Genomic DNA, 115343 nt, shown 5'->3' on the forward strand with positions numbered 1-115343 from the left:
CAACCTTTTTTCCTTTTAAGGTTATTAATATGATTATAACAGCTTATATAGTGGGTTTATCACAGAGTTATCCACAAAAAATAAATTTGTTTGCTTAAATTTTATCTTTTATTGTCTATAATTTAATCTTAATTATTTAGATCATTTTGGTTAAAAAAGTTATACATCTTAAATATTATGATCAATAAAAATGTAATTATGAGTTTTAATGATCATTATAAAGTTCGAAATATGATCTTTGATCATACTTAGCGACATTTATTTTATTAATTTAAATTTTAAAAATAACTAAGAATAGGGTAATTAATTATCATTTTATTAATTTTTTAAAATACCTGAAAAAGAGATTTTTCTAAAAGATATTGGTGTTTTTAGTAGAAAGCTAATGTAACTAATGTTTAAAAGTAGGATTATAAATATTTGTTTCTTTTAATTCGGAAGTGCTGTGAGGTGGCAGTACCATCATCACTTAAAATAATAGTACTTATTAAAAGCTATTTAGGAAAAGGTTAAAATGTTTTTTTAAGTGTTAGATAATAATAAAATGGGTTAATTTCTATATCTAAATGAATTTTTAATTAGGTTATTATTTAGTTTTTTAGAATTGATATATTAATTTTTGATAGTTACTTTCGTTAACTTATTTGTTTGCTGTAAAAGTGATTGATTTTTGTAAAAGCAAATTTATACTTAGTAAGATTATATTTTTATTGTGAGGTTATTTTATTACTCTTTCACAGTTGCCTTTACCTTTTATATTACCTAATAACGAAACATTTGATAGTTTTTATGTAGGTAATAATCAATTATTGTTTGAATCTTTGCAAACCTTACTTGATAAGGAAGGCTTCAACGTCTTTTATATATGGTCAGCAAGTGCCGCTGGTCGTACTCATCTATTACATGCTTCATGTCAAAATAAGTTAGCAAGCTATATTCCTTTAAAACAGCATGTTCTACTTGTACCTGAGATTTTACAAGGTTTAGATAATTATGATTTGGTTTGTTTAGATGATATTGATGCGATAGCAGGTCATCGTGATTGGGAAGAAGCAATATTTGATCTTTTTAATCGTTTAACCGAAAAAAACGTTAGTAAATTATTGATAACTGCCAGTGCCCCTCCAAAACAAGTTCCTTTTATACTACCTGATTTGGTATCAAGGTTAACGTGGGGGCAAGTTTATCAGTTAAAAGAGTTAAGTGATGAGGATAAATTAAAAGCTTTACAACTTAGGGCTAAGCTAAGTGGATTTGAGCTATCAACGGAAGTTGGATTATTTTTGTTAAAACGTGTTAATCGCGATATGCGAACTTTATTTTCTCTAATGGAAGAGTTTGAAGTAGCTACGTTAGCTCAACAACGCAAATTAACCATTCCTTTTATTAAACATATTTTGGATTTATGAAATGAAAAAGAAACCTGAAGCTATTGTTTTTTTCGATTTAGATGGAACCTTATTTAATAAAGATATAGATGTGTTACCTAGTTCTTATGATGCAATTAGAAAACTAAAACAAAATAATATTGTACCAATAATTGCAACTGGTAGAACACCACCTGAAGCGGTTGATTTGATGAGGGATACTGGTATAGATTCAATTATTGGTATGAATGGCCAAGTAGTTATTTATGAAAAAGAGGTCGTTTTCACAAACAATATTGATAAAAATCTCATTACTCGATTATATGAATATTCAAGAGAAAAGATGAATATTCCATTATCTTTCTATAGCTATAAGACTATGCGAGTGAGTGAAAACAGTCTTCCAGCTCAAAAATTCTATACTTCTTTAAAACAACAAGTACCTCCTGTTGATGATCAAATTTACTTAAAAGAACCGATTCAAATGTTATTACTGCTTTGTGAACAAAGCGAATCACCTTATAGAGAAGTTTTTCCTGAATTGACGTTTATCCGTAATACACATTATTGTGTTGATGTTTTTAATCATGGCGGTTCTAAAGGTAATGGCATTAAAGAATTATTAAAAACTAAAGGTTTTAATGACGTGCCTACTTATGCCTTTGGTGATGGTATGAATGATTTTGAAATGTTCCTAACCGTTGACCATCCTGTAGCAATGAGCAATGCGGTTGATCAGCTAAAAGAAAAAGCTGAATATGTCACTGATACCAATAATAATGATGGCATAGCGAAGGCATTGAAAAAGTTTGGATTAATTTAAGATAAAAAAAATCATCTAATTGTTTAGATTAGATGATTTTAAGTTTAATTATATTACTTTTGTTTAGTGGTGTTGTTTAAAGCCTACATTATTATTACCAAAACAGTTGTCATACTCAAAGCCTGTTAACTCTTTAACTAAACTTCTTATTTCTGGTGTTGCATCTTGTTTTTTGCCACCATTTTTTAATCTATCAAGTTCTTGAATAATAAGTGCATGAGTCGATTTATCTAATTTCATACGATATGTGAAGAAGATACCTAATAGTGCCATTCCACACACACCGAAGATTAATACTAAGTTAATTGCAGTAACGGCACTCTCTGGTTGAACAGCATCTACGCCAGACACAAAACCAGAATATTTCAATACAATACCTAAGACAAAGACGATAGTTGCACGCATTAATTTACCGGCCATGGTCATAGCACCAGCATAAATACCTTCGCGACGTCTTCCTGTTAGTACTTCATCGATATCTGCTAAAAATGTGTATACACTCCAAGGAATATAATAAACACCACCCGTTCCTAATCCAAACCAAATAGTAATACCAATTACAATCCATGTAACATGAGGCATATTAAAGTAGTAGACACCGATATAGCCGATTACCGAAGATATTACTATCAATATTGCAATAACAAATGGTCTTTTGAATCCACGTTTTACACACCAAGCCATGAAAAAGGCAGTTGAGATTAATTGGCAAATACTACTTAAACTGTTCATCTGTGAAACGAAGGTTTTTGGTTGGCCTAAGTTAAATACTACGAAATAAGTAAATGTTGCCGCAAATAACCATTCAGCACCAAAGCCAAATAGATACATACCTAAATGGTTTCTAAAAGTTTTTAAACGGAAAGTTGAAAAAACATCTGAAAATAATTTAACAATACTTTCCCAAAGGCCAGAAGTTGTTTCATCTTCAATTTCATCAACTGATTTTTCCCAGCTATTAAAATAAAGTAAAATTAGTGCTATCGCCATAATAGATGCATAAGTAATACCTGTTAATAAGAATGGTAGTGGAGAGTCTTTACCATCAAATAGATAGAAAAATACACCAGGAATAGCTGCAGCTAAGAAGTTTGCTACTTTACCAAACATCGCTTTGGAACCTGCTAGGTAAGTTCTTTGATCGAAGTTTTTAGTCATCTCTACCGGTAAAGTATTATATGGAATCATAATCATGGTATAGATGAATTCAAATAAAATATAAGTAGTTAAGTAGTACCAGAAATTCATCCCATCTACCCAAAGTAATGGGTAAATAATCATACATGGAATAGCAAATAGGATGAAGAATCGACGGCGACCAAATCGACGTCCAAGTTTTGTATGGTTAAAGTTATCAGTAATAAAACCCATTAGTGGATTTAAAATTACATCTAAATAGGTAGCTATAGAAAAAATTAACGTTGCTTGAAATGCCGAAAGTCCACAAAATGTTGTATAAAAGTATAGTAACCAAGCGGCACTAATTGCTAGAGCACCACTTCCTATCAAATTACCACTACCATACGAAAATCGAGTGAGTGTGGTTATTTTTTTCTGATTATCAGCCATAAATCTATTTCCTTTAATAATTATGAAATACTGTTTTAAAATTATTATTGAAATAATACTAAATTTATACAAATTAATTTTAATTTTTTTTTAGAAATGTGACGTTGGTAACAAATTATTTTGATTTTTAAGGTATATATATTAATATTATTTTAAATAAAAATTAAATATATCATATAGTTATTGTTTTTTTTGAATTGTTTTCTGAAACTGTGATCTTATTAACAGAAAAAATTAATAAAATAATAAAAAATATAAAACAGTATTTCAAAAAATAAATTTAAAAATTTAGGAAAACAATAATGAGTCAATTTAAATTAAAAAAAATACCGCTTTTAATGTTTCTGTCTACCTTTCCTATTTATTCTTTTGCTGGTCAAACAACTTTTCAATATGAACATAACTGGAAATCTATGGATAGGATTCATGGGGATACAATTAAGTTAATCCATAAAACCGACGATAATTGGCAATATGAATTTAAATTTGGTGTTACTGAAGGTGGCGGGAACAAACGTGATGTTTTATATGATGATATGCAAGGTGGATCAGGTGGTGTCGTTATTCAAAAAACATTTACGCTTGATGATGGATGGGGATCGATTATTCCATCATTAGAATTAGGTTTTAGCAAGGATTCAACTCTTTATCAACCAGGATTGAAATATAGTTATAAAATTAATAGTGATTGGTCAACAAGTTTGCGCTATCGTTATGAATGGAAAAAAATATCTCATGCTGAACGTTATAAAAGAGCCAAAATAGCTGGCAAACAAGTTAAATATGTTGCTAGTAGTAATACAGGAAGGAATCGTTTAGATTGGGCATTAATGTATTCTGGTATAAAAGCATTTAATTTTGCCTATACCTTTAACTATTATATTGGTGATTATACTAACAATTCTTATAAAGCCTTGAAAAAAGGTTTTTCTAAAAATGAATATAAAGCTTATAACAATAAAAAAACTGATTATGAGCAAGAATTTAAAATTACCTATAATTATTCAAAATTGTTCCGTCCTTATTTTTCCATTTCTGATGTATCGAAAAATAAAACCACAAATACTCGACAAGCTAAGTTTAAAGTTGGTTTCAATTACGCATTCGGTCAATCAAATAGCAAAGATTCTAATTTCGCTTATAAAACCTATTTCAAATATGCGCATCATTATGGTTTAACTTCACATTACCATGGTGATAGTTTTGGTCTTTATACAGATTTTGATAAGAAAGGCTATGTTGGTCTAAGTGTAAATACCTATAACCAATTAAAAAATAGATTATTCTTTGATGATATTGTTTCTAGTCATTATCAAATTTATGGAGGTTACAATTTTTATTTAGCTGATAATTGGGTACTAACACCAAATATGGAAGTTAGATTCTATTCAGGTGGTGGTTATAAAGCTAAAAGTAAAGAAAACTTACCCCATTATCAGTTAGGTGATGTAAGTGATTCACAACGTCCAGGTGTTCGTTATTCTCCCGCTTTAAAATTGACTTGGTTACAAAGTGATGATCTATCTTTTTATGGCCAATATCGATTTGAATATCGCAAAGTTTCAAGAAGTAAACGCGAAGATAGTGTTCAAGGTTATGTCGATAATCGAGCGCGCAATCGTTTTGATATAGGTACTGATATTAATCTAACTCCTGATTGGAACATTGGCTATCGCTTCTCATACTTAAAAGGGAACTATGTATTACACAATGATAAAAAGCATGATTATCAACAAGAACTGGATATAAATTGGCAAGCAACCAAAGTTTGGCAAGTTAACTTTGCTGCAGAAGATGTGGCAAAAAGTGTTCATTCTGACGCAAGGGAAGCTAAGTTAGCACTAGGATTATCTTATTTGTTTTAATCGATAAAAGTGTTAAAAACAGTTAGTGGTGAAAAAATGATAAAGAAAATTTTTTTCGGATTTTTATTGGTTGTCACTTCAATCAATCAAGTATTGGCAAGTACTGTAATACAAGGTTATGTTTATGTTAATAAACCAGTTGTTTCATCGGTGATAGTCCGTGATGTGAATAATAAAATTTTAAAAACAGCGACTAATAGCGATGGGTTTTATCAACAAGATGTTTCTGAACTGACTCCACCACTAATTGTTTTTAGTAATGAAAACTCACTTGCCCGAAAAGCGGATGAAGGGCAAATGTGTAACGGTAATTGTTTGGTTTCATACGTTCATACCTTACAAAAAGATGAAAAAAATACTGTTAATATTAATCCATTAACTGATTTTTTAACTAGTGAACTAGCTAAACAAATCAATCTTCTAGGCCCAGAACAATTTACTGATAATCAATTATCTTTTTCAATAGATGATGCTGCATTAAGCCATGCTTATAAAAATTATCATTTGCTGTTTGATAAAGCATTACGCCAAGTAGGTATTATTGCTAATTCTTTTGATCCACTTACCACCGAAAATCCAGATATTAACAAGCTACTTAATGTAATGTACTTTAATCGTGGATACGATTCTTCTACTGGTAAAGTAAGTGGTACTGTATTGTTTGATATGCGTTTAAGACCCATTAGCCAAGATTCACCTTTTGATTATGATCAGGCAGTTAAGCAAAAAGAAAGAAATATAAATGCTAAGCAACGTATTTTTATTTTAGGTGATTCGACTGCGTCCAACTATGATAAAAAAGTTTATCCAAGAATGGGATGGGGCCAAGTTTTTGATCAGTTTATTGATGATAAGGCTGATACGGTTGTCATCAATGGCGCACAGTCAGGCCGTTCAAGCCGTAGTTTCAAAACTGAAGGATGGTTCGATTTACTGATCCCTTTAATGAAAAAAGGTGATTATATGATCATCGCTTTTGGACATAATGATGAAAAATGTAACGGTAACAATCCGAAACGAGGTAAAGTGGATGTTGCTAATTTATGCACTTATCCTAATGATGATAATAACCAAAAACAGTATCCATCAACGCAAGAAAATATGTCATTCCAATCCTCTTTAGAAGGTTATCTCGCTGTGGCAAAAGCGTTGGATATGACGCCAATTTTAATGACACCAGTCACCCGTTATAAAGATAAGAATAATAACATTGCTTATCAAAATACTAATCCTGTTAGTCATACGCATTATACCGCCAATAAACCAGGTTTTGCTTATTGGGGAGATTATTCGAATACGATTAAACATACGGCAAAAGTTAATCAAGTTGCTTTAATTGATTTGGAGTCATTTAGTATTGATTTTGCGAACCAACACAAAGATGACTGGCAGTCTTACTGGTTAGCTGTAGATCCTAATGATCCTAAATATCCTTATTATAAAAATCAAACTTCTGGCGTGATTAACAATCCTGATGCTACGCATTTTCAAGAAAAAGGCGCATTAGCTATCGCCAAAATTATTGCTAATGCCATAAACAACGATCCTTGGTTACAGCAAGGAATCACTTTCGATCAAACTCAGATTAACTAATAAAAAGGTATTTGTTAAATGAAAAAATTAATCATTGCGCTATTAGTTCCTTTGGCAATTAATTCATCTATTGCTGCATGTCATGCATTATCTCCGTCTCCTATCAAAATTAGAGAAGCTCGTGATGTTGCACCTAGAGACGGTTTTGGTGGTTATGATTTAGCGACAAATACGGGCACGATCGGTGGCGCTAAAGCAAATGAAAAAATGATCTTTATGGTGAATAACAAAAAAGATCTTTTAGATGCGATTGCGATCAATAAAAATCAGCCTCGTATTATTCAAGTCTCTGGGATTATAGATATTAGTGAAGGCAAACCTTATAAAGACTTTGATGATCAAAAATCTCGTTCGTTGATCAAAATTCCTAGTGATACCACATTAATTGGTGTTGGTAATAATGCTGGTTTTATCAATGGTTCACTTATGTTGTCTAAAGTAAATAATGTCATTATTCGAAATTTAAAAATTGAAGCACCAATTGATGTTGCGCCAAAATTTGAAGAGGGAGATGGATGGAATGCTGAATGGGATGGGATAAATATTATTACCTCAACTTATGTTTGGATTGATCATGTCACTCTAACTGATGGTAAATTTACCGATGATATGTACCAGGAAAAAGATGGCTGGAAATATGTACAACATGATGGTTTATTGGATATTAAGCGTGGTAGTGATTTCATTACTATCTCTTATTGTCTATTTGAAAACCATGATAAGACTATGTTAATTGGCCATAGTGATAAAAATGCTGATCAGGATGAGAATAAGTTAAATATCACGCTTCATCATAATGTTTTTTTAGACATCACTCAACGCGCACCAAGAGTAAGGTTTGGCAAAATCCACATGTATAACAACCTGTTTAAAGGATCGGTTAATAAATCTAAAACTGTATACCCATATCAATACTCTATTGGCTTAGGCTACAAAGGCAGCGTGCTTTCGGAAAATAATCAATTTATGATTGATGGTTTAAAAGATAACTGCAAAGTAGCTAAACAGTTTAAAGGCGATAACCTTCGGGATAATAATTCTCTATTTAATCAATCTAAGTTGAAATTATCATCATGTGGTTTTGTTGATAATTTGAATTGGTCTGTGCCTTATCAATATAGCGTGGATGATATTAAGCAATTTAGTAAAAACTATGGACGATTAGTCGGTAGTGGAAAGCTTTAGAATTATTGAAATAAACAAAAATGTTAGGACCCATAATGAAAAAAATATTAACTTCAATACTTTGTCTGTCTTCGCTTTATGTTAGCGCAGCTTCTGCACAAGAGTGGAAAGCGATAGCTTTTGGCCAATCGACTGACTTAAATTTTGCCTCACTTATCAAGCCTGAAAAAGTGGGAACTAATAATGCATGGATTGCTGGTCAAAAAGATTATTTAGTTCCAAATCAACCTTATCAATTACCGTCAGATTTCTATTTAGAGAGTCGTGGCGGTAAAATTGCTAACTCGCATGATGGAATGGTGGTTTTTTATACTCAATTACCCGTTAATCAAACTTTTACTTTAGAAAGTGATGTTACCTTAGAGCAAATAGGACCTGAAGTGGATGGAAAAACGCCTGCCGCTCAAGAAGCGGTGGGTTTATTTGCTCGTGATACTATTGGCGTAGCTAGAAGTGATCCTCAGCCGGCTGGTTATGAGGAGTTTCCAAATGCTTCAAATGTAATAATGAATGCATTGATTACTCAAAATCAAAAAAATGATAATTTAGTAAAAGTAACCGGCTTAGTACGTGATGGTGTAAAAAAAGCATGGGGTAATGAAGGCATATCAATTGAGAAAGTTGGTTATGTTGAAAATGTTAATTATGTTGATGTTAAAAGTATGCATTTAACAATGACCAGAACGGCAGATCAATTTATCTTATCGATGAAAAATAATGCGACTGGTGAAGAGAAACAGTGGGCAACCAATGATTATTCAGGATTCTTAAATCAACAAGATAACAAAAATATTTATGTCGGCTTTTTTGCTTCTAGAAACGCAAAAGTTGAGTTCAAAAATTCTAAATTAACCCTCAGTGATATAACGGTTGATTATGATAAATTACCCGCTAAACCTGAGGTAATTGTTGATGTTAAACCAACGTTAATTTTATCATCACCGAATGATGTATATAGTAAAAATTATACATTACAATTTTTCCCAAATACTTCAGGTACCGTATTTGTTAAAGAAATTAATAAAACGTTGAATGCGGAAGTTGGTAAGTTATTACAATTTCCAGCTCAGCTAAAAGATGGAACTAATACCTTTACTGTTGAGTTTACTGATAATGCTAAAAATAATACTCAAATTTTTACAATTAATCTAAATAAATCATCGATTGAAAATTTATCTAATATTATTGTTTCGCCAGAAGGTAAAAAGGATAATAAAGGTACCAAACAATCACCGGCTGATTTCGAAACGGCTGTTAATAGCGTTGAACCGGGCGGTGTTATTCATTTGATGGATGGTTATTATGACGGCATAACTCTTCCGGCTCAATTAAGTGGATTACCCGGTAAATTAAAAACCATACAAGCCATTAATAAGCATAAAGCGATTTTTACTAACACTACGTTTAATTTAGATAGCAACTATTGGGCTATTAAGCAGGTTATCTTTGATGGAAATATTGATGATAAAGATAATAAACCAGCTTATTTAAGAGTTTCGGGCAGTCATAATGTAATTGATCAAGTTATTACACGTAATAATAGTGATACAGGTTTGGCTATCTCAGCTAAAAAGAAAAATCAAAATCGAATTTATTGGCCATCTTATAACCTAATTCTTAACTCTGATTCTTATAATAATATGGATAAATCAGGTAAAAATGCTGATGGTTTTGCCGCTAAATTGGGTGTTGGTAAAGGGAATGTATTTAGAGGGTGTATTGCCCATAATAATACTGATGATGGTTTCGATCTTTATAACAAGATTGAAGATGGCCCAAATGATCCGGTATTAATTGATAGTTCTGTTACATATTCAAACGGTTTTCCTTTTTCAAAACCCAATATTGCTAAAGGAAGTATAGGTAATGGCTTTAAATTAGGAGCAGAAGGTCAACCGGTAAATCATAAAATTATCAATTCAATTTCCTTAAATAATAATATGGATGGCTTTACTGATAATTTTAATACTGGTTCTTATATCATGAAGAATAATCTTTCGATCAATAGTGCGAGGTATAATTATATTTTACGCGCTAATCCTTATGAATTTATAAAACCAGTGGTCATTTTTGAACACAACTATTCTATTCGTGATAGCTGGCAATCAGCGATAAAAGATTCATTTGGACCACAGATTAAAAGTAAAGATTTTAAATCTGTAACCAGCAATCAATTATGGAAAGGAAATAGTGACTTTAAAATCACTCGAGATAAAAACGGTAATATAGTGTTACCAAAAGAGCTAAAAACGCTAATCGAAAAAAATAAAGTTAAATAATTAAAATAATAAAGTGCTAGTCTAGTAAGATTTAGCACTTTTAATCTTTTCAATCAGCAATCTCATTCCTCCATTTTTAAATTAAATCGGTTTAATCATTTGTTAATGAAAAATACATTAGAATTTATTCTATTAAGTTAGAAACGATTAAAAATAGTGAATTGAGCCATTTCACCAGTTAAGTTGAAATGGCACAAAATTGAAGGATGTAGTAAACTCTAAATTAAGCTAGTAAGCTTTTGATGTAATTGGTTATTTCAGGATCTTGACTATTTTCAAATAAACATTTTTGGAAACGCTCACCTCTGATCGCATCTTTAAGTAATGATTGATCAATTGACTTCAATGCTTCAATTAAACTTTTTCCTGCTGCATTTTTCATATCATTTAAAATTACAGCATTAGCATTTTGAGATTCACGACGCTCAGGTGGATAACCTAATCCTTTTTCGCCATCAAATGCTTTTTCAAAAATATAACGAGCATTGAGTTCTGCACCCCAACCAAAGCCTTTAGCAAAAGCAAGTGATAACGCATTACCGTTATTTACTTGTGCAAATAAATAAGCATCAGTAGGTTCAATACAATAACCACAGTTAACACCTGGGAATGCATTTAACGCCATTAATGCGCCTTGCCCTGTACCACATCCCGTGATAACAAAATCAACGGCTTTACTGTTTAATAAAATAGCGCTAATAATACCTAAATGAACATAAGTTAATTTTTTATCATTGTCGCCATCCATGCCAACGTTAAAAACAGTATGTCCGTATTTCTCAGTTGCGTTTTTTAATTCATTTAAAATAATTGGATTTTTAGCAGCTTGGCTAAATTCGTTCATTAGTGCTATTTTCATGATTTTCCTCTATTTTGATAGAAATAATAACTAATTGCATATTAGTACATTTCGTTTTCATTATAATCCTACCCAAAAATATATCAATTTTTTTAACTAAAATAAAACGATGTTTTAATAAATTTATTGCAATGTGATGAAAGTCACAAAAACGTCTTAATTTTTATATTACTATATTTAATAAATGAAAGTCTTTTAAACATTTAATTATATTTATATTCAGGGAGTTCATATGGCTAAGGGGAATATCGTAAGGCTATCATATTCATCATTTACAGATGAAGATTCAAAAAATGAAATTATTCGGTTAACGCCAGAAGGTATTTTATGCCACCGTAATTATTTTTATCAAAAATGTTTTACCAATGATGGTCAAAAATTACTTTTTGCTGGTGAATTTGATACTCATCGTAACTATTATTTACTCGATATTGAAAAACAAACAGCAAAACAACTTACTGAAGGACCTGGCGATAATACTTTCGGCGGTTTTTTATCACCAGATGACAAATTTTTATACTATGTTAAAAATGAACGTAACTTACAACAAGTTAATCTTGAAACATTAGAAGAAAAAAATGTTTATACTGTTCCCGATGAATGGGTTGGTTACGGCACATGGGTTGCTAATAGTGATTGTAATGAAATTGTTGGAATTGAAATTGATAAAAAAGATTGGACGCCACTTACCGATTGGACAATATTTAAAGCATTTTATGATAAAAATCCACACTGCCGTTTAATCAAGATTGATATTGAAACCGGTGTAGCTAAAACAGTTATTGATCAGAATGTATGGTTAGGTCACCCAATTTTTAGACCTTTTGATGATAAAACTATCGCATTTTGCCATGAAGGTCCTCATGATTTAGTTGATGCAAGAATTTGGTTGGTTGATCGTGATGGTAAAAATGAAAGAAAAGCGCATGATAATTTACCTGGTGAAAGTTGCACTCATGAATTTTGGGTTCCAGATGGTTCTGGATTAGCTTATGTATCTTATATGAAAGGGCAACAAGAACGATATATTCGTCTTTATAATCCGGTAACTGATGAAGATAAAGAAATCATGGAGATGCCAGCTTGTTCGCACTTAATGAGTAATTTTGATGGCACACTTTATATTGGTGATGGAACAGGCAGTCCTGTAGATGTAATTGATACAAGTGGCTATAAAATTGAAAATGATCCATGGCTTTATATTTTAGCACCTAAAACAAAAACAGCTCATAAGTTGGTTAAGCATAATAGTACATGGCGAGTTTTAGATGGTGATCGTCAAGTTACTCACCCTCATCCATCATTTTCACCTGATAATAAATACGTTTTATATTCATGTGATGCACAAGATGAACCTGCACTTTATTTAACCAAAGTGCCAGCTAACATATTAGAAGAAATGTGATAGACCTTTTGTCTATCATAACTATAACGGAGAATATAATTATGTCGATTTTAAATAAATTTTCACTCAACAATAAAATAGCGCTGGTAACGGGCGCTTCTTATGGCATCGGTTTTGAGATAGCAAAATCATTAGCCGGTGCCGGAGCGAAAATCGTATTTAATGATGTCGTGCCTGAAAATTTACAAAAAGGACTTGATGCTTATAAAGCAGCTGGTATTGATGCCCATGGCTATCTATTTGATATTACGGATGAAGCTGCTGTTGAAAAATCGATTGCTCAAATTGAAAAAGAACATGGTGTGATTGATATTTTAGTCAACAATGCTGGTATTATTCAACGCAAATCAATGCTTGAAACAAGTGCGGCTGATTATCGTAAAATTATTGATATCGACTTAACAGGTCAATTTATTATGGCAAAAGCAGTCCTTCCTTCAATGATCAAAAAAGGAAGTGGCAAAATTATCAACATCTGTTCAATGATGAGTGAACTTGGTCGTGAAACGGTTGTTGGTTATGCATCGGCTAAAGGTGGTTTAAAAATGTTAACCAAAAATATCTGTTCTGAATTTGGTCATGCCAATATTCAATGTAACGGTATTGGTCCAGGTTATATTGCCACTCCTCAAACTGCGCCATTACGTGAAAAACAAGCAGATGGTTCTCGTCACCCATTTGATCAGTTCATTATTGCTAAAACACCGGCAGGGCGATGGGGGACTCCTGATGATTTAGCTGGTGCAGCCGTATTTTTAGCATCGGAAGCATCAAATTTTGTGAACGGCCATATTCTTTATGTTGATGGTGGTATTTTAGCTTATATCGGTAAACAACCTTAATAAAATAAGGTTAAAAATTAGATAATTTAAGAGATAATAAAATAAAAGGATGTTATTTATTATCTCTGTTTTTTTTATAAATTTAGGAGTAATGTCATGTTTTGTTTTAATTCAGATATTGAATTAATTGATTTAGGAAATGGGGTTAAACGTAAAATTTTAGCTCATGATGGTAATATGATGGCGGTTGAAGTTCATTTTGAAACTGGCGCAATTGGTGCGATGCATCATCATCCACATGAACAACTAACCTATGTTTTGTCTGGTGAATTTGAATTTACTATCGGTGATGAGACTAAGATTGTTCGTGCTGGTGATACATTATATAAAAAACCCAATATTGAACATGGTTGTGTTTGCAAACAAGCTGGCGTTTTGCTTGATATGTTTACTCCTCAAAGATTAGATTTTTTATAAAATAGCTAGTTCATTATTAATTATGATATACTTTCGATAATTTTGATTTGTTCTAGTTGATCACTTAATAATAGAATAATGACTAATTTTTAGTAAGGAGATGTGCTAATAATGAATGATAGCTCACCAGAATCGGTTGCTTCGGTTTTAAAAGTTTTCGGAATTTTAGAAGCTTTATCCGAATCTAAAGACATTGCTATATCAGAATTATCGCAAAAAGTAATGATGCCCAAAAGCACTGCCTACCGTTTTTTACAAACCATGAAATCATTAGGTTATGTTAATCAAGAAGAAGATTCAGATAAATATTCTCTTAATTTAAAATTACTTGATTTAGGCAACCGTGTACTTTATCACCAAAACTTTTTAGCTATTGCTGATTTAGAAATGAGAAAGCTAAGGGATAAAACTAAAGAAACGATCCACTTAGCTGTTCGTGAAGGTGACCAAATTATTTATATTAATAAAGTGGCATCAGAACAATATAGTCTTTGTTTAACTTCTAAAATTGGTAATCAAGCAACTGTACATGCCAGTGGTTTAGGTAAGGTTTTATTGGCTTGGTTAGATGATGAAAGCAAAAAAAGCTTAGTAAACGGCATTAATTTTGTTCGATACACACCTAAAACAATTACCAGTAAAGAGGCATTTTTTGCTGAACTTGATGAAGTTAAACGTTTAGGGTATGGCAAAGATGATGAAGAATCAGAGCTTGGTTTACGTTGTTTTGCTGTGCCAATTTATAATCGTTTAGGTAATATTATTGCAGCTTTAAGTTTATCAACCTCTATCTTTAGATGTAATACAGCAGAAGATGAAGCTAAACTTGTCGGTGAAATTAGCCAAGCTGCCGCTAAAATATCTGAATTAATTGGTTATAATAAGCAATCAAAATTATCAAATTAAAGGTTATTATTGATAAATAACTCCTAAGCTTACCGCTTGGTTTGCTCCAGTTACTTCTGGAATATTAGATGGAATATTATTCATCCTACAATATGCAAGCCAAGCGAAAGCAATCGCTTCCATATCGTCACTGTTTACCCCTTTCACATCTGTGGTCAAAACTTCCCATTTTGGTAATAATGCTGAAAATCGTTTCATTATCAGAGGATTTTTTGCCCCTCCGCCACAAACTAGCAATTGACAAGGTAAATGAGCATTTATTAATAATTTATTAATCTCATGAGCAACAGTGGTAGCAGTAAATTCAACGAGTGTTGCTTGAATATCTTGAGCGTTTAGATTGAAGTTACTGAGTTTTTGGTTAAGCCAAGTTAAGTTAAATAATTCTCTACCAGTACTTTTTGGGGCTGGTAGTTGAAAATAATTTTCATCACATAACGTATTTAATAAACTTTGATCAACTTTTCCTAATTTAGCCCATAAGCCGTCTTTATCATAGTTTTTCCCTAGATTTTTATTTATCCAACTATCAAGTAAAACATTGCCTGGCCCAGTGTCATAACCAATTACAGGTTGGCCTGGTATTAGAACGGAAATATTGCTAATACCACCAATATTTAAAACAACACAATTAATTGACGGATTTAAGAATATCGCTTTGTGAAAAGCCGGAACTAATGGTGCTCCTTGGCCACCATAAGCCATATCTTTACGACGAAAATCAGCAATTGTTGTAATGCCTGTTTTAGCAGCAATGATATTGGCATCACCAATTTGCATAGTAAAGGGATGTTGGCTATTAGGAGAATGATAAATAGTTTGCCCATGGCAACCAATGGCTTTAACTTGTTTTTTATCAATATGATTTTGCTTTATAAACTGATCAATGCTTATTGCGTAAAGCATACCAAGCTGGTGATCAAGCTCACCGAGCGCTTGTAATGTAGTTTGCTTACTATTACAAAGCGTTAATAATTGACTTTTAATTTCAGTTGGCATTGGGTAGCAATCACTAGCAATCGAAGTAATATTCCCATCAGTAATATCAACTAATGCAATATCAACACCATCCATACTGGTACCTGACATTACGCCAATGTATAAATTTTGCATAATATTATCCTTGTCGAATGATAGTACCAGTTTGGACATCCCGGATGATTGATGGTTGTGAACGCTCACCGGTTTTACCATCTAAAATTGGAAAAAATTGACCAAATTGGTTTGCAACTTCTATTGCTGTTTTACAAGATTGATGACCAGAAAGGTTGGCACTTGTCGAAACTAATGGCTTACCAAATAAATCACAAAGTTTACATACTAATGGATGATCAGTAACGCGAACGGCGATAGAATGATATTTTCCGCTCAAAAAATTTGGTGTATTAATATTTTTCGGAAAAACCCAAGTATTAGGACCGGGCCAACTATCAATAGCCATCTGTTTTTGAACTTGAGTCAAAGCCGATTGATCAATATAAGGGATCAGTTGTTCATAGTGACTCGCAATTAAAATTAAACCTTTTTCAACTGAACGTTGTTTTAATTTTAACAATTTAAAAACTGCTGATTCACAATCGGGATCACAACCTAAACCAAAAACAGCTTCAGTTGGATAAGCAACCACTTCACCTTTTTTTAATAATGAATTGATTTCTAAAAGACTTAATAAGTTTGCCATTAAATTTTGTATGTTTACCAACTATTGTTAAAAATTATATTAAACTGAGGTAAGCCTATTTGCAAATTGAAGATGGTAGCAGTGATATTAAGATAAATACCGGTTTAAGATAATTAGTCAAATTACTCCCAATTCATTTGTGGGAAATAGTTAACAGTTAAATCAACAACCTGCTGCATACTGATTATTTCTACTCTTGGATCTATTAGTGAAGCTAAATTACGAGCATTAATATCATTATCAAGCACAAAACAATTTTGGGTATTTTGTAAAATAGCCTTCAATATGGGATTATTTTGACAAGCTATAATTACGCCATTTTGCCAGAAAAGTACTGCATCTTGCGCTGAAATTAGCGTTGGATCAATTGTTGATTGGTTATTTGTTGTGATGGTATGTAGCATTTGTTACCCTTAAATTACCCTTCAAAAACCCCGTTCCTCAACTTTTTTTGATATAAATTAGAGTTAATTTTACTTGGTACATCTTTATTAGTATATAATAAGGACTATTTATTGAGCAAAGAATTCGTCATGAAACCTATTATTTTAGCCAATGAACAAGAAACAATTTTGTTTGGTCAACAATTGGCTGAGCAGTGTTTAAAATATTTGTCTAATCATGATAGTGCAATTGTTATCTATCTGATAGGCGATCTCGGTGCTGGTAAAACAACGTTTAGCCGTGGCTTTTTGCAGCAGCTCGGACATGTCGGAAATGTTAAAAGTCCGACTTATACTCTTGTTGAACCTTATCAATTTGATATGTTTTCAGTATATCACTTTGACTTATATCGATTAGCTGATCCAGAAGAGTTAGAGTTTATGGGGATTCGTGAATATTTTTCATCGAAATCAATTTGCTTAATTGAGTGGCCTATGCAGGCTGAAGGTATTTTACCTCCAGCCGATATTGAAATTCATTTGGCTTATTTGGCGTTTGAACGCACAGTTTGTTTGCAAGCAAACAGTGAAAAAGGGCAAGCTATTATTAACCAATAAAATTAGCGAAAAAAATGAAAAAAATACTCACTTTTTTTATATTATTACTGCTTTGTGGCTCAGTTTATGCTTCACAAGTCGTTATTGCTGTTGATGCTGGTCATGGTGGTAAGGATTCTGGTGCCGTTGGTAAAAATAAGTTATACGAAAAAAATGTCACCATTTCGATAGCAAAAAAATTAACTAATTTATTGAATAAAGATCCTAACTTCAAAGGCGTATTAACACGTAGCACGGACAATTTTATTTCTGTACCTCAACGTTCTGATATTGCCCGTAAAAGTAAAGCAAACTTATTAATTTCTATTCATGCAGATGCTGCACCTAATCGTAGCGCGTCTGGTGCATCAGTTTGGGTATTATCTACTAAACGCGCCGATACAGAATTGGGGCGCTGGCTTGAACAAGATGAAAAACAATCGCAATTATTAGGTGGTGCAGGTGACGCATTAAGTGATGATCATGACCAAAATTTAAGCCAAGCAGTATTAGATTTACAATTCTCTTATTCTCAGCGGGTTGGCTATGAATTAGCCACTCAGGTTTTAAAAGAGATGAAAGGTGTTATTAAATTGCATAAGAATAGGCCTGAACATGCAAGTTTAGGTGTATTGCGTTCACCTGATATCCCTTCAATATTAATTGAAGTTGGATTTATTACTAACGAAACTGAAGAAAGTTTGTTAGCAAGTAATGCCCACCAAGATAAAATTGCTAAATTGATTTATCAAGGTATAAAAAATTATGTCAAACAGAACCCTAAATTTGGAAAACAGCATTAATGGCTATTCATATATTATCACCTCAATTAGCTAACCAAATCGCTGCCGGAGAAGTGGTAGAACGACCAGTATCGGTGATCAAAGAGTTAGTTGAAAACAGTATTGATGCTGGTAGTACTCAAATTGATATTGATATTGAACAAGGTGGCAGTAAATTAATTCGTATTCGTGATAATGGTAATGGTATTGCTAAAGATGAATTGGCATTAGCTTTAGCTCGCCATGCAACCAGCAAAATTAATACGTTGGATGATTTAGATACCATAATGAGTTTGGGGTTTCGTGGTGAAGCGTTGGCAAGTATCAGTTCTGTTGCTCGGTTAACCTTAACTTCACGCACAGCTGATCAGTCTGAAGCATGGCAAGTTTATGCTGAAGGTCGTGAAATGAAACCAACAATTAAACCGGCTGCACATCCTGTTGGAACGACGGTTGAAGTTCTTGATCTGTTTTACAATACGCCTGCTAGACGTCGCTTTCTTAAAACTGATAAAACAGAATTTATGCATATTGAGGAGTTTGTTCGTCGAATTGCACTTGCTAGACCTGATATTACTTTTAATTTGCAGCACAATGGGAAACTCGTCAAACAGTATCGAGAATCACTTCTTGAAAAACGTGTTGAATTAGTTTGTGGACGTACATTTGTTCAAAAAGCGATAAAATTAGATTGGCAACATAATGATTTATTCATCCAAGGATGGGTAAGTAGCAGTGAAGTGAGTGAGTTGCAATATTTTTATGTTAATGGGCGAGTAATAAAAGATAAATTAATTAATCATGCTTTGCGTCAAGCTTATAGTAGCCGGACTAATGAACAACAGAGTTATGTCATTTTTTTACAGATCGACCCTAAACAAATTGATGTGAATGTTCATCCTGCTAAGCATGAAGTGCGTTTTCATGAAGCAAGATTGGTGCATGATTTTGTTTATCAAGCTATTGTCATGGCGCTTGAGTCAAACCAACAACTTGCCAATGACGGAAATGTGCTAATGATGCCGAATCGGCAAGCAGCTGGTGAGAATATTTTTAATAATAAAACTGAGAATAAAACTTATTCACCAACTAGCGCATTACCTAAAAAAGCTATTAATCATGTTAAAGAAAATAGACTATATGGGCAATTGGTTGATACTAAGTTAAAAGGAGCAATAGAAAAAACGCTCTTAAAATCTTTTGAATTATCGGATGATGATAGTTCTATAACTGCACCACAACAAGCGGTTATTGAGGGATTGTTTCCTAAACGAAATGTACCTTTGCAATCACTACATCAGCAAATTGATAGATCTTCACTAGTACAATTTGGTAAAGTATTAACGGTTATTCAACCAGATATAGCCTTAATTGAAAAATCAGAAAATAATCAACAAAAGTTCATGTTAATGAAGTTGTCGGTTGCTCAACAGAAAGTAAATTCAGTTAAATTATTATCTAACGAGTCAGAAAGATTACTCATTCCATTGACAATTTTGATTAATAAGAAAGAACAAAAAGTATTAAATGATTATCAAGAACAATTGAAGTTTTTAGGCTTTGATTTTTATATTGATAAAGCAAAATTGCATTTGCATAATGTGCCAAAAATGTTAAGAACTACAAATTGGCAAAAATTATTACCAACTTTAATTTCGTTTCTTTTATCATCCGGTAAGGATGTGCTTGATCCAACGCAAATTATAGCTTGGTTAGTTGAAAATTGTGGAGATGATTCTGTTGAAAATTGGAATGTAACTAAAGCTATCGAGTTGTTAGTACAATTAGAACAGATAGATATTAATTTATTACAACAAGATAGCTTTTTATATCCGATTGATCTTCAATCTTTTTCACAATCAATTTTATCATGAATAAACCAAAAATTATTTCGTTAATGGGGCCAACCGCATCGGGTAAAACTGCTTATGCCATGGCGCTTTACGACAAGTATCCTATAGATATTATTAGTGTTGATTCCGCACTTATTTATCGAGGTATGGATATTGGCAGTGCAAAACCAACTAAAGAAGAACAACTTAAATATCCACATAAACTTATTGATATTTGTGACCCTGCAGAAAGTTATTCTGCTGCTAACTTTAGGCATGATGCGATTGTAGAAATTGAAAAATCATTAAGTAATGGCCGAACGCCATTATTAGTTGGTGGAACAATGTTGTATTTTAAGGCGTTAATTGAAGGACTTTCTCCTCTTCCTGCGGCAAATAGTGATATTCGCGATCAAATTGAGGAAAAAGCAAATCGATTAGGTTGGCAAGCGATTCATGAGGAGTTAAAAAAAGTTGATCCTGTATCAGCTCAGCGAATCCATCCCAATGATCCACAACGCCTTAATCGAGCATTAGAGGTTTATCTTATTACTGGTAAAAGTTTAACTGAATTAACTAAAGAAAGTGGTGATGCATTACCTTATGATATTATGCAATTAGCTATCATGCCGGAAGATAGAGCAGAATTACATCAACGAATTGAACAACGCTTTTTACAAATGCTAGATCAAGGCTTTGAAGATGAAGTAAAAAAACTTATGCAGCGCCCCGATCTTCATTTAAATCTACCTTCTATACGTTGCGTAGGGTATCGTCAAATGTGGGAATATTTAAATGGCGATACTAGTTATGATGAAATGGTTTTTAAAGGAATTTGTGCTACTCGCCAATTAGCAAAAAGGCAAATTACATGGCTTAGAGGTTGGAAACAATCGATAACATGGTTAAATAATGATAATATAGATTCAGTTCTTAATCAGATTTTTTAAGTTACAAATAGTAGTAATAGTTTTTGGTATTTTTTCTATTGGTTATTATAATACGCTAAATTTTTTCATTTCTTAAAAAAATTTCTACTTTTCTTAACGATTATGGTTACTTGTTTGTATAAATTTCGTTAATATATTAAATTTTTAGTTATTTGTGCATAAATTACTGTTGATTAGTTTAAGAGCTGAGTTTTTTATGTTATTTTGATAAGCACTACATAAGTACTTTATATTGCAATCACCTAAATTATTATTTTTGATTGTAAACTTATTTTATCTTTATATTTTTATTTCATTTTAAAGGATAAACTCATGTCAAAAGGGCAGTCATTACAAGATCCTTATTTAAATTTGCTTCGTCGCGAGCATATTCCTGTATCTATTTATTTAGTTAACGGTATTAAATTACAAGGACAAATTGAATCATTTGATCAGTTTGTTATTTTATTAAAAAATACTGTTAGCCAAATGGTATATAAGCACGCTATCTCAACTGTGGTACCATCAAGACCAATTTCTGGATTGATATCACAACCTGAAGAGGACAGCGAAAGCTAATTAGTTGGGTGGAGAATGTGATTGTTTGAGCGATATAAAGGTGGTGAATCTGCCTTATTAGTCCATGTATTCTTCCCTCAAGAAAGCGATATCGAGGATTTAAAAGAGTTTGAAGTGCTTGTTTCTTCTGCTCAAATTGAAATTCTCGATATTGTGACAACCTCAAAAAAGTCCCCACAAGCTAAATATTTTATTGGTGAAGGAAAAGCATTAGAAATCGCCGATAAAGTAAAAGTACTTAATGCTTCAGTCATTTTAGTTAATCATACTTTAACACCGACCCAAGAACGCAATCTTGAGCAATTATGTGAATGTCGCGTAGTAGATAGAACTGGATTAATTCTCGATATTTTTGCTCAGCGCGCTAGAACACATGAAGGTAAATTACAAGTTGAATTAGCACAATTGCAATATTTATCTACTCGATTAGTTCGTGGTTGGACTCATTTAGAACGCCAAAAAGGTGGAATTGGCCTTCGTGGACCTGGTGAAACTCAGTTAGAAACTGATAGAAGATTAATTCGCCATCGTATTCAATTAATTTTATCAAGACTTGCTAAAGTTGAAAAACAGCGCAATCAAAATCGTCAATCTAGAAGTAAAGCAGATTTATCAACGGTATCATTAGTTGGTTATACAAATGCTGGTAAATCGACTCTCTTTAATGCATTAACTAATGCTGAAGTTTATGCTGCCGATCAATTGTTTGCAACGCTAGATCCGACTTTAAGACGCATTAATGTTGAAGATGTTGGAGAGGTTGTTTTAGCTGATACAGTCGGATTTATACGTCATTTACCGCATGATCTTATTGCTGCTTTTAAAGCAACTTTATTAGAAACACAGGAAGCATCACTACTATTACATGTTGTTGATGCAGCTGATCCTAATATATTAGATAATATTCATGCCGTTGATGAGGTATTACTGGAAATTGATGCACATGATATTCCTACTTTGTTAGTGATGAATAAAATTGATTTAATAGAAGGTAAGGAACCGAGTATTGATCGGGACGAAAATGGTGTACCAATTCGCGTTTGGATTTCAGCTCAAAATAGTTTAGGATTAGATCTTTTATTTACCGCATTAAAAGAGAGGCTCTCTGGGCAAATTCAAGTTTGCCAATTAAACTTACCTCCTTATTTAGCTAAACTTAGAAGTCGGCTATATAAATTAAATGCAGTGGAGAATGAAGTCATTGAAGATGATGGGAGTTTTCACCTAAATATAAGAATACCTTTAATTGAATGGAATCGCCTCTGTAAACAAGAGCCAGATCTGTTATACTTAATCAATACGCAAAATAACAACTAATTGTTAAATGGAGCATATAAAATATGGCGTGGAATCAGCCCGGCAATAACGGACAAGATAACGACCCATGGGGAAATAACAAAAAACCTTCCAATTCTTCGTCGGGAGGAATATTTGATCAAATTAAAGATCTCTTAAAAAGAGGTGGATCAAGTAATAATCGAAGTTCCTCAGATATTAACTTGAGTTCTTCTAAAATTATTATGTCGATGATTTTAGTGCTTGCTTTGATTTGGGGGGTAAGTGGTTTTTATACCATCAACCAAAACCAACGAGGTGTAATAACTCGTTTTGGACAAGTTCAACCTGAAATTATCCAACCTGGTTTAAATTGGAATCCAGCATTTATTGATACAGTTTATAAAGTAGATACCCAAGGAACTTATAACTTTAATGTTCAGGGTGATATTATAACGACTAGTTATAACGGTGAAAATCTAGTCTTTGTTGAAATGAATGTTCAATATCGAATTAGTGATCCTATCAAATATTTATTTAATGTAACTAATGTTGAAGATAGCTTACGTCAAGCAGCAGATAGTGCGCTTAGAACATCTATCGGGAGCTCTAATATTGATGCAATTATTTCAGATGGACGCTCAGTTCTAGAGAACAGTACAAAAGAAGAACTCATCAATGTTATTTCTCATTATGATATGGGTATTACTATTGTCGATCTTAACTTCCAAGTAGCGCGTCCTCCTGTCGAGGTGCAAGATGCTTATGCTGATGCTATTCGAGCTCAAAATGATAGTGAGCGGGAAATAAAAAAAGCTGAAGCATATAAAGTGCAGTTAATTCAGCAAGCGGAAGGTCGTTCTGCCACTATTTTAGAAGATGCAAATGCTTATAAAGTACAAGTTGAATTAGAAGCAGCTGGTGATGTTGCACGGTTTGAAAAATTATTACCACAATATAAAGCAGCGCCTGAAATTACTAAAGATCGTTTATATATTGAAACAATGGAAAAAGTATTAACTAAAACCCAAAAAGTGATTGTTAATGATAAGAGTGGTAACTTATTGGTATTGCCGTTAGAAAAATTAATGAAAAATAAAATTGAACCTGAATCAGCAAACTTATCAAATTTAAGTAGTGATGGCAATAACAACCCGCCAGCAGCTTCAGAAACAGTTGATAGTACTTCTCAAAATAACAATGAAGCACAAAACGCTACAACTGATAACACTCATAACACTGCAACTCAAAATAATAGTTCTATTAATCGAAGTAACCGAGCTATGGGTCGATAAGGAGAGAAAAATGCGAAAATTATTGATTCCTATAGTTTTAATTTTAATTGTTGGGCTTTATTCAAGTGTTTATGTGATTGAAGAAGGCACGCGTGGTGTGGTTTTACGTTTTAATAAGATTATTGGGTTATCTCAACCGGGTCTCCATTTTAAAATGCCTCTTGTTGATAGCATTAAAATAATCGACGCTAAAATACAAACCACTAATAGCTCAAATAATAATAACGAAAAGCGCTTTTTTAACGTTCATAAGAAAGAGTTAATAGTCGATTATTTTGTGCAATGGAAAATTGTAGATTTTAATCGTTATTATGAAACTATTGCTGGTGGTAATGATGTTAATGACTTAATCTTGGCTCGTTTAAACGGTCGTTTGCGTTCTGAAATAGGTAAATTAAGTAACCGAGATATCATTAATGATACTAATGCTGATACCAAATCAAGAAATTCATTAATGGCAAGTGTTAAAGATGCATTAAATGGTTCACCGCAAGATGTTGAAGAAAATTTACCAATCGATAAATTGGTCAATGATGCGAAAAAAGATCCTGAAAATAGTAAAGCCAGTTTGAGGTCCTTTGGGGTAGTTGTGATTGATGTTCGAATCAAACAAATCAATTTCCCTGCTGAAGTGTCAGGATCAATTTATGCTAACATGCGAGCTGAACGTGATATTATTGCGCGTGAAAAACGATATGAAGGTGTTAAAAAAGCTGAAGAAATAAGAGCGAAAGCTACATTTGAAAAAACTAAAATAATATCGGAAGCTGAGCGCCAAGCTCGATCTATTCGTGGTGAAGGTGATGCAAATGCAGCTAAACTTTATGCAGAAGCTTTTGGTAAAGATATTGAATTTTTTAGTTTTATTCGTAGTTTGAAAGCTTATGAACAAAGTTTTACAGGTAATGATGTTATGGTCATTAGTCCTGATAGTGAATTTTTCCAATATATGAAACTAAAGTCTAACAAATAATACAATGAGTAAATAAACTATGAGTAATAATGTTGTTGTGCTAGGTACACAATGGGGTGATGAAGGCAAAGGAAAAGTTGTTGATTTACTCACAGAAAAAGCAAAATATGTGGTACGTTATCAAGGCGGACATAATGCTGGCCATACCTTAGTTATTAATGGTGAAAAAACAGTATTACATTTAATTCCATCAGGTATTTTACGTAATGATGTCATTAGCATCATCGCAAATGGCGTTGTGCTTTGTCCTGATGCTCTTATGAAAGAGATGAAAGAGCTTGAGGAAAATGGTATCCCTGTTAAAGAGAGACTTCTAATTTCAGAATCATGTCCTTTAATATTGCCTTATCATATAGCATTAGACCAAGCTCGAGAAAAAGCACGTGGTAATAAAGCGATAGGCACCACAGGTCGAGGTATCGGTCCTGCATATGAAGATAAAGTCGCTCGTCGTGGATTGCGTGTAGGTGATTTACGTGATCGCCAAGCATTTGCTGAAAAATTGAAAGAAGTTATGGAATACCACAACTTTCAATTAGTAAATTACTATAAAGTTGAAGCGGTTGATTATCAAAAAGTCCTTGATGACACATTAGCGATTGCAGATATTTTAGTGGCTATGATTGCAGATATTCCGACACTATTAGAAGATGCTCGGAAAAAAGGCGAAAGAATCATGTTTGAAGGGGCGCAAGGTACTTTACTTGATATTGATCATGGTACTTATCCCTTTGTTACCTCTTCAAATACTACTGCTGGCGGTGTAGCAACAGGATCAGGCTTTGGTCCTCGTTATGTTGGTTATGTTTTAGGTATTGTTAAAGCTTACTCTACTCGTGTCGGTGCAGGCCCTTTCCCAACTGAATTATTTGATGATGTGGGTGAATATCTTTGCAAACAAGGTAATGAATTTGGTGCAACAACTGGTCGTCGTCGTCGTACTGGTTGGCTTGATGCGGTTGCTGTACGAAAAGCCGTACAACTAAATTCAGTTTCTGGTTTCTGTTTAACTAAACTTGATGTTTTAGATGGTCTTAAAGAAGTCAAAATCTGTGTTGGTTATCAATTACCAAATGGTGATGTCATCAAAAATGCACCAGCTGCTGCTGAAGATTGGAGTTTAGTAAAACCTGTATATGAGTCTATGCCTGGTTGGAGCGAGTCAACGTTTGGTATTAAAAGTTATGATGCTTTACCACAAGCAGCCAAATCCTATATCAAACGAATTGAAGAATTAACCGAAACACCAATTGATATTATATCAACAGGTCCGGATCGTAGCGAAACCATGATTCTACGTGATCCTTATCAAGCGTAATTGTAAATAAAAAATCGGGTGCGTTTTCCCGATTTTTTATTTTTAGGATATTAAAAATAGTTAACTGAGTATGAGGACATTATGGCTAAATTAGGGACGCCGTTATCACCCACTTCAACCAAAGTTATGCTGTGTGGCGCAGGTGAATTGGCTAAAGAAGTTGTGATAGAGCTACAAAGGTTTGGTTGTGAAGTTATTGCTGTTGATCGCTATGCTAATGCACCAGCAATGCAAGTTGCTCATCGTTATCATATTATTAATATGCTAGATGGTAATGAACTGAGAAAAATTATTGAACAGGAAAAACCGGATTTTATTGTTCCTGAAATTGAAGCCATTGCAACGCAAACTTTAGTTGAGTTAGAGCAAGAGGGATTTACGGTTATTCCTACTGCAAAAGCAGTCGCGTTAACCATGAATAGAGAAGGAATTCGTCGCCTTGCTGCTGAGCAACTAAATCTACCAACTTCACCTTATCGGTTTGCTTCAACCGAAATAGAATTTAAAGATGCTGTAAAAGAGATTGGTTATCCCTGCTTAGTTAAACCAGTGATGAGCTCTTCCGGTAAAGGGCAAACATTATTACGCAGTGAAGCTGATCTTCAATTAGCCTGGAAATATGCACAAGAAGGTGGTCGAGCTGGTGGCGGTAAAGTTATTATAGAAGGTTTTATCGACTTTGATTACGAAATTACCTTATTAACAGTTAGGCATATCAATGGTGTTTCTTATTGTGAACCGATTGGGCATCGTCAGGAAAAAGGCGATTATCGGGAATCTTGGCAGCCTCAACAAATGTCTTGTAACGCTTTAGAGCAAGCAAAAGATATTGCAACCAAAATAACTCAAGCATTAGGAGGACACGGTTTATTTGGTGTTGAACTGTTTGTTAAAGGCGATAAAGTTTGGTTTAGTGAAGTATCGCCTCGTCCTCATGATACTGGAATGGTAACTTTAATTTCCCAGAATCTATCTGAGTTTGCCTTACATGCCAGAGCCATATTAGGCTTGCCTATTCCACTTATTGAACAATATCATGCTAGTGCATCTGTGGTCATAATGGTTGAAGGTGAATCAAAACAGGTATCGTTCACAAATTTAGATAACGCATTAAGTCAACCAAATACTGATTTACGTTTATTTGGCAAACCACAAGTTGAAGGTTGCCGTAGAATGGGGGTTGCACTTGCTAGTGCTGTAACAGTGGAAGAAGCAATAAATAAAGCCGATGCTATCGTAAAACAGTTAAAAATAACCCTATAAGACGTTGCTTTGTGTAAAAAGCAATCACTTAATCCAAAAAAAGCAAATTTTGCAAAATAGGGGTTGACGTAAACATGTGAAGTGAGTAACATACGCAACCCTTGAGACAGCAAACTAAAACAACAAAATGTTTAGTTGAATTTAAAGCTGTCAGCTCTTTAAAAAGAAGAAACAGACAATCTGTGTGGGCACTTGCGAGACAAAAAATTAAAAGTCTACGGACTGAAAAAATTAAGTCTTGATAAGTGACACTGAAGATTCATTTGAATATGTCAGAGACAGTTATTGAGCATCAAACTTTAAATTGAAGAGTTTGATCATGGCTCAGATTGAACGCTGGCGGCAGGCTTAACACATGCAAGTCGAACGGTAACATGAGTGCTTGCACTTGATGACGAGTGGCGGACGGGTGAGTAAAGTATGGGGATCTGCCGAATGGAGGGGGACAACAGTTGGAAACGACTGCTAATACCGCATAACGTTGAGAGACCAAAGCATGGGACCTTCGGGCCATGCGCCATTTGATGAACCCATATGGGATTAGCTAGTTGGTAAGGTAAAGGCTTACCAAGGCGACGATCTCTAGCTGGTCTGAGAGGATGACCAGCCACACTGGAACTGAGACACGGTCCAGACTCCTACGGGAGGCAGCAGTGGGGAATATTGCACAATGGGGGAAACCCTGATGCAGCCATGCCGCGTGTATGAAGAAGGCCTTCGGGTTGTAAAGTACTTTCGGTAATGAGGAAGGTGATGTATCTAATAGGTGCATCAATTGACGTTAATTACAGAAGAAGCACCGGCTAACTCCGTGCCAGCAGCCGCGGTAATACGGAGGGTGCGAGCGTTAATCGGAATGACTGGGCGTAAAGGGCATGTAGGCGGATAATTAAGTTAGGTGTGAAAGCCCTGGGCTCAACCTAGGAATTGCACTTAAAACTGGTTAACTAGAGTATTGTAGAGGAAGGTAGAATTCCACGTGTAGCGGTGAAATGCGTAGAGATGTGGAGGAATACCGGTGGCGAAGGCGGCCTTCTGGACAGATACTGACGCTGAGATGCGAAAGCGTGGGGAGCAAACAGGATTAGATACCCTGGTAGTCCACGCTGTAAACGATGTCGATTTGGAGTTTGTTGCCTAGAGTGATGGGCTCCGAAGCTAACGCGATAAATCGACCGCCTGGGGAGTACGGCCGCAAGGTTAAAACTCAAATGAATTGACGGGGGCCCGCACAAGCGGTGGAGCATGTGGTTTAATTCGATGCAACGCGAAGAACCTTACCTGGTCTTGACATCCACAGAATCTTGCAGAGATGCGAGAGTGCCTTCGGGAACTGTGAGACAGGTGCTGCATGGCTGTCGTCAGCTCGTGTTGTGAAATGTTGGGTTAAGTCCCGCAACGAGCGCAACCCTTATCCTTTGTTGCCAGCGATTCGGTCGGGAACTCAAAGGAGACTGCCGTTGATAAAGCGGAGGAAGGTGGGGACGACGTCAAGTCATCATGGCCCTTACGACCAGGGCTACACACGTGCTACAATGGCGTATACAAAGGGAGGCGACCTCGCGAGAGCAAGCGGACCTCAGAAAGTACGTCTAAGTCCGGATTGGAGTCTGCAACTCGACTCCATGAAGTCGGAATCGCTAGTAATCGTGAATCAGAATGTCACGGTGAATACGTTCCCGGGCCTTGTACACACCGCCCGTCACACCATGGGAGTGGGTTGCACCAGAAGTAGATAGCTTAACCTTCGGGAGGGCGTTTACCACGGTGTGATTCATGACTGGGGTGAAGTCGTAACAAGGTAACCGTAGGGGAACCTGCGGTTGGATCACCTCCTTACGAAGTGCTCGTAAGTGTTCACACAGATTGTTTGTTTAATAAGAAATAATTAAGTCCCCTTCGTCTAGAGGCCTAGGACATCGCCCTTTCACGGCGGTAACAGGGGTTCGAATCCCCTAGGGGACGCCATCAGATGAGATTATTTCTAAAATAAAATTATTTTTGTATTTATTTGATATTCGAATGAATAGAAAGATAAAGCTCTTTAACAATTAGGAACAAGCTGAAAGAAACGAGTTCTCGTTTTTACGGAAGGCATTTGTATGAAAATATGAATGTAATGAAGTAGAAAAGAGAAAAAAGCGTAATTAAAACCAAGACAACTGTGAGTTGTAAGGTTAAGAAATTAAGCGTACACGGTGGATGCCTAGGCAATCAGAGGCGATGAAGGACGTGTTAATCTGCGAAAAGCGACGGTGAGCCGATAAAAGGCGCTATAACCGTTGATGTCCGAATGGGGAAACCCAGTGCAGGCGACTGCACTATCATCTGATGAATACATAGTCAGATGAGGCGAACCGGGAGAACTGAAACATCTAAGTACCCCGAGGAAAAGAAATCAACCGAGATTCCCAAAGTAGCGGCGAGCGAAATGGGAGTAGCCCAAGCGGGTAGCATAATGTATTAGTGGAAGCGTCTGGAAAGTCGCACGATAGAGGGTGAAAGTCCCGTACATGAAAATGCATTATGTGGAAGCTTATAGAGTAGGGCGGGACACGTGATATCCTGTCTGAAGATGGGGGGACCATCCTCCAAGGCTAAATACTCCTGATTGACCGATAGTGAACCAGTACCGTGAGGGAAAGGCGAAAAGAACCCCGGGAGGGGAGTGAAATAGACCCTGAAACCGTGTACGTACAATCAGTGGGAGCTGTTACCGTTGGGTAATAGTGACTGCGTACCTTTTGTATAATGGGTCAGCGACTTATATTCTGTAGCAAGGTTAACCGAATAGGGGAGCCGAAGGGAAACCGAGTATTAACTGTGCGTTAAGTTGCAGGGTATAGACCCGAAACCCGGTGATCTAGCCATGGGCAGGTTGAAGGTTGGTTAACACTAACTGGAGGACCGAACCGACTAATGTTGAAAAATTAGCGGATGACCTGTGGCTGGGGGTGAAAGGCCAATCAAACCGGGAGATAGCTGGTTCTCCCCGAAAGCTATTTAGGTAGCGCCTCATGTATAACTGTTGGGGGTAGAGCACTGTTTCGGCTAGGGGGCCATCCCGGCTTACCAACCCGATGCAAACTCCGAATACTGACAAGTTCAATCATGGGAGACACACGGCGGGTGCTAACGTTCGTCGTGAAGAGGGAAACAACCCAGACCGCCAGCTAAGGTCCCAAAGTCATAGTTAAGTGGGAAACGAAGTGGGAAGGCTTAGACAGCTAGGATGTTGGCTTAGAAGCAGCCATCATTTAAAGAAAGCGTAATAGCTCACTAGTCGAGTCGGCCTGCGCGGAAGATGTAACGGGGCTAAAACTATGCACCGAAGCTGCGGCAGTGCACGTAAGTGTATTGGGTAGGGGAGCGTTCTGTAAGCCGTAGAAGGTGTGTTGTGAGGCATGCTGGAGGTATCAGAAGTGCGAATGCTGACATAAGTAACGATAAAGCGGGTGAAAAGCCCGCTCGCCGGAAGACCAAGGGTTCCTGTCCAACGTTAATCGGGGCAGGGTGAGTCGACCCCTAAGGAGAGGCCGAAGGGCGTATCTGATGGGAAACGGGTTAATATTCCCGTACTGGCTATAACTGCGATGGGGGGACGAAGAAGGCTAGGTTTACCACCTATTGGATGGTGGGTTAAGCGTGTAGGGGTGTGATTAGGCAAATCCGGTCACTGAGACCCTGAGGCGTGATGACGAGCTACTAAGGTAGTGAAGTAATTGATGCCCTGCTTCCAGGAAAATCCTCTAAGCTTCAGGTTATAGTTAATCGTACCCGAAACCGACACAGGTGGTCAGGTAGAGAATACTCAGGCGCTTGAGAGAACTCGGGTGAAGGAACTAGGCAAAATGGTGCCGTAACTTCGGGAGAAGGCACGCTGATGTTAATTGAAGTCCCACGCGGATGGAGGTGAAATCAGTCGAAGATACCAGCTGGCTGCAACTGTTTAATAAAAACACAGCACTGTGCAAACACGAAAGTGGACGTATACGGTGTGACGCCTGCCCGGTGCTGGAAGGTTAATTGATGGGGTTATGCGTAAGCAGAAGCTCTTGATCGAAGCCCCAGTAAACGGCGGCCGTAACTATAACGGTCCTAAGGTAGCGAAATTCCTTGTCGGGTAAGTTCCGACCTGCACGAATGGCGTAATGATGGCCAGGCTGTCTCCACCCGAGACTCAGTGAAATTGAAATTGCCGTGAAGATGCGGTGTACCCGTGGCAAGACGGAAAGACCCCGTGAACCTTTACTATAGCTTGACAGTGAACATTGAGCCTTAATGTGTAGGATAGGTGGGAGACTATGAAGTGTGTACGCCAGTATGCATGGAGTCATCCTTGAAATACCACCCTTTAATGTTTGATGTTCTAACCTATACTTCTGAATCGAGGTAAGGGACACTGTCTGGTGGGTAGTTTGACTGGGGCGGTCTCCTCCCAAAGAGTAACGGAGGAGCACGAAGGTTAGCTAATCCTGGTCGGACATCAGGAGGTTAGTGCAATGGCAAAAGCTAGCTTGACTGCGAGAGTGACGGCTCGAGCAGGTACGAAAGTAGGTCATAGTGATCCGGTGGTTCTGAATGGAAGGGCCATCGCTCAACGGATAAAAGGTACTCCGGGGATAACAGGCTGATACCGCCCAAGAGTTCATATCGACGGCGGTGTTTGGCACCTCGATGTCGGCTCATCACATCCTGGGGCTGAAGTAGGTCCCAAGGGTACGGCTGTTCGCCGTTTAAAGTGGTACGCGAGCTGGGTTTAGAACGTCGTGAGACAGTTCGGTCCCTATCTGCCATGGGCGTAGGAAAATTGAGAGGGTTTGCTTCTAGTACGAGAGGACCGAAGTGAACGCACCGCTGGTGTTCGGGTTGTGATGCCAATTGCATTGCCCGGTAGCTACGTGCGGAATAGATAAGTGCTGAAAGCATCTAAGCACGAAACTAGCCTCGAGATGAGTTTTCCCTGAAGAGATTCAGTAAGGTCCGTTTGAGACTAAGACGTAGATAGGTCAGGTGTGTAAGTGTAGTGATACATTGAGCTAACTGATACTAATGAACCGAGAGTCTTAACCTTACAACTCGGAGTTGTTTTGGGTTACGCGAAGTTGAGAGTAAGAAATCATCGAAAGATGGTTAAAGATTAATAAAACAGTTTGTTCCGGATTGAGCGATTGGTGAAGATATGTGATAATCATCATCAGTTGAAAGAAAGAGAAGACAGAATATGTCTGGCGGTAATAGCGCGGTGGTCCCACCTGACCCCATGCCGAACTCAGAAGTGAAACGCCGTAGTGCCGATGGTAGTGTGGGTATTACCCATGTGAGAGTAGGGTGCCGCCAGACTTTTAAATTAGAGCGAAAGCCCAGCAGCAATGCTGGGCTTTTTTGCATTTAGGGATCAGTATTTTTAATACTATTGAGCAAATAAATTCCTATATCTCTCTGATATTTTTAGCAGCTTAATAATCGACGAAAATCAAAGAATAGAACAAAACACTTCCTTTAAATAATTAATGCGTTAAATGCTACTTACCTATAACTTAAAAACATCATAATTTCTTTCATATTATCTTTAGTAACAAGATAATTTGGGGGAAAAGTAATCTTTTCTAAAATACTAAATACATCTAAATTAACAAAATTATTAAATTAAAAATTAAAGGGTTTAATGACTTCATGATTGGATGATTGGATGAATAACGCTTAAATGAAACCAAAGTTAATTTGGTAGATAAAATATGGATTTTGAGAATACTCACAAAATCAATAACCATTAATAGTGAGGGATAAAAGCGTGTTAGATTCAGTGTTAATGGAGATTGAATAAATGAACAATAGATTGAAAAAAGCAATATTCATTAAATAAATATTGCTTTAAATTTTTATTATTAGCCTAAAAGTAGGGCATCATCTGTTACTTTTTCACCGCGAGTTTTTTCGAACATCTCTAATAAATCATTGACGGTTAATTTATCTCGCTTTTCCCCTGAAACATCAAGCACCACTTGCCCTTGATGAAGCATGACTGTTCTAGTGCCGTATTCTAAAGCTTGTTTCATTGAATGGGTAACCATCATTGTGGTTAACTTATTTTTTAAAACAATTTCATTAGTGAGATCCAAAACGAATTGTGCTGTTTTGGGATCAAGTGCAGCAGTGTGTTCATCAAGTAATAAAATCTTAGATGGTTGTAATGTCGACATTAATAGACTTACTGCTTGTCTTTGTCCTCCTGATAATAATCCCATCATATCTGATAAGCGATTCTCAAGGCCTAAATTGAGTGTTGCTAGTTTTTCTTTAAATAAGGCCCTCAGCTTGCGATTTAATGCTGGTAGTAAAGTGAAACTATTACCTCGGTTATAAGCAATCGCTAAGTTTTCTTCAATAGTAAGATTTTCACATGTCCCTACCATAGGATCTTGGAATACTCGTGCAACCATACCGGCTCTTTTCCAAGCAGGCCAACGAGTCACATCTTTATTATTAATAATCACATGTCCCGAATCAGCAATCAAATCACCACTAATCACATTAAGTAAAGAACTCTTTCCTGCGCCATTACTACCGATTATAGTAACAAACTCACCTTCACTGATATTGAGATTTAAACCTCGTAATACATGATTTTCAATTGGTGTTCCTTGATTAAACGTCAATTGCAATTGCCCAACATTGATCATGCTTACTTCCCTCTTCTTTTTGAGTATTTTTTCAGTTGTTTTGGTAAGACTAAAGCTAAAACAACCAATATTGCCGTGATAAGATTTAAATCTTCTGTACCGACACCGATCTCTTGTAAAAATTCATTGCTAAGTGCAAAGGCAATAAATAAACGGTATAAGATAGCGCCGAAAATAACAGCAATCATAACCGCCCAAATGCGTTTTGTTGGGAAAATACTTTCACCTATAATGATTGATGCAAGGCCGATAACAATAGTCCCCACCCCAATAGTAATGTCAGCACCGCCTTGAGTTTGAACAAATAATGAACCACCAAGTGCGATTAATCCGTTTGAAATTGCCATACCTAAAATAGTGATACCACCTGTTGGAATTCCTTGGGATTTAGCCATTCGTTGGTTAGTACCAGTCGCTCTTAAAGCCAATCCGATTTGGGTATTTAAAAATAGGTTAAGTAGCAACCAAAATACAACAACAAAAGCTAAAACCATAAGTGGTTGCACTAAATATTGATTACTATAATCTTCATTAATAAATGGAGAGAAAATAGTTTTTGCATCGAGTAAAGATAGATTAGGCGAACCAGCCATTCTTGGTGTTTCATCCATGAGATAAGGTCCTAATCCTAAAATTCTTAGATTAATTGAATAAAGGCCTATCATCACGATAATACTTGATAGTAATTGTAATATGTTAAGTTTAACATATAACAGTCCAGTCATTGCACCGGCAATACAACCTGCAAACATACCTAGAAAAGTTGCAATCCATGGATCAATACCGACATACATACACAAACCACATACTGCCCCACCAAGTGGGAAACTCGCATCAGCGGTTAGATCGGGGAAGTCAAGTAGTCGAAACGATATAAACACGCCTAAGCTAACTAATGCGTAAATAAGTCCTATTCCAACTGAGCCTAATAAAAATTCAAATGACATGAAAATATCCACTAAAAAAAGTAACCGCCAAAGTAGGCGGTTTAGTTATTAAAACGGTTTAATAAATTATTTTTCAACAATTTTTGCTGCTGATTTTAAAACCTCTTCAGATAGAGTGACACCTTGGCGTTCAGCAGCCTTTTTATTAATAGTTAATTGTGTGATGTTACCAACTTGTGGTGGAATATCACCTGGTTTTTCACCATTAAGAATTCGAATAACAATTTTACCTGCTTGGCGACCAAGGTCATAATAACTCATTCCCAAAGCAGCAATTGCACCTCGTTCAGCTGAATCAGGATCTGATGCAAGAAGAGGAATTTTGTTTTCATTGGCAACCTTTGCTAATGCTTCATAAGCTGAAACGACGTTATTATCGGTTGTTGTGTAGATCAGATCAACTTTTCCTTTTAAACTTATTGCGGCGGTTGAAATATCAGATGTTCGTTGTGCTGGTGCAGCAATAATTTTCATGCCGCGTTTTCCAAGTGCAACTTGTAATTCTTTAAGCACAATTGTGGAATTTACTTCACTTGGGCTATAAACATAACCAATATTTTTTGCATCAGGTTTAATTTTTAACATCATAACGATTTGTGATTCTAAAGATAATGCATCTGATACACCAGTTACATTGGTTTTAGAAGCTTCCCAACTAGGTGTTAATTTAGCAGCAACGGGATCAGTGACAGCAGTGAATACAATAGGAATCGTTTTGGTTGTTGCCACTAAAGCTTGGGTGCTAGGTGTTGCAATACCAACGATAACATTGGGCTTATTAGCAACAAATTGTTTTGCTATTTGGGCAGCATTAGCGCTACTACCTTGAGCACTAGCAAACTGTAATTTTAAATTTTGACCAACAATATAGCCATTATCTTTTAATTCATCTTCAACACCTTTGCGAACATTATCTAATGCAGGATGTTCTACAATTGCTGTTATCGCGACATATTTTTGCTCAGATTTATTATCTGCTAATGAAAAAAATGTTACTACAGACAAACTAAGTAACATAAAAAGCTTGATGATTAAATTCCGCATGTGGTGCTCCTGTAATATTTATTTTACAACCAACCTAATTATACGTTTACTATAAAGCAAAAACAGATAATTTTCTAGATTTAATAAAAAGTATATGTGTAAATATTTTAATACACCTTATTGCAAGGAATTATGAATAGAATAGACTTATCAATAATATTTTAAAAAATTTTGAGGTGAGGAACGGGGTTTTTGAACATTCTTTGCCCATTAAAATGGACAAAGAATTGATTTTATTTAGATATATGATTTTATTTTTGACCAATAACTTTATAGGCAGACTCGATAATGTCAGGAGGTAAAGAGATTCCTTGTTTTTTGGCTGCATCAGTATTGACGACAAGGCGTAATGTTTGTCCGATTTCGGGTTTAATATTGCCAGGATCTTCTCCATTTAAAACTCTTACCACCAGCTTACCTGATTGACGACCTACATCGTAATAGCTCATTCCATAAGCAGCAACAGCCCCTCGCTCAATGGCATCAGGAAACGATGCTAACAGTGGGATTTTATTTTCATTGGCAAATTTAACTAATGATTCATAAGCTGAAACAACGTTGTTATCTGTTGTGGTGTAGATCAGATCAACTTTTCCTTTCAATGTATTGGCTGCTGTTGAAATATCCGCTGTACGTTGGGCAGGCACCGCCACCAATGAAATATTTTGTTGGCTAAGTTCATTTTGAAGATTTTTTAACACTACAGTTGAATTAATTTCGCTAGGACTATAAATATAACCAACAGATTTTACATTAGGCACAACTTTTTTCATAAATTCAATTTGAGGGCCTATTTCTTGGTAGTCTGAAACGCCAGTAACATTGTTATGAGAGGGATTCCAATTTTTAATTAATTTTGCTGCAATTGGATCAGTAATTCCTGCAAAAACAACGGGTATTTGTTTAGTTGCGGCAACTGTTGCTTGAGCACTTGGTGTTGCAATTGCAACGATGACGTCTGGTTTAGCTGCAACGAACTGTCTGGCAATTTGTGCGGCTGTTGCACTACTACCTTGGGCACTTCGATATTGGACATTTAAATTATCGTTTAACTTAAATCCATTTGCTGTTAACTCATCTTTTACTCCATCACGGATTTGGTCTAATGAAGGGTGTTCAACAATTGCTGTTATCGCAACATTTTTTACCGCATTAGCCAAACAGAAAAATGGCGTAATTACTAACATCAATATTAAAATTATAGCGCGTTTCATCATAAAGAACTCGTAAACTAGTACAGTGATATGATTCTAATCTTAATATTACAAAATGTTAAGTAATATTTTTAACTTTTGTAATTTCTTATTGGGCAAAGACAAAAGGATTTAACCCACTTTTTGCAAATCCTTCTTCTTCAGTCTTGATATCCAATATTAATGAGGCAATATCATCAGCAATGATTTCGATATGAGGATCTTTATCTTGGTCTAAGATTTTCAAATAGCTATGGCAAGCATCACAGCACTCGGTTTTTATTGCAGCTAATTCTTTATCTAAAGAGAAGTATTGAATATCTTGCATATTATCACAACAAGTACATTTCACTCGTGGTACATACCATTCGCTTTCACATAAGCTACAATGAAGGTATCTTAATCCATTATTTGCACCAAGCTGAATAATACTCGCAGCTGGCATACTATTACACACTGGGCATAGCCAGCTTTCATTGGTATTTTCAGCGACGGCTTTGCCTTTAATTTGACTAGCTAGTTGGCAATAATAGACTGATAAAGCTGACCAAATAAATATGGATTCATTACCGTCAACCAAATTAAATTTACCATTGAGTAAGTTGCGTGCTTTCTCTTGAAGTTGATTAGAATCGTTTTGTTTTAATTGTTCAATAACAGATTGAATTTGATAGGTTGTATTTGAAAATGAATTTAATAATATTAATAAATAATCTTGCCAAATATCATTTAATGGTAAGTTTTCCAAACTTAATGGCGGAAAATCATTATTAAGTGATGGAGAGATATCAATAGGTTTTTTGATTAAAATAGCCTGTTGCTCGACAATCTTAGCGCAGAAATTTAAATAATCGCTTAAAGAATTGTTTCGTGCTAGCGTTTTTAAACGCTCAGCGCGATGAATATAAAGTGTTTTCGGTGATGGATAAAAGAGTAAGGGAATCTGTCTAATTACGGTGTTTTGTTGTTCAAGCTGCTCTCGTGGGATGATTTTTATACTCATTCTTGATTACCAATTTTGTTATTTTTTCCATCATTAATCTAATAGGCTAAGAATTCCGCTGATTTATATCAGCGGAGATTAATTATTCTTATAAAGCAGGTTTTTGTTCTGTTTGAGATGATGGCTCAATATCGTTCTTTTGATTATCTTTAAGTTCTTGCTGATAGACTTTTTTCATTTCTTCTTCGTACCATGAGGAGTGGTTTTTAAATGCCCACGCTCGTGATACATATCCAGTTATCATTCCTTTTATAGACCCTTTAACCCAAATTGCCATATAAGCATGACCAATAGCCAGTAAAATAAGACAAATAGCAGCAAAAGAGTGGAAAAATATTGCGATTCGGACTATTTGAATAGGAAAATAATCAGATACATATCGGCGCCACATTATCAAGCCCGTAACGAATAGCACAAAGATTAAGCTCATAATGCACCAGAATAAAAACTTTTGGCCAACATTATATTTACCAATTGGGATACCTTCTTCTTTTCCCATAATCACGTTTTTAAAGTTTTTAATCCATAAAAGGTCATTTTTATTTGGAATATTGTGATGAGCTAATTTGATAAACATGAACATTAATAAAATGAATACCACACAACCAATTATAGGGTGTAAAGCTCTCACCAATTGTGGTGTGCCAAGAAATAATCCAAATAACTTGATTGATGGAAAAAATAAAGATAAACCTGATAACGCGGTTAATATAAACAAACAGACCATACACCAATGACAGAAGCGTACAATAAGTGGTGTTCTTAATATCATTCCTTTCTTATTCATGACGAGCCTCCGATTGTGTTGAATTAGGACTATTTTTTCGACCTAAAATAGGTAGTCCTAAACGTTTTCTTGCTTGTTTGTCCGCTTCTTTTTCGTGTTCAATATCTTCTTCATCGACTTCAACTGCACCTACCCCCATGTAGTGGAAGAGTAATCCGCCAAAAGTTGCAACAAAAGCAGCAGCTGATAGTGGTTTCCATGCGCCTTTCCAGAATTTAACGATTTCGCTAATTTGAGGATCTTTAGGTAATCCATGGTAAAGTTCAGGTTGATCAGCATGATGTAGTACATACATAACATGAGTACCGCCGACACCTTCTGGATTGTAGAGTCCTGCGTTTTCAAATCCACGTTTTTTTAAATCAACAATTCGGTGTTCGGCATGGCGAATCATATCTTGTTTGGTGCCAAAATGAATTGCTCCAGTAGGGCAGGTTTTTACGCAAGCAGGTTCTTGACCAACAGCAACTCGATCAACACATAATGTGCATTTATAAGAGTGGTTATCTTCTTTGCTAACACGTGGAATATTAAATGGACATCCTGCGACGCAATAACCACATCCAATACAGTGTTCTGATTGGAAATCGACAATCCCATTAGCATATTGAATGATTGCTCCTTCAGATGGGCACGCTTTTAAGCAACCAGGATCTGCACAATGCATACAACCATCTTTACGTATAAGCCATTCGAATTTGCCATTGATTTCAACTTCTGAATAACGCATTACGGTCCATGCTTTTGGTTCTAAGTCAGCTGGATTATCATAAACGCCGACGGTATTTCCTACTTCTGCTCGCAGATCATTCCATTCGCTACAAGCTACCTGACAAGCTTTACAACCGATACAGGTGGTCACGTCAATTAATTTAGCTACTTCCTGCTGATAATCTCTTGCCCTAGGTGCAGGTGTTAGGGCATTAGTTGCTGAGCGGCGAATAATATCTTGAGTTTGTAATGACATAATCTATCCTCCTTCTTATGCCGCTGTGGTAACTTTTTCGATGTTGACTAAGAAGGACTTGTATTCTGGGGTTTGTGAATTAGCATCACCTAAATGCGGTGTTAATTCATTAACCAAAAAGCCTTTTTTAGTTTGACCTGTGAATCCCCAAACAATTGGAATTCCTATGGTTTCGATCTCTTTACCATCAACTGTCAAAGTAGGTAAACGTTTTGTCACAACTGCTTTGGCTTTGATATAACCTCGATATGAAGTTACTTTCACTGTATCGCCCAATTTTATGCCTTTTTTATTCGCAAGATTTTCACTGAGCTCAATAAATTGTTCTGGTTGTGTTATTGAAGCTAATCTTGCATGTTGCGTCCAAAAGTGGAAGTGCTCAGTAATACTGTATGTTGTACCAACATAAGGAAATTCATCTGCTTTACCTAAGCGAGCTAAATCTTCTTTAAATGCTCGAGCTACTGGACTATTTACTTGTTTAGGGTGCATTGGGTTATTTGAAATTGGTGTTTCAAATGGTTCATAATGTTCAGGAAATGGTCCATCAACTAAACGATTCAAACAGAACAGCCCACCTAATCCATCATTGTTCATGATGAAGGCTCCCGCTCCAGAATCTGGTGATAATGTGGCAGTAAAATCTGGTACGTCATTGCCGACCCAACTTGTTCCGTTCCATTTGATTAACATCCGATTTGGATCCCATGGTTTTCCATTTTCATCAGTAGAAGCACGATTATAGAGTACACGTCGATTCATCGGCCAAGCCCAAGCCCAGCCAGCATGAATACCCTTACCTGATGGATCACTAGGATCTCGGCGAGCCATTTGGTTACCTTGTTCAGTCCAAGAACCACAAAATATCCAAATTCCAGATGAGGTCGTTCCGTCGGCTTTTAATTGAGAAAAACCACTTAATAGTTGGCCTTTTTTAAGGATGATGTTGCCATTAGTGTCCGTTATGTCAGCCAATGCTCGACCATTACACTCTTTTGCTAACTCTTCGGCTGCCGGACCTTCAGGATCTTGATAATCCCAAGTTAAATTATTAATTGGTTCGTGATAAGCGCCGCCTTCTTCTTCATAAAGCTCTTTAATTCTTAAATAGATTCGCGCAATAATCTCTGGGTCGTAAAGTGATTCATAAGGTGGTCTAGCTGCTGCCCAATGCCATTGTAATAAACGTGATGAGTTAACAATTGTCCCATTTTCCTCAGCAAAACAGTTGGCCGGAAGTCTAAAGACTTCTGTTTGTATTTTACTTGGATCAACATCATTTGATTCACCATGATTTTTCCAAAACTCGGCTGTTTCAGTTGGCAATGGATCGATATTTACCAAGAATTTGAGTTTGGATAATCCCTCACGAATACTATTTTTATCAGGTAAGGCTGCCAGTGGGTTAAACCCTTGGCAAATAAAACCATTAGCTTGCCCGTCACGCATCATTTTACTAAAACGTAAAATATCATAGGTTTTATCCCATTTTGGTAACCAATCAAATCCCCAATTATTATCCCCAGTTGCCTTATCACCATACATTGCTTTCATAAAACTAATAAAGAATTTAGGGTAATTACCCCAAAAATTAACCTCATTTGGACCAAGAGGTTTTGGTGTTTTTTCTGCTAAGTATTGTTCAAGCGATGTTTGAGAATCTTTTGGTAGATCAAGATAAGCAGGTAATCGATTAGACAGTAAACCTACATCAGTTAATCCTTGAATATTTGAGTGACCACGCAAAGCATTTATACCACCACCCATGACACCAATATTACCAAGAATCAGTTGAATCATTGCTGCAGTGCGGATGATTTGTGTACCATAAGTATGTTGAGTCCAACCTAATGCATATAGGAAAGTTGCCGCACGATCATTGGTTTTAGTACTGGCGAGTGAACGACAAACATGTAAAAAGCCATCTACAGGACTACCCGTTATTTTATTTACAATTTCTGGCGTATAGCGACTAACATGTTGTTTTAGTAAATTCCAAACACAGCGAGGGTGACTTAATGTTTTATCTCTTAATGCAAAACCATTTTCATCTTTTTGATATGCCCAACTGGTTTGATCGTATTGACGATTTTCTGCATCGTAACCACTGAACAATCCACTATTATTATCAAAGTTGAAATCGTCACGCACAATTAAGCTAGCATTAGAGTGTGTTATAAGATATTCAAAGTTGACTTCGTTATTAGTGATAAGGTAATTAATGATACCAAGTAGAAAAGCGATATCTGAACCTGCACGAATAGGTACATAATGATCAGCTACCGAAGCGGTTCGATGAAAGCGTGGATCAATCGCTATGAGTTCTGCACCGTTAGTAATTTTGGCTTCAATTGCCCATTTAAAACCAACTGGATGGGCTTCAGCTGCGTTACCGCCCATAACAATAACCACATTAGCATTTTTAATATCGTTCCAGTTATTGGTCATGGCGCCTCGACCAAAGGTAGCACCTAAACTAGATACTGAAGGCCCATGGCAAACTCTAGCTTGAGTTTCAAGGCTTAGCATTCCTAAAGAACGGGCAACTTTAAATGCTAACCAACCCGTTTCATTACTCGCAGCAGAAGTCACTAGCCAGCCAGTAGTTGTCCAGCGGTTAACCGTCGTTCCTTGTTCATTTTTTTCTTGAAAATTTTTATCACGGTCAGCTTTCATTAAGCGAGCTATGCGGTCAATTGCTTCATCCCAGCTGATTCGTTGCCATTTGTCAGAACCTGGCGCACGATACTCAGGGTATTTAACTCGTTGTTCGCTTTTAATATAGTCGAGTACGCCAGCACCTTTCGGACAAAGTGAACCGCGACTAACAGGATGGTCAGGATCGCCTTCGATATGAAAAATAGACGATTCGGCATTCTTAGCGCCATCTCCTCGGCTATAAAGGAGCATTCCACATCCAACAGAACAGTAAGTACAATTATTTCGCGTTTCTTTTGATTTTAACAATTTATATTGGCGAGTTTGTGCAAGCGCTACATTCGGCATTAATCCTAAAGTAGCGACAGTTGTTCCTGCCATGCCACCAGCACAGATCTTAAAGAACTGTCTACGGTTAAATAGCATATGAACTCCTTAAAAAGCTGACATTACATTTTATTATCTAATTTTTTCGATGTTATAAACATCCTTACTAATTGTAATGATAATATTTAATTGAATGGAAATAAAGGTATACTTTCACAAAAGTTTGACATATATCAAAAAAACAATGGTGCTATTTATTAAATTAGTTAATGAAGATTATAAAGAATAAAATTATTTAGAAAACAGTGATAAAGCATAAAAAAAGATACTTTATTTAATGATTGAAGTTTATTCGGCTTACCCAAAATAATCAAGTAAGCCCAAGATAATTTAATTTTTAAGGATTGATTTCATCAATTGTTTGCATTACACGGTTAGTAATTAATGGTTTAAGTATATTATTCATGGTTTCGATTTTCGGTAAATTTGCATCACCTTTATCATCTAAATAACCTTGTTCCCGAAGCGAAGCAACTAGTGTTGAAAAAACACCTTTATCAAAAAATTCAGGAGCATTTATACCATGTAATATTGAAAGCCGTTCTGCAATTAAACGTCCTTCTTTTTCTAAGGTTGCACGACTAATTGTTGGATCTTTTTGTAACAATGAAAATGCAATGACATAGCGTTGTAATGTATCTCTTGATGATGACGCTAACAACTGTAATCCTGACATTTTTAAGTAGTTCAATGTTAATTTATCAGGTGAATAACTTATTAGATTCAAATCAGCATAAGTTGCAATAATTTTATTAACGTATTCAGTTAATTGATCTTCATTATGATATAAAAATAGCTCTGATTTTATTAAAGGGAAGAGCAATTTAACCTGCATAAGTACTTCATCAATTGAAATGCGATTATGTTTAAGTAAAATTCTAGCCACAATTGCCGGTATAATCAGTAAATGCTGAATATTATTGCGATAATAGGTCATCAATACTGCTTGTTCGGTCGTTAACCCCACCATTTCACCAACTTCATCAGTAGTAATGACAAATTTACCCATTTCTTTGGCATGTTCAAACATCTCTTCGGCAGTTTGATCGGGAATGGTAATCAAATCAGAGTAAGGAATGTTTTTTAATAATTTTAAAAGATAATCTAAATGCTCTAATAATTTTACTTTTGTTAATGTGCATTGATCAGCGGCTAATAATATTGAACAACATAAATTCATAGCATTAATCGCAGCCGAAGAATTGATGTGCTCCATAATTTGTTTCGCAAGCAAATTAGTTGTTGGTGTTAACCAATTAGGGCGCGGTGTTCCTGTAGGATCAATAGCATCTCGCCATTCAGGTATATGCTGATTTAAAAATTGATTTAAAGGTATTGGGCTCCCAAAGTTAACGTAGCCAAAGCCTAGTTTTTTTAATTTTAAGAAGGCTTTAATTGTGCTCCACAAGCTTTCTTTTTCTTTTTTAGCGCCACGCAGCTCGTTAGCATAAGTGGCAACTTCTAAAACATGTTCATAACCAATATAGAGCGGGACAATTGTGATTGGGCGTGTATCACCCCGTAATAAAGTTTGGATTGTCATCAACAACATTCCGGTTTTAGGGTCGAGTAGTCTTCCTGTGCGTGAGCGCCCACCTTCAATGAAATATTCGACGGCATAACCCCGGATAAATAACTCTGCTAAATACTCTCTAAATACGGCGGTATAGAGTTTGTTACCTTTAAATGAACGGCGGATAAAAAATGCCCCTAAGCGCCTAAAAATAGGGCCTGCTGGCCAGAAATTTAAATTGATACCAGCTGCAATATGTGGTGGAACTAATCCTTGCCGATAAAGTACATAAGACAATAACAAATAGTCCATATGACTTCGATGACATGGTGCGTAAACGATTTCGTGTCCATTTTCAGCAAGCTCTCGAACTGGGTCAGCATTCGTTACTTTTAAACCTTGATAAAGTCTATTCCATGCCCAAGTAAGAACAGAGTCAGTCACTCTTAGCATGCGGTAAGAAAAATTAGCCGCGATTTCATTTAGAAGTGATAAAGCATTTTTCTTGGCTTTATCTAGCCCAATATGTTTACTTTTAGCTTCTTCTTGTATTGCTTCAGCAAGAGCTGGGTTAGTTAATAATTTATTAAGCATTTCCTGTCTAACAGGCAATTTAGGACCAACAGAAGCCGCTCTTTGTTTAGCAAAGTGAATACGTGCTACACGCGCAAGTTTATGTGCTAAAACAGAAATATCTTGTTTATCGTCGACTTTAATATCTTTAAAAGATACGGTTCGAGAAAATCGAGTATAGCAGTCACGACCAGAAATTAAGATTTTATAAAGTTTATAGGTAGCACCTAACACTTGCAGTGAAGGCATTTTTTTGCCTTCTTTATCTGGTTTACGACCAAACATTACAGATACAGGCAACATTTGAACATCAAGTTCATCATTTTGTTGATGGGCTGAAATGTATTCCCTTAAAATTTCGATAGATTTATTTTTTTGTTTACTTGAAGCAAAAATTCCTGGGCCTTTATCGATATAAATATAAGCAGGTACAGTTTTATCATTAATATCAATTCCTAATAAAGGATCTGGTAAATGATATTTTAGACAAAGCGACCTAACTACCATTAAATCAATTTGAGAGTTATAAGGAAGCACATACAAAATTGGACGATGGATATCGAGGTCCAGTTCAGTAATGGGATCGGTAGGAATTGGTTTACTTTTAACAAAAAGCTTAACAGGAATTTGAATTAGTGAAAAATAAATTTTTGTCCACCAAGAAAACATAAAAATAAACCTCATACTTTGTTGCTAACTATATACTTAAATCATTTTAAGTTATTTATTTACCAACCTAATAATGAATGTTTAAGCTGTAAATTGATATGATTACTCTAATATAAAAAACATTAATCCAAGTATATATGCGTTACAGTATAGCAAATTTGCATAATCTTGTAGTGATTACATTATAATAATGACAACGTATTATAAAGGTTTATTTCTATCAGCACCATATCAGCATGAATTGAATATTACCGTTAATTAAAGCAAATTATTAACACAATTTTCATTAAGGATACAAATCGGTTATTCTTTATTTGCAATGTTAGCATTAAATTTATTATAAGTTTTCTTTAGTCTTACCTAAAAAATAATTTACGCTAGTAAGCGTATACTAACAATTGCACTTTATATATCTATCGCCTAGAATAACTATCTTTATTTTGCTACGAAGAATCTATTTATGAATACTATTCTTGAGCTGTTTTCCTCGGTAAATGCAGTGGTTGTTGCAGTTATTTTAATGTTAGTCCTTTCGCTTTGCCGTGTTCATGTGGTTATTAGCTTAATCATTGGTGCTTTTGTCGGTGGTTTATGTAGCCATTTAACATTAAAAGAAACAATTGACGCTTTTAATACTGGGATTAGCAACGGGGCTAATATTGCGCTTTCTTATGCTATGCTTGGTGCGTTTGCAGTAGCAATTTCAAAATCAGGATTACCAGAATTGTTAGCTGACAAAGCCATTAAGCAGTTAACGACTAATGATGCTAAAACTCGAATTAAATGGTTGTTAATTATCATAATCGGGTTAGTTAGTATTTCCTCACAAAATATCATCCCAATTCATATCGCCTTTATACCGTTGTTAATTCCGCCACTTTTATATGTGATGTCGAGATTGCAACTAGATAGACGAATGATTGCTTGTATCATGACATTTGGTTTGATTACACCATATATGTTTTTACCTGTCGGATTCGGTAATATTTTCTTAAATCAAATCTTATTAAAAAATATTATTTCATCGGGGATGGATGTTAGCCATGTTAATGTTATGCATGCTATGGCTATTCCGGCTTTTGGTATGTTTGTTGGTCTACTTTGGGCTATTTTCGTTAGTTATCGTAAACCGAGACAATATAAACTGATTCATGAAGAAAGCCATGCCGAAGAGTTTAGTAATGTAAGTACTCGTTCACTTGTCGTCTCATTATTAGCAATTATTCTCTCTTTTACTGTCCAACTTTATACTGGATCGATGATTTTAGGTGCTTTAATTGGCTTTATCTGCTTTATTGCTTCAGGCTCAATTAAATGGGGTGAGGCAGACGGAATCTTTACCGATGGTATCAAAATGATGGCGATGATCGGCTTTGTGATGATATCAGCTCAAGGCTTTGCTGAAGTATTAAAACAGACTCATGAAATAGAACCATTAGTTGTTAATAGTGCCTCATTATTTGCGGGGAATAAAGTAGTTGCATCTTTTATGATGATGTTAGTTGGCTTGATCATTACACTTGGTATTGGTTCATCTTTCTCTACTGTACCAATTATTGCAGCTATCTATGTTCCTTTATGTGTTCAGTTGGGCTTTTCACCAATAGCAACCGTTTGTTTAATTGGTGCGTCAGGAGCGATTGGCGATGCAGGTTCACCTCCTTCAGATACTATTTTAGCAACATCTGCTGGTTTAAACAGTGATGGTCAGCATGATCATATAAGAGATAGTGTTATTCCAACCTTTACCCATTTTAATATTCCATTGTTTATAGCTGGTTGGGTGGGATCATTAATTTTATAAATGTTTAGATTGATGAGTTAAGGTCATTATTGGTTATGAATAAAAAGTCACACTCAAATATTCGAGCTATTTGTGCTAAAGCGATTTTTAATGTACTTGAAGAGGGGCAATCGCTTAGTACGGCCTTAACGTTATTTAGCCATAAAGTAGCAGAAAAAGATCGCGCGCTAATGCAAGAAATCTGTTTTGGTGTGATGCGTGTTTTACCTGAACTTAATTTTTATATTCATACTTTGATGAATAAAGTTCTTACCGGGAAAAATCGAGTTCTACACTATTTATTGTTAGTGGGTATTTACCAAATTTTATATACCAGAATACCTGAACATGCAGCTGTAGGTGAAACAGTTAATGCAGTAAATGATTTAAAAAAATCAGCGCTCAAAGGATTAGTAAATGGCGTATTGCGTGAATTTTTACGCCAACAAGAATCATTACAACGAAAATTTGTACAGGATGATAAAACACCTCAAACTTTGCATCCAAGTTGGTTAGTTAATCGTCTTAAGCAAGCTTATCCCGAGAAATGGCAAGCAATCATTTCTGCCAATAACCAAAAACCACCAATGTGGTTACGCGTTAATCTTAATCACTATTCAGTTAGTGAGTATCAACAATTGTTAACTGAACGGCAAATTGAATCAGAAGCTTTTGCTGATTTGCCTTGTGCTATTAGGGTATTATCGCCTGTAAATGTAACGAAATTACCTTATTTTGCTGAAGGAGCCGTTACCGTACAGGATTTGTCTGCTCAATATGCTGCATATTTGTTAGAACCCCAAAATGGTGAGAAAATTTTGGATATGTGTGCCGCTCCAGGTGGAAAAACAACCCATATCTTAGAAATTGCACCTAAAGCAAATTTATTAGCGGTAGATGTTGATGCAGGTCGTGCTAAACGTATTGAAGAAAATCTGGCTCGCCTAAAACAAGTAGCAGAAGTTAAAGTGGGTGATGGTCTTACACCGGAAAAATGGTGCTTGGGTAAACAATTTGACCGAATTTTGCTTGACGCACCATGCTCGGCAACAGGCGTAATTCGTCGCCATCCTGATATCAAGTGGTTACGGCGAGATAGTGATATTGCGCAACTCACTGAATTGCAACATGGGATCTTAACCAATATTTGGTCTTATTTAAAAACAGGTGGCACTTTAGTCTATGCTACCTGTTCAATCCTACCTGATGAAAACAGATTGCAAATTGAGCGTTTTTTAAAAGAAAACAGCAATGCCCAACTTGTGGGTGATACGAAACAATTTTTACCAACTATACACGGCGGCGATGGCTTTTTCTATGCTGTTTTAAAAAAAAGTAGTTAATACATTTTTACAATGCCAGCTCTGTTTAAAAATGATTAATGTATTAACGCTGAGCATCCAGCTTAAAAAGTTGGAGGAAGATGAACTTATCACTCGTAGTGTATATGGTGAAAAAACACCACTTAAAGTGTTATACAAATTACCCCCTTTGGGTGAAAAAATTGGCCCAGCACTTGAACAGCTTTGTATGTGGGGACTATCTGTTTAGTATTCTTTCTTCATTTCTAAACTGAAGCTAATTAATATTGATTAACAATGAAATTTCTTGCAAAAAAAGTTGAGGAACAGGGTTTTTGAGCCGTAAAATTTAAGAAATAACTTCTTATAATCCTTACTTGGACAATCTTTAGTAGATATGGTAAATTCCGAATCTGTTTTACATTTTTAAGACTTTCGATATATGGCTTATACATTAACCTATAATGATCTCCCAGAAAATATTCAATACTGGCAAGGTTTACCTTTGTCTTTAAATGGTTGTGAAGTTGTTCCATTGGATTACAATGCGGGTAAAACGGGTTGGATTATTTATGGGAAAAAGTTAAATAAAACACTGCTTTCAAAATTTCAAAGACAACTTGCAATGCCAATGGTTGTAGTTTCATCTTGGAAAATTAAAACCTATCAAATAGTACGTATTGCTGGCGTAATGCCGAAAAAAGCCAAATCGATTTCGCTAACATTAGGTATTGATGTTTCACCAATTGATAATTTACCCACATTGCATTCTCCAGGTTTATTAGTTATGGATATGGACTCGACTGCAATTGGTATTGAGTGTATTGATGAACTAGCAAAATTACATGGTGTCGGTGAACAAGTTGCTGCAGTGACTGAGCTTGCTATGCGTGGTGAACTTGATTTTGCTACCAGCTTACGTAAACGAGTTGCTACCTTAAAAGGCGCACAGCAAGATATTTTAGAACAAGTAAAAGAGAGTCTACCATTAACACCAGGATTAACTTATTTAGTTAAAGAGTTGCATAAAAAAAATTGGCATGTTGCCATTGTTTCGGGTGGATTTACCTATTTTGCAAATCATTTAAAAAAGAAGTTAAAATTAATTGATGCTCACGCTAATGAATTAGAAATTAAAAACGGTAAGCTGACAGGTAAAGTTAATGGGCAAATTGTTGATGCTAAATATAAAGCGCGGATGTTACAACAATTAGCCACCTCTTTAGATATTCCTATTGAGCAAACTGTTGCGATTGGTGATGGGGCAAATGATTTAATGATGATTAGAATTGCAGGGCTTGGTGTTGCTTATCATGGAAAGCCTAAAGTCGTTGAAAAAGCAAGAATCAGCATCAATTATGCTGATTTAACCGGTTTATGGTGCATCTTATCTACCAGTTTATTAAGTGAAGGCTAGGAGAAGAATTTGGCAAAAACAGTAAAGCGCGCTTATGTCTGTAATGATTGTGGTGCTGACTATCCTCGTTGGCAAGGTCAATGTAGCGCTTGTCATGCATGGAATACCATTACTGAAGTTAGGTTAGCTAGTAGTTCATCACGCAATGACCGATTAACCGGCTATGCCGGTGGTGCAGGGCAAACTAAAATCCAAAAATTATCTGAAATTAGTCTGGAAGCCTTACCCAGATTTTCAACTGGATTTTCTGAATTTGACCGTGTACTTGGTGGTGGTGTAGTACCAGGTAGTGCTATCTTAATTGGTGGTAACCCCGGTGCCGGTAAAAGTACTTTGCTACTGCAAACCATGAGTAAACTGTCAGCACAAATGAATACGCTTTATGTTACTGGTGAGGAATCATTACAACAAGTAGCGATGCGTGCACATCGTTTAGGTTTACCGACAGATAATATTAATATGTTGTCTGAAACCAGTATTGAGCAGATCTGTTTACTTGCTGAGCAGTCACAGCCAAAGTTAATGGTTATTGACTCAATTCAAGTTATGCATCTTGCTGATATTCAATCTTCGCCAGGTAGTGTGGCTCAAGTTCGTGAAACTGCAGCTTATTTAACGCGTTTTGCGAAAACCAAAGGCATAGCCATTATTATGGTTGGCCATGTGACTAAAGATGGCTCACTAGCTGGCCCTAAAGTACTTGAACACTGTATTGATTGCTCAATTTTACTTGATGGTGATGCTGACTCTCGATTTCGAACTTTACGTAGCCATAAAAATCGTTTTGGCGCAGTCAATGAGTTAGGTGTGTTTGCTATGACTGAACAAGGATTGAAAGAAGTCAGTAATCCATCTGCAATCTTTTTAAGTCGTGGTGAAGAGATGTTATCGGGCAGTTCGGTAATGGTGTTATGGGAAGGTACTCGCCCATTGCTGGTTGAAATTCAAGCGTTAGTTGATCATTCTGTATATGGCAATCCAAGGCGAGTAACTGTCGGACTTGATCAAAATCGGCTGGCACTTTTACTCGCGGTTTTGCATCGCCATGGTGGTTTACAAATGGCTGATCAGGATATTTTTGTTAACGTTGTTGGCGGAGTAAAAGTGACCGAAACTAGTGCCGATTTAGCATTGATTGCTGCATTGGTATCCAGTTTTCGAAATCGACCTTTACCACAAGATGTGGTTATTTTTGGAGAAATAGGTCTAGGAGGAGAAATACGACCAGTACCAAGTGGTCAAGAGCGTATTTCTGAAGCCGCTAAACATGGTTTCAAAAAGGCAATAGTGCCTATAGCCAATATGCCAAAGAAAAAGCCAGAAAATATGCAGATCTTTGCTGTTAAGAAAGTGTCGGAAGCGTTAGATATTTTAAGTGATCTTTAGAGTGTTCAAATATTGCTAAATACTCCGCCGATTTTTGTATCGGCGAAGTATAACTGGCTAATATTAAAGTTAATTAATAACAAATTTCATAACAAGGTTGATAGGCACTACCGCCAGGAAGCTTCATGCGATCTTGTTTTACATAGCTAAGCAGTAAATTATCTAATTGCTTCATGATTTCAGGATCACCTTGCAATTTATAGCGACCATGTTCAGCAATTTGCTTCATACCAAACTCTTTAACATTACCAGCAACAATTCCAGAAAAAGCACGGCGTAAATCAGCAGCTAATAATTCAACTGGCTGATCTTTATGTAGATTAAGTGATGCCATGTTTTCATGGGTTGGTTCAAATGGGTGCTGTAATGCTTCATCAATTTTGAGTAACCAGTTAAACCCATAAGCATCACCAGTTGCTAACCGTGATGATTTAACCTGTTTTACCCCATGTTTCATTATGCGAGCAACTTGTTCAGGTGAATCAATGATAATTTCATACAATTTAGTCGCTTCTTCGCCTAAAGTATTACGAATAAATTGATCAATCGCGTCAAAATAATCTTCACACTCTTTTGGGCCTGTTAAAATAATTGGTAAAGTCTGATTTTTATTAGCAGGATTGAGCATTATCCCCAAAATATAAAGTAATTCTTCAGCAGTACCAGGTCCGCCAGGAAAGATAACTATACCATGCGCCATTCGAACAAACGCTTCAAGTCGTTTTTCGATATCTGGCATAATGATAAGTTCATTAACTAACGCATTTGGTGGTTCGGCTGCAATTATCGATGGCTCAGTCATACCAATAAAGCGACTATCTTTTATACGTTGTTGTGCATGACCAACAGCAGCGCCTTTCATTGGTGCTTCCATTATTCCCGGACCGCAGCCTGTACAGATATTAAGTTCTCGTAATCCAAGTTGCATACCAACTTGACGAGCATAATAATATTCACTTTCGTTAATTGAATGTCCACCCCAACAAACAATTAGATTAGGCTCTTCGCCAACGTGTAGGGCATTGGCATTACGCAGAATAGAAAAAACAAGATTGGTGATGTAATAGGAGTGTTCTTTTTCAAGCTTCTCGTTAGGTACCAAGTGTTTAATTGCCGTAATTTGGCCATTTAAAAAAAGAATATCACGTAAAACCGCAAACAGATTGGCTTGTATGGAGCGAATAATGCGTTTGTCGACAAAAGCACTTTCAGGTGCATCAATAAGCTCTAATTTAACTCCACGCTCTTTACTGATAACGTTAATTTCGAATGATTTAAATCTATCTAGTAATTCTTTAGTGTTATCCGTTTTACTACCCGCATTAAGGGTAGCTAATGAGCAATTTCTAAATAATTGATAAAGTTCGCTATTTGCTGATTTTTTTAAAATATCAACTTCAGCCTGCGCAAGTAAATCCATTGATCCTAACGGGCTTATATGGGTAATCATCACAACCTCCATTTGACGGTTTTATCGACAAGGAAATCATTATATACTGAAATATGATGAATACTAAGCAAAGCTGAAAATAAGCTTAAATATAAACCAATTAGGTGAATAAAAAATTATCTCTAGAGACAGAATAATAATTACTCTATAATAAAAAATGTTAAATAGACTGGATTTTATTGTTAGTGAGTTATCAATGAGAAAGGATTTTTATTTACTTATTAAAAATTATATCTTGCAGGTACGAGTGACATATTTAATGATCCGCAGACGCCGAATTTAAACTGTTAGCACAATATAAAGGCGAATTATTGTAAAACACCAGCATTGCCTAACTGACTACCAACTATTGATTAGATAGCATCAATGAGCAATAGAGAAGGAATTTTATGAAATCTTGCACGACAACCTCGATTGAACATTATCAAATTATCACTGGTTATATCACCGATTTAGCAGTCTATCCGTCACGAGAGACTTTTATTCAAGCCCGTAAATTAGCTGGGTGTGCTGATATTGATTTAAACTCAATCGGTTATCTCGCTGTGGTGTATAAAATCAATCAAATGATTGCTGCACAGGATTCATCCGGCAAGAACGATACGCCAAATATTGAACAATATTACCGATTTAAATTAGGCGATAATCTAATTGAAGGGGTTTGTAGTCGTGTCGCTTTTGCTGACGGTGATTATGTTGAGGTAGTGGTTGACCCAATTGACGGTGGCAGCTATTTTGCCTATGCGCTACGTCGACCTGCTGATCATATAATATGGATGCATCCTTATGTTATAGAGGGTACAGAAGCGAGCGTTGAAAATCCTAAAACTCGCAAATCACTGATTGTAAAGGCCTTGGAGATGATCGGCATTTCAAGTTGTATTTGGGGCTTGATACAGCTCTATTTGCAAATCTCATTGGTGCCGACATTGTATCTCTTTATTTTTGGGATAATATTGTTGCCCCCTTTAAATATATTTTGTCGCAAAAAAAAACAAGTCAACACAGGTTCACCGATCGCAGACAGGATTTATACCACTTTAGGCTATCATAATCCTAAGCAGTTTAATATAGAAAAAGAGCAAGCATTATTCTTAAAGAAATTAGAGCAGTTAAGTGCAAATTATATAGCAAATTATAAAGGTCCATTAACCGATGGTGAGGAAATAATAAAAGAATTTCTTGATCAATATAAAGATCAACAATCGCCTAGCGATACTGAAAGCGACAAATTAATTAAGCATTACATAAAAATTGAACAAAATGGTATGCAGTGGGTCTATCTTTATCGCTGTGCGCCGACTATACCCAATTACATCACCGTTATTCATACTGAAAGGAATAATGATGAAATTGAATCATCTAATCAATCATCGAATAGTGATAATTGTCCGTAGTCAATAAATAGTGTCTATGCTAGACTTAAACAAACTCTGAAGCTTTTTCACCTAAGTGAGTTTCATATGGTGGACTAGCCGCGGTATAGCGCAGAAATGGCTATGCTTCCCGATTTGGATAAGGTGTTTGTGATATGCAATTAATGGATAATTTTCAGCGTCGATTTCAATATCTACGCTTGTCGATTACCGAGCAGTGTAATTTTCAGTGCCAATACTGTTTACCTAATGGTTATCGACCTAATAAAGATCATCGCTTTTTATCGTTAAATGAAATTGACAATGTTGTGTCAACGTTTACTGAACTTGGTGTACATAAAATTCGGCTAACGGGCGGTGAACCGACTTTGCGTCGAGACTTTATTGATATTTTGTCAATAATTTCTGCTTATCCCAGCATCAAACAACTTGCTATCACAACCAATGGTTCACGGTTATTAAAAAATGTGCATTATTGGCAACAAGCAGGACTTAATGCTATTAATATTAGTATTGACAGTTTTTCTCCTTACATTTTTAAACAAATAACAGGCCAAGATAAATTACGTGAGCTGATTCAAGGCGTTGAAAAATCATTAGAAGTAGGTATTAGGAAAGTTAAAATTAATACCGTTTTGATGAAAAATATGAACGACCATCTGGCTGATTATTTAACTTGGATTAAAGATCGTTCAGTTGAGTTACGTTTTATAGAATTGATGGAAACAACAGAAAGCCGTGAATTATTTAATCGTTATCATTTAGCTGGTCATGTGATGGAATCACAACTTATTGAACAAGGTTGGCAATTACAGTCAAAAGAGGCGTTCTCTGGACCTGCTAAAGTTTACGCGCATAGTGATTATCGAGGTAAGATTGGTCTGATTATGCCGTATTCAAAGGATTTTTGTAAAAGTTGCAATCGATTACGTGTCTCGTCGATCGGTAAATTACATTATTGCTTGTTTGGTGATGCAGCGGTTGATTTACGGGATTTACTACAAAGCTCTGAGCAAAAAGCGCAACTTAAAGCTAGAATTTTATCTTCACTATTAATAAAACCTGAAAAACATTTATTACATACCCACCATTTAGGTATCACACCTAATTTATCTTATATTGGTGGTTAACATACAGTCTTGTTTGGGAATATGATTAATGTCCCAGTGTGATATCGCCCAATCTAATAACGCTTTCTGTGTGGCATCTTGCCAATTTTCGGGTATTTGTTGACCTAAAAATTGTAATGCTTGCACCGTTAATAATTTGGTTTTTTTTATATCAATTGGAGAGGCATGATTTTGCTTCGAGAGTTTATGACCATGACTATCTAAAGCTAATGGTAAGTGGCAGTAATTTGGGATTGTAAAATTAAATAATTGATAAAGTGAAATCTGTTTAGCGGTCACAGGTAATAGATCTGCACCACGAACAATTTCGGTTATTCCTTGATAATTATCATCTAATACAACAACTAGATTATAAGCAAATAATCCATCTTTTCGATGAATAATAAAATCTTCTAGTGCATTGATATGATCAATGCTTTGTTGACCTCGAATTTTATCATTAAAAGAGAAAATCGGATGATTCTGCTTTAAACGAATAGCAACGTTATTTAATGTTAAATGTCGCTCACGACAAAATCCATCATAAATATTGTTTTTAAGGCTATGGATCCGTTGTCTGGTACAATCACAATAGTAAGCTTTTTGCTCAGAAATTAATGATGCTAACACTGATCGATAACGTTCACTACAGTTAGACTGATATAAAACTTGATCATCCCAATAGAGATTAAAAGCTTCTAATGTTTTTAATATTAAAGATGATGCGCCTTTGACTTCCCTTGGAGGATCAATATCTTCAATACGAACAAGCCATTTACCATTGCTGGCCTTGGCTTGTAAGTAGCTACCGAGAGCTGTCACCAACGAACCAAAATGTAATGGTCCAGAAGGTGACGGAGCAAAACGACCAATATATTGCATGGGCGTATAGGATAGAAAGAATAGTTAAATGAGAATCACATACCCATTTGTTTTTCACGAAGTTCAGCTAATGTTTTACAATCGATACATAAATCAGCGGTAGGTCTTGCTTCTAAACGACGGATACCAATTTCAACACCACATGATTCACAATAGCCAAAATCATCGGTTTCAATTTTCTTTAATGTTTTTTCAATTTTTTTGATAAGTTTGCGTTCTCTATCACGCGCTCTTAGTTCTAAACTGAACTCTTCTTCTTGAGTTGCACGGTCAGCTGGATCTGGGAAATTAGCAGCCTCATCTTGCATATGAGAGACAGTTTTACCCATTTCACCTTGTAATTGTGAAAGCCATGCTTCTAAGATTAGTTTAAAATGTTTCAATTGCTTAGGATTCATGTACTCCTCACCTTTCGCCTCTTTATAAGGCTCAAGTCCAGCAATTGATAGCAGACTAAGAGAAGATGTATTTACTTTTTGTTCCTTTTTCACAGCAATCCCCTTAAATACACATTATTTTCAAGCGCTAAACTATAGCAATAAATTAGCCTTTGGCAAATTTTTTTTACTATTTTTTTTGTGCTAAAAGTGCAGAATATTACAACTATATGTTATTAATAAGATTAATTATTCATCCCATTTTTTTAAATTATTCAAAGGACATTTTTTAATTAAATCAAACAGCTTATCGTTATCAGGTAAGATGAGTTCTGGTGAAATATCAAATAAAGGATAGAGTACAAATTCTCTATTTTTCATATGATAATGAGGAATTGTTAGTCTATCGTTGTCTATTATTAAGTCATCGTATAATAATATATCTAAGTCTAATGTCCTTGCTCCCCATCGATTATTTTTGCGTACCCGACCTTGTGATTTTTCTATTGCTTGTAGTTCATCTAATAAAGCTATAGGTTTAAGTGAGGTGGTTAACTTTATAACTGCATTGAGGTAATCATTTTGATCTTGTGGACCGAGCGGTTTACTGCGATAAAATGGTGAAATGTCAGTAACTACGGTATTGGGTAATTGTTTTAGGGCTGCAATAGCTTGATTAGCTTGAGCTAATGGATCGTTAAGATTACTGCCTAAGGCAATATAACATATTGACATAATTGGATGTATTTTTTCGTGATGTTTAAGCGTGGAGATATTTTAGCACATATAAAGTGTTATCAAGCTAGATTGCTAAATAATGATTATTTCTAGTTATTAAGATATAACGATATAATCTTTTAAACGCATATTTAGCATCCACTATTTGCTCAATATTTATTGAGATTTGTATGAGAGTTTATAATGCATCTAGGTCAACAATTGAGTTTGTTAATAAAAAATACGCCAATTATTGAGCAACAATCAGTCCTTGAATGTGCAATTAATGGTGTTATTGATTATTTTGCGAGTAGCTTACAGGCATCTAATGAAACTAATGTTCAGCAATTACTGGCCTGGATAAATGATGAAGGTGGCAACAATCGAGCTTGGCTAATTGGTCAAAAAAAGTTAGCAACCAGCCGGCAAGCAGCATTATTTAATGGTTTTCAAGCACATTGTTTAGATTATGATGATGTACATATTGATGTACGTGGTCATCCATCAGCGGTTATCTTATCAGCCTTATTTTCTAGTATCCGCTTAGATGATTCATTAACGCGTTTAGATGGTCGTCGTTTTTTAACTGCCTATGTAATAGGTATTGAAGTTATGGCCTTATTGGGACGATGTGTCAATCCTGAACATTATGAAAAAGGTTGGCATACAACAATCACTTTAGGTGGTATTGCCGCAACAGCTGCTATTTGTTATTTATATGATGAACCATTTCTTGCTCAAGCATTAACTTTAGCTGCGACGCAAGCGTCAGGTCTGCGATTAGTGATGGGGACACCAATAAAATTTTTGCATGCGGGATTGGCTGCACAACATGCTATACAATCGGTTGAATGGTTAAGAGCTGGGATTTCAGCAGATAAGGATTTTCTTGATGATAACCTCGGTTTTTTATCAATATATGGACAAGGCAATGATAATTTAGATTTAACTATCTGGGCTAAGCCATGGAAGATTGTTGAACCAGGGTTATGGTTTAAGACTTATTCATATTGTTCTGCCGCTTCATATATTGCTGATGCGGGTAAGTTAATTTATAAGCATCCTAAGTTTAATGTAGATAATATTGATTATATCACTCTTTTCTTTGCACCAATTAATAGTGATGCAGCACTGATCTATAAAAAGCCATTATTAGCTGAGCAAGGACGTTTTTCAGCAGAATATATTTTGGCATTGATTTTACTTGGTATACCTATCGATTTTGAACAATTTGCTTCAAAGCCAATAGCTGACAATATCCTACAATTAATCCAAAAAATGCAGCGTAGTTATGATATACAATTAACCCCTCATCCTGATGCATATAATAAGCGCTATGTCGTTATTGAAATAGTATTAAATGATGGACAAAAAATTAGCCAACGAGTGGATATTCCTAAAGGATCACCTAAAAATCCTTATAGCCAACAAGAATTGGCCGCTAAGTTATTTGGAGCATTGCAAAATGAAATTAAAGCACAACAATTATTGTCTGATATCTATGCTCTAGCCAATGGTATGGATATTAAACAATTACTCATATCGCATTGGAAAATGCTTTGATATCTACTATAAACAGTTAATTATTTTATAAATATAAGCTTAAATTTCAAAATCAATATCATCATTGAGTTGCCGTAAAAAGCGTTGAGTTAACTCGTGTTGTGGGTTATCAATTAATGATTTTGCTGGCCCTTCCTCAACAATAATACCATTAGCCATAAAGATGATGCGGTCGGCCACATACTTTGCAAACTCCATTTCATGGGTTACGATTAGCATAGTTATCTTTTCTTTGGCTAGTTTCAGCATCACTTGTAAAACTTCATGAACTCTCTCGGGATCTAACGCAGAAGTTGGTTCATCAAATAATAATACTTTTGGTCTTACAGCTAATGCCCTAGCAATTGCAACACGTTGTTGTTGCCCTCCCGATAATGTTACAGGATATTGATCAGCATAAGCTAACATTCCAACTCGCTCTAACAATGATATTCCGTACTGTTGTGCCTCACTTTTCTTCATTTTCTGTGCAACAATTAATGGATAAGTAATGTTTTCTAAAGCTGTTTTATTTCTAAATAAATTGTAGTGTTGAAAAACCATTGCTGATTGTTTGCGTAAATTGGTCTCTTGCTTATGGTTGTAATGTTCACTATTGAGTATTACTTTATCAATACGAATCGTTCCTGTATTGGGTTTTTCAAGTAAATTAAGACAACGCAATAAGGTTGATTTTCCCGATCCGGATGGTCCAATAATGGCAACGACTTCACCTTCTTTGATATTAAGATTTATTTCTTTTAAAACTTCATTATTTCCAAATCGTTTTGATAAATGAGATACACTAATCATCATGCTCTCCTTAACGATGATATGGTTTAGTTAGTTTACGTTCTAACTGCTTTTGTAACCATGAATAGGCGACAACAGTTAGCCAGTAAACAATACCGACGGCTAAGTAAGTTTCAAAATAGAGAAAAGAATTAGCAGTTAACATTTTTCCTGCTGCTAATAATTCTTGTACCCCGACAAAAAATGCTACAGAAGAGTCTTTGAGTAGTGAAATAAACATATTCCCCGCATTCGGTAAAGCATTAATCATCGCTTGAGGTAATATAATTCCTCGATAAACCTGAATTGTACTTAATCCTGAGGTTAATCCTGCTTCTTTTTGTCCAAGATCAACCGAAGTTAAGCCAGCACGAAATATCTCGGCTAAATAAGCTGAATATTTTAAACTAAAACAGATAATAGCCGCCGTGGTTGCGCCTACCTGTTTCATAATTGGAAATATTTGTGGTAGGCCATAGTAAATAATAAACAGTAAAACGACAGATGGAATTCCACGAAATAAAGAAATAAACAGCGCCAAAAAAGAATCAATTACAATAATTTTATTGTTTCTAATCAAAGCAATAGCAAGCCCTAATATAGTGGCAAACACAAATGATATAATGGCAATAAAAAGTGTAACTGGCAGATAAGGTAATATCTGCGGGAATACACTAAAGAAATAGTTTATATTAAAATTCATGAGGTAATATCTTCACCAAAATATTTAATTGAAAGTTTTTTTAATGTTCCATTAACACGTAATTTTTCGATGGCTTGGTTAAATTTTTCTCGTAAAGCTTTACCTTTTTCATCCTTACTAAATGGGAAGGCAACTTGTTCAATAGTAATTGGTTCGCCCACTAATTTGAATGGTAGATTTTTTCGTTTAATTTCTGCCAATAAAATTGGTTTTGAATTGACATAACCATCGACTCTTTGAAATTCTGTATCATGCATTGCACCATCTCGAGTTTCATAGGTTTTGATCGTAATTTCGTTATTAGGAAATGCTTTTTTAAGATTATTAATATGGTTTGAACCAAGTACCCCTGCAATAGTTTTACCATTAAAATCAGTTAACTGATTAATATTGTTATTATCTTTGTGTGTAACAATTTGACTACCATAAAAACTATACGGCTGAGAAAAATCATATTTAGCTTGACGAGTTGGTGTAACTGCCACCGCATTTGCTACCGTATCTAAACGACCTGAGTCAAATTGGCCCATTAATCCACCAAATTCAGCAATTACCCATTCAACTTTAAAACCTAACTCATTGGCAATTGCTTCTGTGACTTCGACATCAAATCCAACTAACTTTCCATCTTGTTTATAACCATTCGGGTAACTTTGACCGGTTGAGCCTACTTTTATAATGTTTTGTTCCGCCGCCTGATTGTTTGATTGATTATCACAACCACTCATGGTAATTAATAAAATAGCAGAAAACCATGTTATTATTTTTTTCATTATTGATGACTCCTCTTTTTCCATTCGGAATAGTTTTTGTGATTTAATATTTTTTCAAAATAAAGGGTAGTGTGATCACTGGTTAAATTTACTTGCCCTATTTGTTGATATCCTTTTTTGCGATATATATTGGCTAGCCATGGATGATTGGCTGCTGTACCTAAAGTTACGGCGGGAAGCTTAAGTTGGTTAATTAAAACTTCTTTTTCAACCCAATCCCATAAAGCATTACCATAGCCTTGTCCTTTATAAATTGGATCTGTTGCAAACCAGCCTAAATGTGGTAATCCATAAGGTCCTGGGTTATTTCCCCATGGAAAACGTATGCTTAAGGTTGATATTAATTTATTGTCCTTTTCTATTATATAAACTGCATTCGAATCAATATGATGAATTATTTCTTCAGGTTCGACAGTAGCTGCTGCAAAATGAATGCCTAACTGTGACGTAGCTTGATATGCTCGGTGCAATAATTGTTGATATGCTGGAATATCGGAACAGCTGATTAAGCGAAAATTCATAATAATACTCCGCTTTGTTCCGCATATTTGATTACTTGGTCGACTTTTTGTGGTGCAGACCCCAGATAATTAATTGGATTTAACCAATTATCAAGTTCAGACTCGGTAAATTGTTCACTTAAACGTGGATCATCCAATAGGAGGGATTTAAATGGTCGGTTTTGTTCAAATGCTTGCATAGCATTTTCATAAATTAAATGGTGAGCAGTTTGTTTTCCTAATCGCTTGCCAATTTCGAACATTATTTTTTCTGATAACAGTAAGCCATTTTGTTTTTTTAAATTAGCTAACATTTGATCAGCATTGACTTTTAATCCTTTTAAAACAGCTAAAGCGGTTTGAAGTTGTGCTGAAATATAAAGATTAATTTCTGGCAGGGCAATCCATTCTGCCCGCCAGCTCATGGCATCACGTTCATGTTCAACTTTCATTGATTCATGAATAAGTGCCACACTTTTTAATAAAGGCGCGGTAAGACTCGCTAAACCTTCTAAGGCGGCTGGATTACGCTTATGAGGCATGGTAGTCGAACCAATTTTACCATCAGAAAATGGCTCTTCCACTTCATTAATTTCCGTTCGCATAAGGTTGTAAAATTCGTTACCAATTTTGCCAAGCGAACCGCTAATAAGAGCAATAACTGATGCGTATTCAGAAAAACGATCTCGTGCAGATTGCCAACCAATATTGGGTGTATTTAGTCCAAGTGAAGTTAATGCACGATTTTCCACTTGTGGACCTAATTCACCTATTGATGCATAAGTGCAAATAGCTCCGCTAATATTACCGACTAAAACTCTTTGTTTTATTTCAGATAAACGCTGTAAATGACGAACAAACTCGTCTAACCAAACCGCTAATTTAAAACCAAATGTTGTCGGTAATGCTTGCATACCATGGGTGCGACCTACCATGGGTAAATATTGATATTGTTTAGCCAACCGTTTTAATTGATGCGCAATTAATTTGGTATCCCGTTCAATTATATCAAATGACTGTTGTATCTGGAGAACAGTTGCGGTATCGACAATATCTTGGGTGGTTGCTCCATAATGAATGTATTGACCAGCATCACCTACTTGTTTTTGTAATGCGTTGATTGTTGACATCAGTGAATGTTTCGCTTTGGCTGCTTCTTGAGCAAGTTGTTCAAGTGATAATTTTGATGCATCAGCTTTGGCAATAATTGCATCAGCAACGTCAGCAGGAATTACACCTAATTCACCTTGAGCTTTTGCTAAAGCTACTTCTACTTTTACTTGCTTTTCTAAGCGATTTTGTTCAGACCATATTTGGCGCATTTCGCTAGTGCCAAAATTATTGCCTAAAATTAAAAAATCTAAAATATGTGATGCCACAAACCGTCCTCAATGAAAATTCAATAAATTGATAGCAATTATTATTAATTATTGATTTAACGTCTAATAGCTAGTTTTCCTAAATATATAACTAAAAGGAATAATGGAATGAATGACACGACTCTTTATCGAGTTTAAAAAGAGTGTTATTTAGCAAAAAATTTTGAGGAGGGACTTTTTTAGATTGATAATATAAATTATTTAATAATATTCAAATAGTTGATTGGGATATCAATTCTGGGCAAAACATAATTTAGATTGAGCGTATAAAAAAATTCTTATTGTTAATATATCGAATACATTGGTGATTAAAATTTAAATTAATTGCTAATGTATTCGACTATTAGTAGAAATATTTTATTAAACTTGAGGTTTATAATACTTCGACAATTGATTCACAAAGTCTAGACATATTATCGATAGTCATTCCCGCAACATTGATACGACCTGAATTGACCATATAGATGCCATACTCATCACGCAATTTTATTACCTGTTCTTCACTTAATCCACTAAATGAAAACATCCCATTTTGTTTAGCAATAAAGCTGAAGTCTTTGTTAGCACTTTTATCTTGTAGTGTTTTTACAAATAACTGGCGCATACGATGAATGCGTTGGCGCATGCTGGTTAATTCATCAAGCCATTCTTCTTTTAGTTCATCATTATTTAAAATATAAGAGACAATTTTAGCTCCATGTGCGGGTGGATTAGAGTAATTGGCTCTAATAATAGTTTTTACTTGACTAAATGCTCGATCGGCAATTTCGCTATCAGCAGCAATTAAAGTAAATGCCCCAACACGTTCATTATAAAGTCCAAAGTTTTTTGAGTAAGAACTAGCAATTAGGAGTTCTGGTTGGTTATTGGCAAATAGTCTAAGTCCATATACATCTTCTTCTATTCCTTGTCCAAATCCTTGATAAGCTAAGTCGAATAGTGGTAACCAACCGTTTTTTAACGCTAATTCCGAAATAGCTTGCCATTGTTCAGGCGTTGGATCGATACCAGTTGGATTGTGGCAGCAGCCATGAAATAGCACCGCATCACCAGCGACAACTTGACTTAAATCAGTCATTAAACCATCAAAATCTAGGTCTCGCGTTAATGGATTATAGTAACGGTATTCACGAACTTCTAAGCCTGCTGTTTGAAATACGCTACGATGATTAGGCCAAGATGGATTACTTATCCATACTCGTTTTACTTTGGTACGTCGAGATAAAAAATCAGCCATAATTCGTAATGCACCAGTGCCTCCAGGTGCTTGCGCTGTTCTAGCTCGTTGATTTTCAGTACCAAATAGTAGAATTTGGGTAGCATTATTAAATGAGTTAAGACCATCAATTGGTAAATAACTTTTTGTGATTTCATCATTTAAAATCAGATGCTCAGCTTTTTTTACACTTTCTAAAATAGGTGTTTTGGTCGTCTCGTCTTTATAAACACCAACACTTAAATTGATTTTGTTAGTGCGTTCATCCTTGTTATAAAGATCCGCTAAACCTAAAATGGGATCTGCAGGCGCTGCTAATAAATATTCAAACATAATATACCTATTTCTTTTTTTGAGCTTCAATGCATTATATACACATTGTTTGGCAAGTTACAATTTCGTTAACAATCAGGCTTCGAAGCAATAATTTTACCACTATGAGTGTTTTCAAATACAAATTGTTAACTTTCAATTTCAAGTTTTTCAAGAAATGATTTTAAATCAGGTGCTAATGTGATTAATTGTCCTGTTATTAAATCTTCTTTAACAATTTCAGCAGTTAAATTATTTATTGCAATAATTTCAGTGTCCTTATTAGTTGAGCCAATAAAAAGAGTCGGATGGCGTTTTAATTTTTTTTGCTGTGATAAATGCGCAATTAAATTCTGCTCTAAATTAGAGAAGTCGTCATCACTCCATGGTTGAAGTAAAATTACATCAATATCGGCAAACTTTGCAGCCATATTAGCCGCATATTGTGTCCCATAATAAATATGAGCGCTTTGATGTATTTTTATATTAATTACTTGTTCAACGATGGTTAAATTTCTTGGTGGAATAAGTAAATAAGGCTGCCAATAAACAGTAAGATTTTCGGTTTTTATAATACAAGGAGAAGGTAATGAATGTAACTCTTCACTTTGGGGTACACCATCAAATTGAGCAATCCAACGATGGGTAAAATCAGTTAAGGCAATTTTTTCAGGTAATTCCATAGATAAATATTCGTTCATTTTGTAAGCAAATCTAAATTATATTATACGGATAAAATTGGGATATGCACCTGTGTTAATGTTAGGTTTGTAAATTACTAAAATAGGTCATAAATCCATCAGTAATGATGTAGAAAATTTAGACAAAATCAAATTTAGAAAACTAGCGACTAATGCTGCATTTTATTATACTTTTAACCTATTTTATTGAGCGCTCAAAATTAATACTTAATTGTTTATAAAATAATCACTTTAATTTACTTGCTATCCTCTGCTGAAACGTGAATAATAGACAAGGATAATTTATCCTTGTAATGCAGCAATGGCGTTAGACATTACAGTTTGTCAAAATAAAATAGCGTAAGTAGAATTATTATAATTAATTAATATGTTTATTTTAAACAATCATATAAAGATTTAGTGGTTTGTTAAATTGTAGAAATTTGCAAACTCATCATTGAAATAATATCAATAATTGTATGTTTAGTGGTGTTCAAAAAGTATATAAGTGTTTTGAATGTAATATTACCTCTAAAAATGTATTGATGTTGTATATACGGATTTCACATAAAATAATAACAAAAATAACATAAATAAAATAATGAAATACTGTATACAAAATATTAAGTTAAGTACTATTGTTTATCATTGTTAAAATAAGCATTTATTAATAATAAGATTCTACCTACAGTTAATTTAGATTAATGAAGAGTGTAGAATAATGAAAAGAATGCTAATCAATGCAACCCAGCAAGAAGAGCTGCGAGTTGCCCTTGTTGATGGCCAACGCTTGTATGATTTAGATATCGAAAGCCTTGGTCACGAACAAAAAAAAGCCAATATTTATAAAGGCAAAATCACTAAAATCAATCCTAGTTTAGAAGCCGCTTTTGTTTCATATGGTGGTGAGCGAGATGGTTTTTTACCATTAAAAGAGATCGCAGAAAGCTATTTCCCTTCAAATATTTCTGGCCGGCGTAGTATTAAACATCTGCAAGAAGGCCAAGAAGTCCTTATCCAAATTGAAAAAGAGATTCGTGGTAAAAAAGGTGCTGCTTTAACGACTTATATTAGTTTAGCCGGTAGCTATTTAGTATTAATGCCAAATGACCCAAGAGCAGGTGGGGTTTCGCGCCGTATTGAGGGAGAAGAGCGTGCAGATCTAAAAAGAGTTATCGATGCGCTAGAAAAACCAAAGGGCATGGGTGTAATAGCTAGAACAGCGGGTGTGGGTAAAAGCCAAGAAGAGTTACAACAGGATTTAAATGCGTTAGTTAATTATTGGACAGCGATTCAAAATGAGTCAAAAAATCATCCAGCACCAAGCTTAATTCATAAAGAAAGTGACATTATTACTCGAGCATTTCGTGATTATTTACGTGATGATGTGGGTGATATTCTTATTGATAATCCTAAAGTACTTGAAATTGCAAAAAAACGATTAGCTGATTTAGGTCGTGTTGAGTATGTTAGTCGTCTTAAACTTTATGAAGGTGATGTACCATTATTTAATCATTTTCAAATCGAAGGTCAGATTGAATCGGCATTCCAACGGGAAGTTCGCTTACCATCTGGTGGTTCGATTGTTATTGATGCAACTGAAGCATTAACTGCGATCGATATTAACTCAGCTAAATCTATTCGTGGTAGCGATATTGAAGAGACTGCATTTAATACTAATCTTGAAGCGGCAGAAGAGATTGCTCGCCAATTGCGGTTACGTGATTTAGGTGGCTTGATTGTCATCGACTTTATTGATATGACGCCAATTCGTAATCAACGTGAAGTGGAAAATCGCTTAAAAGAAGCGATGAAAACCGATCGAGCAAGAATCCAAACCACTCGTATTTCCCGTTTTGGTTTGCTTGAAATGTCTCGTCAACGTTTAAGCCCATCTCTACGTGAAGCAACTCATCATATATGTCCTCGTTGTCAAGGAACAGGTACAGTTCGTGATAATAATTCATTATCACTTTCAATTCTTCGCTTAATTCAAGAAGAGGCGATGAAAGATAATACGGTTCAAATTGATGTGATTGTGCCAGTGCCAATTGCTAGTTATTTGCTTAACGAAAAGCGTCGTGCGATTAATAATATCGAAAGAATGCATCCGGATGTTAAAATCGTCATTGCTGGCGATGAAGAAATGGAAACACCACTTTATAAAGTGATTCGTAAACGTAGTGGTGAAGAGACAGATGTATTAAGCTACAATTTACCTAAACTAATCCGTGAGCTTGAAGAGGAAGAAGAAGATCAAGTCGCTGAATTAGTGGTAGAGCAAGCTGTATTATCAGGTCCTAAAGTAGAAGCGAGTAAAGCATCTAAAGCGAAAAGTGAACCGAAAAAAGTTGAAAAATCTAGTGGCTTATTTGGTGGTTTATTTAAGAAAATTCGTCAGTTATTTGTTTCAGAAAAGGTAGAACCTAAACCAGAAGTTAAGCCTCAATCAAATAAAAAACGAGATAATCAACGCTCAAATAATCGACGTCAGCGTAATAATCGTAACAATTCAGCTGCAAATAATAATGTTGCAACTGATGAAGTTAAAGAGACTACACGCTCTAATCGTCGTACAAAACAAAATAATAATTCATCTAATGCTGCGAATAATATAAAAGCTGATAAAGTCGTTAATGAGGCGGCACAACCACCTAAGCAAAAAGAAGCGAAACCAAGACGTCAACAGCGTGCATTAACGAAGAGTGTTCGTGTTAAAAATAGTGATGTACCTGCTCAAGCTGAAAAAGTGTGTATCCCTACTTTATTATTGCCGATTATTGTTCCTGAAACAGGCGATAATGCTGTAACTAACGATTCACAACCGAAGCGTCAACGAAGAACATCTCGTCATTTGCGTATGAATACACCACGGACTAAACGACGCGGTAAAAATAGCGAATTAAAACAGTCTGCAATGCCATTGCAATTTGCTGCTGCGTCATTAGAGCTTGCATTAGGCCGTGTATCGGTTGATTATAGTCAAGTTAGCCATGATGAATCGCTTAATGCTGTTCCAGTGATCCCTTCACTTTTATTACCAATCGTAATTAAAGATGATGTAGACATCGCTAAAAACGTAGTTGCTAGTGAATCTCAATCAAATATCACAACTCAAGCAAATATTGAGAAATCACCTACAACTCAGGTAACAACAGAATCTACAGCAGATCCTGCAGCGGGTTATTCATCATCAATAATGACTAAGGCTCCAGCTCCGGACTATGTGGAATCTGATAGTGGAATAAAAACACGAGAAGAGTTGGATTATCGTTATGACGGTAAAGGTAATGCTGGTGGATTAAGTGCTCAAGATCATGCTTATGCCGCAGCAAGTAAACCGGTCATACCTGAATAGCAGATAACTAAAACAACAGTGATGGATATCACTGTTGTTTTTGCTCATAATAAAGATAAACAATGATTATCTATATTTTAAAAAAAATTGTGACGTTTTCATTTATTATCTGCGTACTTGCTCAGATCAGCTTCTGTCTGGTCTATTTCGATCCTCAATCTATTTTTAGTGATTTAACTTTTGTTGATGCCTATAATGCTTTTTTTAAACAATTACTACAAGGTCAATTTAGGTTAGCATCAGGTGAAACTTTACCGTTTTTAGATACCTTATTAACAACGTTTGAACTTTGTATTTTAGCATTGCTTGTAGCTTTACTTATTGGATTACCTTTGGGTATTTTTCTAGGTTTAAGTAATATAAATTGGTTGAATACTACCATTCGTTTAGGCTGTTTAATCTTTTATTCTTGCCCGATTGTTATGCTCGCAACAATTGTAATGTTTTATCTTTCCTCGACAATGCCGATTTCAATGAACTTTGATATCGCACCATCAGTAACCGGTAGTTCTTTGCTAGATATTTTAATTTCATCAAGGCCAGATAAATTCACTGCATTGTTAGATCAGCTTCACTATTTACTTTTGCCAACAATTATTTTAGCTATTCAACCAAGTATTATGACCATTCAACTAGTTAGTGAAAATGTCAAAAATACTTCAAGACAAAATTATATTAAAATGGCAATTATCCGGGAACGTTCACCGTTTAAAGTGTTACGTCGACATTTATTACCAAATTCAATTCCGGCAACAATTCCACAATTGACATATAACACCACGACTTTATTATTTTTAACTATGGTTATTGAAATTTTATTCAATCGAGTTGGTTTAGGCCAATGGGTGATGATGGCTTATCGTAACCATAATTATTTTATTATTGCGATAGCAATTCTTGCGTGTGGAACAGTAATTAGTTTATTGACTTTATTAGGTGAGATAACAGCTATCGCTATTTATCCATTACGTCATAAGGAACATTATGTCTAGGATAATTTTGTTAGGTAAGCGAATAAATTCATGTTTCCAAAGACTTCATAGCAATTTATACCTGATCATAAGTTTTTATGGGGTTTTAGCAATTGCTTTTATTGCATTATCAACCAAATGGCTTTTCCATGCTCACTTGAACCCTATCTATGCAACTTCATTGCCTCCTGCTTGGTGGCCTAATGGAGATATTAATCACATATTAGGAACAACTGATCAAGGGCAAGATATTTTTGATTACTTATTAATTGGTTATCGGTCAACCATTTCAATGACTTTAAAAGCGGTTTTTTATGTCATCATAATCGGTGGAGTGATTAACTATTTAATGTTTTTTGTTTCATTTATTAGGCCTTTTATTTTATTTATTTTTAGATTTTTTATGGTCGTTCCGCCATTACTTGGTGTAATTGTTATTAGCTTGTTATTGGAAGATGATATTACCAATATTTTAATTGTGATTGGTTTATCCTATTCACCGCGCTTCATTTATAATATCCATCAACGTGTTATTAAGGAATGGAATAAAACCTATATTACTGCGTATCGACTCGATGGATTATCCTCATTTTCTATCTTAAATCATTATATTATCCCTAATATTTTACCCGTTTATTTGGCTGAAATTGTTTCATTATTTGGTTCAGTTATTTTAGCGATAACAACAATTACCTTTTTGGGTTTTGCTAATGATTTTTCTCGGCCAGATTTAGGCATGATGATGTTTAAGATGAAAGATATGATGGATGTTAATTTGCTTGCTTTTTTAGCTCCGGGTATTGCTGTGTCTACTACAATTACTTTGGTTTATTTATTCAATTTTGGATTATTTGGCCAGCGAGTAGGACATTAATTATGGCATTATTAGACATTCGTAATTTAACTATTGAGTTTATTACTGCTGATGGCCTTTTACGCGCAATTGATCGCGTGAATTTGAAGCTGTCTGAAGGCGAAATTCGAGGTCTAGTTGGCGAGTCTGGTTCTGGTAAAAGCCTTATTGCTAAAGCTATATTAGGTGTGACAAATCATAATTGGAAAATATCTGCTGATCGTTTTCATTTTAATGATATCGATTTACTTAAATTGACACCAAAACAACGTCGAAAAGTCATCAGTGACCATATTTCGATGATTTTCCAAGAACCGCAGTCCTGCTTGGATCCCTCAATGAAAATAGGGCAACAGTTAATCGAGGCTATCCCACGAAGAACCTTTAAAGGACATTGGTGGCAGCGTCTATTTTGGCGTAAACATCGAGCTGTTGAATTATTACATCGTGTTGGAATTAAAGATCATAAAGAAATCCTTAAATCATATCCTTTTGAATTAACGGAAGGTGAATGTCAAAAAGTGATGATTGCAATTGCATTAGCAAACCAACCTAAATTACTTATTGCAGATGAACCAACTAATGCTATGGAAGCAACAACTGAAGCGCAAATCTTCAGGTTATTAGCGAGTATGAATCAGAATATGGGGACGACTATTTTACTTATTAGTCATGATTTACAAATGGTTACTCGCTGGACAGATCGTATCAATGTCCTTTATTGTGGACAAACCGTTGAGGTTGCGGATAGTGAAGATTTAATAAAATCGCCTTATCATCCTTATACTCAGGCATTGATTTATGCCATACCTGATTTTGGTAAAGCCATGCCACATAAAAGTCCATTGAACACGTTACCAGGGGTTATCCCATCATTGGAGCATTTACCTATTGGTTGTCGATTAGGGCCACGTTGTCCTTATGCTCAAAAAAAATGTATCCAAGCACCTGAACTTACTCTGATAAAGGATCATTCTGTGGCTTGCCATTTTCCATTAAATACTGATGAGTAAATATAGGAATAGTTAATGAACCCAATATTAAAAGTCCGAAATTTATCAAAACGATTTAAAATTCCTAAAGGGCTCTTTGGTCATTTACAAATTGATGCAGTTAAACCATTGTCGTTCTCGCTCAACGAAGGTAAAACACTCGCCATTATAGGACAAAATGGTTCAGGAAAATCGACACTAGCCAAAATGCTGGTGGGTATGATAAAACCAGATAGTGGGGATATTTGGATTGACGGTAATAAAGTTGAATATGGTGATTTTGTCCATCGGTCACAACTTATTAGAATGATATTTCAACATGTTGAAAGCTCTTTTGACCCAAGACTTCGTATTGGTCAATTACTTGAAATTCCACTTAAACGCAATAGCAATTATAGCGCTCTTGAACGAGAAAAATTGATTAGTGATGTTTTAAAACAAGTAGGCTTACTGCCTGAACATGCTTCTTATTATCCATCAGTGATGGCAGCGGGGCAAAAACAACGCGTCGCATTGGCTAGGGCCTTAATTCTGAAACCCAAAGTTATTATTCTCGATGAAGCTTTAGCTGCGTTAGATATTTCAATGCGTTCACAGATTGTTAATTTGATGTTGTCTTTACAAGAAGAACAGAATATTTCTTATGTCTATGTAACACAAGATATTGGTATGATGAAACATATCAGTGACCAAATTTTAGTTATGCATAATGGTGATTTAGTTGAATATGGTAATACTGCTGAAGTCTTAGCTTCGCCATTAAGCGAAATCACACAAAAACTGATTAATAGCTATTTTGGTGAGGCTTTAACCGCAGATACTTGGCGGACCGATACTCGAATCATTTAAATTTTATTTTTACTATTTATATTACTATCATCACACTTATTTGTTAATTCATATAATCTGCTATTGTTCTGATTTTGTTTAAAATATTATATCTATTTTTTCTAACAAAACGCTCGACAATCTTACTAAAAAACACTATATTTAGCTATATGGATTTCTAGACGTCTATTTGAAATGTTATAAAAAGTAATTAATAGGAGCTTTTAATATGCCTATATGTATTCCAGATTCATTACCGGCAGTAGATGTGTTACGTAATGAAAATGTATTTGTGATGACTTCAACTCGTGCTAATACTCAAGAAATTCGTCCACTAAAGCTTCTCTTCTTAAATTTAATGCCTAAAAAGATCGAAACTGAAAATCAGTTTTTACGTTTGCTTTCCAATTCATCTTTACAAGTCAATATTCAACTCTTGCGTATTGATCAACGTGAATCCAAAAATACCCCTGTAGAGCATTTAAATAGCTTTTATTGTGATTTTGAAGATATTCGTGAGCAGAATTTTGATGGTCTTATCATAACTGGCGCACCATTAGGTAAAGTCGCATTTTCAGATGTAGTGTATTGGCCAAAATTAGCTGAAATAATTACTTGGGCTAAAGATCATGTTACTTCAACAATGTTTGTTTGCTGGGCTGTACAAGCTGCATTAAATGTACTCTATGATATGCCAAAATTTACTCGCTCACAAAAATTGTCAGGCGTCTATCAACATCAAATCATACAACCTAATGCACTTTTAACTCGAGGTTTTGACGATACTTTTTTAGCGCCACATTCACGTAATGCTGATTTTCCAATAGATAAAATTAAAAGTTATACTGATTTGACGATTTTAGCTGAATCAGATTTAACCGGTCCATATTTGATGGCAACTGCTGATAAACGTATGGCTTTTGTAACAGGGCATCCAGAATATGACTCCTTCACCTTAGCTAATGAATATAATCGAGATTTGAAAGCTGGAATAAATCCGGAAATTCCTTACAACTATTTTCCTGAAAATAACCCAAATTTAACGCCCAAAGCCACATGGCGAAGCCATGCTTATTTATTATTTAGTAACTGGCTCAATTATTATGTTTATCAATTAACACCATTTGATTTAACAACTCGCAATTTGACAATTGATTAAATGGGAAAGTAAATAAATTTATAAACTAGATACCTACTGGTAAAAAAGTTTAATTAATTACCAGTAGATAGAATTTTTCAACTAACTTAATTTGAATGGATAAATCCTTATCTTGCATCATGTTATCCATAGTTATATCATGGCTAATAGTGCTATATTAATTAAGGAATAAGTTATGTTAAAGTCAATAGATCCAACTACTACATCCGCTTGGAAGTCCCTTCAAGTTAGTTATCAGAAGCATTGCGATAAGACGATTGCTCAAATTTTAAAAGATGAACCTAAACGAGTTGAAAAGTTAAGTATTCCTTTTGAAGATGAGTTCTTGGTTGATCTGTCTAAAAACCGCATTACTGAGGAGACCTTAAAGCAACTTTATCAGCTTGCTGACGAGTGTGATTTAAGCGGGGCTATTAATGCCATGTACAGTGGTGAAAAAATTAATCGTACCGAAAATCGAGCCGTTTTACATATTGCGCTTCGCAATGTATCAAATTCACCAATTTATGTTGATGGTAAAAATGTTATGGATGACGTCAATGCTGTGCTGGCTAAGATGGAATCCTTTAGTAAAAAAATTATTAGTGGTGAATGGAAAGGCTATACTGGTAAAGCGATTACTGATGTAGTTAATATCGGAATTGGAGGTTCAGATTTAGGACCAGTGATGATTACCGAAGCATTACGCCCTTATAAAAACCATCTAACTATGCACTTTGTTTCTAATGTCGATGGTACTCACATTGTTGAAGCTTTAAAAGGTTTAAATCCAGAAACAACGCTATTTTTAGTTGCATCGAAGACCTTTACAACTCAAGAAACTATGACTAATGCACAAACCGCTCGTCAATGGTTACTTGATGCTGCAAAAGATGATAAAGCTGTTGCGCTTCACTTTGTAGCTTTATCAACCAATGCCAAAGAAGTAGAAAAATTTGGTATTGATACTGCCAATATGTTTGAATTTTGGGATTGGGTTGGTGGTCGTTATTCTTCTTGGTCTGCAATCGGCTTATCAATTGTACTTTCAATTGGTTTTGAAAACTTTAAACAGTTTTTAGCTGGTGGACATGCGATGGATAAACATTTCCAAAGCACACCGATTGAAAAAAATATCCCAACATTACTTGCTTTAATTGGGATTTGGTACAATAACTTCTATGGTGCAGAAACCGAGGCAATTCTACCTTATGATCAATATATGCATCGCTTTGCAGCTTATTTTCAGCAAGGGAATATGGAATCAAATGGTAAAAGTGTTGATCGTAATGGCAACAAGACTACTTATACTACAGGTCCTATTATTTGGGGTGAACCAGGGACAAATGGTCAACATGCGTTTTATCAATTAATTCACCAAGGTACTAAACTTATTCCTTGTGATTTTATTGCACCGGCAATTAGTCATAATCCAGTTGGCGATCATCATCCTAAATTGCTTTCTAACTTTTTTGCTCAAACAGAAGCTTTAGCTTTTGGTAAGACTGCTCAACAAGTAGAACAAGAGTTTCTTGCTGCTGGTAAAAAGCTTGAAGAAGTTAAATCTATTGTTCCATTTAAAGTTTTTGAAGGCAATAAACCGACTAACTCTATTTTAGTGAAAAAAATTACACCGTACACTTTAGGCGCATTAGTGGCGATGTATGAGCACAAAATCTTCACGCAAGGTGTTATTTTAAATATCTTTAGCTTCGATCAGTGGGGGGTTGAATTGGGTAAACAGTTAGCTGGTCGTATTTTACCTGAACTTGCTGATGATAAACCAGTCAGCTCGCATGATGAATCAACCAACAGCTTGATTAATCAATACAAAAAATGGCGTTAAACGAATTATTTGAACTCTATGTTTGATTATTCTCAATAAAAAACCTTCAGTGAAAACTGAAGGTTTTTTATGGGTAGTAACTTTGTGCGATGTTATTTTTTAACACGCATAATTGGTGTTTTACCTGCCTCAACTGAGCCGGATAACTTAGTTAATTCAACAACAGTTTCCATATTAGATATTACAACTGGTGTTAACACTGATTTGGCTTTACTTTCAAGTAAAGGCAGATCGATTTCGATGATAGTATCTCCAATTTTAACTTGTTGTCCTTCTTCGGCAACTCGTGTAAAACCTTCACCTTTTAATTCCACCGTATCTATACCGAAATGAACAAAAAGTTCGATACCTTCATCTGATTCAATAGCAAATGCATGATTGGTTTCAAAAATTTTACCAATTTTACCATTTAATGGTGCTACAATTTTATTACCAGAAGGTTTTATAGCAACACCATCACCAACGATTTTTTCTGCAAAAACTACATCTGGCACATCTTCGATCTTAACGATTTCACCACTAAGAGGTGCAATAATTTCGATGCTGTTTTTGTTATCATCGGATACAAATTGCTTTATTTTATCGAATAAACCCATCATTGCCTCCTAACAAATTTGCTTTTCAGCAGTATATTTTTCAATTAAATCGGTTATTTCTTTAGCTGTTGCTTTTTCAAGAACAGTATCAGCAAATTTCTTCGCTTCTTCATAATTAGTATTACGAATTAATTTTTTGATTTTAGGAATTGATACCGCACTCATACTGAACTCATCAAGCCCCATACCTAGTAATAAAATTGTTGCTCTTTCATCACCAGCAAGCTCTCCACACATTCCTGTCCATTTACCTTCTTTGTGAGAAGCATCGATTACATTTTTAATCAATGTTAATACTGATGGTGAAAGTGGATTATAAAGATGTGAAATAAGCTCATTACCACGGTCAACAGCAAGTGTATATTGGGTTAAATCGTTAGTTCCAATACTAAAGAAATCAACTTCTTTAGCTAAATGTCTAGCAATAACCGCAGCGGCTGGTGTTTCGATCATCACACCAATTTCAATGCTTTTATCGAATGCTTTACCTTCAGATGTTAATTGTTCTTTAAGGATATTAATTTCAGATTTTAGAATACGAATTTCTTCTACCGAAATAATCATTGGGAACATAATACGCAATTTACCAAATGCAGAAGCGCGTAAGATTGCTCGTAACTGTGCATGTAGTATTTCTTTACGATCTAAACAGATACGAATTGCACGCCAACCTAAGAATGGATTTTCTTCTTTTGGTAAATGCATATATGGTACATCTTTGTCACCACCGATATCCATTGTACGAACAATAACTGATAAGCCATTAGTTGATTCAGCAACTTCTTTATATGCTTTGAATTGTTCATCTTCATTAGGATAAGCTTCACGATCCATGAATAAGAATTCTGTACGATAAAGCCCAACACCTTCATAACCATTACGATCTGCACCAGCAATATCACGAACAGTACCAATATTTGCACAAATTTCAACTTGATGACCATCAAGTGTTACAGCTGGTAGATCTTTTAATTTTGCTAACTCTTCTTTATCAGCAAGATATTTTGTTTGTACTTGTTTTAGTTTTTCTTGAGTTGCATGATCTGGATTAATGTAGATAGCATTGTTGATTGCATCTAAAATAACAAAATCACCTTGTTTGATTTCTTGTGTTGCATTAGATGTACCCACGATTGCTGGAATTTCTAATGAACGGGCCATGATTGATGTATGTGAAGTGCGCCCTCCCGCATCAGTGATGAAACCTAACACCATATCTAAATTTAATTGAGCAGTTTCAGACGGTGTTAAATCAGTCGCAACTAAAATACAAGGTTGGCTAATAGCACTTAGATCAACAATTTCGATGCCTAAAATATTTTTTAGCAGTCGTTTACCAATATCACGGATATCGGCAGCACGTTCTTTTAGATATTCATCATCTAGATTTTCTAACTCTTTTGCTTGGGTTTCAAATACAGATTGGACAGCTGCGTCAGCACTTGAGTGTTTACTTTTGATGCGTGAAATAACTTCTTGTTCAAGATCTTCATCTTCAAGAAGCATGATATGACCTTCAAAAATAGCAGCTTTATCCTCACCTAAAGTGGTTTTAGCTCGTTCCATGATCGCATGTAATTGTTCGCTTGATTTTTCACGTGCTTCTTTAAAACGATCAATTTCAGCGTCAATTTTGTTATCAAGAATTTGCCTATTATTTATAACAATAGGTTCTTCTTTTAATAATAGCGCTTTTGCAAAAGCGATACCTGGGGAAACAAGTATACCTGATACCATAACATTTAATCCTTATCTAATATTAAAACCGTTCAACGCTAACATGGGAGTATTATTCCAATTCAGGAATTAATTTTACTAAATGAGTTACTGCTTCTTTTTCATCTTCACCTTCGGCTGAAATAGTAATAGTTGTACCTTGAGTTAAGCCTAATGTTTGTAATTTGAATAAGCTTTTAGCACTTGCACTTTTTCCATTTGATGTGACAGTAATTTCAGAATTGAAGTTTTTAGCTTCCTTTACAAATTGTGCAGCAGGGCGGGTGTGAAGACCGTTCGATGCAGTAATGGTTACATCTTGCTTGTACATAATTATTTTACTCCCAAAAATATATTTGTTCATGCGACAATATAAATAAAAACAGCTTGAAAGGCTAGTAAGATTTCACGGATATGTGACAATTAGTCAATCTTATTAGCGATACTTTACAAAGTAAGCTGAAATATTTATTAATATCGGTAAATTCGAGTGACTCTATCACTACATTTTTTAAATTCAACCTGACCGTGAATTCCTCGTTTGATATTTTCAAATACCATCTCTTCACTACCATCTAGTTGTGAGGCACGGATCTCGTCTCGGCAGAAAGCTTCAAACTTATCAAGTTCTTGTTCTCCATTGCCTAACTGATAATCTTTAGGTAAGTCTTGGCTGGTTATATAGGTATTATTCTGTACATCAAGAACAATCACACCTTTATTTTTCAGCCATGAACTACAAGCAGTTAACGATATAACTATATACAGTGATGTTAAAATTAATCTAAAAATGTTCAAAATAATTCCTTTATAAAGCACAATAACCTGTTTATTATTTACAGCTAGGCACAAATTATATACTAATAATGAGTGAAAGTGCAGAGGGATGTATTTTCACTATTATTATAAACTAATAAGGTGGAGTTAATGACTAATACCAAGATTTATGACGAGCTTAATCGTCAACTTATCCAAAATAAAGTTGGCATAACTGCAGCTGAATTACATGGATTCTTATCTGGCTTATTAGCTGGAGGAAATCATGACGAAAGTTGGAGAGTGTTAGTTCAAGACATGTTGAATGATGGGCAAAAAATAGCCGAACCTTTAAATAAGGAAGTGGAAGAATTATATCATACAACTAAACAACAATTTATTGATGAAGATTTTGAGTTCCAACTTCTACTTGGTGAGCAAGATTTGTTTACGCAAATTGACGATTTAGTGGGATGGGTAAATCATTTTTTATTGGGTATTGGTTTAGTTCAACCTAAACTTAATCGAGTTAAAGGTGATGTGGGTGAAGCAATATATGATCTAAGACAAATAGCTAAACTCGGTTATGATGAAGATGAAGATCAGCAAGAGCTGGGCTTTGCATTTGAAGAGATCAAAGAGTACGTTCGCATTACGGCGATGTTATGTTTTGATGAATTTAATGAATCCGATATCACACCAACACTTCACTAATATACGATATTACTGATTATCAAGGTAAACGCTATGATAGATATTCAGACCAAGACAGAACTGCTAGATCGGCGAAATAAATTATTGGCTCAGATGGAGCCAAATAGCATTGCCTTATTTTTTGCTTCACCAGAAGTTAAACGAAGTAATGATACCCACTATCCTTATAGACAAGATAGTGACTTTTGGTATTTTACTTTTTTTGCAGAGCCAGAAGCGCTTTTGGCAATAATTAAACAACAAGACGGTCAAGGACGATATATTTTATTTAATCGCAAGAAAGATCCTTTAGCCGAAACATGGACTGGCTATCGCTTAGGCCAGCAAGAGGCATTAACAAAGATTTTAGTCGATGAGGCTTATCTTTTCGATGATATAGAGAGTGTTCTACCAAATTTAATAAATGGAAAAAAAGCAATTTATTATGCAGACCAGCTATATGATTATGCTGACGAGATAATTAAGAAAGCAATCAATACATTACGGCAAGGTGCTCGATTTAAACTTTCTGCGCCGAGTACAGTTATTGATTGGCGACCAATTGTTCATGAAATGCGAATGTTTAAGTCTGAATATGAAATGGCTCTTTTACGTAAAGCGTGCGAAATCAGTGCTCAAGCCCATATTCGGGCAATGCAAAAATGCCAGGCTAATTGGTATGAATATCAATTAGAAGCTGAAATATTACATGAGTTTGCATGGCATGGCGCTCGATGGCCGTCATATAATACTATTGTTGGCGGAGGTAATAATGGTTGTATATTGCATTATGAAAATAATAGCGACACGCTCAAAGATGGCGATTTAGTCTTAATTGATGCAGGTTGTGAATATCATTATTATGCAGGTGATATTACTCGAACATTTCCGATTAATGGTAAATTTAGTCAAGCACAACTCGAAATATATAACATTGTGTTAACTGCGCAATGTACAGCTATCAAATTATTGAAACCAGGCACCTCAATATCATTAGTTAATCAAAAAATTATTCGGATTATGGTTGAAGGATTAGTTAAGCTTGGAATTATGCAAGGTGATGTTGAAACATTGATTACTAACAAAGCTTATTTAGCATTCTATATGCATGGATTAGGTCACTGGTTAGGCATTGATGTGCATGATGTTGGCAGTGATCGTGATCGCATACTCGCTCCGGGTATGGTCTTAACCGTTGAGCCTGGACTTTATATTAATAAAGATGCTGATGTGCCAGAATGTTATAAAGGTATTGGGATTCGTATCGAAGATAATATTTTGGTTACCGAATCTGGTAACGAAATTTTAACCTCAACGGTACCTAAACAACCGCAGGAAATTGAACTTTTAATGCAAAAGAATAGATAAACTATTTATCAACTAAGCACTAATTGAATTATAAAATTAGTGCTTTTACAGTTTTTTATTTAATAATAGTTATTGATTGAGGAATGAGTGATTAATTGCTTCCTAAGCTAATTGAACTATCACGATTGAAAACAATTTTTATTTTGAGATCTTTTCCGGCAATCGGCTTATATTTCCACATTTTCATTGCTGAGATAACCGAGCGATTAAAAATATTATTAGGTTGGGCTTCAATAATCCTAATATTTTCAACACGGCCCTCACTAGTTACATCAAACATAGCAACAACATAACCTTCTAAGCGCATATCTAGTGCTCTTCGAGGATATTCTGGTCGATTACGACTAATTGGAGAGGGATTACCAGAATATTGTCGATTATCAGATACTTTAGGAGCTACTGAAGTATTTGCTATATTATCACTTATCACATCTTGTCTAACTTGTTGACGAGATGATTTTTGTGTCGGTGGTTTTTTCTTATTTGGTTTAGGTTTAACAATAACTGGTTTATCTGGCTCTGTTGCTGGTTTTTTTTGTTCTATTTCAGGTGTAGGTTCCGGAATCTTTTCTTCAACGACTTCTGGCTCTACGACTGGTTCTTCAATTGGTTTATTGTCAATGATTTCACTGTTTTCAGCACCTTTGATTTCAGGTGTTTCTTCAACCAATGATTGTTCCGGAGCTGCTAACTGAGTAAGGTCAATCATAACAGCTTTAATTGAATTATCACCTTCATCAACAACGATATTATTTGCAAACAGTGCAGAGCTGAACAATAATCCAAATAAAAATAAATGTGATATTACAGAGATCGATGTATATATATAGGCATCCTTTTGCTTATTAGAAGCAGGTGATTGCGGCTCTTTTTCGTTGTTGATATCTATATCAAAGTTGATCTTCATAACAGTAATTAATGTTCATTTAAGGTGTGTATTCTAAATGAAAATGCTTATCATTTGTAGTATTTTTTTAAATATGATTTAGCAATACTTGTTGCTTAAAAATATTTATCAGATAATAGTAAATAAATATCTCCCATTTGTAGTGGTTAGACTGATGAATAATCCATCGATAAAACAAATACTCGATCTAGTGCAAGATGATTTAGTTAAAGTTAATGAAGCAATACAAGCAGAACTTAGTTCTGATGTTGTACTAATTAATCAATTAGGGAATTACATCATTAGTAGTGGTGGAAAACGGATTCGCCCAGTTATTGCTTTGTTAATAGCTAAAGCGCTTAATTATCAGGGTGATAAACATATTATTACCGCAGCTTTTATCGAATTTATTCACACTGCAACTTTATTGCATGATGATGTTGTTGATGAATCTGATTTACGGCGAGGTAAATCAACTGCTAATGCGCTATTTGGTAATGCGGCAAGTGTCTTAGTTGGTGATTATATTTACACAAGATCTTTCCAAATGATGGTACGCACAGAATCATTCAAAGTATTGAAGATAATGTCAGAAGCAACAAATATTATTGCTGAAGGTGAAGTTCAACAGCTGATAAATTGTAATGATCCTGATATTACTAAAGAGCAATACCTACAAGTTATTTATCGCAAAACAGCAAGACTGTTTGAAGCAACATCGCATTCAGCAGCAGTATTAGCAGGAGCAACACCAGAGCAAGAATTTGCACTGCAAGAGTATGGAAAATACTTGGGAACCGCCTTTCAAATTATTGATGACTTATTAGATTATAGTGCGGATAGTAATCAAAAATTAGGTAAAAATTTGGGTGATGATCTCAATGAAGGTAAACCAACCTTACCATTATTGCATGCAATGCATCATGCTAATTCAGAAGATGCGACATTAATCCGTCAAGCTATCGAGCAAGGTAATGGCAGGCATTTATTAGATCATATTTTAAAAGTTATGCAGTCGTGTGGATCTCTTGAATTTACTTTAAAAACGGCTCAACAAGAGGCCAATAAAGCATTCAATGTTATTTCAATCTTACCTGATTCCCCTTATAAAAAAGCGCTACAAGATCTGGCTTTACTATCAGTAAAAAGGGATAACTAAACGTGATGTGATATTTAAAAAATATTATTTATACGAAAATTGATTTTACGTTGCTGTATAAACAAATTGCTTCCCTTAATATGCAATTACTTTAATTTAGGTAGTCATTATGCTCAAAAGATCTTGGCCTGTTTTTTTAATTTTTATTTCGATGATATCAGTGCAAGCAAGTGCTTCATTTGCTAAATACTTGTTTCCTGTACTAGGGCCTGAGGCGATGACAGCATGGCGGTTGTTTTTCTCAGCGATTTTATTGGTAATAATCTTTAAACCTTGGCGTAAAACTATTACTAAGTCAGCCATTAAATATATTATTCTGTATGGTGTCGCTATGGGATGTATGAATTTGGCTTTTTATAATGCCATATCTCGAATCCCAATAGGAATTGCTGTGGCAATAGAGTTAACTGGACCAATTATGGTTGCGATGTTTTCTGGGCGCCGATTAACTGATTTTGTTTGGTTAGCTATTGCGATCATTGGATTGGTGATGTTGCTTCCTATTCATCAGGCTTCTAACGATTTGGATCCTATCGGTATATTACTAGCTTTATGTGCAGGAAGCTGTTGGGCTGGTTATATTGTTTTTGGGCGAAAAGCGGGTGAAATTTATGGTGCCTCAAGTGTTGCGGTAGGTTCGATTATTGCCTCAATATTACTCTTTCCTATTGGTGTATGGCACAGTGGTAGCACCATGTTTTCGATGGATCTGTTGCCTCTCGTTTTTGTCGTTTCATTATTGGCGTCTGCTATTCCATATGGCCTGGATATGATCGCTTTGCCACGATTACCCGCACAAACTTTTAGTACTCTGATGAGCTTGTCACCTGTATTTGCTGCGTTTTCTGGATTAATTGTTTTACACGAACAGTTAACTCATTATCAATGGATTGCTATTCTATTTATTATAGTTTCATCGATTGGTACTGTATTAACTATGCAGCGTCCAACTAAAATTAAAGCGCTAAATCGAGAAAATTGAGTTTATTGAAATACTATCGTGTAACTTTGCACGATAGTATTTTATTGAAAGAAAAGCGACGTAAAATGTTATCTAGGTGGGAAGCCCATGCCTCCCCCCATTAGACCTTTCATTTGGCGCATCATCTTCATCATGCCACCACCTTTCATCTTTTTCATCATTTTTTGCATATCTTCAAACTGCTTAAGCAGCTTGTTAACATCTTGCACTTGGGTACCTGAACCATTAGCAATACGGCGTTTGCGTGAGCCTTTGATGATTTCGGGGTTGGCTCGTTCTTTTAATGTCATCGAACCAATTATGGCTTCCATCTTGATGGTGATTTTATCATCCATCTGTGCTTTGATATGATCAGGAAGTTGACCAACGCCAGGTAGTTTAGCCAGCATAGCGCCCATTCCACCCATATTACGCATTTGTCGAAGTTGATCTTGGAAGTCATTAAAATCAAACTTATCGCCTTTTTTAAGTTTTTTGGCGATTTTCTCTGCCTTTTCACGATCAACATTACTCTGTAACTCTTCAATTAAAGAGAGTACATCACCCATCCCTAAAATGCGTGAAGCGATACGGTCAGGATAAAAAGGTTCTAATGCATCCGTCTTTTCACCCATCCCTAAAAATTTGATTGGTTTACCGGTAATATGACGAATCGATAACGCCGCACCGCCACGAGCATCACCATCCACCTTAGTTAAAATAACCCCGGTCAAAGGTAATGCGTCATTAAATGCTTTTGCCGTATTAGCAGCATCTTGCCCGGTCATGGCATCGACCACAAATAACGTTTCAATTGGATTGATTGCATCATGCAATGCTTTGATTTCATCCATCATCTCGCTATCGACATGTAATCGACCAGCGGTATCGACAATAAGGACATCAAAAAATTGTAATTTAGCATGTGAAATTGCTTTGTTAACAATATCAATAGGTTTTTGATTGATATCTGACGGGAAGAATTCCACATCAATTGCTTTAGCGAGTGTTTCTAACTGTTTTATGGCCGCAGGGCGATAAACATCAGCAGAGACAACTAACACTTTCTTTTTCTGTTTTTCTTTTAAAAATTTTGCTAGTTTTGCAACGCTAGTCGTTTTACCCGCACCTTGCAAACCTGCCATTAGAATGACGGCTGGAGGTTGGGTGGCTAAGTTAAGTGAACTATTAACTTCACCCATAGCTGTAGTAAGTTCTGCTTGAACGATTTTGATGAATTCTTGGCCTGGTGTTAGACTTTTATTAACATCTAAACCAACAGCTTTTTGTTTAACTTGGTTAATAAATTCTCGTACCACAGGTAGGGCAACATCAGCCTCAAGTAATGCCATACGGACATCACGTAGGGCATCTTTGATATTATCTTCTGATAAGCGTCCACGCCCACTAATATTGCGAAATGTCTGTGATAAACGGTCAGTTAAATTCTCAAACATGCTAACTCTCAACAAATGAAAAAATTTTCAACTATCATATCAGAAAATTGGCAGAAGTCCCATGATCATAAATTTACCATGACTTGACACTAAAATTGGTTCCTGTTGAAATGAGATGCATAACAAGATGAAAGGAGAAATCATATATGGTAAAAGTTGTTAATACCAACAAAGCACCAGCAGCAATAGGTCCTTATGTTCAAGGTGTTGATTTGGGCAACATGTTATTTGCATCAGGTCAAATTCCAATTAGTCCAGCTACAGGTGAGATGCCAAGTTGTGTCAAAGAGCAAGCTAAACAAAGTTTAGCGAATGTAAAAGCAATTATTACTGAGGCAGGATATCAAGTTAAAAATATCGTTAAAACGACAATTTTTTTAGCAGATATGAATGATTTTGCGGATGTGAATAGTGTCTATGAGGCATTTTTTACAGAGAATCAAGCAACATTCCCTGCTCGTTCTTGTGTACAAGTTGCTCGCATTCCTAAAGATGCAAAAGTTGAAATTGAAGTTATTGCGGTTAAATAAGCGACTTATAATTGTTAGCACCGAAAGGTGCTAATGAAGTAAAAAAAAGTTGAGGAACGGGGTTTTTGAGGTTTTTTTTATTTAAAATCCCGTTTTTGACCATCTATTCTAACGTTTTATATCCAAATCAGTCTTTTAAACGGTCTATTTTATTATCCTAAAATTATTTATATTTAAACTATTATTTAGTGATTGATTGCCAATTAAGTTGGTGCAATAATCTACAATCATCCATTGATATTTACTGATTTAATTAGGTTGGGAAAATGTTTGAAAAAGTAGAGTCGTACGCAGGGGATCCAATATTATCATTAGTTGCTGAATTCAATAATGATAAGCGCGAAAACAAGACCAATTTGAGTATTGGTTATTATTATGATGAAAATAGTGTGGTTCCTCAATTATCGTGTATTAAAACGGCTCGTGACTATATTTATCATCATCAACAAGGCGCACAACTTTATTTGCCGATGAGTGGCTTACCGAGTTATTGTCAGGCAATCCAATCATTGCTTTTTGGTGAAGATAATCCTGCTTTTCAAACGAAGCGGATAGCCACTGTTCAGACATTAGGAGGATCAGGTGCGCTGAAAGTCGGTGCTGACTTTTTATATCGTTATTTCCCTAATTCTCAAGTTTGGGTTAGTGATCCAACTTGGGAGAATCATATTGCCATTTTTAATGGCGCAGGATTTAAGGTAAATAAATATCCTTATTTTGATCCACAGACTTGTGGCGTGAATTTTGATGCGATGCTTGAAACACTTAATACCTTACCCGCTAAAAGTATTGTGTTATTGCATCCTTGCTGCCATAACCCAACTGGTGCAGAATTAACAAACCAACAATGGGACAAAGTGATTGATGTGTTACAAAACCGAGATCTCATCCCATTTATGGATATCGCTTACCAAGGTTTTGGCGAAAGTATCGAAAGTGATAGCTATGCAATAAAAAAAGTGGCTGAGCGAGGATTATGTGGGTTTATCAGTAATTCGTTTTCTAAAACATTTTCACTTTATGGTGAGCGAGTGGGCGGTTTATCCGTTTTATGTGATAATAATCAAGTGGCTAATCGAGTGTTTGGTCAATTACAAGCAACGGTTCGTCGAAATTATTCTAGTCCTGCCGCTTACGGTGCACAACTTGTATCATACGTATTAAATAATGCTGAACTTAAAGCATTATGGTTTAAAGAAGTTGAATCAATGCGCAATCGTATTGTTAGCATGCGCTCAACATTAGTCGATTTATTAAAAACAGCAGCACCTAAACAGAATTTTGACTACCTACTTAAACAAAGAGGTATGTTTAGTTACACCGGTTTTTCTAAAGAGCAAGTCGCACAACTAAAAGATGATTTCGCTGTTTATTTGGTGGGCAGCGGAAGAATGTGTGTGGCGGGTTTAAATCACCATAATATACATCGTGTAGCAGAAGCATTTGCCACAATCAAATCATAATGTGACTAACTAGAGGAGAATCACATGTTACGTAAAGTATTTATTTTATTGATAAGTATCGCGATGACAACACTTGTAGTAGGTTGTAACACGGTTAAAGGTGTTGGTAAAGACGTGCAATCAGGCGGTAAAGCAATTACCAATACTGCCGAAGATGTTAGTGAAAAATTGTAAATAATAAATGGGTTTGCTTATAGCTTCTTAAAAGCAAACAAAACCATATGTATCGACTATTTATTTTAGCATTTTTACTTGTAGGGTGTGGTTCGTTGAACTTTCGAACTGCACCTTTAATCATGGACAATTGCCAATATCAAAATCGTTCTGGTATTGAATTTAAGTTAAACCAACTTGAACCCAACCTTACACAATATCCCCATATTTATCTTTCACAAAGTCGAGCTAGTCGGCACTTACCCATAAGTTATGTTGGCTTAAAAGGCAAATTAACGGGTCAAACTTTTGAGCGAGATTATCCAAAAGAGACTTTTTGGCGTAGTACTAATATATTTGAAAGAGCATCAATGTATGATGATGGTTATGATGATCTTTACATTAGCGCCAAACAGAAAGAAGAACGCGATCGTAAAGCAAAGTTTGTTGTTAAAGAAGCTGTGTTAGAAACGTGTCAAATTGTTTATATTTCCATTGATTCTTTAGCTAAAGACAGTGATAATTCGTCATTAATTAAATTTAATGATTTATCTATTATTAACTAAGGATCTTTATATGACGGATAATCCAAAACTTAAGGGATTAGGTGGCTGGCTTATAGTTGTTGCAATATGTATCATATTTTCGATTGTAGTAAATCTATTCGGTATCGGTTTTATTGTTATGATTTTCAAAGACCATTGGGGTGAGTTTATCAATCCTGCTTCTGAATATTATATTCCTAATTTTAGTTGGGTTTTACCTTTGGAATTAGGTCTTAATGCGATTTTAATTCCTTTTGCCCTTTATTTGCTTTATCTTTTTTTTACTAAAAACTATAAATTTCCTTATTATATGATTGGTTATCTAGTAACATCATGTACTTTTGTTCTTTTGGATCAATTTTTTTCTTATCATTATGTTAAACTTCCGATTGAAACAAGCGATATAGCTAAAATAGTAAGACAACTTATTTGGAGCGGTATTTGGGCTGCTTATATATTAAGATCAGAGCGAGTTGCAAATACCTTTGTTGAAGGACAATGTAAAAGTCATAACAATATAATTAATTAATTTATCATTTTATTATTTTAAGGAATTAAAATGCCATTAAATTTTGAATCATCAGTTAAAGGGAAAGTTAAAAAAGCAGTTATTCCTGTTGCTGGTCTTGGCACAAGAATGTTACCTGCAACCAAAGCGATTCCTAAAGAGATGTTACCTGTGGTTGATAAACCACTTATTCAATATGTTGTCAAAGAGTGTATTGCGGCAGGGATAACTGAAATTATTTTTGTAACGCACTCGTCTAAAAATTCTATTGAAAACCACTTTGACACCAGTTTTGAGCTTGAAGCTATGCTTGAGGCCCGCGTTAAACGTCAACTTTTGCAGGAAGTACAAGGGATTCTGCCAAAAAACGTGACGATTACTAGTGTTCGCCAAGGGTTAGCAAAAGGACTTGGTCATGCGGTACTTTGTGCTTATCCTTTAGTTGGCGATGAGCCTTTTGCTGTAGTATTACCAGATGTGATTATTGATGAGTATGATAGTGATCTTACTCAAGATAATTTAGCGGCGATGATTAATAATTATCATAACACTAAACATAGCCAAATCATGGTCGAACCTGTGCCAAAAGATCTTGTTTCATCTTATGGTATTGTTGACTGCCGTGGTGAAGAGTTATCTGCAGGTAATGTAACGCAAATGTATAGTGTAGTTGAAAAACCGTCAATAGAAGAAGCGCCATCTAACCAATCAGTTGTTGGTCGTTATGTTTTGTCTGAGAAAATTTGGCCGTTGTTAGCGAAAACACCTTTAGGTGCTGGTGGTGAAATTCAATTAACTGATGCAATTGCAATGTTATTAGAAGAAGATCCAGTTGACGCATACTGTATTAAAGGCCGAAGCCACGACTGTGGTAATAAATTGGGTTATGTACAAACTTTCGTACAATACGCAATGCGCCACAAAAGTTTAGGTGATGATGTTAAAGCATGGTTAAAAACCATTTAATTTTATTTTACCGCTGATATAAAAAGACGCCAATTGGCGTCTTTTTGTTAATTAAATTAAACTGAAAATTGTCTTTATCGTTAAACTTCAGACTGTTCATTATCCAAAGTCACATTCGGATCATTATAAATATCCATATTCATTAATCCAACTTCATGATCGGTTGCTATTGCAGCGGTCATTGATCCAGATACATTAGCTAACGTTCTGGCCATATCAATGATTGGATCGACGGCTAACACCATACCAATTAATGGGAAGTATTCAGCCATACCCATGCCTGAAAGTACGACAGTCGCTGCGACTGTTGCAGTGCCTGGAATACCTGCGATACCAATTGATCCGATAACTACCACAATGACTAGCATTATATAGAATTGAATATCAGTATTAATACCCACCATATGAGCAACCATAACCGCGAGTAAGGCTGGGAAAAAGCCAGCGCAGCCATTCATTCCCATTGTACTCCCGAGTGAGCCAACTAGATTCGCTGTACCTGTATTGACGCCCATTCTGACGGTCAATGTTGAGATAGTCATCGGTAATGTACCAACAGATGAGCGGCTAGTGAAAGCAAGTAACCATGTGCCAAGTGCTTTTTTGATAAATACGATAGGTGAAATTCCATGAAGCATGACAATCACAATATGCACAACAAGCATTATTATGGTTGCAAGGTAAATTGCTAATACAAAGCTTGATACATCAATAATTGCTGGGATACCGTTTGAAATAATAGTACGAGCAAGTAAAGCAATTACCGCATAAGGCATATATTTAATAATCGTCATGGCAATTGACATGATAATTTTATAGAGCGCCTCAATAAAGGTTTTAAAAAGAGCAATAGGTTGTGGATTCTTTTTTTCCATTCGGTTTGCGGCAAGTCCCATCAATGCTGAAAAGATAACTAAGCCTACAATATTCTCTTTTACCATAGAGCCGATGATATTACTTGGAATAAGATTCACGAAAGTATCAATAATATTGGTATATTGTTTGGCGGTAGCCGTTTTGGTTGATGCTGAACTCAACTCACCTAATGATAGTAAATTTGCTAAAATAATACCGACAATACAAGCGATGGCTGTAGTGAATAGTAACCAAAAAATTCCTCTGAATGCTATTTTCGGCAAATTGTCTTTACCAGAAAAATCAATAATCACTTTTACAATTGAGACAAAAATTAATGGAATCACTAACATGCGTATGAAGGCAATAAAGGCACGACCAAACAAACCATACCATGTTGCTGTTTCTTGCATCCAAACAGTTGAACTTTCTGGAAAACCGGCTGCAGCTTGAATACCTAAACCAATAACAGCACCAAGCACCAATCCGACTAACATTCTAATGGAAAAATTAACTTTTTTGGTTTGCATCGGTCGCATGACGGCAAAAAAGCAAAGCAGTAATAAACCAATCCCGATTATAGTTTGATAATGGGTGATGGATAAGAACTTTTCGAAAAAAGTGCCCTGAAAAATGGCATCTGACATGTTTACCCCCAGCTTTTGGATAAAATTGAATTAATTTTTAATAATCTTTTATGGTTTGGATTAAAACCAAACCACATATTTTGAATTTTAATAATTTTGCAAATATTTGAAATATTTCAATACTATTTAGCAATGCCCCCAGCGATATTTAAAATATCCCATGGTCTTGAAAAAGGTGGTGCATATAAAAAGTCCATCATGGCTAATTCATCAATTTTCATATTAGCCCAAATAGCGGTGGCTAAACTATTCGTTCTTAATACAGCACCGCTGCCCCCAGCAATCTGTCCACCTAATAAAATACGAGTTTCGGCGTGATAAATAAGTTTAGCCGTGACGCTAGTTTGCCCTTCAACATAGTTACTATGATTTTTATCTTTAACTACTACTGTTTTGTATGGGATACTGGCTTTAATAGCTTGTTGTTCGGTTAGTCCTGTTCGACCGGCTTCGATATCAAATACTCTTAATGCTGATGTCCCAAGGGTTCCTGGGAATTGATTGTTACCGCCTGCTAAATTGTCACCGACAATTTTACCTAATTTGTTCGCTCCGGTCGCTAATGGAATATAAGTCATTGATTGGCTAACGCGATGATGAAGCGCGACACAGTCGCCTGCAGCATAAATATCAGCTATGTTAGTTTGTCCATAATTATCAACGACAATTGCACCATTACTAAGAGTTTCAATATTGAGGTGTTTATAAACTTCGCTATTAGGCTTTACTCCTGTGGCAATAATGACAATGTCGGCGGGATATTTAGCTTTATTAGTAATAACATGAGTAACTTTTTGTTCACCTTCAAAACCTTGTACTTGCTCTTGTAGATGTAAATCACAATGTCGTTTTAGATTTTCTTCAATTATCTCAGTAAGTTCTGGATCGAAGGCATCGGTCAATACTCTATCATCTAATTGAATTAATTTTACATTTTTATTCAATTTTACTAACGATTCAGTGATTTCTAGCCCGATATAGCCGGCACCAATGACCACGACATTACTATTTTGGTTTAAAGCTTTTTTTATTGCCAGACCATCATACATATCACGTAAAGTGAAAATATTTTCCAATTGTAGATTTTTTAAAGGTGGAATTATCGGTGTTGCCCCAACGGCAATGAGTAACTTATCATAATCGTCTTCAAAACAATTATTGTTTTTGATGTCTTTGATGGTGATTTTTTTTAATTGAGGATCAATAGCAATAACTTCATGTAATGTTTTGATTTCAATGCCATCTTTAGCAAATTGTTCTGGTGTTCTGGATATCATTTCATTTTCATCGCCAAAATGATTGCCAATAAAATAAGGTAATCCACAAGCTCCAAATGAAACTATATCTGATTTTTCATAGATACAGATTGTCGCATTGGGGTCCCTTCTTTTGGCTTTTGCAGCAGCACTTGCTCCAGCTGCTTGAGCGCCAATGATGATTATTTTCATCGATAATTCTCCTTTGAGCGCAGATAATTTTTAACTACCATCCTAACACAGGTTATCATCTTGGTTAAATTAGTTGGTAATTTAGCTTTAATCTTAATCAATTTTACGTTCAGCTGATGTAATTTTGGATAGTTTATTATCGTTAGAATAAATATTAATTAGTCAAAAAAGTTGAGGAACGGGGTTTTTGAAGTATATTTTTGATTAATTCCACCTGTAATGGCGTATCGTTTAAGGCTGGAATGTAATAAAAATGTTTACCACCAGCATCTAAAAATATTTCTCTGTTTTGCTCATCAATTTCATAAAGTGTTTCAATGCAATCCGCCGAAAAACCCGGGCAGATAACATGGACATGTTTGGTCCTAGTTTTAGCTAGGTTTTCTAATATATCGCTGGTGTTTGGTTCAACCCATTTCCCTTTTCCAAATTTTGATTGATAAGCCATTTTGATTGGTAAGTCGATACCATTATCTTGGCATTTTTTTATCAATAACTTGGTTGTTAACTGGCATCTTTGCACATAGTCATCTTGCCGTTTATCAATATAGCGTTGAGGTATGCCATGATAGGAAAGAAGCAATACATCAGGTTGTCCTTGCGTTGAAAAAGCTTGTTGCACTTGTGAATAAAGCGCATCGATATAACTTTCGTCATCTGCATAATCACGAATATAGTTAATCTTGAACGCACAATCACGAATAAGTTGCTTAACTTTATCTAATACCGCCTGAGTTGTAGTTGTAGAATATTGTGGAAATAACGGTAATAGTGTTATTTTTTCACATGATTTTAAATTATTTAGTGCGGATTGTAAGCTCGGTTCACCATAGGTCATGGCTAATTCGCATTGTATATCCGGTAATGCTTGTTGTAATTGATTCATCAAGCGTTTACTGTAATGGAGTAATGGTGATTCCTCATTTATCCATATTTTTTGATAATGGTTAATGATGTAGGGAACGCGTTTAGGTAATACTAGGTATTTTAGTATTGGATACCAAATAAAAGCAGGAAGATCGACAACATGACGATCGAGTAAAAACTCTGTTAAGTAAGAGCGAATTGCCTCTGGCGTTGCAGCACTTGGCGTACCTAAATTAACAATTAATACTCCCTGTTTGTTTTTCATAGGTTATCCTTATATGGTTCAAGATAGTGATGGATAACCTTAAGTAGGCGATTTAGTGCTCCTTGGTTTCTTTTTAATACTTGATATGCGTTTTCGCCCATTTGCTGACAACGATTGTCGTCATTCAATAAGCTGTTTACAGTTGAATAGAGTGAATCAGCTGTGCTGTCACATATCAACATACCATTAGCTTCAATTAACTGTTCACAAATCACTTTAAAGTTAAAAAAGTATTTACCGCTAATAATTGGAATATGGTGTAGTGCCGGTTCTAATGGATTGTGACCACCATGCTCAATTAAGCTACCACCAACAAAAGCGATATTAGCTAAGCCATAAAGTTCTAATAGTTCTCCCATGGTGTCGCCCAAAATCACTTGCGTTTGATCTGTTGGGATTTGCTTCGTGCTTCGTTTGATATAATTTAACTTATTATCGGAAATTAATTCTTCAACAGTTTTAAAACGTTCTGGATGACGCGGAACTAAGATAAGTAATAAGTTAGAGTGATTTTTTAGTAGTCGTTGAAATGCTGATAAAATGATTTCATCTTCACCTGAATGTGTGCTCGCTGCTATAAGAACTGGTCGATTTAATTGCCATTGCTGTTTTAATTGCGCAAGACTTTGTTTATCAGTTAGTTCAATATCAAATTTAATACTACCGGTTACGGTTAAATGCTCTTTTGGCAAACCTAACGATAAAAATCGCTCTCCATCTTGTTCGTTTTGAGCGGCGACAGTGCTGATTTTAGTTAATAGTTTACTAATCGCTTTTCCTAATTTGTGATACCTATTGGCTGAACGTTCAGATAATCGCGCATTAGCAATAATTAATGGGATTTTTTTGTTATGGCATTGGCTAATTAAGTTTGGCCAAAGTTCGGTTTCCATGATTATGACTAATTTAGGTTTAACTGCTTTTAGAAAACGATGTATTGAACAGGGTAAATCATAAGGTAAATAGACATGGCTAACGCTATCTTTTAGTAGCGTCTTAACTTGTTTAGAGCCAGTAGGTGTCATTGTTGTAACGGTAATTGGTAACTGCGGATATTGTTTTTGAAGTGTTTTTATCAATGGAATTGCTGCGAGTGTTTCGCCGACAGATACCGCGTGAACTAAAATTCCACCTGATTTGACTTTATTTTTACAAAATCCATAGCGTTCTAACCAACGCTTACGATAATCTGGTGCTTTGCGACTGCGCCAAAGCAGTCTAAACCAGACAAGCGGTTGGATTAAATAAAGTAAAATCGTATATAAAATATTCATGATTACTCATTAGTTAGATTGAAAAAGTGTTGTCGGTAATAAAGTAATTCAGCGATTGAGTCGCGAATATCATCTAACGCTTGGTGAGAACTCTGTTTATTGATACCTTTTAATATTTCAGGTTTCCAGCGTCTGGCTAATTCTTTAATCGTACTGACATCTAAATAACGGTAATGAAAATACTTTTCTAGATTTGGCATATAATTAAACAGAAAACGTCGGTCTTGACCAATCGTATTACCACAGATTGGTGAACAGTTTTCGGGAACCCATTGTTTTAAAAACGCAAGAGTTTGTTGTTCAGCTTGTTGTTCGGTAACCGTACTTTGACGAACACGATCGATTAATCCTGACTTGCCATGCGTTTTTTGATTCCAATCATCCATAAGCGCAAGTTGTTCATCTGTTTGATGAATGGCAATGACTGGGCCTTCAGCGAGAATATTTAAATTAGAATCAGTTACAATAGTTGCGATTTCAATAATGCGATCGCTATTCGGATTGAGTCCTGTCATCTCCAGATCAATCCATATCAGATTATTTGATAGAGTAGTCATAATTTGTGGTATAAATTTTCTTTTTAATGCTGAGTAGTGTAGCATAAGTGCTAAACTGTTTGACCAAAAAAATTAGTAACCGTGGCAAAAAATCAACTTTCAAAAAATCAAAAAAGGCGTATGGCCGCTAAGCATCAACAACGTTTAGAAACTAAGATGGATGAAAATCTATCAAATTTCTCTGCGCCTCGTGATGGGGTGGTGGTGAGTCGGTTTGGCAAATCTGCGGATGTTGAAGATGATGCTGGGATTATTTATCGATGTAGTATTCGCCGTACTTTACCGTCATTAGTGACGGGAGATAAAGTATTGTGGCGTGAGAGTTTGGAACCGAATACTAATGGTATTATTGAAGCAGTTCATCCTCGTCATTCCGAGTTAGTACGGCCTGATTTTTATGATGGAGTTAAGCCTGTTGCAGCAAATGTCGATCAAATTGTTATTATTTCAGCCGTTTTACCTGAATTATCGTTTAATATCATCGATCGGTATTTAGTCGCTTGTGAGGCGACCAAAATCACACCTATTATCGTATTGAATAAAATTGATTTACTTGATGAGCAAAAGAAACAAGAAATTGAGCAACAGTTTCTTATTTACACCAAAATTGGTTATCAGGTTTTATTTGTTTCATGTCAGTCACAACAAGGTATTGAACCTTTACAGAAGGTTTTAGATGGTAAAATTTCTATTTTAGTTGGTCAATCAGGTGTTGGTAAATCCAGTATCATCAATTTACTATTGCCTCACAACCAAGCTACGCTAACCGGTGAAGTATCTGAAATATCTGGGCTTGGTCAACATACCACAACTTCAACTCGGCTTTATCATTTACCGAATGGTGGTGATATTATTGATTCGCCAGGAATTCGTGAGTTTGGTTTATGGCATTTAGAGCCAGAGCAAGTTATTGCTGGTTTTGTTGAATTTGATGATTATTTAGGTGGTTGCCAATTTCGTGATTGTAATCACTTAGATACACCGGGATGTTTACTCCAGAAAGCTGTTGCACAAGGTGCGATTGCACCATCAAGGTTAGATAATTATCATCGAATATTACAGTCAATGCGCGAAGTCAAAGCGAAAACCAATAAAAGTTATAAATAGTTGCTTTTGGTTAGAAAGTTTTATTTTTGAACTGTTGAGGCTTATTGCTCACAAGCCATGTTGTGAGCAATAAAATGAAATTTAAGATCTATGATTTTTTAGTGCAAAACCAATTGCAATATAAGCAAAGCCTTGGAAAACTAAATCTATACCTAAAAACATTCCTAATACCCAAACGCTATCATATGGCCAGCCTGCCATTAACATAAGACCTAAAATGATGTTAATCACCCCAGAAAAGACGACCCATCCCCAACGAGGTATGTTGCGGTTGCTCATTGCAGCAAAAATTTGAGTAAATCCACTAATCGTCAATAATAAAGAAATTAATAACGTTAATGCACTTGAGACTGCGATCGGTTGCAAAAACGACATAGCGCCAATGAAGATATATAAAATCCCCATGATTGCCCATAAAGCAGTTTGGCCAAATCCTTTGATGTTAAAAGAGTGGATTACTTGGATAACCCCTGCGATAAAAAGGAGTGAACCGATAAAATAAACTGAAAAAACGGTGGCCATGAATTGATACCCCAATGCCAAGCAACCGAGAATAATTAAAACTATACCAATAATAATAAACCAATTGGATTTTTGTTTAAAACTTTGAATAGTGTTTTCATTAGCTATCATATTTATTTCCTATTGTTAATGTAATGTATTAAATGAACACCATTTTTCTGAGCTAGTCTTGACTCATATGAAAAAGGGGAGTGTACATAGCTGATAAAAAATACTTAGTGAAAACTAGGACGATTTACTTTCACTAAGTATAATATTTAATCAATATAATAATATCAATTTTGATATTAAATTTTATCTTTCAGTGCTTCATCTAAAGTTGAGTAAAACATTAATTTATTTGATTTAGGTACAATTTTCGCCCGAGCTAAGGTTTTTAATGGTTGGAATTGCAATTCGCAAATAGATAGATCAACTGGTTCAGGTAATTCATCAATAAAATGGATAAGTGCATTTAAGCCTCCTGCATCTAGGATAGGTACTGCATCCCATTGTAAAACAATATGTTGATAACCATTGATTTTTTGGTATAACTCTAAAAAGGTCCGTTCAGCAGCCGCAAAGAATAATGGACCATTAATTCTTAGAACTAACGTCTTTTCATTGCTTTGGTTCAATTCGACCAAACGAGTCATACTAGCAATACGACGCATAAACAAGATTGAGGCTAATACAATTCCAAGCGTAATAGCGATTACCATGTCGAATAATACGGTAAGGGACATGCAAATAAGCATGATCATGATATCGTCTTTAGGTGCGCATTTAATAATATAGATAACGCGTTGAATAGCACTCATATTCCATGCAACAATTAATAATAATGCTGCCATAGCTGATAATGGAATAAATGATAAAAGTGGGGCAAAACAGATAAGTGCCAATAATACGATTAATGAATGCAATACGGCGGCAATTGGCGATGTTGCGCCCGCTTTGACATTTGCCGCTGAACGCGCAATAGCCGCTGTTGCTGAAATGCCACCAAAAAATGGCGCAATGATATTTCCTAAACCTTGGCCAATCAGTTCGCTATTTGAATGATGTTTGGTATGGGTCATTTCATCTAATACAACTGCACATAGTAGTGATTCGATCGCACATAACATAGCCATTGTTAATGAGATTGGAATTAAAGCGGTTATTGTTGACCAATTCCATGTGAAACTTGCATGTTCCCATGGTAAGATAAATTCTGGTAAAACAGGCGGAATACCATGACCAACAGTGTTATCGGCTAATGTATAAGTGAATCGTGAACCGATTGTTTCGATTTGATAGCCAAATTGATTGAATACTAACATGGTTAGTATGCCAGCAATTAAAGCCGGTAAATGGCCAGATATTTTTACTCGAAATTTTGGCCACATGATTAAAACAATCAGTGTTACTAAGCCAACAAAGGTATCTGCGATATTAATGGTTGGAAAAGCTTTAACTAGTTCAATAACTTTATTAACATAATTTTCTGGCATGTGTTCTAGTGTTAAGCCAAAAAAATCTTTTATCTGCATGGTGGCGATGGTTATTGCAATACCAGAAGTAAAACCTAGCACTACTGGTAGAGGAATGTATTCGATTAATCGACCTAAACGAATTACACCCATCAATATTAAAAAAATGCCTGAAAGTAGAGTGGCAATTAATAGGCCTGATAAGCCAAATTGTATGGAAACTGGATATAGAATTACCACAAACGCTGCAGTTGGGCCTGAAACACTAAAACGTGACCCTCCAGTGAGAGCTATCACGAAGCCTGCTATAATTGCGGTATAGAGGCCATGTTGAGGGGCAACACCACTTGCAATAGCTAAAGCCATAGCAAGTGGGATAGCAATAATGCCAACCGTTATTCCGGCAATCAAATCTTTAAGAAAACGAGTTGTGTTGTAAGGTGTAGTTATGCATGCAGATATAAACGCACAGCTTATTTTAATACCAGAAAGGCCATATAATTTCATTATGTTTTAAAGCAGTTAAATGAGTTATAAAAAGTAGCTAATAAGATAATCTTTTTTTTTAAAATTGAAAGAGTATTCTAAAAATAATTGTATGATTTTCAGTTAAATTATGTGATTAATGGTATAAAATGCTTTAAAAGCACGCTCTTGTTATTTTGCTCTTATATTATTAGGTAGGAGTCATTATGTCTTTTATAAAACAATCTTTTTTTATCCAATTTTTAATCTTAGTCATCAGTTTACTGATGTTTTCACCATTAAGTTTTGCAGAAATGATAACATCAGGTTCAAAGACCGCGTATCAGTATGATAAACAACAAACTCCTGCACCAGATGGATATCAAGCATTTTATATTGATCATATTGGCCGCCATGGTTCACGTTATATTAGTAAACCTAAATATGAAGATATTGCTTATGACGTATTAATTTTAGCTGATAAAAATAATCAATTAACCGAAATGGGAAAATCATTATTAAGGCAAATTATTCGTATTAAAGCATTGAATAATAATCATTATGGACATCTTACTGATCTTGGACGAAAAGATATTGGTTTAATGAGTCAACGCATGTTAGCCAATAACCCAATGGTTTTTAAAGGACAAAAAATCGAAGTGCTATCATCAACCTCACCAAGAGCTAAAGAAACAGCAGAAATTTTTATTAAGACATTTAAAAATAACTATTCTGATATCAATATTTATCAACAACCAGAAGATCAACAAACACTATTACGTTTTTTTGACTATTCTCCGACTTATAAAGAATATAAAAAGAGTAAAAGTGTGAAAAATGCCTTAAAATCGCTAGAAAATTCGACTAAAACAGTAGAGCTGAGTCAAAATGTTGCAAGTTTGATATTTACTCAAGGCTTTTGTAATGAGTTGAATAATGGGATTTCTTTATCGGAAAAATCTTCAATTAAAACAACAGAATTTGTCATTGCAGTTTATCAACTTTACCAGGAGTTATTATCATTTTCTCCTGAAATTTTAGCTGATAATCACCTTGATTTTAGCCTTTATTTCACTAAAAATCAGTTATTATGGTTTGACACGGTAGTCACTTCTAAAAGTTTTTTACAAATTGGTCCAGCGTTTGATGCCAATGGTATCCAAATTAAAATTGCTGCACCATTATTGTTGGATATGTTAAAAACAGCTGATAAGGCAATAACTGATAAAAATATTGATGCTAATTTACGGTTTGCTCATGCTGAAACTATTTCGCCATTAGCAACATTACTTGAACTTGAAGGTACTTATACTACCGTTAACTCAGTGGCCGATTATCCATCTGTTTGGCAAGCAGAAAAAATTATTCCTATGGGCGCTAATATTCAATGGATTTTTTACCAAAATAATCAACCTAATCACCCCATATTAATCAAAATGATGTTAAATGAAAGAGAAGTGCATTTACCATTGAAAACCGATAATTATCCGTACTACCGTTGGGACGAGGTAAAACAGTTTTATGAAAATAAACTGAGTAAACTAGGTCTTACTGATAATAACGCATCTTTAGAATGGCTAAATAAAGTAAAATAATTTTTAAACTTGTAGCCAAAAAGTTACGGGTCCATCGTTAATAAGAGAAACCTGCATGTCAGCGGCAAATTGTCCAGTTTGTGTCTCAATTTGTTGCTGACATTGTCTAACAAAAAATTGATAAAGTTCATTAGCTTTATCAGGTGGAGCACCTTTTGTGAAACTTGGGCGCATACCTTTTTGAGTGTCAGCAGCCAGGGTGAATTGAGAAACAACCAACAATTTTCCATTTATTTGCTGAACATTGAGATTCATTTTGTCATTAATATCACTAAAAATACGATAGCCGAGCACTTTTTCACTCAAGCGTATCGCTTTTTGCTCGTTGTCATCTTGTTCAACACCGAGTAAAACTAGTAATCCCTGATCGATTTGACCAATAATTTGATTATCAACACAAACCGATGCTTGTTTTACGCGTTGGATTAAGGCAATCATAATTTATATTATTCCAGTTAAGATTGGGGCTTTAATAGCGCTTTTTGCTGTTTATTATAGTCAGTGAGTGTTGCTGCAAATTCGGCACCAAACAAAACAATACACCAAGAGCAGTAGATCCAAACTAACATAATGGGAATTGAGGAAACTACCCCATAAATGAGTTGATAAGTCGGAAAAGAAGTAACATACAGTGCAAAAGCACGTTTACCAATTTCGAATAATATTGCTGCAACTAACGCACCAATTGCGGCTTCTTTAAATGGAATTGATTCAGTTGGAATAATGCTGTAAAGCAACCAAAATCCAACAACCGATATGATAAATGGTAAAGTACTTAGTAGGAGATCACCACTAGCAGCATTCGATAGCCATTTTAGGGAAAATATATAAGAACTTACTGCAACACTTGAGCCAACTAAAATAGGACCTAATGTTAAAATTGTCCAATACATGGTTAAGTTATACATGAATGAACGTTTGCGTTTGGTTTGCCAGATACGGTTTAGTGCATTATTAATAGAATTAATAAGTAGTAGTGATGTTACTATTAAACCGATAATTCCAATAAATGTCATTTTTTTTGTATTGGCAATAAATTGTTCTAGGTAATTTTGAATGGTGTCACTTGCAGTAGGGACAAGATTGCTATAAATGAGCTGTTTTAAGGATTGGCTAACTTCATTAAACATAGGAAACGCAGAAAGTAAAGAAAACACGACAGTTATTAATGGGACTAATGCAAGTATTGTCGTATAAGCTAGTTCTGCCGAGGAAGAGGTTAAACGATCATGATTTATACGAGACCATAACATTACCAAAAAGGTCTGTATATGCTTAAGTATATTCATAATATATCTTATTTAATTAGAAATAATACAGTTATTAATTCCATTCGTTTTTAAAGTGTTTAATGCTTTTTGCACATCACCTTTATTTGTATAAGGCCCAACGGTAACTCGATATAACTGCTGACTTAAAGATATGTTACCACTAATACCGGTCATTGCCAAAGATGCTTTTAATGTATCTGCATTAGTTTTATCTTTAAAAGCCCCACATTGTAGTAACCATTTAGTATTATCATTACTTGATGATAAAGTCGATGTGGTCGTGGTGTTATTCATAAAGCTATCTAATATTTGTTGCCGTTCGCTTGCCGCTTTATTTGAGTTACTACTAGCATTTGGTGTTTCCAATTCTTTAAGGTAAGTCCAGCGTTCTTGTGGTTTTTCCGGTAGGGTTATCGCTGGTGATTCAGTTTTGACTTTTGGTTTTTCAACTGGTTTTTCAGAAGAATTGGTTGAAAGATAATATAGAATAGAAGAAAACAAAATAATAATGATGATTGCAAGGAATATCATTAAAGATGGGAATAATCGTGACTTATTTTTTTTAGCTTTTCCTTTTGATTGGCTCTTTTTTCTTACATAATCACGCTGAACCACAATACGCTCTCTTTTCTTTTATTCACATAAATTTAAATAATAGTATATAAATAAAAAAAGTGGCTTACACCACTTTTTTTCAATTTTCTTTAACTCTATTGTCAACAGATTAGAAAATTAAGCTAATGCTTTAATCTGTTTAATTAAATTCGCTTTATGACGTGCTGCTTTGTTTTTGTGGATTAGACCACGAGCCGCTTGACGGTCAACAACTGCTTGCATGTCTTTGAATGCTACTTCAGCTGTTTGTTTATCACCAGCTGCTACAGCTGCGTAAACTTTTTTAATATAAGTACGCATCATTGAACGGTTACTAGCATTATGTTTACGGCGTTTTTCGGACTGAACCGCACGCTTCTTAGCTGATTTGATATTAGCCAAAGTCAACTCCCAAGTTTAGATAAAAAATACATATTAATAAGGCGGGGAAATATGCCTGATTTTCTTTCTATTGTCAATGCTGTTACATAAAAAAATTTCCTATATAGTATAAATAACTAATTTCTACTAAATGTTTACTATATAACCGATAATGGATGTAACCTAAAAAGAAATTTTATGTTAGAATAGCAAAAATTTTATTGTTTTTATATTTAAAAGAGGAAGTCTCATGTCTATCATTAGAATGCAAGATCTTGATCTAAAAGGGAAACGTTTATTTATTCGCTCAGATCTTAATGTGCCGGTCAAAAATGGTAAGGTTACTTCTGATGCTCGAATTAAAGCATCATTACCGACTATTGAAGAAGCCATTAAAAAAGGCGCTAAAGTAATGGTTACTTCTCATATTGGCCGTCCAACTGAAGGCGAATATAACCCTGAGTTCTCTTTACAACCAGTGGTTGATTATTTAAAAGAACATGTTTCTTTCCCTGTTCGTCTAGTAAAAGATTATCTTAACGGTGTTGACGTTAAGGAAGGCGAACTAGTTGTTCTTGAAAACGTACGTTTTAATGTAGGCGAAGGTAAAGATGATGAAACTTTATCTAAAAAATATGCAGCACTTTGTGATATCTATGTAATGGATGCATTTGGTACGGCTCACCGTGCTCAAGCTTCAACTCATGGTGCTGGTAAATTTGCGCCAGTAGCTTGTGCTGGTCCATTATTAGCAGCTGAACTTGATGCTTTAGGTAAAGCGTTAGATAATCCAGCTCGTCCAATGGTTGCGATTGTTGCCGGTTCTAAAGTATCAACAAAATTGACTGTTCTTGATTCTTTATCAAAAATCGCTGACCAAATTATTGTTGGTGGTGGTATTGCAAATACATTTATCGCAGCTGAAGGCTATAATGTTGGTAAATCACTTTATGAAGCTGATTTAATTCCTGAAGCAAAAAAATTAATGGCTAATTGTCATATTCCAGTTCCTACTGATGTTCGTGTAGCAACAGAATTTAGTGAAACTGCAACAGCGACTGAAAAATCAGTTGCCGATGTAAAAGAGAATGAACAAATTCTTGATTTAGGTGATAAATCAGCTGAAGCATTAGCAGACATTATCAAAAAAGCCAAAACTATATTATGGAATGGCCCTGTTGGCGTATTTGAGTTCCCTAATTTCCGTCGTGGTACCGAGATTGTTGCTAAAGCAATTGCTGACAGCCAAGGTTTCTCAATCGCAGGTGGTGGTGATACATTAGCTGCAATTGATTTATTTGGTATTGAAGATAAAATCTCTTATATTTCAACTGGTGGTGGTGCCTTCCTAGAGTTTGTAGAAGGTAAAAAACTTCCTGCTGTTGCAATGCTAGAAGAGAGAGCAAAAGCGTAATAGTTTTCTATATGAAGGATGAGCCAATCACTCATCCTTTAATTTTTATATAAATAAATCTATAGGTATTAAAATGGCTACAAAGATTTCTGATGTCGTTAAACCTGGTGTTGTAACCGGTGATGATGTTCAAAAAGTGTTTCAAGTTGCTCGTGAAAATAATTTTGCATTACCAGCTGTTAACTGTGTTGACACTAATACAATTAATGCAGTAATCGAAACTGCGGCTAAAGTTGGTTCTGCTGTTATCGTTCAATTCTCTAATGGTGGTGCTCAATTCATCGCAGGTAAAGGATTGAAATTAGATGGGCAAGAAACTGCTGTTTTAGGTGCAATTTCTGGCGCTAAACATGTTCACCTTATGGCTGAAAAATATGGTGTGCCAGTTATCGTTCATACCGACCACTGTGCTAAAAAACTTCTTCCATGGGTTGATGGATTACTTGACGCAGGTGAAGCTCACTTTGCTAAAACGGGTAAACCTCTATTCTCTTCTCACATGATCGATCTTTCAGAAGAATCTTTAAAAGATAATATTGATATTTGCTGTCAATATCTTGCTCGTATGTCAGCAATGAAAATGACATTAGAATTAGAGCTTGGTTGTACTGGTGGTGAAGAAGATGGTGTTGACAATAGCCATATGGATAGTTCAGCACTTTATACTCAACCTGAAGATGTTGCTTATGCTTATGAACGTTTAAGTGCAATTAGTCCACGTTTCACTATCGCAGCTTCATTCGGTAACGTTCATGGTGTTTATAAACCAGGTAATGTTAAATTAACGCCAAAAATTTTAGATAACTCTCAAAAATATGTATCTGAGAAATTCAATTTACCAGCTAAATCATTGAACTTTGTGTTCCATGGTGGTTCTGGTTCTACTCCTGAAGAAATTGCAGAAGCAGTAAGTTACGGTGTTGTTAAAATGAACATCGATACTGATACGCAATGGGCAAACTGGGCTGGTGTTTTAGAATATTACAAAGCAAATGAAGCTTACCTTCAAGGTCAATTAGGTAACCCTGAAGGCGTTGATGCTCCAAATAAAAAATATTATGATCCACGCGTATGGTTACGTAAAGGTCAAGAATCTTTAGTTGCTCGTTTAGAACTTGCATTTAAAGAACTTAATGCGATCGACGTACTTTAGTATCATTCATTATTATATAAAAGCAGGGTTATTCCTGCTTTTATTTTATCCGCTAATAAAAAGTCTTGCATTTTTGTATTAATTGTAGGATAATTTCGCCCTCATTTAACTTAGGGGAGCTGTCTATTGATTAATAGAAGCGTTTGCACCCGAGAAAAAGGAAACTAAAATGGCAAAAAAAGTACAAGCCTACATCAAGTTGCAAGTTGCAGCTGGTGCAGCAAACCCTAGTCCACCAGTTGGTCCAGCACTTGGTCAACATGGTGTTAACATCATGGAATTCTGTAAAGCATTTAACGCTAAAACAGAAAGCATGGAAAAAGGTCTACCTATTCCTGTTGTTATTACAGTATATTCTGACCGTTCATTTACTTTTGTAACTAAGACTCCTCCTGCGGCTGTATTATTAAAGAAAGCAGCTAAAATCAAGTCTGGTTCTGGTGAACCTAATAAGAAAAAAGTAGGTAAAGTAACAAGCGCTCAAATTCGTGAAATCGCTGAATTGAAAGCTGCTGATATGAATGGTGCAACTATTGAAACGATGATGCGTTCTATTGAAGGTACTGCTCGTTCAATGGGCTTGGAAGTGGAGGGTTAATTCATGGCTAAATTATCTAAGAAAGCTAAACTTATCCGCGAAAAAGTAAACGCGACTAAACAATATGAAATCAATGAAGCAATCGCTTTATTAAAAGAATTTGCTACTGCTAAATTTACTGAAAGCGTTGATGTTGCAGTTAATTTAGGTATTGATTCACGTAAATCAGATCAAAATGTGCGTGGTGCTATCGTTCTTCCTCACGGTACCGGACGTAGTGTACGTGTTGCAGTATTTACTCAAGGTGCAAACGCTGATGCCGCTAAAGAAGCTGGTGCTGAATTAGTTGGCATGGATGATCTAGCGGATCAAATCAAAAAAGGCGAAATGGACTTTGATGTTGTTATTGCATCTCCAGACGCGATGCGCGTTGTTGGTCAATTAGGTCAAATTTTAGGGCCACGTGGTTTAATGCCAAACCCTAAAGTCGGTACTGTAACACCTAACGTTGCTGAAGCAGTGAAAAACGCTAAAGCTGGTCAAATCCGTTACCGTAATGATAAAAATGGTATTATCCATACTACTATCGGTAAAGCTGATTTCGATGCAGATAAGCTTAAAGAGAATTTAGAAGCATTACTTGTTGCATTAAAACGTGCAAAACCAGCATCTTCAAAAGGTGTATTTGTGAAGAAAGTTAGTCTTTCTACTACAATGGGCGCTGGTGTTGCTATCGACCAAGCAACTTTAAACGCATCTGTTTAATTAATTGTTAAACAAAGAATCGGTTGGTGTCTGGCCTTAACCAGACCCCGTCCAAGACCGTAGGTGTAATTGATATTTAATTACTTAATCTTCCTACGTAGACGGTGACAGAACCTGATAAGATATAATACAGGCATTCTGCTCATCGTGATTGTGCTAATTACATTTGTAGTTAGTTTAAATAATTCTAGGCTTTGCCTAGTTTAATCCAGGAGCAATACCAATGGCACTAAATCTTCAAAATAAACAAGAAATTGTTGCTGAAGTTAATGAAATCGCCAAAGGTGCGCTATCTGCAGTTGTAGCTGACTCTCGTGGCGTAACTGTAGAAAACATGACTGCATTACGTAAATCTGCTCGTGAAGCTGGTGTTTATATGCGTGTTGTTCGTAACACCTTATTACGCCGTGTTGTTGAGGGAACTCAATACGAGTGCTTAAAAGATTCGTTTGTTGGTCCAACTCTAATTGCATTTTCAAATGAGCACCCAGGTGCTGCTGCGCGTATTTTTAAAGCGTTTGCAAAAGAAAATGATAATTTTGAGATTAAAGCCGCAGCCTTTGAAGGTGAGTTAATTACTGCAGCGAACATTGATCGCTTAGCAACATTACCTACTTATGAAGAAGCATTAGCTCGCTTGATGTCAACCATGAAAGAAGCCGCAGCTGGCAAATTGGTTCGTACTCTTGCAGCGGTTCGCGATCAAAAACAAGCTGCTTAATAGCGCTGTGATTGTGAATTTTATTAATAAAAAAAATGTAAATTTGGGAAACTATATTATGTCTATCACTAAAGAACAAATTTTAGATGCAGTTGCAGAAATGTCTGTAATGGATGTTGTTGAACTTGTATCAATGATGGAAGAAAAATTTGGCGTTTCTGCAGCAGCAGCTGTAGCAGTTGCAGCAGCTGGTCCAGCTGAATCAGCTGAAGAAAAATCTGAATTTGATGTAATCTTAAAAGATGTTGGCGCTAACAAAGTAGCTGTTATCAAAGCAGTTCGTGGTGCAACAGGCTTAGGCTTAAAAGAAGCAAAAGACCTTGTTGAATCAGCTCCAGCAACAGTTAAAGAAGGTGTTAGCAAAGCTGACGCAGATGAACTTAAAAAGGCACTTGAAGAATCTGGTGCAGTTGTCGAACTTAAGTAAGTTTATCAATAGCAAGCTAAACGGCTGGGGGTTTTATACCTCCAGCCTTTTTGCGCTGTAATAAGTCAAATAATTTTATTTGAAGATTATCAATAAAAAGTAATAAAGAAATAATATATTTATTAAGCCTAATCAATTGATATTTATAGATATTTTCGATGAGGTGTCAGGCGTTATCATTTCGTAGTACCCTGATGAATATTTAATCATGCTAAAATAGCAGATAAGCAAGTTGAGGAACTAATGGTTTACTCTTATACCGAGAAAAAACGAATTCGTAAGAATTTTGGTAAGCGTCCACAAGTCTTGGATATACCGTATCTTCTTTCTATTCAACTTGATTCGTTCCAGAAGTTTATTGAGCAAGACCCAGAAGGTCAATATGGCTTAGAAGCCGCATTCCGTTCAATATTTCCGATAAAAAGTTATAGTGGTAGCGCTGAGTTACAATACGTAAGCTTTAAAATGGGCGAACCTGTGTTTGATGTAAAAGAATGTCAAATCAGAGGGATCACTTACTCAGCACCATTGCGCGTTAAATTACGTTTAGTTATTTATGATAAAGATGCGCCAGAAGGAACAGTTAAAGATATTAAAGAGCAAGACGTCTATATGGGCGAAATCCCTTTAATGACGGACAATGGTACTTTTGTGATTAACGGTACTGAACGTGTTATCGTTTCACAATTACATCGTAGTCCAGGTGTGTTCTTTGACAGTGATAAAGGTAAAACGCACTCTTCTGGTAAAGTTTTATATAATGCTCGGATTATTCCTTATCGTGGCTCTTGGCTTGATTTCGAATTTGATCCAAAAGATAATCTTTTTGCTCGTATCGACCGTCGTCGTAAACTTCCAGCAACAATTATTTTACGTGCGTTAGGTTATGAAACTGAAGAAATTTTAGATATGTTCTTCGAAAAAACTATTTTCGAAGTAGGCAAATCAAAATTAAAAATGGAACTTGTGCCAGAGCGTTTACGTGGTGAAACAGCGCTATTTGATATCGAATCTAAAGGCAAAGTTTACGCAGAAAAAGGTCGTCGTATTACAGCTCGTCATATTCGTGAGCTTGAAAAAGATAAAGTAACTAAAATCGACGTTCCAGTTGAATATATTGTAAATAAAGTTTTAGCAAAAAATTATGTTGATGAAGAAACTGGTGAGGTTATTGCTTTTGCCAATACACCAATTTCTTTAGAACTATTACTTGAATTAACTAATGCTGGTTATAAGAAAATTGAAACATTATTCACTAATGATTTAGATCATGGACCATTTATTTCTGAAACATTAAATGTTGATTCAACACGTGATCGATTAGGTGCATTAGTTGAAATTTATCGAATGATGCGTCCAGGCGAGCCACCAACAAAAGAAGCAGCCGAAGCGTTATTTGATAATCTATTCTTCTCCGACGAACGTTATGACTTATCAGCGGTAGGTCGTATGAAGTTCAATCGTTCTTTAGGACGAGACGATATTGAAGGCGAAAGTGTCTTAACAAAAGCTGATATCGTTGATGTAATGAAGAAATTAATCAGCATCCGTAATGGTCATGGTGAAGTTGATGATATCGATCACTTAGGCAATCGTCGCATCCGTAGTGTTGGTGAAATGGCTGAAAACCAATTCCGTATTGGTTTAGTTCGTGTTGAACGAGCTGTAAAAGAGCGTCTATCTTTAGGTGATCTTGATTCATTAATGCCACAAGATATGATCAATGCTAAACCAATTTCAGCGGCAATTCGTGAGTTCTTTGGTTCTAGCCAATTATCTCAGTTTATGGATCAAAACAATCCATTATCTGAAATTACTCACAAACGTCGTATTTCTGCATTAGGTCCAGGTGGTTTAACTCGTGAACGTGCAGGCTTTGAAGTGCGTGACGTACATCCTACACATTATGGTCGTGTATGTCCGATTGAAACGCCGGAAGGTCCAAATATCGGTTTAATTAACTCATTAGCGGTTTATTCACGTACCAATGAGTATGGATTCTTAGAAACGCCATATCGTCGAGTGATTGACGGTGTTGTGACTGATGAGATTAACTATTTATCAGCAATCGATGAAAGTGAGTTTGTTATAGCTCAGGCTAACTCAAATCTTGATGACGATGGTCGCTTTAAAGAAGATTTAGTGACCTGCCGTTTAAATGGTGAATCTGGTTTATATAGCCCGGAACAAGTTCATTATATGGACGTATCAACACAACAAATCGTTTCTGTTGGTGCTTCATTAATCCCATTCCTTGAGCACGATGATGCGAACCGTGCCTTGATGGGTGCGAACATGCAACGTCAAGCTGTACCAACATTAAAAGCAGAAAAACCTTTTGTTGGTACTGGTATGGAACGTGCGGTTGCGGTTGACTCAGGTGTAACTGCGGTTGCTCGTCGTGGCGGTACAGTACAATATGTTGATGCTTCACGTATTGTTATTAACGTTAACGATGATGAAATGTATGCCGGTGAAACAGGTATTGATATTTACAACTTAACTAAATATACCCGTTCTAACCAAAATACTTGTATTAACCAAATTCCATGCGTGGAATTAGGTGAAAAAGTTGAGCGTGGTGATGTACTTGCAGACGGCCCATCAACGGATTTAGGTGAGTTAGCACTTGGTCAAAATATGCGCGTGGCATTTATGCCATGGAACGGTTATAACTTTGAGGATTCTATTTTAGTCTCTGAAAAAGTGGTACAAGATGATCGTTTCACTTCGATTCATATTCAAGAACTATCTTGTGTATCTCGTGATACTAAACTTGGTGCTGAAGAAATTACTGCTGATATTCCAAATGTGGGTGAAGCAGCACTTTCTAAACTTGATGAGTCTGGTATTGTTTATATCGGCGCTGAAGTAAAAGGTGGTGATATTCTTGTTGGTAAAGTAACGCCTAAAGGCGAAACGCAATTAACACCAGAAGAGAAATTACTACGTGCTATTTTCGGTGAAAAAGCATCTGATGTTAAAGATACTTCATTACGTGTACCAAATGGTGTTTCAGGTACGGTTATTGATGTTCAAGTCTTCACTCGTGATGGTGTACAAAAAGACAAACGTGCACTTGAAATTGAAGAGATGCAACTCAAGCAAGTAAGAAAAGACTTAACTGAAGAACTTAAAATTTTAGAAGCAGCATTGTTTGCTCGTATCCGTGATGTATTAATTTCTGGTGGTATTAAAGCAGACAAATTAGATGCTTTACCACGTGAAAAATGGTTAACCATTGGTATTTCTAATGAAAGTAAGCAAGCTCAATTAGAACAACTTGCTGAACAACATGATGAAATCAAAGCTGAATTTAATAAGAAGCTTGAAGCTAAACGAATGAAGATTACTCAAGGTGATGATTTACAACCTGGAGTTCTCAAAATTGTTAAAGTTTACTTAGCAGTTAAACGTCAAATTCAGCCTGGTGATAAGATGGCGGGTCGCCATGGTAACAAAGGGGTTATCTCTAAAATCAACCCAATTGAAGATATGCCATATGATGATAAAGGACGTCCAGTTGATATCGTATTGAATCCACTTGGTGTTCCGTCTCGTATGAACATCGGTCAGATTTTAGAAACTCACTTAGGTATGGCGGCAAAAGGTATTGGTCAGAAGATCGATGCAATGCTAAAAGAACAGCAAGAGTTAGCTAAATTACGTGATTTCATTCAGAAAGCTTATGACCTTGGTTTAGGGGCAGCACAGAAAGTCAATGTTGCTGAATTTACTGACCAAGAAGTGATGACATTGGCACAAAACTTACGTAATGGTATGCCACTTGCTACACCAGTGTTTGACGGTGCAAAAGAGCAAGAAATCAAGTCATTACTTGAGCTGGGTGATTTACCAACTTCAGGTCAAATTACATTGTTTGATGGTCGTACAGGTGAGCAATTTGAACGTCCAGTAACTGTAGGTTACATGTATATGCTGAAATTGAATCACTTAGTTGATGATAAGATGCATGCGCGTTCTACAGGTTCATATAGTCTGGTTACACAACAACCATTGGGTGGTAAAGCTCAATTTGGTGGTCAACGTTTCGGTGAGATGGAAGTATGGGCACTTGAAGCATATGGTGCTGCTTATACTCTACAAGAAATGTTAACTGTTAAATCAGATGATGTGAATGGTCGTACTAAGATGTATAAAAATATTGTAGATGGTGATCATCGTATGGAGCCTGCGATTCCAGAATCATTTAATGTATTATTAAAAGAGATTCGTTCGTTAGGTATTAATATCGAGTTAGATGAAGAGTAATCTTAACTAACTGAAATGATTTCTATTTATAGGGATAACTTATCAGCAATGATAAGTTATCTAATTGGTTTAACTCCATAGGAGTCAATTGTGAAAGACTTACTAAAGTTTCTAAAAGCACAAACTAAAACTGAAGATTTTGATGCTATCAAGATAGGCCTTGCTTCTCCTGATATGATTCGTTCATGGTCTTTTGGTGAAGTTAAAAAACCTGAAACAATTAACTATCGTACGTTCAAACCGGAACGTGACGGATTGTTTTGTGCACGTATTTTTGGACCAGTAAAAGATTATGAATGTTTATGTGGAAAATATAAACGTTTAAAACACCGTGGTGTAATTTGTGAAAAATGTGGTGTAGAAGTCACACAAGCTAAAGTACGTCGTGAGCGTATGGGGCATATTGAGCTTGCATCACCTACTGCACATATCTGGTTTTTAAAATCATTACCATCACGTATTGGTCTATTATTAGATATGCCACTTCGTGACATTGAACGTGTGCTTTATTTTGAATCATTTATGGTTCTTGACGGCGGAATGACAAACTTAGAACGCGGTCAAATTTTAACAGAAGAACAATATTTAGATGCGTTAGAAGAGTTTGGTGATGAATTCGATGCTCGTATGGGTGCCGAAGCAATTCAAGAATTACTACGTAATATCGATGTGCAAGCTGAATGTGAAGCACTACGTGATGAGCTTGAAACTACCAATTCTGAAACTAAGCGTAAAAAACTGACTAAACGTATTAAGATTATTGAAGCATTCATTCAATCAGAAAATAAACCAGAATGGATGATCTTAAACGTATTACCTGTGTTGCCACCCGATTTACGCCCATTAGTACCACTAGATGGCGGACGTTTTGCAACATCAGATTTGAACGATCTATATCGTCGAGTGATTAACCGTAATAACCGTTTAAAACGTTTATTAGATTTGGCAGCGCCAGATATTATCGTACGTAACGAAAAACGTATGTTACAAGAATCTGTTGACGCATTACTTGATAATGGTCGTCGTGGCCGTGCAATTACCGGTTCTAACAAACGTCCATTAAAATCACTTGCCGATATGATTAAAGGTAAGCAAGGTCGTTTCCGTCAAAACTTATTAGGTAAACGTGTTGACTACTCAGGTCGTTCAGTAATCACTGTAGGTCCATACTTACGATTACATCAATGTGGTTTACCGAAGAAAATGGCGCTTGAATTATTCAAACCATTTATTTACGGTAAATTAGAGCGTCGTGGTTATGCAACTACCATTAAAGCAGCCAAGAAAATGGTTGAACGTGAAGATGCAATTGTTTGGGATATCTTAGATGAAGTTATCCGTGAGCATCCGGTATTACTAAACCGTGCACCAACACTTCACCGATTAGGTATTCAGGCATTTGAACCTATCCTAATTGAAGGTAAAGCGATTCAGTTACATCCATTAGTTTGTGCGGCATTCAATGCTGACTTCGATGGTGACCAAATGGCGGTTCATGTACCATTAACGTTAGAAGCGCAATTAGAAGCGCGTGCGTTAATGATGTCAACCAACAACATTCTTTCACCTGCGAGTGGTGAACCTATCATTGTTCCTTCTCAGGACGTGGTATTAGGTCTTTACTACATGACTCGTGATAAAGTTAATGCGAAAGGTGAAGGTATGATTTTAACCGGACCTAAAGAAGCAGAAAAACTGTATCGCTTAGGTCTTGTTGAGCTACATGCTAAAGTTAAAGTACGTATTACTGAAAGCCACCGCAATAGTATTGGTGAGTGGGAAGATACAACTTCTGTGGTTGATACTACAGTTGGTCGTGCTATCTTATGGTTAATTATGCCTAAAGGTATGAGCTTCTCTGTCATCAATCAACCACTTGGTAAAAAGGCGATTTCACGAATTTTAAATATTTGTTATCGCCAATTAGGCATGAAAGAAACTGTTATCTTGGCTGACCAAGTAATGTATACCGGATTTGCTTATGCAGCACGTTCTGGTGTATCGGTTGGTATTGATGATATGGAAATTCCAGCTAAAAAATTACAAATCATCAATGAAGCTGAAATTGAAGTTGCTGAAATTCAAGAACAGTTCCAATCAGGTTTAGTTACCGCTGGTGAACGCTATAACAAAGTTATCGATATCTGGGCAGCAGCCAATGAACGTGTTGCTAAAGCGATGATGGATAACTTATCAACTGAAAAAGTGATCAATCATGAAGGTAAAGAAGAAGTTCAATCTTCATTTAACAGCATCTATATGATGGCCGACTCTGGTGCGCGGGGTTCTGCAGCTCAGATTCGTCAGTTAGCTGGTATGCGTGGATTGATGGCAAAACCGGATGGTTCAATCATCGAAACACCAATTACGGCAAACTTCCGTGAAGGGTTAAACGTTCTTCAGTACTTTATCTCGACCCATGGTGCGCGTAAAGGTCTTGCCGATACCGCATTAAAAACTGCGAACTCAGGTTACTTAACTCGCCGTTTAGTTGACGTAGCTCAAGATCTAGTCGTTATTGAAGATGACTGTGGCACGTTAGAAGGCGTAGTGATGACACCAGTTATCGAAGGTGGAGATGTTAAAGAGCCACTTCGTGAACGTGTATTAGGTCGTGTAACAGCAGAAGATGTATTGAAACCAGGTAGTGCGGATATTTTAATTCCTCGTAATACACTACTTGATGAAAACTATTGTGATTTACTTGAAGAAGAATCTGTCGATAGCGTTAAAGTTCGTTCAGTTGTTTCGTGTGATACTGACTTTGGTGTCTGTGCGAAATGTTATGGTCGTGACTTAGCCCGTGGTCACCTAGTAAATAAAGGTGAAGCAATCGGTGTTATCGCTGCTCAATCAATCGGTGAGCCAGGTA

At 35.5% G+C, this 115343-nt stretch carries 96 protein-coding genes, 1 tRNA gene, 3 rRNA genes, 1 pseudogene and 1 riboswitch (1 of these 102 running past the window's edge); of the genes and pseudogenes, 59 read left to right on the plus strand and 42 right to left on the minus strand.

What is annotated here, in order from left to right; all coding sequences use genetic code 11:
- Positions 1-725 precede the first annotated feature (725 nt).
- Both hda and GYM76_RS00010 read left to right on the plus strand, forming a co-directional pair.
- The gene (gene hda / locus GYM76_RS00005) at positions 726-1409 is read left to right on the plus strand and encodes a DnaA inactivator Hda (RefSeq protein ID WP_065561886.1); all 684 of its coding nucleotides are present in this window, start codon (positions 726-728) and stop codon (positions 1407-1409) included.
- Position 1410: 1 nt separating this feature from the next.
- A complete protein-coding gene (locus GYM76_RS00010; protein WP_220225486.1) occupies positions 1411-2190 on the plus strand; it encodes a Cof-type HAD-IIB family hydrolase in 780 nt (259 codons plus the stop codon).
- A gap of 63 nt (positions 2191-2253) precedes the next feature.
- Here GYM76_RS00010 and GYM76_RS00015 read toward each other — a convergent pair whose 3' ends face one another.
- Complete coding sequence (locus GYM76_RS00015) at positions 2254-3759, minus strand: MFS transporter (protein WP_065561888.1); 1506 nt, start codon at positions 3757-3759, stop codon at positions 2254-2256.
- 302 nt (positions 3760-4061) lie between these two features.
- Here GYM76_RS00015 and GYM76_RS00020 point away from each other — a divergent pair, with 302 nt between their 5' ends.
- The 4 genes from GYM76_RS00020 to GYM76_RS00035 are packed head-to-tail and all read left to right on the plus strand — an operon-like array spanning position 4062 to position 10681.
- Entirely contained in the window at positions 4062-5624 is a 1563-nt protein-coding gene (locus tag GYM76_RS00020) for an oligogalacturonate-specific porin KdgM family protein (RefSeq protein WP_220225487.1), read from the plus strand.
- Positions 5625-5660: 36 nt separating this feature from the next.
- A complete protein-coding gene (locus GYM76_RS00025; RefSeq protein WP_220225488.1) occupies positions 5661-7217 on the plus strand; it encodes an SGNH/GDSL hydrolase family protein in 1557 nt (518 codons plus the stop codon).
- A gap of 18 nt (positions 7218-7235) precedes the next feature.
- Complete coding sequence (locus GYM76_RS00030; protein WP_065735265.1) at positions 7236-8402, plus strand: polysaccharide lyase family 1 protein; 1167 nt, start codon at positions 7236-7238, stop codon at positions 8400-8402.
- Positions 8403-8437: 35 nt separating this feature from the next.
- Entirely contained in the window at positions 8438-10681 is a 2244-nt protein-coding gene (locus GYM76_RS00035) for a hypothetical protein (protein ID WP_220225489.1), read from the plus strand.
- A gap of 223 nt (positions 10682-10904) precedes the next feature.
- Here GYM76_RS00035 and GYM76_RS00040 read toward each other — a convergent pair whose 3' ends face one another.
- The gene (locus GYM76_RS00040) at positions 10905-11540 is read right to left on the minus strand and encodes an RpiB/LacA/LacB family sugar-phosphate isomerase (protein ID WP_065735267.1); all 636 of its coding nucleotides are present in this window, start codon (positions 11538-11540) and stop codon (positions 10905-10907) included.
- Positions 11541-11772: 232 nt separating this feature from the next.
- Here GYM76_RS00040 and GYM76_RS00045 point away from each other — a divergent pair, with 232 nt between their 5' ends.
- The 4 genes from GYM76_RS00045 (at position 11773) to kdgR (ending at position 15110) form a co-directional block, all read left to right on the plus strand.
- Entirely contained in the window at positions 11773-12945 is a 1173-nt protein-coding gene (locus GYM76_RS00045; RefSeq protein ID WP_065561894.1) for an oligogalacturonate lyase family protein, read from the plus strand.
- A 47-nt stretch (positions 12946-12992) separates the two neighbouring features.
- Positions 12993-13787, plus strand: a complete 795-nt coding sequence (locus GYM76_RS00050; RefSeq protein ID WP_065735277.1) for a gluconate 5-dehydrogenase — start codon at positions 12993-12995, stop codon at positions 13785-13787.
- A 96-nt stretch (positions 13788-13883) separates the two neighbouring features.
- Positions 13884-14204 (plus strand): cupin domain-containing protein, encoded by a 321-nt coding sequence (locus GYM76_RS00055; RefSeq protein ID WP_065561895.1) that lies wholly within the window; start codon positions 13884-13886, stop codon positions 14202-14204.
- 111 nt (positions 14205-14315) lie between these two features.
- A complete protein-coding gene (gene kdgR / locus GYM76_RS00060; protein WP_220225490.1) occupies positions 14316-15110 on the plus strand; it encodes a DNA-binding transcriptional regulator KdgR in 795 nt (264 codons plus the stop codon).
- A 6-nt stretch (positions 15111-15116) separates the two neighbouring features.
- Here kdgR and GYM76_RS00065 read toward each other — a convergent pair whose 3' ends face one another.
- From GYM76_RS00065 to tusB, 3 genes are all read right to left on the minus strand, one after another.
- Positions 15117-16223: an anhydro-N-acetylmuramic acid kinase gene (locus tag GYM76_RS00065; RefSeq protein ID WP_220225491.1), complete on the minus strand. Its 1107-nt coding sequence runs from the start codon at positions 16221-16223 to the stop codon at positions 15117-15119.
- 4 nt (positions 16224-16227) lie between these two features.
- On the minus strand, positions 16228-16791 hold the full coding sequence (locus GYM76_RS00070) for a Sua5/YciO/YrdC/YwlC family protein (RefSeq protein WP_065561898.1): 564 nt from the start codon (positions 16789-16791) through the stop codon (positions 16228-16230).
- A gap of 122 nt (positions 16792-16913) precedes the next feature.
- The gene (gene tusB / locus GYM76_RS00075; protein ID WP_220225492.1) at positions 16914-17195 is read right to left on the minus strand and encodes a sulfurtransferase complex subunit TusB; all 282 of its coding nucleotides are present in this window, start codon (positions 17193-17195) and stop codon (positions 16914-16916) included.
- 129 nt (positions 17196-17324) lie between these two features.
- On the opposite strand from tusB, the gene tsaE reads away from it, so the two are divergent.
- The 14 genes and pseudogenes from tsaE (at position 17325) to rrf (ending at position 33360) form a co-directional block, all read left to right on the plus strand.
- Entirely contained in the window at positions 17325-17792 is a 468-nt protein-coding gene (gene tsaE / locus GYM76_RS00080; RefSeq protein ID WP_220225493.1) for a tRNA (adenosine(37)-N6)-threonylcarbamoyltransferase complex ATPase subunit type 1 TsaE, read from the plus strand.
- A 68-nt stretch (positions 17793-17860) separates the two neighbouring features.
- Positions 17861-18553 (plus strand): annotated as a pseudogene (locus GYM76_RS00085) (N-acetylmuramoyl-L-alanine amidase); the annotation flags it as partial.
- Positions 18554-18573: 20 nt separating this feature from the next.
- Entirely contained in the window at positions 18574-20427 is a 1854-nt protein-coding gene (gene mutL / locus GYM76_RS00090; RefSeq protein ID WP_220225495.1) for a DNA mismatch repair endonuclease MutL, read from the plus strand.
- Positions 20424-21335, plus strand: coding sequence for a tRNA (adenosine(37)-N6)-dimethylallyltransferase MiaA (gene miaA / locus GYM76_RS00095; RefSeq protein ID WP_220225496.1), 912 nt, complete (start codon positions 20424-20426; stop codon positions 21333-21335). Before mutL ends, miaA begins: the two co-directional genes overlap by 4 nt.
- 312 nt (positions 21336-21647) lie before the next feature.
- On the plus strand, positions 21648-21893 hold the full coding sequence (gene hfq, locus GYM76_RS00100) for an RNA chaperone Hfq (RefSeq protein WP_065561904.1): 246 nt from the start codon (positions 21648-21650) through the stop codon (positions 21891-21893).
- A gap of 21 nt (positions 21894-21914) precedes the next feature.
- Positions 21915-23210 carry a ribosome rescue GTPase HflX gene (gene hflX / locus GYM76_RS00105; protein WP_220225497.1) on the plus strand — a complete coding sequence of 432 codons (1296 nt, stop codon included), beginning with the start codon at positions 21915-21917 and terminating at the stop codon, positions 23208-23210.
- Positions 23211-23233: 23 nt separating this feature from the next.
- Positions 23234-24463 carry an FtsH protease activity modulator HflK gene (hflK, locus tag GYM76_RS00110; protein ID WP_220225498.1) on the plus strand — a complete coding sequence of 410 codons (1230 nt, stop codon included), beginning with the start codon at positions 23234-23236 and terminating at the stop codon, positions 24461-24463.
- Between the two features lie 10 nt (positions 24464-24473).
- Complete coding sequence (hflC, locus tag GYM76_RS00115; protein ID WP_065561907.1) at positions 24474-25436, plus strand: protease modulator HflC; 963 nt, start codon at positions 24474-24476, stop codon at positions 25434-25436.
- Between the two features lie 19 nt (positions 25437-25455).
- Positions 25456-26754 carry an adenylosuccinate synthase gene (locus tag GYM76_RS00120; protein ID WP_065561908.1) on the plus strand — a complete coding sequence of 433 codons (1299 nt, stop codon included), beginning with the start codon at positions 25456-25458 and terminating at the stop codon, positions 26752-26754.
- 81 nt (positions 26755-26835) lie between these two features.
- Complete coding sequence (purT, locus tag GYM76_RS00125; RefSeq protein ID WP_255561355.1) at positions 26836-28017, plus strand: formate-dependent phosphoribosylglycinamide formyltransferase; 1182 nt, start codon at positions 26836-26838, stop codon at positions 28015-28017.
- 301 nt (positions 28018-28318) lie between these two features.
- Positions 28319-29856 (plus strand): 16S ribosomal RNA (locus GYM76_RS00130).
- A 53-nt stretch (positions 29857-29909) separates the two neighbouring features.
- A tRNA-Glu gene (locus GYM76_RS00135) sits at positions 29910-29985 on the plus strand.
- A gap of 207 nt (positions 29986-30192) precedes the next feature.
- Positions 30193-33091, plus strand: a 23S ribosomal RNA gene (locus GYM76_RS00140).
- Between the two features lie 153 nt (positions 33092-33244).
- Positions 33245-33360 (plus strand): 5S ribosomal RNA (rrf, locus tag GYM76_RS00145).
- The 16S, 23S and 5S rRNA genes sit together here with 1 tRNA gene alongside, the layout of an rRNA operon.
- A 545-nt stretch (positions 33361-33905) precedes the next feature.
- Here the strand turns inward: rrf and GYM76_RS00150 are convergent.
- The 9 genes from GYM76_RS00150 to plsB form a co-directional block, all read right to left on the minus strand.
- Positions 33906-34700: an ABC transporter ATP-binding protein gene (locus tag GYM76_RS00150; protein ID WP_065561755.1), complete on the minus strand. Its 795-nt coding sequence runs from the start codon at positions 34698-34700 to the stop codon at positions 33906-33908.
- A gap of 2 nt (positions 34701-34702) precedes the next feature.
- Positions 34703-35647, minus strand: a complete 945-nt coding sequence (locus tag GYM76_RS00155) for an ABC transporter permease (protein WP_065561756.1) — start codon at positions 35645-35647, stop codon at positions 34703-34705.
- A 66-nt stretch (positions 35648-35713) separates the two neighbouring features.
- Complete coding sequence (locus tag GYM76_RS00160) at positions 35714-36691, minus strand: ABC transporter substrate-binding protein (RefSeq protein WP_255561356.1); 978 nt, start codon at positions 36689-36691, stop codon at positions 35714-35716.
- A 251-nt stretch (positions 36692-36942) separates the two neighbouring features.
- The gene (locus GYM76_RS00165) at positions 36943-37908 is read right to left on the minus strand and encodes an ABC transporter substrate-binding protein (RefSeq protein ID WP_220225499.1); all 966 of its coding nucleotides are present in this window, start codon (positions 37906-37908) and stop codon (positions 36943-36945) included.
- 85 nt (positions 37909-37993) lie between these two features.
- The gene (fdhE, locus tag GYM76_RS00170) at positions 37994-38887 is read right to left on the minus strand and encodes a formate dehydrogenase accessory protein FdhE (protein ID WP_220225500.1); all 894 of its coding nucleotides are present in this window, start codon (positions 38885-38887) and stop codon (positions 37994-37996) included.
- 88 nt (positions 38888-38975) lie between these two features.
- Positions 38976-39674, minus strand: coding sequence for a formate dehydrogenase subunit gamma (locus GYM76_RS00175; RefSeq protein WP_065561760.1), 699 nt, complete (start codon positions 39672-39674; stop codon positions 38976-38978).
- Positions 39667-40641 (minus strand): formate dehydrogenase subunit beta, encoded by a 975-nt coding sequence (gene fdxH, locus GYM76_RS00180; protein WP_081299423.1) that lies wholly within the window; start codon positions 40639-40641, stop codon positions 39667-39669. Before fdxH ends, GYM76_RS00175 begins: the two co-directional genes overlap by 8 nt.
- A 15-nt stretch (positions 40642-40656) precedes the next feature.
- A complete protein-coding gene (gene fdnG, locus GYM76_RS00185; RefSeq protein ID WP_220225501.1) occupies positions 40657-43725 on the minus strand; it encodes a formate dehydrogenase-N subunit alpha in 3069 nt (1022 codons plus the stop codon).
- A 298-nt stretch (positions 43726-44023) separates the two neighbouring features.
- A complete protein-coding gene (gene plsB, locus GYM76_RS00190; protein WP_220225502.1) occupies positions 44024-46456 on the minus strand; it encodes a glycerol-3-phosphate 1-O-acyltransferase PlsB in 2433 nt (810 codons plus the stop codon).
- A gap of 445 nt (positions 46457-46901) precedes the next feature.
- Here plsB and GYM76_RS00195 point away from each other — a divergent pair, with 445 nt between their 5' ends.
- From GYM76_RS00195 to radA, 5 genes are all read left to right on the plus strand, one after another.
- Positions 46902-48245, plus strand: coding sequence for a Na+/H+ antiporter family protein (locus tag GYM76_RS00195; RefSeq protein WP_065561762.1), 1344 nt, complete (start codon positions 46902-46904; stop codon positions 48243-48245).
- A gap of 35 nt (positions 48246-48280) precedes the next feature.
- Positions 48281-49567, plus strand: a complete 1287-nt coding sequence (rsmB, locus tag GYM76_RS00200; RefSeq protein ID WP_220225503.1) for a 16S rRNA (cytosine(967)-C(5))-methyltransferase RsmB — start codon at positions 48281-48283, stop codon at positions 49565-49567.
- 31 nt (positions 49568-49598) lie between these two features.
- Positions 49599-49775 (plus strand): helix-turn-helix domain-containing protein, encoded by a 177-nt coding sequence (locus GYM76_RS00205; RefSeq protein ID WP_220225504.1) that lies wholly within the window; start codon positions 49599-49601, stop codon positions 49773-49775.
- A gap of 192 nt (positions 49776-49967) precedes the next feature.
- Entirely contained in the window at positions 49968-50942 is a 975-nt protein-coding gene (gene serB, locus GYM76_RS00210; protein WP_220225505.1) for a phosphoserine phosphatase, read from the plus strand.
- Between the two features lie 9 nt (positions 50943-50951).
- Complete coding sequence (gene radA / locus GYM76_RS00215) at positions 50952-52328, plus strand: DNA repair protein RadA (RefSeq protein WP_065561765.1); 1377 nt, start codon at positions 50952-50954, stop codon at positions 52326-52328.
- 73 nt (positions 52329-52401) lie between these two features.
- On the opposite strand, the gene ppnN is transcribed toward radA, so the two are convergent.
- Positions 52402-53778 (minus strand): nucleotide 5'-monophosphate nucleosidase PpnN, encoded by a 1377-nt coding sequence (gene ppnN / locus GYM76_RS00220; protein ID WP_220225506.1) that lies wholly within the window; start codon positions 53776-53778, stop codon positions 52402-52404.
- A gap of 389 nt (positions 53779-54167) precedes the next feature.
- On the opposite strand from ppnN, the gene GYM76_RS00225 reads away from it, so the two are divergent.
- Together GYM76_RS00225 and moaA are read left to right on the plus strand one after the other, a co-directional pair.
- Positions 54168-55175 (plus strand): hypothetical protein, encoded by a 1008-nt coding sequence (locus GYM76_RS00225; RefSeq protein WP_220225507.1) that lies wholly within the window; start codon positions 54168-54170, stop codon positions 55173-55175.
- A gap of 22 nt (positions 55176-55197) precedes the next feature.
- Positions 55198-55317, plus strand: a riboswitch (molybdenum cofactor riboswitch).
- Positions 55310-56284, plus strand: coding sequence for a GTP 3',8-cyclase MoaA (moaA, locus tag GYM76_RS00230; protein ID WP_220225508.1), 975 nt, complete (start codon positions 55310-55312; stop codon positions 56282-56284). It overlaps the preceding riboswitch by 8 nt.
- On the opposite strand, the gene gluQRS is transcribed toward moaA, so the two are convergent.
- From gluQRS to folK, 3 genes are all read right to left on the minus strand, one after another.
- The gene (gluQRS, locus tag GYM76_RS00235; protein ID WP_220225509.1) at positions 56264-57145 is read right to left on the minus strand and encodes a tRNA glutamyl-Q(34) synthetase GluQRS; all 882 of its coding nucleotides are present in this window, start codon (positions 57143-57145) and stop codon (positions 56264-56266) included. The genes moaA and gluQRS overlap by 21 nt on opposite strands.
- Positions 57146-57180: 35 nt before the next feature.
- On the minus strand, positions 57181-57636 hold the full coding sequence (gene dksA, locus GYM76_RS00240; RefSeq protein ID WP_065561769.1) for an RNA polymerase-binding protein DksA: 456 nt from the start codon (positions 57634-57636) through the stop codon (positions 57181-57183).
- A gap of 135 nt (positions 57637-57771) precedes the next feature.
- A complete protein-coding gene (gene folK / locus GYM76_RS00245) occupies positions 57772-58257 on the minus strand; it encodes a 2-amino-4-hydroxy-6-hydroxymethyldihydropteridine diphosphokinase (RefSeq protein ID WP_220225510.1) in 486 nt (161 codons plus the stop codon).
- 186 nt (positions 58258-58443) lie between these two features.
- Between folK and GYM76_RS00250 the strand changes: the two genes are divergently transcribed.
- A complete protein-coding gene (locus GYM76_RS00250; protein WP_220225511.1) occupies positions 58444-59802 on the plus strand; it encodes an MmgE/PrpD family protein in 1359 nt (452 codons plus the stop codon).
- A 39-nt stretch (positions 59803-59841) separates the two neighbouring features.
- Here the strand turns inward: GYM76_RS00250 and GYM76_RS00255 are convergent, their stop codons facing one another.
- The 7 genes from GYM76_RS00255 to syd form a co-directional block, all read right to left on the minus strand.
- Positions 59842-60594: an amino acid ABC transporter ATP-binding protein gene (locus tag GYM76_RS00255; protein ID WP_065735247.1), complete on the minus strand. Its 753-nt coding sequence runs from the start codon at positions 60592-60594 to the stop codon at positions 59842-59844.
- A gap of 10 nt (positions 60595-60604) precedes the next feature.
- Positions 60605-61276, minus strand: a complete 672-nt coding sequence (locus GYM76_RS00260) for an amino acid ABC transporter permease (RefSeq protein WP_065735246.1) — start codon at positions 61274-61276, stop codon at positions 60605-60607.
- Positions 61273-62049, minus strand: coding sequence for an amino acid ABC transporter substrate-binding protein (locus tag GYM76_RS00265; RefSeq protein WP_220225512.1), 777 nt, complete (start codon positions 62047-62049; stop codon positions 61273-61275). The genes GYM76_RS00260 and GYM76_RS00265 overlap by 4 nt, the downstream gene beginning before the upstream one ends.
- Complete coding sequence (locus GYM76_RS00270) at positions 62049-62570, minus strand: GNAT family N-acetyltransferase (RefSeq protein WP_065735245.1); 522 nt, start codon at positions 62568-62570, stop codon at positions 62049-62051. Before GYM76_RS00270 ends, GYM76_RS00265 begins: the two co-directional genes overlap by 1 nt.
- Positions 62567-63928, minus strand: coding sequence for an adenylosuccinate lyase (gene purB / locus GYM76_RS00275; RefSeq protein WP_220225513.1), 1362 nt, complete (start codon positions 63926-63928; stop codon positions 62567-62569). Before purB ends, GYM76_RS00270 begins: the two co-directional genes overlap by 4 nt.
- Before the next feature lie 373 nt (positions 63929-64301).
- Positions 64302-65477: an amino acid aminotransferase gene (locus tag GYM76_RS00280; RefSeq protein ID WP_220225514.1), complete on the minus strand. Its 1176-nt coding sequence runs from the start codon at positions 65475-65477 to the stop codon at positions 64302-64304.
- Positions 65478-65605: 128 nt separating this feature from the next.
- A complete protein-coding gene (gene syd, locus GYM76_RS00285) occupies positions 65606-66157 on the minus strand; it encodes a SecY-interacting protein (protein WP_220225515.1) in 552 nt (183 codons plus the stop codon).
- 700 nt (positions 66158-66857) lie between these two features.
- On the opposite strand from syd, the gene rne reads away from it, so the two are divergent.
- The 7 genes from rne to pgi all read left to right on the plus strand — a co-directional run bounded on the left by rne (position 66858) and on the right by pgi (position 76122).
- Positions 66858-69494 (plus strand): ribonuclease E, encoded by a 2637-nt coding sequence (rne, locus tag GYM76_RS00290; RefSeq protein ID WP_220226185.1) that lies wholly within the window; start codon positions 66858-66860, stop codon positions 69492-69494.
- Positions 69495-69556: 62 nt separating this feature from the next.
- Entirely contained in the window at positions 69557-70486 is a 930-nt protein-coding gene (locus tag GYM76_RS00295) for an ABC transporter permease subunit (protein WP_220225516.1), read from the plus strand.
- Positions 70479-71339: an ABC transporter permease subunit gene (locus tag GYM76_RS00300; protein ID WP_065735240.1), complete on the plus strand. Its 861-nt coding sequence runs from the start codon at positions 70479-70481 to the stop codon at positions 71337-71339. Before GYM76_RS00295 ends, GYM76_RS00300 begins: the two co-directional genes overlap by 8 nt.
- 2 nt (positions 71340-71341) lie before the next feature.
- Positions 71342-72331, plus strand: a complete 990-nt coding sequence (gene sapD, locus GYM76_RS00305) for a putrescine export ABC transporter ATP-binding protein SapD (protein WP_220225517.1) — start codon at positions 71342-71344, stop codon at positions 72329-72331.
- 15 nt (positions 72332-72346) lie between these two features.
- A complete protein-coding gene (locus GYM76_RS00310) occupies positions 72347-73159 on the plus strand; it encodes an ATP-binding cassette domain-containing protein (RefSeq protein WP_065561782.1) in 813 nt (270 codons plus the stop codon).
- 208 nt (positions 73160-73367) lie between these two features.
- On the plus strand, positions 73368-74297 hold the full coding sequence (metA, locus tag GYM76_RS00315) for a homoserine O-succinyltransferase (RefSeq protein WP_065561783.1): 930 nt from the start codon (positions 73368-73370) through the stop codon (positions 74295-74297).
- A 175-nt stretch (positions 74298-74472) separates the two neighbouring features.
- On the plus strand, positions 74473-76122 hold the full coding sequence (gene pgi, locus GYM76_RS00320) for a glucose-6-phosphate isomerase (RefSeq protein WP_220225518.1): 1650 nt from the start codon (positions 74473-74475) through the stop codon (positions 76120-76122).
- A 92-nt stretch (positions 76123-76214) separates the two neighbouring features.
- On the opposite strand, the gene crr is transcribed toward pgi, so the two are convergent.
- From crr to GYM76_RS00340, 4 genes are all read right to left on the minus strand, one after another.
- Complete coding sequence (gene crr, locus GYM76_RS00325) at positions 76215-76718, minus strand: PTS glucose transporter subunit IIA (RefSeq protein ID WP_065561785.1); 504 nt, start codon at positions 76716-76718, stop codon at positions 76215-76217.
- A gap of 9 nt (positions 76719-76727) precedes the next feature.
- Positions 76728-78455: a phosphoenolpyruvate-protein phosphotransferase PtsI gene (gene ptsI, locus GYM76_RS00330; RefSeq protein ID WP_220225519.1), complete on the minus strand. Its 1728-nt coding sequence runs from the start codon at positions 78453-78455 to the stop codon at positions 76728-76730.
- Positions 78456-78507: 52 nt separating this feature from the next.
- Entirely contained in the window at positions 78508-78765 is a 258-nt protein-coding gene (ptsH, locus tag GYM76_RS00335) for a phosphocarrier protein Hpr (protein ID WP_065561787.1), read from the minus strand.
- Positions 78766-78905: 140 nt separating this feature from the next.
- On the minus strand, positions 78906-79232 hold the full coding sequence (locus GYM76_RS00340) for a hypothetical protein (RefSeq protein ID WP_065561788.1): 327 nt from the start codon (positions 79230-79232) through the stop codon (positions 78906-78908).
- A gap of 129 nt (positions 79233-79361) precedes the next feature.
- Between GYM76_RS00340 and GYM76_RS00345 the strand changes: the two genes are divergently transcribed.
- Together GYM76_RS00345 and pepP are read left to right on the plus strand one after the other, a co-directional pair.
- Positions 79362-79904 carry a YecA family protein gene (locus GYM76_RS00345; protein ID WP_220225520.1) on the plus strand — a complete coding sequence of 181 codons (543 nt, stop codon included), beginning with the start codon at positions 79362-79364 and terminating at the stop codon, positions 79902-79904.
- 33 nt (positions 79905-79937) lie between these two features.
- A complete protein-coding gene (gene pepP, locus GYM76_RS00350) occupies positions 79938-81251 on the plus strand; it encodes a Xaa-Pro aminopeptidase (RefSeq protein WP_220225521.1) in 1314 nt (437 codons plus the stop codon).
- Positions 81252-81342: 91 nt separating this feature from the next.
- Here pepP and GYM76_RS00355 read toward each other — a convergent pair whose 3' ends face one another.
- Positions 81343-82158: a TonB family protein gene (locus tag GYM76_RS00355; RefSeq protein WP_065735225.1), complete on the minus strand. Its 816-nt coding sequence runs from the start codon at positions 82156-82158 to the stop codon at positions 81343-81345.
- Positions 82159-82312: 154 nt separating this feature from the next.
- On the opposite strand from GYM76_RS00355, the gene ispB reads away from it, so the two are divergent.
- Together ispB and GYM76_RS00365 are read left to right on the plus strand one after the other, a co-directional pair.
- Positions 82313-83296 (plus strand): octaprenyl diphosphate synthase, encoded by a 984-nt coding sequence (ispB, locus tag GYM76_RS00360; protein ID WP_065561792.1) that lies wholly within the window; start codon positions 82313-82315, stop codon positions 83294-83296.
- A gap of 109 nt (positions 83297-83405) precedes the next feature.
- On the plus strand, positions 83406-84278 hold the full coding sequence (locus tag GYM76_RS00365; RefSeq protein WP_065735224.1) for an EamA family transporter: 873 nt from the start codon (positions 83406-83408) through the stop codon (positions 84276-84278).
- Positions 84279-84346: 68 nt separating this feature from the next.
- Here GYM76_RS00365 and ffh read toward each other — a convergent pair whose 3' ends face one another.
- Positions 84347-85714 carry a signal recognition particle protein gene (ffh, locus tag GYM76_RS00370; RefSeq protein ID WP_065561794.1) on the minus strand — a complete coding sequence of 456 codons (1368 nt, stop codon included), beginning with the start codon at positions 85712-85714 and terminating at the stop codon, positions 84347-84349.
- Between the two features lie 146 nt (positions 85715-85860).
- Between ffh and GYM76_RS00375 the strand changes: the two genes are divergently transcribed.
- The 6 genes from GYM76_RS00375 to galU all read left to right on the plus strand — a co-directional run bounded on the left by GYM76_RS00375 (position 85861) and on the right by galU (position 89879).
- Complete coding sequence (locus GYM76_RS00375) at positions 85861-86244, plus strand: RidA family protein (RefSeq protein WP_220225522.1); 384 nt, start codon at positions 85861-85863, stop codon at positions 86242-86244.
- A gap of 266 nt (positions 86245-86510) precedes the next feature.
- Positions 86511-87707: an amino acid aminotransferase gene (locus GYM76_RS00380; protein WP_220225523.1), complete on the plus strand. Its 1197-nt coding sequence runs from the start codon at positions 86511-86513 to the stop codon at positions 87705-87707.
- A gap of 63 nt (positions 87708-87770) precedes the next feature.
- Entirely contained in the window at positions 87771-87881 is a 111-nt protein-coding gene (locus tag GYM76_RS00385) for an entericidin A/B family lipoprotein (RefSeq protein ID WP_370632592.1), read from the plus strand.
- Between the two features lie 95 nt (positions 87882-87976).
- Positions 87977-88426 carry a hypothetical protein gene (locus GYM76_RS00390; protein WP_220225525.1) on the plus strand — a complete coding sequence of 150 codons (450 nt, stop codon included), beginning with the start codon at positions 87977-87979 and terminating at the stop codon, positions 88424-88426.
- A gap of 10 nt (positions 88427-88436) precedes the next feature.
- Positions 88437-88934: a DUF2569 domain-containing protein gene (locus GYM76_RS00395; protein WP_065561798.1), complete on the plus strand. Its 498-nt coding sequence runs from the start codon at positions 88437-88439 to the stop codon at positions 88932-88934.
- A 30-nt stretch (positions 88935-88964) separates the two neighbouring features.
- Positions 88965-89879, plus strand: a complete 915-nt coding sequence (gene galU, locus GYM76_RS00400) for a UTP--glucose-1-phosphate uridylyltransferase GalU (RefSeq protein WP_220225526.1) — start codon at positions 88965-88967, stop codon at positions 89877-89879.
- An 80-nt stretch (positions 89880-89959) separates the two neighbouring features.
- On the opposite strand, the gene GYM76_RS00405 is transcribed toward galU, so the two are convergent.
- The 5 genes from GYM76_RS00405 to orn all read right to left on the minus strand — a co-directional run bounded on the left by GYM76_RS00405 (position 89960) and on the right by orn (position 95792).
- Complete coding sequence (locus tag GYM76_RS00405; RefSeq protein WP_220225527.1) at positions 89960-91381, minus strand: cation:dicarboxylate symporter family transporter; 1422 nt, start codon at positions 91379-91381, stop codon at positions 89960-89962.
- Positions 91382-91503: 122 nt separating this feature from the next.
- Positions 91504-92829 carry a CoA-disulfide reductase gene (locus GYM76_RS00410; RefSeq protein ID WP_220225528.1) on the minus strand — a complete coding sequence of 442 codons (1326 nt, stop codon included), beginning with the start codon at positions 92827-92829 and terminating at the stop codon, positions 91504-91506.
- Positions 92830-92983: 154 nt separating this feature from the next.
- On the minus strand, positions 92984-93961 hold the full coding sequence (hemH, locus tag GYM76_RS00415; RefSeq protein ID WP_220225529.1) for a ferrochelatase: 978 nt from the start codon (positions 93959-93961) through the stop codon (positions 92984-92986).
- Positions 93958-95235, minus strand: a complete 1278-nt coding sequence (gene waaA, locus GYM76_RS00420) for a lipid IV(A) 3-deoxy-D-manno-octulosonic acid transferase (RefSeq protein WP_220225530.1) — start codon at positions 95233-95235, stop codon at positions 93958-93960. Before waaA ends, hemH begins: the two co-directional genes overlap by 4 nt.
- 2 nt (positions 95236-95237) lie before the next feature.
- Positions 95238-95792 carry an oligoribonuclease gene (orn, locus tag GYM76_RS00425; protein ID WP_370632576.1) on the minus strand — a complete coding sequence of 185 codons (555 nt, stop codon included), beginning with the start codon at positions 95790-95792 and terminating at the stop codon, positions 95238-95240.
- An 81-nt stretch (positions 95793-95873) separates the two neighbouring features.
- Here orn and rsgA point away from each other — a divergent pair, with 81 nt between their 5' ends.
- On the plus strand, positions 95874-96899 hold the full coding sequence (gene rsgA / locus GYM76_RS00430; protein ID WP_255561357.1) for a small ribosomal subunit biogenesis GTPase RsgA: 1026 nt from the start codon (positions 95874-95876) through the stop codon (positions 96897-96899).
- An 81-nt stretch (positions 96900-96980) separates the two neighbouring features.
- On the opposite strand, the gene GYM76_RS00435 is transcribed toward rsgA, so the two are convergent.
- Together GYM76_RS00435 and dauA are read right to left on the minus strand one after the other, a co-directional pair.
- Positions 96981-97532 carry an HdeD family acid-resistance protein gene (locus tag GYM76_RS00435; RefSeq protein WP_220225532.1) on the minus strand — a complete coding sequence of 184 codons (552 nt, stop codon included), beginning with the start codon at positions 97530-97532 and terminating at the stop codon, positions 96981-96983.
- Positions 97533-97708: 176 nt separating this feature from the next.
- Positions 97709-99382 (minus strand): C4-dicarboxylic acid transporter DauA, encoded by a 1674-nt coding sequence (gene dauA / locus GYM76_RS00440; protein ID WP_220225533.1) that lies wholly within the window; start codon positions 99380-99382, stop codon positions 97709-97711.
- Between the two features lie 185 nt (positions 99383-99567).
- Between dauA and GYM76_RS00445 the strand changes: the two genes are divergently transcribed.
- Positions 99568-100935, plus strand: coding sequence for a histidine-type phosphatase (locus tag GYM76_RS00445; RefSeq protein ID WP_220225534.1), 1368 nt, complete (start codon positions 99568-99570; stop codon positions 100933-100935).
- A 3-nt stretch (positions 100936-100938) separates the two neighbouring features.
- Here the strand turns inward: GYM76_RS00445 and dtd are convergent, their stop codons facing one another.
- The 4 genes from dtd to rpsT form a co-directional block, all read right to left on the minus strand.
- Positions 100939-101373 carry a D-aminoacyl-tRNA deacylase gene (gene dtd / locus GYM76_RS00450; protein ID WP_220225535.1) on the minus strand — a complete coding sequence of 145 codons (435 nt, stop codon included), beginning with the start codon at positions 101371-101373 and terminating at the stop codon, positions 100939-100941.
- Positions 101374-101390: 17 nt separating this feature from the next.
- Entirely contained in the window at positions 101391-102224 is an 834-nt protein-coding gene (locus GYM76_RS00455) for a virulence factor BrkB family protein (protein ID WP_220225536.1), read from the minus strand.
- A gap of 12 nt (positions 102225-102236) precedes the next feature.
- Positions 102237-102821: an SPOR domain-containing protein gene (locus GYM76_RS00460; protein ID WP_065561810.1), complete on the minus strand. Its 585-nt coding sequence runs from the start codon at positions 102819-102821 to the stop codon at positions 102237-102239.
- A gap of 117 nt (positions 102822-102938) precedes the next feature.
- The gene (rpsT, locus tag GYM76_RS00465) at positions 102939-103202 is read right to left on the minus strand and encodes a 30S ribosomal protein S20 (protein WP_025316521.1); all 264 of its coding nucleotides are present in this window, start codon (positions 103200-103202) and stop codon (positions 102939-102941) included.
- A 229-nt stretch (positions 103203-103431) separates the two neighbouring features.
- Here rpsT and pgk point away from each other — a divergent pair, with 229 nt between their 5' ends.
- The 8 genes from pgk to rpoC all read left to right on the plus strand — a co-directional run.
- Entirely contained in the window at positions 103432-104595 is a 1164-nt protein-coding gene (pgk, locus tag GYM76_RS00470) for a phosphoglycerate kinase (RefSeq protein WP_065561811.1), read from the plus strand.
- Positions 104596-104668: 73 nt separating this feature from the next.
- Complete coding sequence (gene fbaA / locus GYM76_RS00475; RefSeq protein WP_065561812.1) at positions 104669-105748, plus strand: class II fructose-bisphosphate aldolase; 1080 nt, start codon at positions 104669-104671, stop codon at positions 105746-105748.
- Between the two features lie 169 nt (positions 105749-105917).
- On the plus strand, positions 105918-106346 hold the full coding sequence (rplK, locus tag GYM76_RS00480; protein WP_034884321.1) for a 50S ribosomal protein L11: 429 nt from the start codon (positions 105918-105920) through the stop codon (positions 106344-106346).
- Positions 106347-106349: 3 nt separating this feature from the next.
- Positions 106350-107051 (plus strand): 50S ribosomal protein L1, encoded by a 702-nt coding sequence (gene rplA / locus GYM76_RS00485; protein WP_065561813.1) that lies wholly within the window; start codon positions 106350-106352, stop codon positions 107049-107051.
- Between the two features lie 223 nt (positions 107052-107274).
- The gene (gene rplJ / locus GYM76_RS00490; protein ID WP_065561814.1) at positions 107275-107772 is read left to right on the plus strand and encodes a 50S ribosomal protein L10; all 498 of its coding nucleotides are present in this window, start codon (positions 107275-107277) and stop codon (positions 107770-107772) included.
- A gap of 58 nt (positions 107773-107830) precedes the next feature.
- Complete coding sequence (rplL, locus tag GYM76_RS00495) at positions 107831-108199, plus strand: 50S ribosomal protein L7/L12 (protein ID WP_065561815.1); 369 nt, start codon at positions 107831-107833, stop codon at positions 108197-108199.
- A gap of 243 nt (positions 108200-108442) precedes the next feature.
- Positions 108443-112471 (plus strand): DNA-directed RNA polymerase subunit beta, encoded by a 4029-nt coding sequence (rpoB, locus tag GYM76_RS00500; protein WP_065561816.1) that lies wholly within the window; start codon positions 108443-108445, stop codon positions 112469-112471.
- Between the two features lie 90 nt (positions 112472-112561).
- Positions 112562-115343, plus strand: partial view of a DNA-directed RNA polymerase subunit beta' gene (gene rpoC, locus GYM76_RS00505; RefSeq protein ID WP_065561817.1) — the 5' portion only. It continues 1436 nt past the right edge of the window; only the first 2782 of its 4218 coding nucleotides appear in the window; its start codon is at positions 112562-112564; its stop codon lies beyond the right edge, outside the window.

It is taken from the genome of Gilliamella sp. ESL0443 (genome assembly GCF_019469165.1).
Taxonomy (GTDB): domain Bacteria; phylum Pseudomonadota; class Gammaproteobacteria; order Enterobacterales; family Orbaceae; genus Gilliamella; species Gilliamella apicola_E.

Excerpts from the sequence above, each read along its gene's own strand:
- GYM76_RS00010 (WP_220225486.1), top strand. The coding sequence starts at position 1,411 with ATGAAAAAGAAACCTGAAGCTATTGTTTTTTTCGATTTAGATGGAACC.
- GYM76_RS00015 (WP_065561888.1), bottom strand. The coding sequence starts at position 3,759 with ATGGCTGATAATCAGAAAAAAATAACCACACTCACTCGATTTTCGTAT.
- GYM76_RS00020 (WP_220225487.1), top strand. The coding sequence starts at position 4,062 with ATGAGTCAATTTAAATTAAAAAAAATACCGCTTTTAATGTTTCTGTCT.
- GYM76_RS00025 (WP_220225488.1), top strand. The coding sequence starts at position 5,661 with ATGATAAAGAAAATTTTTTTCGGATTTTTATTGGTTGTCACTTCAATC.
- GYM76_RS00030 (WP_065735265.1), top strand. The coding sequence starts at position 7,236 with ATGAAAAAATTAATCATTGCGCTATTAGTTCCTTTGGCAATTAATTCA.
- GYM76_RS00035 (WP_220225489.1), top strand. The coding sequence starts at position 8,438 with ATGAAAAAAATATTAACTTCAATACTTTGTCTGTCTTCGCTTTATGTT.
- GYM76_RS00040 (WP_065735267.1), bottom strand. The coding sequence starts at position 11,540 with ATGAAAATAGCACTAATGAACGAATTTAGCCAAGCTGCTAAAAATCCA.
- GYM76_RS00045 (WP_065561894.1), top strand. The coding sequence starts at position 11,773 with ATGGCTAAGGGGAATATCGTAAGGCTATCATATTCATCATTTACAGAT.
- GYM76_RS00055 (WP_065561895.1), top strand. The coding sequence starts at position 13,884 with ATGTTTTGTTTTAATTCAGATATTGAATTAATTGATTTAGGAAATGGG.
- kdgR (WP_220225490.1), top strand. The coding sequence starts at position 14,316 with ATGAATGATAGCTCACCAGAATCGGTTGCTTCGGTTTTAAAAGTTTTC.
- GYM76_RS00065 (WP_220225491.1), bottom strand. The coding sequence starts at position 16,223 with ATGCAAAATTTATACATTGGCGTAATGTCAGGTACCAGTATGGATGGT.
- GYM76_RS00070 (WP_065561898.1), bottom strand. The coding sequence starts at position 16,791 with ATGGCAAACTTATTAAGTCTTTTAGAAATCAATTCATTATTAAAAAAA.
- tusB (WP_220225492.1), bottom strand. The coding sequence starts at position 17,195 with ATGCTACATACCATCACAACAAATAACCAATCAACAATTGATCCAACG.
- tsaE (WP_220225493.1), top strand. The coding sequence starts at position 17,325 with ATGAAACCTATTATTTTAGCCAATGAACAAGAAACAATTTTGTTTGGT.
- mutL (WP_220225495.1), top strand. The coding sequence starts at position 18,574 with ATGGCTATTCATATATTATCACCTCAATTAGCTAACCAAATCGCTGCC.
- miaA (WP_220225496.1), top strand. The coding sequence starts at position 20,424 with ATGAATAAACCAAAAATTATTTCGTTAATGGGGCCAACCGCATCGGGT.
- hfq (WP_065561904.1), top strand. The coding sequence starts at position 21,648 with ATGTCAAAAGGGCAGTCATTACAAGATCCTTATTTAAATTTGCTTCGT.
- hflK (WP_220225498.1), top strand. The coding sequence starts at position 23,234 with ATGGCGTGGAATCAGCCCGGCAATAACGGACAAGATAACGACCCATGG.
- hflC (WP_065561907.1), top strand. The coding sequence starts at position 24,474 with ATGCGAAAATTATTGATTCCTATAGTTTTAATTTTAATTGTTGGGCTT.
- GYM76_RS00120 (WP_065561908.1), top strand. The coding sequence starts at position 25,456 with ATGAGTAATAATGTTGTTGTGCTAGGTACACAATGGGGTGATGAAGGC.
- purT (WP_255561355.1), top strand. The coding sequence starts at position 26,836 with ATGGCTAAATTAGGGACGCCGTTATCACCCACTTCAACCAAAGTTATG.
- GYM76_RS00150 (WP_065561755.1), bottom strand. The coding sequence starts at position 34,700 with ATGATCAATGTTGGGCAATTGCAATTGACGTTTAATCAAGGAACACCA.
- GYM76_RS00155 (WP_065561756.1), bottom strand. The coding sequence starts at position 35,647 with ATGTCATTTGAATTTTTATTAGGCTCAGTTGGAATAGGACTTATTTAC.
- GYM76_RS00160 (WP_255561356.1), bottom strand. The coding sequence starts at position 36,691 with ATGCGGAATTTAATCATCAAGCTTTTTATGTTACTTAGTTTGTCTGTA.
- GYM76_RS00165 (WP_220225499.1), bottom strand. The coding sequence starts at position 37,908 with ATGATGAAACGCGCTATAATTTTAATATTGATGTTAGTAATTACGCCA.
- fdhE (WP_220225500.1), bottom strand. The coding sequence starts at position 38,887 with ATGAGTATAAAAATCATCCCACGAGAGCAGCTTGAACAACAAAACACC.
- GYM76_RS00175 (WP_065561760.1), bottom strand. The coding sequence starts at position 39,674 with ATGAATAAGAAAGGAATGATATTAAGAACACCACTTATTGTACGCTTC.
- fdxH (WP_081299423.1), bottom strand. The coding sequence starts at position 40,641 with ATGTCATTACAAACTCAAGATATTATTCGCCGCTCAGCAACTAATGCC.
- fdnG (WP_220225501.1), bottom strand. The coding sequence starts at position 43,725 with ATGCTATTTAACCGTAGACAGTTCTTTAAGATCTGTGCTGGTGGCATG.
- plsB (WP_220225502.1), bottom strand. The coding sequence starts at position 46,456 with ATGAGGTTTATTTTTATGTTTTCTTGGTGGACAAAAATTTATTTTTCA.
- GYM76_RS00195 (WP_065561762.1), top strand. The coding sequence starts at position 46,902 with ATGAATACTATTCTTGAGCTGTTTTCCTCGGTAAATGCAGTGGTTGTT.
- rsmB (WP_220225503.1), top strand. The coding sequence starts at position 48,281 with ATGAATAAAAAGTCACACTCAAATATTCGAGCTATTTGTGCTAAAGCG.
- GYM76_RS00205 (WP_220225504.1), top strand. The coding sequence starts at position 49,599 with ATGATTAATGTATTAACGCTGAGCATCCAGCTTAAAAAGTTGGAGGAA.
- serB (WP_220225505.1), top strand. The coding sequence starts at position 49,968 with ATGGCTTATACATTAACCTATAATGATCTCCCAGAAAATATTCAATAC.
- ppnN (WP_220225506.1), bottom strand. The coding sequence starts at position 53,778 with ATGATTACCCATATAAGCCCGTTAGGATCAATGGATTTACTTGCGCAG.
- GYM76_RS00225 (WP_220225507.1), top strand. The coding sequence starts at position 54,168 with ATGAAATCTTGCACGACAACCTCGATTGAACATTATCAAATTATCACT.
- moaA (WP_220225508.1), top strand. The coding sequence starts at position 55,310 with ATGCAATTAATGGATAATTTTCAGCGTCGATTTCAATATCTACGCTTG.
- gluQRS (WP_220225509.1), bottom strand. The coding sequence starts at position 57,145 with ATGCAATATATTGGTCGTTTTGCTCCGTCACCTTCTGGACCATTACAT.
- folK (WP_220225510.1), bottom strand. The coding sequence starts at position 58,257 with ATGTCAATATGTTATATTGCCTTAGGCAGTAATCTTAACGATCCATTA.
- GYM76_RS00250 (WP_220225511.1), top strand. The coding sequence starts at position 58,444 with ATGCATCTAGGTCAACAATTGAGTTTGTTAATAAAAAATACGCCAATT.
- GYM76_RS00255 (WP_065735247.1), bottom strand. The coding sequence starts at position 60,594 with ATGATTAGTGTATCTCATTTATCAAAACGATTTGGAAATAATGAAGTT.
- GYM76_RS00260 (WP_065735246.1), bottom strand. The coding sequence starts at position 61,276 with ATGAATTTTAATATAAACTATTTCTTTAGTGTATTCCCGCAGATATTA.
- GYM76_RS00265 (WP_220225512.1), bottom strand. The coding sequence starts at position 62,049 with ATGAAAAAAATAATAACATGGTTTTCTGCTATTTTATTAATTACCATG.
- GYM76_RS00270 (WP_065735245.1), bottom strand. The coding sequence starts at position 62,570 with ATGAATTTTCGCTTAATCAGCTGTTCCGATATTCCAGCATATCAACAA.
- GYM76_RS00280 (WP_220225514.1), bottom strand. The coding sequence starts at position 65,477 with ATGTTTGAATATTTATTAGCAGCGCCTGCAGATCCCATTTTAGGTTTA.
- syd (WP_220225515.1), bottom strand. The coding sequence starts at position 66,157 with ATGAACGAATATTTATCTATGGAATTACCTGAAAAAATTGCCTTAACT.
- rne (WP_220226185.1), top strand. The coding sequence starts at position 66,858 with ATGAAAAGAATGCTAATCAATGCAACCCAGCAAGAAGAGCTGCGAGTT.
- GYM76_RS00295 (WP_220225516.1), top strand. The coding sequence starts at position 69,557 with ATGATTATCTATATTTTAAAAAAAATTGTGACGTTTTCATTTATTATC.
- GYM76_RS00300 (WP_065735240.1), top strand. The coding sequence starts at position 70,479 with ATGTCTAGGATAATTTTGTTAGGTAAGCGAATAAATTCATGTTTCCAA.
- sapD (WP_220225517.1), top strand. The coding sequence starts at position 71,342 with ATGGCATTATTAGACATTCGTAATTTAACTATTGAGTTTATTACTGCT.
- GYM76_RS00310 (WP_065561782.1), top strand. The coding sequence starts at position 72,347 with ATGAACCCAATATTAAAAGTCCGAAATTTATCAAAACGATTTAAAATT.
- metA (WP_065561783.1), top strand. The coding sequence starts at position 73,368 with ATGCCTATATGTATTCCAGATTCATTACCGGCAGTAGATGTGTTACGT.
- pgi (WP_220225518.1), top strand. The coding sequence starts at position 74,473 with ATGTTAAAGTCAATAGATCCAACTACTACATCCGCTTGGAAGTCCCTT.
- crr (WP_065561785.1), bottom strand. The coding sequence starts at position 76,718 with ATGGGTTTATTCGATAAAATAAAGCAATTTGTATCCGATGATAACAAA.
- ptsI (WP_220225519.1), bottom strand. The coding sequence starts at position 78,455 with ATGGTATCAGGTATACTTGTTTCCCCAGGTATCGCTTTTGCAAAAGCG.
- ptsH (WP_065561787.1), bottom strand. The coding sequence starts at position 78,765 with ATGTACAAGCAAGATGTAACCATTACTGCATCGAACGGTCTTCACACC.
- GYM76_RS00345 (WP_220225520.1), top strand. The coding sequence starts at position 79,362 with ATGACTAATACCAAGATTTATGACGAGCTTAATCGTCAACTTATCCAA.
- pepP (WP_220225521.1), top strand. The coding sequence starts at position 79,938 with ATGATAGATATTCAGACCAAGACAGAACTGCTAGATCGGCGAAATAAA.
- GYM76_RS00355 (WP_065735225.1), bottom strand. The coding sequence starts at position 82,158 with ATGAAGATCAACTTTGATATAGATATCAACAACGAAAAAGAGCCGCAA.
- ispB (WP_065561792.1), top strand. The coding sequence starts at position 82,313 with ATGAATAATCCATCGATAAAACAAATACTCGATCTAGTGCAAGATGAT.
- GYM76_RS00365 (WP_065735224.1), top strand. The coding sequence starts at position 83,406 with ATGCTCAAAAGATCTTGGCCTGTTTTTTTAATTTTTATTTCGATGATA.
- ffh (WP_065561794.1), bottom strand. The coding sequence starts at position 85,714 with ATGTTTGAGAATTTAACTGACCGTTTATCACAGACATTTCGCAATATT.
- GYM76_RS00375 (WP_220225522.1), top strand. The coding sequence starts at position 85,861 with ATGGTAAAAGTTGTTAATACCAACAAAGCACCAGCAGCAATAGGTCCT.
- GYM76_RS00380 (WP_220225523.1), top strand. The coding sequence starts at position 86,511 with ATGTTTGAAAAAGTAGAGTCGTACGCAGGGGATCCAATATTATCATTA.
- GYM76_RS00385 (WP_370632592.1), top strand. The coding sequence starts at position 87,771 with ATGACAACACTTGTAGTAGGTTGTAACACGGTTAAAGGTGTTGGTAAA.
- GYM76_RS00395 (WP_065561798.1), top strand. The coding sequence starts at position 88,437 with ATGACGGATAATCCAAAACTTAAGGGATTAGGTGGCTGGCTTATAGTT.
- galU (WP_220225526.1), top strand. The coding sequence starts at position 88,965 with ATGCCATTAAATTTTGAATCATCAGTTAAAGGGAAAGTTAAAAAAGCA.
- GYM76_RS00405 (WP_220225527.1), bottom strand. The coding sequence starts at position 91,381 with ATGTCAGATGCCATTTTTCAGGGCACTTTTTTCGAAAAGTTCTTATCC.
- GYM76_RS00410 (WP_220225528.1), bottom strand. The coding sequence starts at position 92,829 with ATGAAAATAATCATCATTGGCGCTCAAGCAGCTGGAGCAAGTGCTGCT.
- hemH (WP_220225529.1), bottom strand. The coding sequence starts at position 93,961 with ATGAAAAACAAACAGGGAGTATTAATTGTTAATTTAGGTACGCCAAGT.
- waaA (WP_220225530.1), bottom strand. The coding sequence starts at position 95,235 with ATGAATATTTTATATACGATTTTACTTTATTTAATCCAACCGCTTGTC.
- orn (WP_370632576.1), bottom strand. The coding sequence starts at position 95,792 with ATGACTACTCTATCAAATAATCTGATATGGATTGATCTGGAGATGACA.
- GYM76_RS00435 (WP_220225532.1), bottom strand. The coding sequence starts at position 97,532 with ATGATAGCTAATGAAAACACTATTCAAAGTTTTAAACAAAAATCCAAT.
- dauA (WP_220225533.1), bottom strand. The coding sequence starts at position 99,382 with ATGAAATTATATGGCCTTTCTGGTATTAAAATAAGCTGTGCGTTTATA.
- GYM76_RS00445 (WP_220225534.1), top strand. The coding sequence starts at position 99,568 with ATGTCTTTTATAAAACAATCTTTTTTTATCCAATTTTTAATCTTAGTC.
- dtd (WP_220225535.1), bottom strand. The coding sequence starts at position 101,373 with ATGATTGCCTTAATCCAACGCGTAAAACAAGCATCGGTTTGTGTTGAT.
- GYM76_RS00455 (WP_220225536.1), bottom strand. The coding sequence starts at position 102,224 with ATGAATATACTTAAGCATATACAGACCTTTTTGGTAATGTTATGGTCT.
- pgk (WP_065561811.1), top strand. The coding sequence starts at position 103,432 with ATGTCTATCATTAGAATGCAAGATCTTGATCTAAAAGGGAAACGTTTA.
- fbaA (WP_065561812.1), top strand. The coding sequence starts at position 104,669 with ATGGCTACAAAGATTTCTGATGTCGTTAAACCTGGTGTTGTAACCGGT.
- rplK (WP_034884321.1), top strand. The coding sequence starts at position 105,918 with ATGGCAAAAAAAGTACAAGCCTACATCAAGTTGCAAGTTGCAGCTGGT.
- rplA (WP_065561813.1), top strand. The coding sequence starts at position 106,350 with ATGGCTAAATTATCTAAGAAAGCTAAACTTATCCGCGAAAAAGTAAAC.
- rplJ (WP_065561814.1), top strand. The coding sequence starts at position 107,275 with ATGGCACTAAATCTTCAAAATAAACAAGAAATTGTTGCTGAAGTTAAT.
- rplL (WP_065561815.1), top strand. The coding sequence starts at position 107,831 with ATGTCTATCACTAAAGAACAAATTTTAGATGCAGTTGCAGAAATGTCT.
- rpoB (WP_065561816.1), top strand. The coding sequence starts at position 108,443 with ATGGTTTACTCTTATACCGAGAAAAAACGAATTCGTAAGAATTTTGGT.